General features: G+C 73.5%; 101 protein-coding genes (1 of these 101 only partly in view). 55 read left to right on the top strand and 46 right to left on the bottom strand.

Features of this window, described 5'->3' with window-relative positions; all coding sequences use genetic code 11:
- The 3 genes from K7854_RS12905 to K7854_RS12895 form a co-directional block, all read right to left on the bottom strand.
- On the bottom strand, positions 1-505 hold the 5' portion of the coding sequence (locus K7854_RS12905) for a DNA repair helicase XPB (RefSeq protein ID WP_226026588.1). The gene continues 1,142 nt to the left of window position 1, outside the view; only the first 505 of its 1,647 coding nucleotides appear in the window; its start codon is at positions 503-505; its stop codon lies beyond the left edge, outside the window.
- 78 nt (positions 506-583) lie between these two features.
- On the bottom strand, positions 584-754 hold the full coding sequence (locus K7854_RS12900) for a hypothetical protein (protein WP_226026587.1): 171 nt from the start codon (positions 752-754) through the stop codon (positions 584-586).
- A gap of 386 nt (positions 755-1,140) precedes the next feature.
- Positions 1,141-3,747 carry a helicase-associated domain-containing protein gene (locus tag K7854_RS12895; RefSeq protein WP_226026586.1) on the bottom strand — a complete coding sequence of 869 codons (2,607 nt, stop codon included), beginning with the start codon at positions 3,745-3,747 and terminating at the stop codon, positions 1,141-1,143.
- Positions 3,748-3,897: 150 nt separating this feature from the next.
- Between K7854_RS12895 and K7854_RS12890 the strand changes: the two genes are divergently transcribed.
- Both K7854_RS12890 and K7854_RS12885 read left to right on the top strand, forming a co-directional pair.
- Positions 3,898-4,944 carry a hypothetical protein gene (locus tag K7854_RS12890; RefSeq protein WP_226026585.1) on the top strand — a complete coding sequence of 349 codons (1,047 nt, stop codon included), beginning with the start codon at positions 3,898-3,900 and terminating at the stop codon, positions 4,942-4,944.
- Positions 4,945-5,564: 620 nt separating this feature from the next.
- Positions 5,565-6,227, top strand: coding sequence for an HAD family hydrolase (locus K7854_RS12885; protein WP_372481026.1), 663 nt, complete (start codon positions 5,565-5,567; stop codon positions 6,225-6,227).
- Here the strand turns inward: K7854_RS12885 and K7854_RS12880 are convergent.
- Complete coding sequence (locus tag K7854_RS12880) at positions 6,176-6,436, bottom strand: hypothetical protein (RefSeq protein WP_264087242.1); 261 nt, start codon at positions 6,434-6,436, stop codon at positions 6,176-6,178. The two genes, K7854_RS12885 and K7854_RS12880, sit on opposite strands and share 52 nt — an antisense overlap.
- A 190-nt stretch (positions 6,437-6,626) precedes the next feature.
- Between K7854_RS12880 and K7854_RS37665 the strand changes: the two genes are divergently transcribed.
- Positions 6,627-7,010 carry a cold-shock protein gene (locus K7854_RS37665; RefSeq protein ID WP_003974650.1) on the top strand — a complete coding sequence of 128 codons (384 nt, stop codon included), beginning with the start codon at positions 6,627-6,629 and terminating at the stop codon, positions 7,008-7,010.
- 18 nt (positions 7,011-7,028) lie between these two features.
- On the opposite strand, the gene K7854_RS12870 is transcribed toward K7854_RS37665, so the two are convergent.
- From K7854_RS12870 to K7854_RS12855, 4 genes are read right to left on the bottom strand one after another with little or no spacing between them, the layout of a single operon-like run.
- Entirely contained in the window at positions 7,029-7,913 is an 885-nt protein-coding gene (locus tag K7854_RS12870) for a 1,4-dihydroxy-6-naphtoate synthase (protein ID WP_372481025.1), read from the bottom strand.
- On the bottom strand, positions 7,894-8,598 hold the full coding sequence (locus K7854_RS12865; protein ID WP_226026582.1) for a futalosine hydrolase: 705 nt from the start codon (positions 8,596-8,598) through the stop codon (positions 7,894-7,896). The genes K7854_RS12870 and K7854_RS12865 overlap by 20 nt, the downstream gene beginning before the upstream one ends.
- 27 nt (positions 8,599-8,625) lie before the next feature.
- A complete protein-coding gene (locus K7854_RS12860) occupies positions 8,626-9,135 on the bottom strand; it encodes a DUF2771 domain-containing protein (protein ID WP_226026581.1) in 510 nt (169 codons plus the stop codon).
- A gap of 58 nt (positions 9,136-9,193) precedes the next feature.
- Positions 9,194-10,585, bottom strand: coding sequence for an MFS transporter (locus K7854_RS12855; protein ID WP_226026580.1), 1,392 nt, complete (start codon positions 10,583-10,585; stop codon positions 9,194-9,196).
- Between the two features lie 345 nt (positions 10,586-10,930).
- Here K7854_RS12855 and K7854_RS12850 point away from each other — a divergent pair, with 345 nt between their 5' ends.
- The 3 genes from K7854_RS12850 (at position 10,931) to K7854_RS12840 (ending at position 16,163) form a co-directional block, all read left to right on the top strand.
- Positions 10,931-11,857, top strand: coding sequence for a DUF3027 domain-containing protein (locus K7854_RS12850; RefSeq protein WP_226026579.1), 927 nt, complete (start codon positions 10,931-10,933; stop codon positions 11,855-11,857).
- Between the two features lie 248 nt (positions 11,858-12,105).
- Positions 12,106-15,234 carry a sacsin N-terminal ATP-binding-like domain-containing protein gene (locus tag K7854_RS12845; protein ID WP_226026578.1) on the top strand — a complete coding sequence of 1,043 codons (3,129 nt, stop codon included), beginning with the start codon at positions 12,106-12,108 and terminating at the stop codon, positions 15,232-15,234.
- Between the two features lie 170 nt (positions 15,235-15,404).
- Positions 15,405-16,163, top strand: a complete 759-nt coding sequence (locus tag K7854_RS12840) for a calcium-binding protein (RefSeq protein WP_226026577.1) — start codon at positions 15,405-15,407, stop codon at positions 16,161-16,163.
- Positions 16,164-16,167: 4 nt separating this feature from the next.
- Here K7854_RS12840 and K7854_RS12835 read toward each other — a convergent pair whose 3' ends face one another.
- Both K7854_RS12835 and K7854_RS12830 read right to left on the bottom strand, forming a co-directional pair.
- Positions 16,168-18,576: an HAD-IC family P-type ATPase gene (locus K7854_RS12835; RefSeq protein ID WP_226026576.1), complete on the bottom strand. Its 2,409-nt coding sequence runs from the start codon at positions 18,574-18,576 to the stop codon at positions 16,168-16,170.
- Between the two features lie 99 nt (positions 18,577-18,675).
- Positions 18,676-18,939 carry a DUF2530 domain-containing protein gene (locus K7854_RS12830; RefSeq protein ID WP_226026575.1) on the bottom strand — a complete coding sequence of 88 codons (264 nt, stop codon included), beginning with the start codon at positions 18,937-18,939 and terminating at the stop codon, positions 18,676-18,678.
- A gap of 203 nt (positions 18,940-19,142) precedes the next feature.
- On the opposite strand from K7854_RS12830, the gene K7854_RS12825 reads away from it, so the two are divergent.
- Entirely contained in the window at positions 19,143-20,600 is a 1,458-nt protein-coding gene (locus K7854_RS12825) for an NCS2 family permease (RefSeq protein WP_226026574.1), read from the top strand.
- A gap of 13 nt (positions 20,601-20,613) precedes the next feature.
- Here K7854_RS12825 and K7854_RS12820 read toward each other — a convergent pair whose 3' ends face one another.
- Positions 20,614-20,802 carry a hypothetical protein gene (locus tag K7854_RS12820; RefSeq protein WP_061447031.1) on the bottom strand — a complete coding sequence of 63 codons (189 nt, stop codon included), beginning with the start codon at positions 20,800-20,802 and terminating at the stop codon, positions 20,614-20,616.
- A gap of 150 nt (positions 20,803-20,952) precedes the next feature.
- On the opposite strand from K7854_RS12820, the gene K7854_RS12815 reads away from it, so the two are divergent.
- Genes K7854_RS12815 through thpR form a run of 3 tightly spaced genes read left to right on the top strand, consistent with a single transcriptional unit; the run spans position 20,953 to position 23,412 of the window.
- Complete coding sequence (locus K7854_RS12815) at positions 20,953-21,390, top strand: MarR family winged helix-turn-helix transcriptional regulator (protein ID WP_226026573.1); 438 nt, start codon at positions 20,953-20,955, stop codon at positions 21,388-21,390.
- Positions 21,391-21,417: 27 nt separating this feature from the next.
- Positions 21,418-22,788 (top strand): MFS transporter, encoded by a 1,371-nt coding sequence (locus K7854_RS12810; RefSeq protein ID WP_226026572.1) that lies wholly within the window; start codon positions 21,418-21,420, stop codon positions 22,786-22,788.
- Positions 22,789-22,839: 51 nt separating this feature from the next.
- Positions 22,840-23,412 (top strand): RNA 2',3'-cyclic phosphodiesterase, encoded by a 573-nt coding sequence (thpR, locus tag K7854_RS12805; protein WP_226026571.1) that lies wholly within the window; start codon positions 22,840-22,842, stop codon positions 23,410-23,412.
- A gap of 141 nt (positions 23,413-23,553) precedes the next feature.
- On the opposite strand, the gene K7854_RS12800 is transcribed toward thpR, so the two are convergent.
- Together K7854_RS12800 and K7854_RS12795 are read right to left on the bottom strand one after the other, a co-directional pair.
- Positions 23,554-24,546, bottom strand: coding sequence for an aldo/keto reductase (locus K7854_RS12800; protein ID WP_226026570.1), 993 nt, complete (start codon positions 24,544-24,546; stop codon positions 23,554-23,556).
- Between the two features lie 52 nt (positions 24,547-24,598).
- Complete coding sequence (locus tag K7854_RS12795) at positions 24,599-25,186, bottom strand: Uma2 family endonuclease (protein ID WP_226026569.1); 588 nt, start codon at positions 25,184-25,186, stop codon at positions 24,599-24,601.
- A gap of 90 nt (positions 25,187-25,276) precedes the next feature.
- On the opposite strand from K7854_RS12795, the gene K7854_RS12790 reads away from it, so the two are divergent.
- Entirely contained in the window at positions 25,277-26,044 is a 768-nt protein-coding gene (locus K7854_RS12790) for an aminoglycoside adenylyltransferase family protein (protein WP_226026568.1), read from the top strand.
- Here the strand turns inward: K7854_RS12790 and K7854_RS12785 are convergent.
- Entirely contained in the window at positions 26,026-26,706 is a 681-nt protein-coding gene (locus tag K7854_RS12785) for a GDSL-type esterase/lipase family protein (RefSeq protein WP_226026567.1), read from the bottom strand. The two genes, K7854_RS12790 and K7854_RS12785, sit on opposite strands and share 19 nt — an antisense overlap.
- A gap of 112 nt (positions 26,707-26,818) precedes the next feature.
- Between K7854_RS12785 and K7854_RS12780 the strand changes: the two genes are divergently transcribed.
- Positions 26,819-27,808: a WD40 repeat domain-containing protein gene (locus K7854_RS12780; RefSeq protein ID WP_226026566.1), complete on the top strand. Its 990-nt coding sequence runs from the start codon at positions 26,819-26,821 to the stop codon at positions 27,806-27,808.
- Here the strand turns inward: K7854_RS12780 and K7854_RS12775 are convergent.
- A complete protein-coding gene (locus K7854_RS12775) occupies positions 27,782-28,624 on the bottom strand; it encodes a TetR/AcrR family transcriptional regulator (protein WP_226026565.1) in 843 nt (280 codons plus the stop codon). The two genes, K7854_RS12780 and K7854_RS12775, sit on opposite strands and share 27 nt — an antisense overlap.
- Before the next feature lie 95 nt (positions 28,625-28,719).
- Here K7854_RS12775 and K7854_RS12770 point away from each other — a divergent pair, with 95 nt between their 5' ends.
- From K7854_RS12770 to K7854_RS12750, 5 genes are all read left to right on the top strand, one after another.
- A complete protein-coding gene (locus K7854_RS12770; protein WP_226026564.1) occupies positions 28,720-29,709 on the top strand; it encodes an ATP-binding cassette domain-containing protein in 990 nt (329 codons plus the stop codon).
- Entirely contained in the window at positions 29,706-30,548 is an 843-nt protein-coding gene (locus K7854_RS12765; protein ID WP_226026563.1) for an ABC transporter permease, read from the top strand. The genes K7854_RS12770 and K7854_RS12765 overlap by 4 nt, the downstream gene beginning before the upstream one ends.
- A gap of 114 nt (positions 30,549-30,662) precedes the next feature.
- Entirely contained in the window at positions 30,663-31,193 is a 531-nt protein-coding gene (locus tag K7854_RS12760) for a hypothetical protein (protein WP_226026562.1), read from the top strand.
- Between the two features lie 11 nt (positions 31,194-31,204).
- A complete protein-coding gene (locus K7854_RS12755) occupies positions 31,205-32,404 on the top strand; it encodes a sensor histidine kinase (RefSeq protein WP_226026561.1) in 1,200 nt (399 codons plus the stop codon).
- Positions 32,401-33,081 (top strand): response regulator transcription factor, encoded by a 681-nt coding sequence (locus K7854_RS12750; RefSeq protein WP_226026560.1) that lies wholly within the window; start codon positions 32,401-32,403, stop codon positions 33,079-33,081. The genes K7854_RS12755 and K7854_RS12750 overlap by 4 nt, the downstream gene beginning before the upstream one ends.
- 96 nt (positions 33,082-33,177) lie before the next feature.
- Here K7854_RS12750 and K7854_RS12745 read toward each other — a convergent pair whose 3' ends face one another.
- Positions 33,178-33,735: a TetR/AcrR family transcriptional regulator gene (locus K7854_RS12745; RefSeq protein WP_226026559.1), complete on the bottom strand. Its 558-nt coding sequence runs from the start codon at positions 33,733-33,735 to the stop codon at positions 33,178-33,180.
- Positions 33,736-33,807: 72 nt separating this feature from the next.
- On the opposite strand from K7854_RS12745, the gene K7854_RS12740 reads away from it, so the two are divergent.
- The gene (locus tag K7854_RS12740; RefSeq protein ID WP_226026558.1) at positions 33,808-34,965 is read left to right on the top strand and encodes an FAD-dependent monooxygenase; all 1,158 of its coding nucleotides are present in this window, start codon (positions 33,808-33,810) and stop codon (positions 34,963-34,965) included.
- 85 nt (positions 34,966-35,050) lie between these two features.
- On the opposite strand, the gene serC is transcribed toward K7854_RS12740, so the two are convergent.
- Positions 35,051-36,169, bottom strand: coding sequence for a phosphoserine transaminase (gene serC / locus K7854_RS12735; RefSeq protein WP_226026557.1), 1,119 nt, complete (start codon positions 36,167-36,169; stop codon positions 35,051-35,053).
- Between the two features lie 110 nt (positions 36,170-36,279).
- Here serC and K7854_RS12730 point away from each other — a divergent pair, with 110 nt between their 5' ends.
- Positions 36,280-39,132: an FAD-binding and (Fe-S)-binding domain-containing protein gene (locus K7854_RS12730; protein WP_226026556.1), complete on the top strand. Its 2,853-nt coding sequence runs from the start codon at positions 36,280-36,282 to the stop codon at positions 39,130-39,132.
- Between the two features lie 16 nt (positions 39,133-39,148).
- Here the strand turns inward: K7854_RS12730 and K7854_RS12725 are convergent, their stop codons facing one another.
- Positions 39,149-40,312 carry an alpha/beta hydrolase family protein gene (locus K7854_RS12725; RefSeq protein WP_226026555.1) on the bottom strand — a complete coding sequence of 388 codons (1,164 nt, stop codon included), beginning with the start codon at positions 40,310-40,312 and terminating at the stop codon, positions 39,149-39,151.
- Between the two features lie 216 nt (positions 40,313-40,528).
- Here K7854_RS12725 and K7854_RS12720 point away from each other — a divergent pair, with 216 nt between their 5' ends.
- Positions 40,529-42,127, top strand: coding sequence for an FG-GAP and VCBS repeat-containing protein (locus tag K7854_RS12720; protein WP_226026554.1), 1,599 nt, complete (start codon positions 40,529-40,531; stop codon positions 42,125-42,127).
- A 16-nt stretch (positions 42,128-42,143) separates the two neighbouring features.
- Here K7854_RS12720 and K7854_RS12715 read toward each other — a convergent pair whose 3' ends face one another.
- Entirely contained in the window at positions 42,144-42,788 is a 645-nt protein-coding gene (locus tag K7854_RS12715) for a dihydrofolate reductase family protein (RefSeq protein WP_226026553.1), read from the bottom strand.
- Between the two features lie 199 nt (positions 42,789-42,987).
- Here K7854_RS12715 and K7854_RS12710 point away from each other — a divergent pair, with 199 nt between their 5' ends.
- A complete protein-coding gene (locus K7854_RS12710; protein WP_226026552.1) occupies positions 42,988-43,515 on the top strand; it encodes a DinB family protein in 528 nt (175 codons plus the stop codon).
- A 14-nt stretch (positions 43,516-43,529) separates the two neighbouring features.
- Here the strand turns inward: K7854_RS12710 and K7854_RS12705 are convergent, their stop codons facing one another.
- The gene (locus tag K7854_RS12705; protein ID WP_226026551.1) at positions 43,530-44,150 is read right to left on the bottom strand and encodes a dihydrofolate reductase family protein; all 621 of its coding nucleotides are present in this window, start codon (positions 44,148-44,150) and stop codon (positions 43,530-43,532) included.
- Positions 44,151-44,244: 94 nt separating this feature from the next.
- Positions 44,245-44,697 carry an NUDIX hydrolase gene (locus tag K7854_RS12700; protein WP_226026550.1) on the bottom strand — a complete coding sequence of 151 codons (453 nt, stop codon included), beginning with the start codon at positions 44,695-44,697 and terminating at the stop codon, positions 44,245-44,247.
- A 195-nt stretch (positions 44,698-44,892) separates the two neighbouring features.
- On the opposite strand from K7854_RS12700, the gene K7854_RS12695 reads away from it, so the two are divergent.
- The 11 genes from K7854_RS12695 (at position 44,893) to K7854_RS12645 (ending at position 58,898) form a co-directional block, all read left to right on the top strand.
- Positions 44,893-45,912 carry an EamA family transporter gene (locus tag K7854_RS12695; RefSeq protein WP_226026549.1) on the top strand — a complete coding sequence of 340 codons (1,020 nt, stop codon included), beginning with the start codon at positions 44,893-44,895 and terminating at the stop codon, positions 45,910-45,912.
- A 127-nt stretch (positions 45,913-46,039) separates the two neighbouring features.
- A complete protein-coding gene (locus K7854_RS12690) occupies positions 46,040-47,851 on the top strand; it encodes a serine/threonine-protein kinase (RefSeq protein WP_226026548.1) in 1,812 nt (603 codons plus the stop codon).
- 156 nt (positions 47,852-48,007) lie between these two features.
- Positions 48,008-48,820, top strand: coding sequence for a TIGR03084 family metal-binding protein (locus tag K7854_RS12685; protein ID WP_226026547.1), 813 nt, complete (start codon positions 48,008-48,010; stop codon positions 48,818-48,820).
- Positions 48,817-50,487: an acyclic terpene utilization AtuA family protein gene (locus K7854_RS12680; protein ID WP_226026546.1), complete on the top strand. Its 1,671-nt coding sequence runs from the start codon at positions 48,817-48,819 to the stop codon at positions 50,485-50,487. Before K7854_RS12685 ends, K7854_RS12680 begins: the two co-directional genes overlap by 4 nt.
- 118 nt (positions 50,488-50,605) lie before the next feature.
- Entirely contained in the window at positions 50,606-52,204 is a 1,599-nt protein-coding gene (locus tag K7854_RS12675; protein ID WP_226026545.1) for an acyl-CoA carboxylase subunit beta, read from the top strand.
- A gap of 13 nt (positions 52,205-52,217) precedes the next feature.
- On the top strand, positions 52,218-54,062 hold the full coding sequence (locus K7854_RS12670) for an acetyl/propionyl/methylcrotonyl-CoA carboxylase subunit alpha (protein WP_226026544.1): 1,845 nt from the start codon (positions 52,218-52,220) through the stop codon (positions 54,060-54,062).
- An 80-nt stretch (positions 54,063-54,142) separates the two neighbouring features.
- On the top strand, positions 54,143-55,291 hold the full coding sequence (locus K7854_RS12665; protein WP_226026543.1) for an acyl-CoA dehydrogenase family protein: 1,149 nt from the start codon (positions 54,143-54,145) through the stop codon (positions 55,289-55,291).
- Positions 55,292-55,351: 60 nt separating this feature from the next.
- Positions 55,352-56,920: a 4-coumarate--CoA ligase family protein gene (locus K7854_RS12660; RefSeq protein ID WP_226026542.1), complete on the top strand. Its 1,569-nt coding sequence runs from the start codon at positions 55,352-55,354 to the stop codon at positions 56,918-56,920.
- Positions 56,917-57,651: an enoyl-CoA hydratase family protein gene (locus K7854_RS12655; protein ID WP_226026541.1), complete on the top strand. Its 735-nt coding sequence runs from the start codon at positions 56,917-56,919 to the stop codon at positions 57,649-57,651. The genes K7854_RS12660 and K7854_RS12655 overlap by 4 nt, the downstream gene beginning before the upstream one ends.
- Positions 57,639-58,268, top strand: coding sequence for a TetR/AcrR family transcriptional regulator (locus K7854_RS12650; protein WP_226026540.1), 630 nt, complete (start codon positions 57,639-57,641; stop codon positions 58,266-58,268). The genes K7854_RS12655 and K7854_RS12650 overlap by 13 nt, the downstream gene beginning before the upstream one ends.
- Before the next feature lie 51 nt (positions 58,269-58,319).
- Positions 58,320-58,898 carry a hypothetical protein gene (locus K7854_RS12645; RefSeq protein ID WP_226026539.1) on the top strand — a complete coding sequence of 193 codons (579 nt, stop codon included), beginning with the start codon at positions 58,320-58,322 and terminating at the stop codon, positions 58,896-58,898.
- Positions 58,899-58,916: 18 nt separating this feature from the next.
- Here the strand turns inward: K7854_RS12645 and pdxH are convergent, their stop codons facing one another.
- Positions 58,917-59,621 (bottom strand): pyridoxamine 5'-phosphate oxidase, encoded by a 705-nt coding sequence (gene pdxH, locus K7854_RS12640; RefSeq protein ID WP_226026538.1) that lies wholly within the window; start codon positions 59,619-59,621, stop codon positions 58,917-58,919.
- Between the two features lie 241 nt (positions 59,622-59,862).
- Here pdxH and K7854_RS12635 point away from each other — a divergent pair, with 241 nt between their 5' ends.
- A complete protein-coding gene (locus tag K7854_RS12635; RefSeq protein ID WP_226026537.1) occupies positions 59,863-60,963 on the top strand; it encodes a citrate synthase 2 in 1,101 nt (366 codons plus the stop codon).
- An 834-nt stretch (positions 60,964-61,797) separates the two neighbouring features.
- On the opposite strand, the gene iscB is transcribed toward K7854_RS12635, so the two are convergent.
- On the bottom strand, positions 61,798-62,511 hold the full coding sequence (gene iscB, locus K7854_RS12630; RefSeq protein WP_264087253.1) for an RNA-guided endonuclease IscB: 714 nt from the start codon (positions 62,509-62,511) through the stop codon (positions 61,798-61,800).
- Between the two features lie 665 nt (positions 62,512-63,176).
- On the opposite strand from iscB, the gene K7854_RS12625 reads away from it, so the two are divergent.
- The gene (locus K7854_RS12625; RefSeq protein WP_226026535.1) at positions 63,177-63,761 is read left to right on the top strand and encodes a DinB family protein; all 585 of its coding nucleotides are present in this window, start codon (positions 63,177-63,179) and stop codon (positions 63,759-63,761) included.
- 169 nt (positions 63,762-63,930) lie between these two features.
- Here the strand turns inward: K7854_RS12625 and K7854_RS12620 are convergent, their stop codons facing one another.
- From K7854_RS12620 to K7854_RS12610, 3 genes are all read right to left on the bottom strand, one after another.
- Positions 63,931-65,394, bottom strand: coding sequence for a PAS domain-containing protein (locus tag K7854_RS12620; RefSeq protein ID WP_226026534.1), 1,464 nt, complete (start codon positions 65,392-65,394; stop codon positions 63,931-63,933).
- Between the two features lie 106 nt (positions 65,395-65,500).
- A complete protein-coding gene (locus K7854_RS12615) occupies positions 65,501-66,373 on the bottom strand; it encodes a GNAT family N-acetyltransferase (RefSeq protein WP_226026533.1) in 873 nt (290 codons plus the stop codon).
- Between the two features lie 87 nt (positions 66,374-66,460).
- On the bottom strand, positions 66,461-67,216 hold the full coding sequence (locus K7854_RS12610; RefSeq protein WP_226026532.1) for an SIS domain-containing protein: 756 nt from the start codon (positions 67,214-67,216) through the stop codon (positions 66,461-66,463).
- Between the two features lie 222 nt (positions 67,217-67,438).
- Between K7854_RS12610 and K7854_RS12605 the strand changes: the two genes are divergently transcribed.
- Together K7854_RS12605 and K7854_RS12600 are read left to right on the top strand one after the other, a co-directional pair.
- Positions 67,439-68,131, top strand: a complete 693-nt coding sequence (locus tag K7854_RS12605) for an iron-dependent transcriptional repressor DtxR (protein WP_226026531.1) — start codon at positions 67,439-67,441, stop codon at positions 68,129-68,131.
- A gap of 502 nt (positions 68,132-68,633) precedes the next feature.
- Complete coding sequence (locus K7854_RS12600; RefSeq protein WP_226026629.1) at positions 68,634-69,560, top strand: alpha/beta fold hydrolase; 927 nt, start codon at positions 68,634-68,636, stop codon at positions 69,558-69,560.
- A gap of 56 nt (positions 69,561-69,616) precedes the next feature.
- Here the strand turns inward: K7854_RS12600 and K7854_RS12595 are convergent, their stop codons facing one another.
- The 3 genes from K7854_RS12595 to K7854_RS12585 form a co-directional block, all read right to left on the bottom strand.
- Positions 69,617-71,260, bottom strand: coding sequence for a transporter (locus K7854_RS12595; protein ID WP_226026530.1), 1,644 nt, complete (start codon positions 71,258-71,260; stop codon positions 69,617-69,619).
- Positions 71,257-72,033, bottom strand: a complete 777-nt coding sequence (locus tag K7854_RS12590; RefSeq protein WP_226026529.1) for an ABC transporter ATP-binding protein — start codon at positions 72,031-72,033, stop codon at positions 71,257-71,259. Before K7854_RS12590 ends, K7854_RS12595 begins: the two co-directional genes overlap by 4 nt.
- Positions 72,034-72,160: 127 nt before the next feature.
- Entirely contained in the window at positions 72,161-72,814 is a 654-nt protein-coding gene (locus K7854_RS12585) for a bifunctional DNA primase/polymerase (protein ID WP_226026528.1), read from the bottom strand.
- A gap of 317 nt (positions 72,815-73,131) precedes the next feature.
- Between K7854_RS12585 and K7854_RS12580 the strand changes: the two genes are divergently transcribed.
- Together K7854_RS12580 and K7854_RS12575 are read left to right on the top strand one after the other, a co-directional pair.
- Entirely contained in the window at positions 73,132-74,517 is a 1,386-nt protein-coding gene (locus K7854_RS12580; protein ID WP_226026527.1) for an NsdA family TPR-like regulatory protein, read from the top strand.
- A 201-nt stretch (positions 74,518-74,718) separates the two neighbouring features.
- On the top strand, positions 74,719-76,416 hold the full coding sequence (locus K7854_RS12575) for a hypothetical protein (protein ID WP_226026526.1): 1,698 nt from the start codon (positions 74,719-74,721) through the stop codon (positions 76,414-76,416).
- Between the two features lie 69 nt (positions 76,417-76,485).
- Here the strand turns inward: K7854_RS12575 and K7854_RS12570 are convergent, their stop codons facing one another.
- A complete protein-coding gene (locus tag K7854_RS12570) occupies positions 76,486-77,805 on the bottom strand; it encodes an ABC transporter substrate-binding protein (RefSeq protein ID WP_226026525.1) in 1,320 nt (439 codons plus the stop codon).
- A gap of 170 nt (positions 77,806-77,975) precedes the next feature.
- On the opposite strand from K7854_RS12570, the gene K7854_RS12565 reads away from it, so the two are divergent.
- Together K7854_RS12565 and purU are read left to right on the top strand one after the other, a co-directional pair.
- On the top strand, positions 77,976-78,422 hold the full coding sequence (locus K7854_RS12565) for an SCO4402 family protein (RefSeq protein WP_226026524.1): 447 nt from the start codon (positions 77,976-77,978) through the stop codon (positions 78,420-78,422).
- A 61-nt stretch (positions 78,423-78,483) separates the two neighbouring features.
- Entirely contained in the window at positions 78,484-79,377 is an 894-nt protein-coding gene (gene purU / locus K7854_RS12560) for a formyltetrahydrofolate deformylase (protein ID WP_226026523.1), read from the top strand.
- Between the two features lie 192 nt (positions 79,378-79,569).
- Here purU and K7854_RS12555 read toward each other — a convergent pair whose 3' ends face one another.
- Together K7854_RS12555 and K7854_RS12550 are read right to left on the bottom strand one after the other, a co-directional pair.
- Positions 79,570-80,814 carry a zf-HC2 domain-containing protein gene (locus tag K7854_RS12555; RefSeq protein WP_226026522.1) on the bottom strand — a complete coding sequence of 415 codons (1,245 nt, stop codon included), beginning with the start codon at positions 80,812-80,814 and terminating at the stop codon, positions 79,570-79,572.
- Positions 80,811-81,404: a sigma-70 family RNA polymerase sigma factor gene (locus K7854_RS12550; RefSeq protein ID WP_226026521.1), complete on the bottom strand. Its 594-nt coding sequence runs from the start codon at positions 81,402-81,404 to the stop codon at positions 80,811-80,813. The genes K7854_RS12555 and K7854_RS12550 overlap by 4 nt, the downstream gene beginning before the upstream one ends.
- A 330-nt stretch (positions 81,405-81,734) precedes the next feature.
- Here K7854_RS12550 and K7854_RS12545 point away from each other — a divergent pair, with 330 nt between their 5' ends.
- The 3 genes from K7854_RS12545 to K7854_RS12535 all read left to right on the top strand — a co-directional run bounded on the left by K7854_RS12545 (position 81,735) and on the right by K7854_RS12535 (position 83,737).
- The gene (locus K7854_RS12545) at positions 81,735-82,115 is read left to right on the top strand and encodes an STAS domain-containing protein (protein ID WP_003974572.1); all 381 of its coding nucleotides are present in this window, start codon (positions 81,735-81,737) and stop codon (positions 82,113-82,115) included.
- Positions 82,116-82,184: 69 nt separating this feature from the next.
- A complete protein-coding gene (locus tag K7854_RS12540; protein ID WP_226026520.1) occupies positions 82,185-82,697 on the top strand; it encodes an EF-hand domain-containing protein in 513 nt (170 codons plus the stop codon).
- A 563-nt stretch (positions 82,698-83,260) separates the two neighbouring features.
- Positions 83,261-83,737 (top strand): ATP-binding protein, encoded by a 477-nt coding sequence (locus K7854_RS12535; protein ID WP_226026628.1) that lies wholly within the window; start codon positions 83,261-83,263, stop codon positions 83,735-83,737.
- 303 nt (positions 83,738-84,040) lie between these two features.
- On the opposite strand, the gene K7854_RS12530 is transcribed toward K7854_RS12535, so the two are convergent.
- Positions 84,041-85,084 carry a GlxA family transcriptional regulator gene (locus tag K7854_RS12530; RefSeq protein WP_226026519.1) on the bottom strand — a complete coding sequence of 348 codons (1,044 nt, stop codon included), beginning with the start codon at positions 85,082-85,084 and terminating at the stop codon, positions 84,041-84,043.
- Positions 85,085-85,155: 71 nt separating this feature from the next.
- Between K7854_RS12530 and K7854_RS12525 the strand changes: the two genes are divergently transcribed.
- Positions 85,156-86,475 (top strand): MFS transporter, encoded by a 1,320-nt coding sequence (locus K7854_RS12525; protein ID WP_226026518.1) that lies wholly within the window; start codon positions 85,156-85,158, stop codon positions 86,473-86,475.
- A gap of 20 nt (positions 86,476-86,495) precedes the next feature.
- Positions 86,496-87,383, top strand: a complete 888-nt coding sequence (locus K7854_RS12520; RefSeq protein WP_226026517.1) for a hypothetical protein — start codon at positions 86,496-86,498, stop codon at positions 87,381-87,383.
- Here K7854_RS12520 and K7854_RS12515 read toward each other — a convergent pair.
- A complete protein-coding gene (locus K7854_RS12515; RefSeq protein ID WP_226026516.1) occupies positions 87,380-88,585 on the bottom strand; it encodes a flavin-containing monooxygenase in 1,206 nt (401 codons plus the stop codon). The two genes, K7854_RS12520 and K7854_RS12515, sit on opposite strands and share 4 nt — an antisense overlap.
- A 100-nt stretch (positions 88,586-88,685) precedes the next feature.
- Between K7854_RS12515 and K7854_RS12510 the strand changes: the two genes are divergently transcribed.
- Entirely contained in the window at positions 88,686-89,303 is a 618-nt protein-coding gene (locus K7854_RS12510) for a GNAT family N-acetyltransferase (RefSeq protein WP_226026515.1), read from the top strand.
- 7 nt (positions 89,304-89,310) lie between these two features.
- Here the strand turns inward: K7854_RS12510 and K7854_RS12505 are convergent, their stop codons facing one another.
- From K7854_RS12505 to K7854_RS12495, 3 genes are all read right to left on the bottom strand, one after another.
- Entirely contained in the window at positions 89,311-89,976 is a 666-nt protein-coding gene (locus K7854_RS12505) for a pyridoxine/pyridoxamine 5'-phosphate oxidase (protein WP_226026514.1), read from the bottom strand.
- Entirely contained in the window at positions 89,973-90,398 is a 426-nt protein-coding gene (locus K7854_RS12500; RefSeq protein ID WP_226026513.1) for a pyridoxamine 5'-phosphate oxidase family protein, read from the bottom strand. Before K7854_RS12500 ends, K7854_RS12505 begins: the two co-directional genes overlap by 4 nt.
- 315 nt (positions 90,399-90,713) lie before the next feature.
- Positions 90,714-91,361 carry a TetR/AcrR family transcriptional regulator gene (locus K7854_RS12495; protein WP_226026512.1) on the bottom strand — a complete coding sequence of 216 codons (648 nt, stop codon included), beginning with the start codon at positions 91,359-91,361 and terminating at the stop codon, positions 90,714-90,716.
- Positions 91,362-91,484: 123 nt separating this feature from the next.
- Here K7854_RS12495 and kbpA point away from each other — a divergent pair, with 123 nt between their 5' ends.
- The 4 genes from kbpA (at position 91,485) to K7854_RS12475 (ending at position 96,368) form a co-directional block, all read left to right on the top strand.
- Positions 91,485-92,279, top strand: coding sequence for an AfsK-binding protein KbpA (gene kbpA, locus K7854_RS12490; RefSeq protein WP_226026511.1), 795 nt, complete (start codon positions 91,485-91,487; stop codon positions 92,277-92,279).
- Between the two features lie 218 nt (positions 92,280-92,497).
- The gene (gene afsK / locus K7854_RS12485; protein ID WP_226026510.1) at positions 92,498-94,891 is read left to right on the top strand and encodes a protein serine/threonine kinase AfsK; all 2,394 of its coding nucleotides are present in this window, start codon (positions 92,498-92,500) and stop codon (positions 94,889-94,891) included.
- Between the two features lie 56 nt (positions 94,892-94,947).
- Positions 94,948-95,490: a hypothetical protein gene (locus tag K7854_RS12480; protein ID WP_226026509.1), complete on the top strand. Its 543-nt coding sequence runs from the start codon at positions 94,948-94,950 to the stop codon at positions 95,488-95,490.
- On the top strand, positions 95,487-96,368 hold the full coding sequence (locus tag K7854_RS12475; protein ID WP_226026508.1) for an aminoglycoside phosphotransferase family protein: 882 nt from the start codon (positions 95,487-95,489) through the stop codon (positions 96,366-96,368). Before K7854_RS12480 ends, K7854_RS12475 begins: the two co-directional genes overlap by 4 nt.
- Positions 96,369-96,438: 70 nt before the next feature.
- On the opposite strand, the gene afsS is transcribed toward K7854_RS12475, so the two are convergent.
- The 4 genes from afsS to K7854_RS12455 all read right to left on the bottom strand — a co-directional run bounded on the left by afsS (position 96,439) and on the right by K7854_RS12455 (position 101,907).
- On the bottom strand, positions 96,439-96,630 hold the full coding sequence (afsS, locus tag K7854_RS12470) for a regulatory protein AfsS (protein ID WP_226026507.1): 192 nt from the start codon (positions 96,628-96,630) through the stop codon (positions 96,439-96,441).
- A gap of 200 nt (positions 96,631-96,830) precedes the next feature.
- Entirely contained in the window at positions 96,831-99,806 is a 2,976-nt protein-coding gene (afsR, locus tag K7854_RS12465; protein WP_226026506.1) for an SARP-family global regulator AfsR, read from the bottom strand.
- Between the two features lie 102 nt (positions 99,807-99,908).
- The gene (locus K7854_RS12460) at positions 99,909-100,319 is read right to left on the bottom strand and encodes a nitroreductase/quinone reductase family protein (protein ID WP_226026505.1); all 411 of its coding nucleotides are present in this window, start codon (positions 100,317-100,319) and stop codon (positions 99,909-99,911) included.
- 70 nt (positions 100,320-100,389) lie between these two features.
- Positions 100,390-101,907 (bottom strand): CehA/McbA family metallohydrolase, encoded by a 1,518-nt coding sequence (locus K7854_RS12455; protein WP_226026504.1) that lies wholly within the window; start codon positions 101,905-101,907, stop codon positions 100,390-100,392.
- Between the two features lie 185 nt (positions 101,908-102,092).
- On the opposite strand from K7854_RS12455, the gene K7854_RS12450 reads away from it, so the two are divergent.
- Both K7854_RS12450 and K7854_RS12445 read left to right on the top strand, forming a co-directional pair.
- Positions 102,093-104,696: a bifunctional FO biosynthesis protein CofGH gene (locus tag K7854_RS12450; RefSeq protein WP_226026503.1), complete on the top strand. Its 2,604-nt coding sequence runs from the start codon at positions 102,093-102,095 to the stop codon at positions 104,694-104,696.
- Between the two features lie 95 nt (positions 104,697-104,791).
- Positions 104,792-105,355: a hypothetical protein gene (locus K7854_RS12445; protein WP_226026502.1), complete on the top strand. Its 564-nt coding sequence runs from the start codon at positions 104,792-104,794 to the stop codon at positions 105,353-105,355.
- A gap of 37 nt (positions 105,356-105,392) precedes the next feature.
- Here K7854_RS12445 and K7854_RS12440 read toward each other — a convergent pair whose 3' ends face one another.
- A complete protein-coding gene (locus K7854_RS12440) occupies positions 105,393-105,902 on the bottom strand; it encodes a DUF2165 domain-containing protein (protein ID WP_226026501.1) in 510 nt (169 codons plus the stop codon).
- A gap of 90 nt (positions 105,903-105,992) precedes the next feature.
- Complete coding sequence (locus K7854_RS12435; protein ID WP_226026500.1) at positions 105,993-106,343, bottom strand: DoxX family protein; 351 nt, start codon at positions 106,341-106,343, stop codon at positions 105,993-105,995.
- An 87-nt stretch (positions 106,344-106,430) separates the two neighbouring features.
- Here K7854_RS12435 and K7854_RS12430 point away from each other — a divergent pair, with 87 nt between their 5' ends.
- The 3 genes from K7854_RS12430 (at position 106,431) to K7854_RS12420 (ending at position 109,034) form a co-directional block, all read left to right on the top strand.
- A complete protein-coding gene (locus tag K7854_RS12430; RefSeq protein ID WP_226026499.1) occupies positions 106,431-107,327 on the top strand; it encodes a LysR family transcriptional regulator in 897 nt (298 codons plus the stop codon).
- A gap of 103 nt (positions 107,328-107,430) precedes the next feature.
- Positions 107,431-108,546 (top strand): ADP-ribosylglycohydrolase family protein, encoded by a 1,116-nt coding sequence (locus tag K7854_RS12425; protein WP_226026498.1) that lies wholly within the window; start codon positions 107,431-107,433, stop codon positions 108,544-108,546.
- Positions 108,547-108,623: 77 nt separating this feature from the next.
- The gene (locus K7854_RS12420; protein ID WP_226026497.1) at positions 108,624-109,034 is read left to right on the top strand and encodes a VOC family protein; all 411 of its coding nucleotides are present in this window, start codon (positions 108,624-108,626) and stop codon (positions 109,032-109,034) included.
- Positions 109,035-109,105: 71 nt separating this feature from the next.
- On the opposite strand, the gene K7854_RS12415 is transcribed toward K7854_RS12420, so the two are convergent.
- The 3 genes from K7854_RS12415 to K7854_RS12405 all read right to left on the bottom strand — a co-directional run.
- Positions 109,106-110,689: a sodium:solute symporter family protein gene (locus K7854_RS12415; RefSeq protein WP_226026496.1), complete on the bottom strand. Its 1,584-nt coding sequence runs from the start codon at positions 110,687-110,689 to the stop codon at positions 109,106-109,108.
- A 252-nt stretch (positions 110,690-110,941) separates the two neighbouring features.
- Positions 110,942-112,819 (bottom strand): DUF8823 domain-containing protein, encoded by a 1,878-nt coding sequence (locus K7854_RS12410; RefSeq protein WP_226026495.1) that lies wholly within the window; start codon positions 112,817-112,819, stop codon positions 110,942-110,944.
- 210 nt (positions 112,820-113,029) lie between these two features.
- A partial coding sequence (locus K7854_RS12405; RefSeq protein WP_372481024.1) for a D-alanyl-D-alanine carboxypeptidase occupies positions 113,030-114,762 on the bottom strand: 1,733 nt, incomplete at its 5' end.

The following is a 114,762-nucleotide window of genomic DNA, read 5'->3' as shown; positions in this document are numbered from 1 at the left end:
CCTCGCCGTCGACGTACCCGGCGAGGTCCTCGGCGGGCCAGCCCAGCTTCAGCAGCGTCTGCTTGATCTGCCCGCGCTCGGAGGGGTGCACGGCCACCGTGTCGGGGTCGATGCGGGCGCCGACCAGGGGCGCGATCCGCTTCGACTTCAGCACCTCCTCAAGGACCGGCCGGTCGGTGGTCGTCAGCACCAGGCCGTGCGCCGGGTGCTTGGAGAGGGTGAGGCGGCCGTAGCGGTCCATCGTCTCGGCGATGTCGACCAGCAGCGCGTGCGGCACCGGGTAGCGGCTGTACTCGACCAGCGCGTCCACGACCTGCTCGGCGTCGTGGCCCGCCGCCCGCGCGTTCCACAGGCCCAGCGGGGTGACCCGGTAGGTGTGGATGTGCTCCGGCGCCCGCTCCAGCTCCGCGAACGGCGCGATGGCCCGACGGCAGTCGGCGGCCTGCTCGTGGTCGACTTCGAGGAGCAGGGTCTTGTCGGACTGGACGATCAGCGGACCATTCACGGGCGGCACCCTTTCGCGTGCGTACGGCCGGACGACGGCTCGGCCAAACGTCCAGTGTGCCTGATCGCGGCGCGGGGCCTACCCGAGAGCGATGCTGATGTTGTTGATGAGCGGGCCCTCCACCGCGCCGGCCTTGGGCGCGAGGGCCCCGAACAGCGCCGCGGCGGTGATCAGGGCGGCGACGGAGACGGCGACGGCGGAGCGAGCGGTGGAACGGTCGGGACCGGGGGCGGGGGGCTTGCTGTGCATGGGGGGCCTCTCGGAGTCTTGGGGGGCGGCGGCGGGCCGGGCCCGGAAGGGCTGGGGGTCCGGCCCGCCAGAGGGATGCGGAAGGGGGACGGTCAGAGGGTGACGCCTCCGCCGAGGTCGATGCCGACGGCGGCGGCCTCCGCGGCGAACGCGGCGACCAGCGCCGCGGTGGAGGCCAGGACGGTGGCGACGCGGCGAACGGCAGTACGCATCGGGTTCTTCCTTTCGGTTGGTTTGCTGGGCACCCGGTGGCTGCCCGACCGCCCGTGACCCGATGCGGTTTATGAAAAAAGCTCCCTCGCAGGTGCGAATCACCCGGCGTGGCGTGCATGAACCACGGCGTTCACCCGAAAGTGCGCCGCGCGTCGTGCCCGTCGTACGCCGGATCAGCCCGCGTCGTCGGCCAGCTCGGCCACGCCCGTGACCCGGTGCAGCGGATAGGTGCGCACCTCGTCCGCCGTGTGGTCGTACGCCGTGACGAAGCCGCCCTCGACCCGGATCGGGGCGATCACGCGCTGGCTTGCGGCGCCCTCGGCGTTCACGTAGCCGATCCACAGCGCCTCGCCGGTCAGCACCGCGGCCTGCATCGTGGCCAGCGTCTCGGCGGCGCCGGTGCGGGGCAGCGTGCCGCCCGGCGCCCCGGCCCCGTCGCCGTCCGCCCCGCTCCCGGGGCCGCCGGGGCCCGGCTTGCGCGGGGTCGTGGCGGCCAGGTCACCGGCCCGCACGGCGCGGATCGCCGCCGCCAGAAGCGTGTCGTCGGGCGCCGGCGGACCGTCCGGGACCGGCTCGGGGGCGGCCCTCGGCGGGGTGCGGTGGGAGTCCGCGCGGGCGATCAGCACGTCCCCCGCGGCGGACTCGGCGGCCGGCGCGAACCCGATCGCGCGCAGCCCTTCGAGCAGCGCCGCCGGATCGGCCTGCGCGGCCAGCACGGTGGGCGCGAGACGGCGCAGGCCGAGGGCGGCGGCCCGCTTGTCGGCCAGGATCTCGTCCAGCGTCGCGTCGTCGTCGCAGCGCACGTACGCCGAGGCCGCGCCCACCCGCAGCCGCCCGTGCCGCCGGGCCACGTCGTCGATCAGGTACGTCAGGGGCTGCGGCACCGGCGTACGGGAGTGCCGGGCGAGGAAGGCGTGCAGGTCGGCGGCGCTCCGCCCGGCGTCCAGCGCACGGCGTACCGAACCCGGCGTGAACCGGTAGACGGTCGCCCCGCCCTTGGACTCCACGTCGGCGAGCACCCCCAGCACGTCGGCCAGCTCCCGCTCCAGCGGGCCCGGCGCCACCGCCGTCAGGTCGGCCTGGAGCAGCACGTGGTCCAGCGGTTCGGGGAAGAGCGGGGCCAGCAGCCGGGCGGCGGTCGCGGTGGCCGCGGCCCGTTCGGCCGGGGTCGGGGCGACGAGCACCGGGGGCGTGCGGTGGTGGTGGACGGGGAGTTTGGCCCCCGGGCCCTCGGGCTCCGCCTCCCGCTCCGCCGGGCGGGGTGCCTCGGGGGCGCCGATCAGGGCCCGTCCCGGCGCCGCGAGGGCGCCGCGTCCGGTGACGCCCAGCAGCTCGGCCTCGGACAGCGTCCACCGGGCGATCCGGCTGCGGAGGTCGTCGTCCCGCGCCTCGCCGGTCCCGGTCTCCCGCTGCTGCTGCGCACCGCGCAGCGGGCGCTCCCAGCGCAGCCGGGCCAGCAGTGACCCCTCGACGGGCGAGGCGCCCTCGGGCAGCCCCGCCAGCAGGGCCAGCACCCGGTGCCGCACCTCCGGCGCCGCCGAACGGTCCAGGTTCGGGCCCAGCGCGGAGAGCGTGCGGTCCTTCGCGTCCCGCCCGCCGACCACGCCCGGCGTCCGGGTGGCCGTCAGCCACGCCCCGGCCAGCCGCGCCCAGCGCTCGGCGGGCGGCAGCTCGCGCCACTCGTCGTACGCCGGGGTCGCCGCGTACCGCTCGTCGGCCTCGCCGTCGGAGGCGATCAGCCCGGCGCCGTAGGCCAGTTCGAGCCAGAAGGCGGCGACCGGCTCGGACACGTCCAGGGCGACGGCGGTCCGCTTCAGGTCGCGCACGCTCAGCCCGCCGGCCCGCAGCACCGAGGGGCCGCCCTCGTCCCACTCCTTCAGCAGCTCCTCGACCGTCGCCAGCGCCGCCAGGGCCTGCCCGGCCGCGGTGGCGTCCACAACCTGTGGACGGTGGGTCGCGGCGGCCTCCACCGGCGGCGGCACCGGCTCGGGCACGCGGTGCGCCCGGCCCGCGCGCAGGTGCAGGGCGACCTCGCGGGGCAGCACGACCGTGCCGGGCGCGGTCGGCAGCAGCAGACCGCGGTCCAGGAGTGCGCGCAGGTGGGCGGCGGGGTCGTGGGTGACCTGGCCGTACGGCGGCCCCCACACCAGCCGGTCCAGCACCTCCCGGGACTCCGCCGGGAGCCCGGCCAGCAGTGCGGCCGTCCGCCGCCGGTCGGCGAACAGCGCGCCGAGCGCGGCCACGGCGGAGACCGAGTCGTGGGTCGAGGGCAGTCCGACGGCGGCGAGGATCTCCTGGATCCGGCCCGGGGACATGCCCGCCGTCGCCTCCCGCACGGTGGGCCCGAGCCCGGTCGGGGACGGGTGCTGCGGGGAGGGCGCGAGCAGCTCACGGGCGGTGCGCACCAGCCGCAGCCGGTCGTCGGCGCCCCACACCAGCGCCTGTTCGCGCAGCAGGGCGACGGCCCGGGGGAGCGCGGCGGCGACCGCCGGGTCCTCCTCGTCGCCGCCCATCAGGGCGAGCAGTTCGCCGTACGACGCCGGGTCCGGTGCCACGGCCAGCGCTTCGGCCGTCTGCAGCGCGAACCGGTCAAGACGCTCCAGGGCGCGCACCACGGAGGCGCGGGTGCCGGCCCGGGTGGCGAGCTGGGTGAGGTCGGTCGGCACGGGGGTGATGAGGTCGGGACGGCTGCGCAGGAGGGCGGCCAGCGAGACGTCGTCCCTGACGCGGAGCGCCTCCGCGAGGGACCGGGGGGCCGCGGACTTCTCCTCGGTGCTCATCCGGTCCACGTTAGCGGGTGGGCCGGACGGCGGGGGTGTGCGTGCGAGGGTGCGGTGCCGTCGGCCGGGCGGGGAGGATTCGGTACCTTCGTCCCACGGGGTACGACAGAGCACGACGGCGTACCACAACGCACCGCCCCGGAGGGGAACGTGGGGATCGAGAGCGACCAGGTCGTCTTCGAGTATCTGAGCCGCGTCGGCGACGTGGCGCAGCAGCGGCAGCTGCCGTCGGCTACCCGGATGCGCCTGGTGTCGGAGCTGCGCAACGAGATCGACCGGCACCGGGCGAAGACCACCGTGGACAGCCCCGCCGCGGTCCGCCGCATCCTGGACCGGCTCGGCGACCCCGACGACATCGTCACCGCGGCGGGCGGCACGAGCGGGGTGCGGCAGCAGGCGGCGGCGCCGTCGCCCACCGCCGTGCCCGAGCAGCGGGACACCGGGCCCCGCGACGACGGGCCCCGCGACGACGCCGGACCCCGCGGCGCCGAGCGGCGCAGGGGCCGTCGGCGCCCCGCCCCCGAGCCCCCGGCCGCGCCCGCGGCCGCCGCCCCGCCCCACCTCGCGGACGCGCGGGAACTGGGGGACGTCGGCGACGGGCAGCCGGACTGGTGGCGCGTCGAGGACGGCCCCTTCGCCGGGGGGAGCCTCGGCGACAGCGTGCCCGGGTTCGTCGGCGGCGTCGAGATCCCGGAGCTGCTCAGGCGGCCACCGGGACCGCAGGACGCGGCGGAGGAGCCGGACACCGCCACCGAGCAGGCCCCCGGTGCCGTGGCGCCGGCCGAGGCCGACGACCCGGCGGCCGGGGCGGCGGGGAAGGACAAGGCCCGCCGCCTGCCCCGCCTGTGGCCCGAGGGCGGCTGGAACAACCCCCTCCTGCTGCTCGCGGCGGCCCTGCTGATCGCCGGTGCCGTGCTCGGCAGCCTCGTCCCGCTGGGCCTCGGCTGGCTGATCGCCTACCTCTCCCGCCGGCTGACCCCGGCCCAGGCGAAGTGGGCCGTCCTGGGCCTGCCCGGCACGGTCGCCGCCGCGGGCGTCGTCTGGCTGTGGGGCCGCACCGAGGGCCGCTGGGGCGACCCGGTCGCCGAGGGCCGCATGAGCGACGCGATCGCCGACACCTGGCCCTGGGTCCTGCGCACCGCCGCCGTCGCCACCGCCCTCTACCTCCTCTGGCGCTCCCGCCGCCCCCGCACCTGACCGGTCCGCCCGGCCGGGTTCCGGTGCTCGCCGCAGTGCCAAACCGCGCGAGCGCGGACGGCCCCCCGGGCGGAGCACGGCCCGCGTCCGCGAGGCGACCGCCCAGGACCGCCCCCCTCCCGCACGACCGCCCGGTCCGCCGCCCGGGCCCCGCCGCGCATCGCGGGTGGCGCTGAGGCGGTCGGCGGGGGGCGCTCCCCCCGGTGGGCGAGGCGGCCGTCCGGAGTCGCCGTCTCCGTCGCGGCTGACCGGTCCGCCGCGCGGGGGCGCCTGCCCTGCGGCCGTCTGGGCTCGTCGGCGCCTCGTACGGCTGACGGGTCCGTCGCCCGGGCCCCGCCGCGCATCGCGGGTGGCGCTGAGGCGGTCGGCGGGGGGCGCTCCCCCCGTGGGCGAGGCGGCCGTCCGGAGTCGCCGTCTCCGTCGCGGCTGACCGGTCCGCCGCGCGGGGGCGCTTGCTCTGCGGCCGTCCGGGCTCGTCGGGGCCTCGTACGGCCGCCCGGTCCGCCGCCCGGGCCTCGTCCCGGCCCCGCCGCGCATCGCGGGTGGCGCCGAGGCGGTCGGCCGGGGGCGCTCCCACCGCGGGCGGTCCGGCTCGTTGGGGGCCCGGCACAATGGGGGGCATGGCTTCTGCGACCCGTCACGCGCCCACCGTCGGTTTCGACCTCGACATGACGCTGATCGACTCCCGGCCCGGCATCCGGGCCTGCTACCTCGAACTGAGCGCGCGCACCGGGACGTACGTGGACGCCGACCTGGCCGTCACCCGGCTCGGGCCGCCGCTGGCCGAGGAGCTGGCGCACTGGTTCCCGGCCGGGGAGATCGAGGCCGTCGCCGACCTGTACCGGGAGATCTACCCGGCGTACGCGATCGAGCCCACGCTCGCGCTGCCCGGCGCCCGCGAGGCCGTCGCCGCCGTGCGCGGGGCCGGCGGGCGGGCCGTCGTCGTCACCGCCAAGTACGAGCCGAACGCCAAGCTGCACCTGGCGCACCTCGGCATCGAGCCGGACGCCGTGATCGGCGGCCTGTGGGCCGAGCAGAAGGCTCTCGCGCTGCGCGAGCACGACGCGGACGTCTACGTCGGCGACCATGTCGGCGACGTCCGCGGAGCCCGCGCCGCCGGTGCCCGCTCCGTGGCCGTGGCCAGCGGGCCCTGCGACGCCGACGAGCTGCGCGCGGCGGGCGCCGACGTGGTCCTCGCCGACCTCACCGCCTTCCCGGCGTGGCTCGCGGCCTACCGGGACGGCGAGGGCGACGCCGGGGAGCCGGCCGCGGCGCGGGCCTGACGCCGCCCGGCGGCGATCGACTGGAACACTCCGGCACCGGCGACCAGGAAGCCCACTCCCATCAGCATGCTCAGCCCGAACATGTAGGTGGGGAACGGCGTCGTGCCCAGCAGCAGCGGGGCCACCGTGACCAAAGTGGCCACGGCGCCGACGAAGAAGACGATCGCACCGGCGCGGATCAGCCGGTCGCCGGGCGCGGCGGAATTCATTCGGGTTTGTTCACGCACCCGACCAGGGTAGTTCCCAGGCCTGGAGAACAGCCGGGGGACGTCTTGTCACCCGGTCGAAGACCATTAGCCTGGGTACCGGCGGGTCGGACGACCCGCCCAAGTGCTATCAAGAGCCGTTTCCGAGCATATTTCCGAGCAGTTTCCGACGAGTACGAGGACGAGGACAGACGTGCCTACCGGCAAGGTCAAGTGGTTCAACAGCGAGAAGGGCTTCGGCTTTCTCTCCCGCGACGACGGCGGTGACGTCTTCGTCCATTCCTCGGTCCTCCCTGCCGGAGTCGAGAGCCTGAAGCCGGGACAGCGCGTCGAGTTCGGTGTCGTCGCCGGACAGCGCGGCGACCAGGCACTGTCGCTCGCCCTGCTCGACCCGGCCCCCTCGGTCGCGGCCGCGCAGCGCAAGAAGCCGGACGAGCTGGCCTCCATCGTGCAGGACCTGACGACGCTCCTGGAGAACATCACGCCGATGCTGGAGCGCGGCCGCTACCCCGAGAAGACGGCCGGCAAGAAGATCGCCGGGCTGCTCCGCGCGGTCGCGGACCAGCTCGACGTCTGATCGCCTCGCCCGGCCGTCCTACGGGAACGCCAGCGCGTCCGGGCCGAGGGCCGGTACGAGTCCCTCGGCCGCCGCGCGGGTCAGCAGGCCCCGGATCGCCGCGTAGCCGTCCTCGCCGAGGTCGGCGGTGAACTCGTTGACGTACAGCCCGATGTGCTGGTCGGCGACGGCCGGGTCCATCTCCTGCGCGTGCTCCATGACGTACGGCCGGGACACCTTCGGGTCGTCCCAGGCCGCGCGGACCGAGGCGCGCACCGCGTCCGCGAGCCGGGTCAGCGCCGGCCCGCCCAGCGACCGCTTCGCGATGATCGCGCCGAGCGGGATCGGCAGCCCGGTGGTGTGCTCCCAGTGCTCGCCCATGTCGGCGAGCTTGTGCAGCCCGTAGTTCTGGTACGTGAAGCGGGCCTCGTGGATCACCAGGCCCGCGTCGACCTTCCCGTCCCGCACGGCCGGCATGATCTCGTGGAAGGGCATCACCACGATCTCCCCGACCCCGCCGGGCACGGTGTCCGCGGCCCACAGGCGGAAGAGCAGGTAGGCGGTGGAGGTCTCGCTGGGCACCGCGACCGTGCGGCCGCTCAGATCGGCGTCCGCCTCCCGGGTCAGCACCAGCGGCCCGCAGCCCCGGCCCAGCGCGCCGCCGCAGGGCAGCAGGGCCCAGTCGTCGAGGACGTACGGCAGCACGGCGTACGACACCTTCAGCACGTCGAACTCGCCGCGCTCGGCCATCCCGTTGGTGACGTCGATGTCTGCGAAGGTCACGTCGAGGGCGGGGGCGCCGGGGACGCGGCCGTGCGCCAGGGCGTCGAAGACGAAGGTGTCGTTGGGGCAGGGGGAGTACGCGATGCGCAGGGTCTCGGGGGCTGCGGGCGTCTCAGGGGTGTCAGCGGTCATGTCGCTCATGTGGGTTCCAACTCGTGAGGGCGGGGGCGAGCTTCCCGAAGGCGTCCGTCAGTGCCGTCAGGGCCTCGCCGATGCGCCAGGCGGCCCGGTCGCGTGGTCCGACCGGGTTGGAGACCGCGCGCAGTTCGAGCACCGGCACCCCGTGCGCGGCGGCGGCCTCCGCGACGCCGAAGCCCTCCATCGCCTCCGCCAGGGCGTCCGGATGGCGCTCGCGCAGCAGCGCGGCGCGGGCCGCGGTGCCGGTGACGGTGGACCCGGTCAGGACGGTGCCGGGCCGGGCCCCGGTGGCCTCGGCGACGGCGCGGACCAGAGGGGCCGGCGGGTGGTGGGTGACGGTGCCGAAGCCGAGGTCGGTGACCGGCAGGAAGCCGTCGGCGGTCTCGGCGCCCAGGTCGGCCGCGGTGATCGCGTCGGCGACCACGAGCGAGCCGACGGGCGCGTCCGGCAGGAAGCCGCCGCCGATGCCGGCCGAGACGACCAGGTCGTAGGGCGTGCCGTCGAGGGCCGCGGCGGTCAGCGCGGCGGCGGTGGAGGCGGCGGCGAGGGCCGGGCCGACCCCGGCGGCCAGCAGGTCCCAGCCGTCCGGCAGCCGGTGCAGGGCGATGCCCGGGCGGGACACCTCGGCGCCCGGCGCCGGGAACGCCCGAGCCACCGCGTCCCGTTCGACGGGGACCGCGGTGGCCACGAGGAGGTGCACGGAGGACGTGGGCGGTCAGTCCTTCTTCAGCTTGAAGACCCACACACCGGTGATGTTCTGGCTGTCGTCCTTGCCGTCACGGGCCGCGACGGCGACGTTCGTCGAGTTGCCCTGGGCGCCGTACTGCGCGTTGAAGAAGACGCTGCCCGGCACGGTGCGGTAGGTCTTGTCGCTGTCCTCGACCAGCTGCTGACCGTTCATCAGGATCGTCCAGTGCTTGTCGGCGACGTCCGGGTCGACACCGAACCGCACGGTCTCGTCCTGGTCGACCGTGATGGTCTTCGCGTCCTTGTCCTGCAGGCACTTGTCGATCTCTTCGGCCGAAAGGGTCTTGCCCTCCCCGCCGCAGGTGGCCTCGGAGCTGACCGAGTCACTGCCGACCGTGATCGTCGCGATCGGGGTCGGCTCGTCACAGGCGGACAGCAGGAGAAGTCCGGCGGACACGGCGCCTGCGGCGGCGACGGCGCGGCGGCGTCGCACAACGCGGTGTCCGAGAGCGGCGGTGCCGCGGGGCAACGTGGTCATGGCGGAAGGCTATACGGCGCTCCTGTCCCGCCCCCCACCTGGGTACGGCGTGGCGTGGTCACGCCACCCTCGGCCGAGTCCGCCCCCCGTGCCGGGCCGAGTCGAGCAGACCCCGTACGGTCGTCAGCCACCCGGCGGCGATGATCGCGGCGGCCACCGACAGGCCCAGCGTGCCGTTGAGCGGCAGCACGATGCCGACCGCGCCGCCCAGCACCCAGGACACCTGGAGCAGCGTCTCCGAGCGCGCGAACGCCGACGTGCGCACCTGCTCCGGCACGTCCCGCTGGATCAGCGCGTCCAGGGACAGCTTGGCCAGCGCCTGCGCGAACCCGGCGACCGCCGCCAGGCACGCCACCAGGAAGGCGCTGAAGAACACCGTGGCGACCACCGCCGCGCCCAGCACCGTCGCCACCACCGTCACGATGATGACCTCCGGCGCCCGGGACCGCAGCCACGCCCCGACCGCCGTGCCCAGCGCGTTGCCCGCACCGGCCGCGACGCCCACGATCCCCAGCGACACCGCCGCGCTCTGGCCGGTCATCGGGTGCACCCGCAGCAGGAACGCCAGGAAGAAGATCAGGAAGCCGGTCAGACAGCGGATGGCGGCGTTGGCGGCCAGCGCGTGCGTCACCGCCGGGCCGACCGTGCGCAGCCCGGGACGCTTGCCCCGCTTCCGCAGCGGACCGGGCAGGTGCTCCTCGTCCGCGGCGAGCAGCGCCCGGCCCTCGCCACGTGCCGAGTCCACCTTCCGCGGCAGCGTGAACGACAGCACGGTGCCCGCCACGAAGATCACGAAGGCGCCGTACAGCGGCCAGCGCGGCCCCACCTGCTGCAGCCCGGCGCCGATCGGCGCGGCCACGCCGGTGGCCAGCAGCCCGCACAGCGTGACCCGCGAGTTCGCCTTCACCAGGGAGACCCGGGGCGGCAGCAGCCGCGGCACCACCGCGCTCCTGACCACCCCGTACGCCTTCGAGGCGACCAGCACGCCCAGCGCGGCCGGGTACAGCTCGATGCCGCCGGTGACCACCGCGCCGGACAGCACCAGCGCGAGCACCGCGCGGGCGCCCATCGCGGTCGCCATCGCCGCGCGGCGGCCGTGCGGCAGCCGGTCCAGGAGCGGCCCGATCACCGGCGCGAGGAGCGTGAACGGCGCCATCGTGATGGCCAGGTACAGCGCGACCCGCCCGCGCGCCTCGTCGGTGGGGACGGAGAAGAAGACGGTGGAGGCCAGCGCGACGGTGATCATCACATCACCCGCGCCGTTCACCCCGTGCAGCTCGATCAGCTTGCCGAGGCCCGACTCGCCGGCGCCGTGCGCGTGCGTGGCCCGCCGGATGCGGCGCGCGGTACCGGTCACCGGCAGGCGCAGCGCCCGGCCGACCGCACGGAACCGGGAGCCGGCTCCGCGCCGCCGGCTCCCGCGCTTGAACTCCGTCCGTGCGGCTGCCACCCCGTCATAGTGCCCCGTCGGCGGCCGCTGTAGCGTCGATACGGCACGTATGGCGGTGATCGGGTCGAGTGACCCGGGCGCCGGCACCCCCCGGGTGCGCCGGACCGTACCCCGCCGAAACTCCCGTCGGTGTAGGCCCAGGGCACATGAACAGGTAGCGTGCGTAGCGCGCCGTGGCGAACGTTCTCGGCCGCGCGCCGTACGGCCATCCCGCAGAATGGATGACGTAGGTGCGCCCGAGCGCGATCGGGCGCGGACGTCGACGCGGTCCACAGGTCCGCTCCGTCCGCCCCCTCGCAGGCAGCGGCGCACTCGTGAGACGGCGTATGGAGAGAAGCGATACCTGTGAGCGCAGCGACAACGCGAAGCCGCACCCCTGACCGCCTGTGCGCCGAGGCCGTCGACCTCGCCCGGGGCGCAGCCGAGGAGGCCGCCGCCCCCGGCGTCGTCGGCGAGCACGAGGGCATGGTGTCGGAGGGCGACCGGGTCGTCACGCACTACTTCGCCTGCAAGGAGATGGGCTACCGGGGCTGGCGCTGGGCCGTGACGGTGGCCCGCGCCTCCCGCGCCAAGATCGTCACGGTGGACGAGGCGGTGCTGCTGCCCGGCCCCGACGCGCTGCTCGCCCCCGAGTGGGTGCCGTGGAGCGAGCGGCTGCGGCCCGGCGACATGGGCCCCGGCGACCTGCTGCCCACCGACGCGGAGGACCTGCGCCTGGAGCCCGGCTGGACCGGCGAGGACGAGCCGCCGCCGAACTCCGCCGTCTCCCACGAGATGGCCGACCTGGTCGAGGCCGAGGACGCCGAGGTGACCTCCGGGCCGCCGGCCGAGCTGTCCACCGTCCCGGCCCGCGGCACGATCTCGGCGGTCGCCGAGGAGCTGGGCCTGCGCCGCACCCGGGTGCTCTCCCGGTACGGGCTGCACGTCGCCGCCGACCGCTGGGAGGAGGGCTACGGCCCCAAGACCGCGATGGCCCAGGCGGCCCCGGCCTCCTGCGTCAGCTGCGGCTTCCTCGCCCGGATCGGCGGCTCGCTGGGGCAGGCCTTCGGGGTGTGCGCCAACGAGTTCTCCCCGGCCGACGGGCACGTCGTGTCGCTGGCCTACGGGTGCGGCGGGCACTCCGAGGCCGCGGTCATGCCGAAGCCGCCGCGGGTGGCTCCGCCGGTGATCGACGAGACGCGGGTGGATCCGTTTCCGCTGCGGCCGGCCGCGGATTCCGGGTCGGTGCCGGTGGCCGAGGACCAGGCCTCGGCGGAGCTGGGGCATTCGTAGGGCGCGGGTGCGTTGTCGGGTGCGGGTGCGTCGTGGCTCGCGTCCCCGGGGGCTGCGCCCCCGGACCCCCCTTCGGCCTTGACGGCCTCGTCCTCAAACGCCGGACGGGCTGGGTGATGCCGACCCGGGCCACACAGCATGGGACGGGCTGGATGATGCCGGCCGGGGCCGGGTGATGCCGGTCGGTGTCGTGAGTGCGCCGGCGGCCGGGGCGGTACCTTCGTGGTCCGTCGATGAGGAGAGTCACCGTGAGCATGTTCGTACGGCCTGCCGACGAAGGCGCGGACCCGTTCGGGACGGCGCGTCTGCGGCGCGGGGTGCTGGACGCCTGGGCGACGAGCCCGGCCCGGTTCCGTGAGGACGCCAACGCGGAGGAGGACCTCGTCCTCGGCGGCTACCGCGACCGGCTGGTCGTCGAGCTGGCGCAGAACGCCGCCGACGCCGCCGCCCGGGCCGGTGTGCCCGGCCGCCTCCGGCTCACCCTGCGCGACGGCGTCCTCGTCGCCGCCAACACCGGCGCCCCGCTCGACGCGACCGGCGTCGAGTCGCTGTCCACCCTGCGTGCCTCCGCGAAGCGGGACGCGGCGGACGGCTCGGTCGGCCGGTTCGGGGTCGGCTTCGCCGCCGTCCTGGCCGTCACCGACGAGCCCGCCGTCGTCGGCCGGCACGGCGGGGTGCGCTGGTCCCTGGCCGAGGCCCGCGACCTGGCCGTCGACACCGCCCGGCACAGCCCCGGCCTGGGTGACGAGATCCGGCGGCGCGACGGTCACGTACCGCTGCTGCGGCTGCCGTTCCCCGCCGAGGGCAGCGCCCCCGCCCCCTACGACACCGCCGTCATCCTGCCGCTGCGCGACACGGCCGCCGCCGACCTCGCCGAACGGCTCCTGCACGGGGTGGACGACGCCCTGCTGCTCGCCCTGCCGGGACTGGCGGAGGTGGTGATCGAGGCCGGGGACCAGGTGCGCACCCTCGCGCGCCGGGCCGAGGACGACCTGACCGTGGTGGAGGACTCCGCCCACGGCGTCACCCGCTGGCGCACCGCCGCCGCGCACGGCCCGCTCACCCCCGACCTGCTCGCCGACCGGCCGGTCGAGGAGCGGCTGCGCCCCCACTGGTCCGTGACCTGGGCGGTGCCCGTCGACGCCGACGGTGCTCCCGAACGCCCCCGCACCAGCCCCGTGGTCCACGCGCCCACGCCCAGTGACGAGCCGCTCGGCGTGCCCGCCCTGCTCATCGCGTCCTTCCCGCTGGACGCCACCCGACGGCACACCGCCCCGGGGCCGCTGACCGACTTCCTGACGGAACGGGCCGCCGACGCCTACGCCGGACTGCTCGCCGACTGGCGCCCGGTCTCCGCCGGCCTCATCGACCTGGTGCCCGGCGCGCTGGGCCGGGGCGAACTGGACGGCGCGCTGCGGCAGGCGATCCTCGACCGGCTGCCCCGCACCTCGTTCCTGCCGCCCGCCCTGCCCTCCGGGGGCCGGGACGCGGAGGACGACCTGCCTCAGTCCCTGCGGCCGCGCGACGCCGAGGTGGTGGAGGGTGCGGGCGCCGACACCGTGCGGGTGCTGGCCGAGGTGCTGCCGACCCTGCTGCCCGCCGGTCTGGAACGCCGGGCCGAACTGCGCACGCTGGGCGTGGCCCGGGTGCCGCTGACCGACGCGGTCGACCGGCTGGCGGGCCTGGAGAAGGCCCCCGCCTGGTGGCGCAGCCTCTACGACAGCCTCGCCGGGGTCGACCCCGACCGGCTGTCCGGGCTGCCGGTGCCGCTGGCCGACGGGCGGACCACCATCGGGCCCCGGCAGGTGCTGCTGCCCTCCCCGGACGCCGCCTCCCTCGACCCGGAGGTCCTCACCCGCCTCGGCCTCAAGGTCGCCCACCCGGACGCCGCGCACCCGCTCCTGGAGAAGCTCGGCGCCCTCCCGGCCACCCCGCGCGCCGTGCTCACCACCCCGCAGGTGCGGGCCGCCGTCGCCGCCTCCCTGGACGACGAGGGCGGCGCCAACTGGGAGGAGGACGCCCTCGACGCCGAGGAACTGGCGGACACCGTCCTCGGCCTGGTCCGCGACGCCGGACTCGATGCCGGGGACGAGCCCTGGCTGGGCGCCCTCGCCCTGCCCGACGAGGACGGCGAACTCTCCCCGGCCGGCGAACTCGTCTTCCCCGGCGGTCCGTTCGCCCGGGTCATGCGCGAGGACGAACTCGCCGCCGTGGACGCGGAAGTCGCCGAGAAGTGGGGGCCGGACCCGCTCGCCGCCTGCGGCGTCCTGGTCACCTTCGCCCTCGTCCGCGCCACCGACGTCGTCCTCGACCCCGACGAACTGGAGCCCCGCGAGGGCGACTTCGCCGAGCCCGACGACGCGGGGCTGCTCGACGCCGTGGACGTGTGGAGCGAGGACGTCCTCGACCGCTTCCCGGACAGCCCCGTCCCGCCGGTCGCCACCGAGATCGTCGCCGTGCGCGACCTCGACCTGGTGGACGACGACCACTGGCCCGAGGCCCTCGCCCTGCTGTCCCGGCCGCCGCTGCGCGACGCCCTGGTCCAGCCCGTCCGCGTCCTGCTGCCCGACGGCACCCACGAGGTCGTACGGCCGTACACCGCGTGGTGGCTGCGCGGGCACCCGGTGCTCGGCGGACGCCGCCCGGCCGGCCTGCGCGCGGCGGGCGGCGACCCGCTGCTGCGGGGCCTGTACGAGGAGGCCGACGCGACCGGCTTCGAGGACGAGCAGGTGCTGCGGGCGCTGGGGGTGCGCACCTCGGTCGCCGCCCTCCTCGACGAGCCCGGCGGCGCGGCCGAACTCCTGGACCGCCTCGCCGACCCCGACCGCCCGGTCACGGCCGCCCAACTGCACGCCCTGTACGGCGCGCTGGCCGACCTCGACCCCGAGCAGGTCACCCTGCCGGACGAGGTGCGGGCCGTGGTCGACGGCGAGGTCCGCGTGGTGGACGCCGCCGACGCGGTCGTGGTCGACTCGCCGGACCTGCTGCCCTTCACCTCCGGCGTCCCGCTGCTGCCGGTCCGCCCGGCCCGGGCCGCCGAACTGGCCGAGCTGTTCCAGGTGCGGCGGCTGAGCGAGTCGGTCACCGGCCGCGTCGACTCCGAGGGCGCCGAGCACGCCGTACCGGAGCCGGTGCGGGTGCTGCTGGGGGCGCGCACCCCGGACTCGTACGTGGAGCACGAGGAACTGGTCGTCGACGGCGTGGAGATCGACTGGCGCCTCACCGACGACGGCGCGCTGCACGCGGCGACCCTGGAGGGCGTGGCCGCCGGCCTCGCCTGGGCGGCGGGCCAGTGGCCCCGCCGCTTCGAGGTGGCAGCGCTGCTGGAGGACGAGTCCCGCACGGAGGAACTGGCGAGGGACCGCTGGTTCGACTGAACCGTGCGGCCCGGACCGACCGAATGTGAAGGCGTGGGCACATTTTCTCCACGTTCCGTACAACCATCGCACCGCGTCGTGGATCTATGAGGCGAGTCAGCAGACTCATGACCCTCCGGGTCCCGGCGCGGTGACCACCGCCGGGACCCTTGTCCTGACGTGGGGAACACATGCGCACACGAGTCCTGGTGGCGGCCGCCACCGGCGCCCTCGCCCTGACCGCCCTCGCCGTCCCGGCCGCGCAGGCCGACGGCGGGAGCGGCGACATCCGCATCACCAAGGTCGTCGTGGACGGCGACAACAAGGTGGCCATCGGCACCGGCAGTGCCAAGACCCTGTCGGTCAGCGTGACCGCCACCGACGGCTCCGGCATCCTGGGCGCCGAGTCCTTCGACCTGAAGGGCCCGGGGTACGGGTACGAGTCGACGGGCAAGCCGAGCTGCAAGAAGGTCAGCGCGACCACCTCCACCTGCACGGCCTCGGTGAAGATCGACCCCCGGACGGACTACCTCGGCAACGCGATGGCCGGCACCTGGTACGTCGGCGTCTGGATCGATGCCAAGGACGGCGACTACATCTGGAAGGACAAGGCCGGGTCCTTCAAGTTCCAGCGCGGCACCGCCGTGACGACCAACGCCTCGCCGGAGCCGGTGAAGAAGGGCAAGACCATCACGGTCACCGGCAAGCTGAGCCGGGCCAACTGGGAGACCCTCAAGTACGGGGCCTACTCCGGCCAGCCGGTGCAGCTCCAGTACCTGAAGAAGGGCGCGAAGGCGTACACCGTGCTGAAGACCGTCAAGTCCAGCTCGGCGGGCAAGCTCAGCACCACGGTCAAGGCCGGCGCGGACGGCTACTACCGCTACGTCTTCGCCGGCAACTCGGCGTCCGGGGCGGTCACCTCGGTCTCCGACTTCGTCGACGTGAAGTAGTCCGCTACGCGGGGAAGCGGCGGCCGACCCACCTCCACAGGAGTTCCAGCACGGCCGCCGCGACCACCGCGATGCCGACGGCAGTCCACGGCATGGTCACCCCCACCAGCTTCAGCGCGAAGAAGTCCTGCAGCCACGGCACCGCCAGGACCACCACGAAGCTCAGCCCCATCGCCGCCACCAGCAGCACCCGCCACCAGGTGTACGGCCGGGCGATGATCGCCAGTACCCACATCGAGATCAGGAACAGCGTCAGCGTCGCCGCGCTCGTCTCCGCGTCCAGCGCGCCCGGCCCCGAGTAGTGCTGCCGCGCGACGAGGTACGTCACGAACGTCGCCGCGCCCGCCACCACCCCGCCCGGGATCGCGTACCGCATCACGCGCCGGACGAAGTGGGGTTTCGCCCGCTCCTTGTTCGGGGCGAGGGCCAGGAAGAAGGCGGGGACGCCGATGGTGAGCGTGGAGAGCAGGGTCAGGTGGCGGGGCAGGAACGGGTACTCCACCTGGGAGCAGACCACCAGGATCGCGAGCAGCACCGAGTACACGGTCTTCACCAGGAACAGGGTCGCCACGCGCGTGATGTTGCCGATGACGCGGCGGCCCTCGGCCACCACCGACGGCAGCGTGGCGAAGCTGTTGTTGAGCAGCACGATCTGCGCGACCGCCCGGGTCGCCTCCGAGCCGGAGCCCATCGCCACGCCGATGTCGGCGTCCTTGAGCGCGAGGACGTCGTTGACGCCGTCGCCGGTCATGGCGACCGTGTGCCCGCGTGACTGGAGGGCGCCCACCATGTCCCGCTTCTGCTGCGGGGTGACCCGCCCGAACACGGTGCCCTCGTCCAGGGCGCCCGCCATCTCCTCCTGCCCGGCGGGCAGCCGGCGCGCGTCGACGGTGGACCCGGACAGCCCGAGCTTCGCGGCCACCGCGCCGACCGACACCGCGTTGTCGCCGGAGATGACCTTGGCCCGCACGTCCTGGTCGGCGAAGTAGCGCAGGGTGTCGGCGGCGTCCGGGCGCAGCCGCTGCTCCAGGACGACCAGGGCGGTGGGCGTCACTCCCCGGGCCAGGTCGGGATCGTCCAGCGCGCGGTCCGCGCGGGCCAGCAGCAGCACCCGCAGGCCCTGTTCGTTGAGCCGTCCGGTCTCGGCGAGCGCCGGGTCGTCCTCGGCGAGCAGCACGTCCGGGGCGCCCAGCAGCCACGTGCGCGAGACGCCGTCGCCCTCGTCGAAGGTGGCGCCGCTGTACTTGCGGGCGGAGGAGAAGGGCAGCGCCGCCGTGGAGCGCCACGCCCCGGCGGACCCGTCGACCGGGTAGGTGTCGATGATCGCCTGGAGGGAGGCGTTGGGGCGCGGGTCGGACGCGCCGAGGGCGCCGAGCACGGTGCGGACGTGTCCCTCGTCGGCGCCGTCGAGCAGGCGCAGGTCGGTGACGTCCATGCCGCCCTCGGTGAGGGTGCCGGTCTTGTCCAGGCAGACGGTGTCGACCCGGGCCAGCCCCTCGATGGCGGGCAGCTCCTGGACCAGGCACTGCTTGCGGCCGAGCCGGATGACGCCGATCGCGAAGGCGACGGAGGTGAGCAGGACCAGGCCCTCGGGGACCATGGGCACGATGCCGCCGACGGTGCGCGCGATCGAGTCGTCCAGCTCGTTGTCCTTGGCGAGCAGCTGGCTGAGGATCAGGCCGATCGCGGTCGGGACCATCATCCACGTGACGTACTTGAGGATCGTGGAGATGCCGGAGCGCAGCTCGGACTGGACCAGCGTGAAGCGGGAGGCCTCCTCGGCGAGCTGTGCGGCGTACGCCTCGCGCCCCACCTTGGTCGCCCGGAAGGCGCCGCCGCCCGCGACCACGAAGCTGCCCGACATCACCTGGTCGCCGGGCTGCTTGACCACCGGGTCGGCCTCGCCGGTCAGCAGCGACTCGTCGATCTCCAGCCCGTCCGCCTCGACGCACACCCCGTCGACGACGGCCTTGTCGCCGGGCCCGATCTCGATGACGTCGTCCAGCACGATCTCGGACGTGGAGACCTCGGTGGGTCTCCCGTCCCGGCGCACCGTCGGGCGGGCCTCGCCGATCACGGCCAGCGAGTCGAGGGTCTTCTTCGCCCGCCACTCCTGGATGATCCCGATGCCGGTGTTGGCGAGGATCACGAAGCCGAACAGGCTGTCCTGGATCGGCGCGACGATCAGCATGATCACCCAGAGCAGGCCGATGATCGCGTTGAACCGGGTGAAGACGTTGGCGCGGACGATGTCGGCCAGCGAGCGGCTGCTGCGCACCGGCACGTCGTTGACCTGGCCGCGGGCGATCCGTTCGGCGACCCCGGCAGCCGTGAGTCCGGTCGCGGGCGAAGAGGGGTCAACGGCGTGCGCGGGGTGCGCGGGATCGCGTCTGTCCGCGTCGAGATGCGTCATGCATTCGACGGTACGTGCGGTTTTACGGCTTCACCCACCGAGTGCGGAGAAGATCCGACCTGGGTACGAGGCGTACCGGCGCGGTGTGCTGCCCTGGTACTACTCCTGGGCTGCCCTGGCCTCCGCGTCCCGCTTGATCGCGGCGTCGCGCCCCCGGACGTACCAGATGCCGATCAGGCCGAGGCCGCCGCCGGCCAGGCAGGTCCACACCCACCAGGTGTGCCCGTGGTCGTCGAACCAGCCGTAGAAGGGCAGCTGCACCAGGAAGAGGACGAACCAGAGGATGGTGCCGCCGACGATGGTCGGGACCACGGGCCCCTCCAGGGGCTCCGGCGCCTCGTGCGTGGGTGTCCACTTCGTCATGCGTACAGCTTACGAGGAGCGTGCGAACGGGTTGACGGCGCGGCGCCACACGGTGATTCCACGGGTCTACGCGCGGAGATAGCGATCAGGGGCTCATACGTTCATACTGAACCCGTTTGTCTCTGACCGCTTTCATTCGTAGAAACCACCAATAGGAACACCGACAAGGCCGTGGGGGAACCTGTTGGTGCATGAGGTCCCGCATGTCCACCTCGGCCTCCGCCAAGGTCCCCCCGTCCCCCGAGTCGCCGGAAGACCGGCGGCCCCCGCAGAACGGTCTCGACCGTTACTTCAAGATCTCCGAGCGCGGCAGCACCCTGCCCCGGGAGATCCGCGGCGGCTTCGCCACCTTCTTCGCGATGGCCTACATCATCGTGCTGAACCCGATCATCCTGGGCAGCGCGAAGGACATGTACGGCAACCAGCTCGACAACGGGCAGCTGGTCACCGCCACCGCCCTGACGGCCGCCTTCACCACCCTCCTGATGGGCGTCATCGGCAACGTGCCGATCGCGCTCGCCGCCGGTCTCGGCGTGAACTCCGTCGTCGCCCTCCAGCTCGCCCCGCGGATGTCCTGGCCGGACGCCATGGGCATGGTGGTGCTGGCCGGCTTCATCGTCATGCTGCTGGTCGCCACCGGTCTGCGGGAGCGCGTGATGAACGCGGTGCCCTACGGCCTGCGCAAGGCCATCTCCATCGGCATCGGCCTGTTCGTCATGATCGTCGGCCTCGTCGACTCCGGCTTCGTCACCCGGATGCCGGACGCCGCGCAGACCACCGTCCCGCTCCAGCTGGGCGTGGGCGGCCACCTGCACGGCTGGCCGGTCCTGGTCTTCGTCCTCGGCGTGCTGCTGACCCTCGCGCTGATCGTCCGCAAGACGCCGGGCGCCATCCTGATCTCCATCGTGGTGATGACGGTCCTCGCGGTGATCATCAACGCGGTCACCGACATCCCGTCCTGGGGCCTGACCACCCCGGAGTGGCCCGGCAACCCGGTCGCCACGCCCGACTTCGGGCTGGTCGGCGAGGTCAGCCTGTTCGGCGGGTTCGACAAGGTCGGTGTGCTGACCGGTGTGCTGTTCGTCTTCACCGTGCTGCTGTCGTGCTTCTTCGACGCGATGGGCACGATCATGGGTGTCAGCGACGAGGCGAAGCTGACCGACGGCGAGGGCCAGATGCCGGGCATCAACAAGGTCCTGTTCGTCGACGGTGTCGCGGTCGCCGCGGGCGGTGCCAGCTCCGCCTCCGCCACCACCTGCTTCGTGGAGTCCACGGCGGGCGTCGGCGAGGGCGCCCGCACCGGCTTCGCCAACATCGTCACCGGCGCGCTGTTCGCCCTGGCGCTGTTCCTCACGCCGGTCGCCACCATGGTTCCGTCGCAGGCGGCGACCCCGGCGCTGATCGCGGTGGGCTTCCTGATCCTGGCCGGTTCGATCAGGGAGATCGACTGGTCCGACTTCACCATCGCCATCCCGGCCTTCGTGACGATGCTGATGATGCCGTTCACCTACTCGATCACCAACGGCATCGGCATGGGCTTCATCACCTTCGCGGTGCTGCGCCTGGCGGCCGGACGGGGCCGCGAGGTGCCGGTGGCGATGTACGTGGTGTCGGCGGTCTTCGCCTTCTACTACCTGATGCCTGCCCTGGGCCTGACGTGAGCCCCGCAGGCCCTCAGGTGACCCCGTAGAACCGTTCCGTCTCCTCCACGGCGGACTGGAACCGCTCGTCGAAGTCATCACGGATGAGCGTCCGGACGACATAGTCCTGGACGCTCATTCCTCTTTTGGCCGCATGGTCCCGGAGCCGGTCGAGCAGCTCCCCGTCTATCCGCAGGCTGAGCACGCTGGTCCCCATGAGCACGAGGGTCGCCCCGGTCGGCCGGGTGATGCCTCCATTTCCGGACACGACTCACTCGTACGGGTGAACTGCGGGTTTCAGTGGCGGGCGTCACGGGCACCCGGGGCGCCGGGCGGTGGTATTTCGCGAGACTAATGAGTTACGCTAAGGAACATGCCGGACCTCAAGCATGGCGACGACGCCGCCGCCGTGAACTCCCTGCGCTCCGCCGTGATGCGGTTGTCCCGTCGGCTCAAGCACCAGCGGGTCGACGAGTCGCTCAGTCCCACCGAGATGTCGGTGCTGGGCACCCTGGGCCTGTGCGGCAGCGCGACCCCGGGCGAGCTGGCCCGCAAGGAACACGTCCAGCCGCCCTCGATGACCCGCATCGTGGCGCTGCTGGAGGCCAAGGGACTGGTCCGGCTGGAGCCGCACCCCGAGGACCGGCGCCAGAAGGTCGTGACGCAGACCGAGCAGGCCGTGGTGATGCTCGACGAGAGCCGCCGCAAGCGGAACGCGTTCCTGGCCACCCTGGTCGAAGGGCTCGACGAGGACGAGTGGGCGAAACTGCGCGCCGCCGCCCCCGTGCTGGAGAAGCTCGCACACAAGTAAGGCAGTTCTCGCGAGGAGGCGAACCTTTTGAGTACGGGATCCGGAGCAGCTTCCGCCCCCGCACCTGACGGCCACGACGACCCGACCACCACCCGCACCCCCGACGCCCCCCGCAGGACGTCGATGTTCGCCTCCCTCAAGGTCAGGAACTACCGCCTGTTCTTCATGGGCCAGGTCGTCTCGAACATCGGCACCTGGATGCAGCGCATCGCCCAGGACTGGCTGGTGCTCAGCCTCACCGGCTCCTCGGCCGCCGTCGGCATCACCACCGCCCTGCAATTCCTGCCGATGCTGCTCTTCGGCCTCTACGGCGGCGTCCTCGTCGACCGGCTGCGCAAGCGGCCCACGCTGCTGGTCACCCAGTCCGCGATGGCCCTGACCGCGCTCGCCCTCGCCGTCCTCACCCTGAGCGGCCACGTCCAGGTCTGGCACGTCTACGTCGCCGCCTTCGCGATGGGCCTGGCCACCGTCATGGACAACCCGGCCCGCCAGTCCTTCGTCTCCGAGCTGGTCGGCCGGGACCAGCTGCAGAACGCGGTCAGCCTGAACTCGGCCAACTTCCAGTCCGCCCGACTCGTCGGCCCCGCCGTCGCCGGACTGATGATCACCGGGGTGGGCACCGGCTGGGCGTTCCTCGCCAACGGCCTGTCCTTCGTCGCGCCGCTCAGCTGCCTGCTGCTGATGCGCGCCCGCGAGCTGCACACCGTCCAGCGCGCCCCGCGCGGCAAGGGCCAACTGCGCGAGGGCCTGCACTACGTCGCCGGCCGCCCCGAGCTGATCTGGACCATCACCCTGGTCGGCTTCATCGGCACCTTCGGCTTCAACTTCCCGGTCTTCCTGTCCGCCTTCGCCGACGACGTCTTCCACGCCGGTGCCGGGGCCTACAGCCTCTTCAACACCCTCATGGCCGTCGGCTCCCTGGCCGGTGCGCTGCTCGCCGCCCGCCGCGGCACCGCCCGGCTGCGCGTCCTGATCGCGGCGGCGCTCGGCTTCGGCGCCCTGGAGATCGTCGCGTCGACCGCGCCCGAGCTGTGGCTCTTCGCCCTGCTCATGGTCCCCATCGGCGTCTTCAGCATGACCGTCAACGTCACCGCCAACACCAGCATCCAGATGTCCACCGACCCGGCCATGCGGGGCCGCGTCATGGCCCTGTACATGATGGTCTTCCTCGGCGGCTCCCCGGTCGGCGCCCCGATCGTCGGCTGGGTCACGGACACCTACGGCGCCCGGGTGGGCTTCGCCGCGGGCGGCGCGGTGGCCGCCACCGCCGCGCTCGTCATCGGCCTGGTCCTGGCCCGCGTCGGCAACCTGCGCCTGTCGGTCGGCTGGCACCGCGGCCACCCCCAGGTCCGCTTCGTCCCGCGCGAGCGCCGGGAGGCACTGGCCCCGGCGGCGTAGGCGGTCGGAAAACCAGGGGTCCGGGCGGCGGGGCTCTGCGAGGCTGGCGGCATGAGACTGTTCGCCGCCGTGCTGCCGCCCGAGGACGTCACCGCCGCGCTCGCCGACGAGGTGGCCGTACTGCGCGGGCTGCCCGGCGCGGACGGGCTGCGGTGGACCGGCCGCCCGGGGTGGCACCTCACCCTCGCCTTCTACGGCGAGGTCGACGACGACCTCGTACCCGACCTGTCGGCCAGGCTGGAGCGGGCGGCCCGCCGTACCGCGCCCTTCGGGCTGGCGCTGCGCGGCGGCGGACAGTTCGGGCGCGGACGGGCGCTGTGGGCGGGCGCCGAGGGCGACCTGGCGACCCTGCGGCTGCTGGCCGACCGGGCGGAGTCGGCGGGGCGCAGGGCGGGCGTCGAGATGGGCGAGCACCGGCGCTACAAGCCCCACCTGACCCTGGCCCGCAGCAGGCAGGCCTTCGACGTCCGCCGCTACGTCGAGGCGCTGTCCGGCTTCACCGGCCCCGCCTGGACCGTGACCGACCTGGCGCTGGTCCGCAGCAACCTGCCGGAGTCGGGCGTGCCGGGCGAGCAGCCCCGCTACGAGGCGGTCGCCCGCAGCCCGCTCGGCGCCGCCGGTTAGGCTCGGGGGCGTGGACCCGAAGACCCGTAACCGGATCATGGCCGGTGTGCTCGTGCTGATGCTCGTCGTGGTGGCGGTGGCGGCGGCCCTCGGCTGACCTGCCCGTGGGGCGGCCGCCGCCCCGCTCACCACCTCACCCCGCTACCAGGCGAAGGCCTCCGGAGCGGGCCCCGGCCCCGGGAAGACCTCGTCGAGCCCGGTCAGCAGCTCGTCCGACAGCTCCAGCTCAACGGCCCGCAGCGCCGACGCGAGCTGCTCGGCGGTGCGCGGGCCGACGATCGGACCGGTCACACCGGGCCGGGTCAGCAGCCAGGCCAGCGCCGCCTCGCCCGGTGCGACACCGTGCTTGTCGAGCAGGTCCTCGTACGCCTGGACCTGCGCCCGCTGCGCGGGGTCGGCCAGGGCGTCGGCCGCCCGCCCCGAGGCCCGGCGCCCGCCCTGGACCTCCTTCTTGATCACCCCGCCGAGCAGCCCGCCGTGCAGCGGCGACCACGGGATGACGCCCAGGCCGTAGTCACGCGCGGCCGGGATCACCTCCATCTCGGCGCGGCGCTCGGCCAGGTTGTACAGGCACTGCTCGCTGACCAGGCCGATGGTGCCGCCGCGCCGGGCGGCGGTCTCGTTGGCCTGCGCGATCTTGTACCCGGGGAAGTTCGACGACCCGGCGTACAGCACCTTGCCCTGCTGGACCAGGGTGTCGATCGCCTGCCAGATCTCGTCGAAGCCGGTGGCGCGGTCGACGTGGTGGAACTGGTACAGGTCGATGTGGTCGGTCTGCAGCCGCTTGAGGCTGGCGTCCACCGCCCGCCGGATGTTCACGGCGGACAGCTTGTCGTGGTTGGGCCACGCCTCGCCGTCGGCGCCCATGTTGCCGTACACCTTGGTGGCGATGACCGTCTTGTCGCGCCGGTCGCCGCCCTTGGCGAACCAGTTGCCGATGATCTCCTCGGTGCGGCCCTTGTTCTCGCCCCAGCCGTACACGTTGGCGGTGTCGAAGAAGTTGATGCCGGCGTCCAGCGCCGCGTCCATGATGGCGTGGCTGTCGGCCTCGTCGGTCTGCGGGCCGAAGTTCATGGTGCCGAGGACGAGCCGGCTGACCTTGAGTCCCGTGCGTCCGAGCTGCGTGTACTTCATGGTCCCCAAGCCAACGACTTGGAGTGCGCTCCAGGCAAGCGGGCGGGTCCGGTCAGTCGCGGGGAAAGTCCGCGGTGGGGAGCGTGAGGCCGAGGACGGTGTCGGTGAGGTCCAGCTCCTCCCCGAAGACGACCCGGGTCTCGGTCGTGTAGTCGCCGTCCTTGGGGTGCGTGAAGATGTGGCAGCGGCCCTGGTACGGGTCGGCGATCAGGTAGAGGGGAACCTCGGCGGCGGCGTAGGCGAGCCTCTTGGGGCCGTAGTCGTTGGCTGCGGTGCCCTGGGAGATGACCTCGGCGACGAACTCGACGTCCTCGTAGCGCCAGTGGCCCGTTTCATCCCGCTTCGCGCCGTCGCGGAGCTTGGCCACGTCGGGGCAGAAGCCGTTCTTGTGGCCTGGGAAGTCGATGCGGACGTCCGAGAGGACCAGGACGTCCATGCCGAACCGGTCCTCGATGGGCCGTACGATCCGGCGGATGATTGCCCAATGCGTGTCGCGCTGCGGTGTCATGTGGACGTTGCCCCCGACGATCTCGACCCTGAATCCTTCGGGGACGGGCATCCGCTCCAGGCGCTCGAACCACGCATCCAAGCATTCCGTGTTGGCGTCGGCCATGGCGATCCTGTCTTCAAGGACGGTCATCGTGGCGCTCCTCCCCGGCTGTCCCACGGGCGGGAGCAGCCGCGCGGTACAACGATACGCACGGCGACCAGGACACGGGAGGACGCGCATATGCCAGAGCAGGGCCGGGACCGCACCGATCACCTCGTCGCCCTCGTCCGGCGGCACCTCGACGAGGACGGCGACGTGCTCGGCGTCTACGCGCACGGCTCGGCCACCCTCGGCGGGCTGCGCCCGTACAGCGACCTCGATCTCCTGGCCGTCGTGCGACATCCCACCGCGCACGCACAACGCGCCGCGCTCACGGACGCGTTGCTGAAGGTGTCCGGTGGTGAAGGGCGACGTCCCGTCGAGCTGATCGTCGTCGTCCACGGCGACGTCCGGCCCTGGCGCTATCCGCCCCGCCGGGAGTACCTGTACGGCGAGTGGCTGCGCGACGCCTACGAACGCGGCGCCGTCCCGGAGCCGGAGGACGACCCCGACCTCGCCCCGCTCCTGACCATGGTGCTGCGCGCCGACGCCCCGCTGTACGGCCCGCCGCCCGCGACCCTGCTCGACCCCGTGCCGCACGGCGACCTGCGCCGGGCGATCACCGCCGGGGTGCCGGAGCTGCTGGCCGAGCTGGAGTCGGACACCCGCAACGTGCTGCTCACCCTGGCCCGGGTCTGGAGCACGCTCGGCACCGGTGACATCCGGTCGAAGGACGCGGCGGCAAAGTGGGCCCTGGGGCGGCTGCCCGCCCGGGACCGGCCGCCGCTGGCCCACGCGCGCGCCGTCTACCTCGGGCAGGAGACGGAGGACTGGCGCGGCCGGACCGTGCGGTCCTGTGCCGACCGGCTGGTCCGGGAGATCCGGGCGGCCTACGACGCGGGGGAGTAGGGCCCGCCAAGACCCCACTCCTCGTCCATCGCCGTCGCGAACGCCTCCGCGATGCGGTGCTCGCCGCGCTCGTTGGGGTGCGTGCCGTCGTAGGTGTCCGTGTGGAAGTCGTACGCCGCCGGGGGCGGGACCAACAGCAGCGGGGAGCGCGGGTCGTCGAGGTCGGTGGCGGTCTTCGCGAGGAGTTCGTTGAAGTGGGCGACCTGCTCGGCGAAGGACGTGTCGGCCTCCACCCGGATGTTGTGCAGCACCGGCATCACGGCCACGCGCACGCGTGGGTTCGCCGAGCGCGCGTTCGTCAGGAACGCGCGGACGTTGGCGGCGGTCTGCTCGGCGTTGGTGTAGAAGCCGAGGTCGATCAGGCCCAGGGAGACCAGGAGCACGTCCGCGCGGCAGGCCCGTACCGTCTCCGCGATCAGCGGCGTCATGTGGTGCCAGCCCTCGCCCCAGCCGGCCAGGTGGGCGCGGGGGAAGTCGGGGGCGGCGTAGGCGTACGAGGTGGGGGCGTCCGTCACCTGGTCGTGGAGGGTCTCGCGCGGGCCGACGAAGGTGAAGGGGCGGTCGTAGGAGTCGCGCAGGTGCTGCCACAGCCGGTAGCGCCACGTGTGTTCGCCGGCGCTCCCGATCGTCATGGAGTCACCGACGAACATGAACCTGAGCATCCGCTCATCATGGACGATCGGCCTGGTCGGCGCGATGTGAGTCCGACCACGCAGGGTGACCGGGAGGGTGACCGCCGACGTGAACGCCCGCGCGGGATGGCAGGCTTGGCGCATGCGCCGACCCTTCGCCCTCCTCGCCTCGGCCCTTCTCGTGGGTGCGTTCGCCGTGCCCGCCTCAGCGGCGGACGGGGCGGACGGGCCCGCCGGGAGCGACGGGTTCACGATCAAGGACCCGCGTATCACCGAGTCCAGCGGTCTCGCCGCCTCCCGCCTGCACCCCGGCATCTACTGGACCCACAACGACCAGGACACCGGCCCCTACATCTACGCCGTGGACGGCGCCACCGGCGAGACCGTCGCCCGCGTGGCACTGTCCGGCGTCGGCACGCCCCGCGACGTGGAGGCCATCGCCATCGGGCCCGGCAACAGGATCTTCGTCGGCGACATCGGCGACAACGACGGCGTGACCTGGCCGTACGTGTGGATCTACGAGCTGCCGGAGCCGAAGCAGCTCAAGGACCAGACCGTCAAGGCGACGCAGTACGTGGTGAAGTACACCGACGGATCGCGCGACGCGGAGTCGATGGTGGTCCACCCGAAGACCGGGCGGGTCTACATCATCGACAAGAACGAGGACGGCGGGCACCTGTACGAGGGTCCGGCGAAGCTGTCCGCGTCCGGCACCAACGTCTTCAAGCCCACCGTGCCGGTGGACCTGTGGGCGACGGACGCCGCGTTCTCCCCGGACGGCGAGCAGCTCGCCGTGCGCGGCTACCTCGGGGGCATCTGGTACGACTGGAACGGCGGGAAGATCCAGCGCAAGGGGCGGATCAGCGTGCCCCTGGGGCAGGGCGAGTCCGCGACCTACACCACCGACGGCAAGAAGCTGCTGCTCGGCATGGAGGGCGCGAACAGTCCGGTGAAGGCCGAGGACGTGCCGGGGGCGGGCGGTGGACCGGGCGGCGGCGGTTCCGACTCCGCGGCCGGGGACTCCGGCGGGTCCGACGGGCCGGGCGGGGTCACGCTCAAGGTCGGCGCGGTCGGGCTGCTCGTCGCGCTCGCGGCCCTGCTCGGCCTACGCCGGCTGTTCCGGCGCCGCTGAGCCGTCCGCCGGGGCCGGGGTGCCCGGCGTGGGCGGGGCGTCCGGCGTGGCCGGATCCGCCGCCGCCCGGCGGGCGGTCACCAGCACCTCAAGCCCGTCCAGGATGCGCTGCAGCCCGAACTCGAAGTGGTCGAAGCCGGTGCCGAAGGCGTCCTCGGAGAGGGAGGCCAGCACGGGGTAGCGCCCGCTGCTCATGGCCTTCACCAGCACCGGCTCCTGGGCCTGCCAGAACTCCGCGTCCGTCAGCCCGGAGCTGCGCTCGGCCTCCCGCTCGTACACCTGCGTGCGGGCGGCCCCGACGACGTATCCGTCGATCATGACGATCACCGAGACCAGCTCGGGGTCGGTCAGGCCCATCGGCCTGATCCGGGTGAGCACCTTCTCCATGCCGTCCAGGGCGGAGGGGCCGAGGATCGGGCGGGACTGGTTGACCTCCAGCAGCCAGGTGTGGCGGCGGTAGAGGGCGAGCGTGGCGTGGCCGAGGGCGTGGAGCGCCGGGCGCCAGCCGCCGTCGCCGAGGTCGGCGGGGTTCTCGGACGGGCGCTGCACGCGGTCCAGCATCAGGTCGAGCAGCTCGCCCTTGCCGGGGACGTAGCGGTACAGGGACATCGTGCCGGTGCCCAGCTCGGTGGCGATCCGGCGCATCGAGACCGCGCCCAGTCCGTCCCGGTCCGCGACCTCGACGGCCGCGTCCACGATCCGCTCCAGCGTCAGGCCCGGCCGCGGGCCCCGGCTGGGGCGCCGGCCGGTGTCCCACAACAGTTCGAGGGTGCGGCCGATGTCGCCGCTGCCGCTGGTCTCCGTACCGCTTGCCATGGGCTCAGTTTAGAACCGCGCCCGAAAACTGGGTACGGTGTACGCGCAATCGGGTACGGTGTACCCAGTTGGGAAGCGGAAGGGGGCTGGGACCCATGAGTGACACGTACGCGGTACGGGCCGAGGGTCTGGAGAAGAGGTACGGCGGCAAACACGCCCTGGACGGGTTCGACCTGACCGTCCGGGAGGGCACCGTGCACGGCCTGCTCGGGCCGAACGGCGCGGGCAAGACCACGGCCGTGCGCATCCTGTCCACGCTGATCCGGCTGGACGGCGGACGGGCCGAGGTGGCGGGCCTCGACGTCGCCCGGCAGGCCCGCGAGGTCCGGGCGCGGATCGGCCTCACCGGCCAGTACGCGGCCGTGGACGAGGTGCTCACCGGCCGGCAGAACCTGGAGATGTTCGGCCGCCTGTTCCACCTGGGCGGCCGGCGGGCCCGGGCCCGCGCGGTCGAGCTGCTGGAGCGGTTCGACCTGACCGACGCCGCCGACCGGGGCGTGGGCAAGTACAGCGGCGGCATGCGGCGGCGTCTCGACCTCGCCGCGTCAATGATCCTCGCCCCGTCCGTGCTGTTCCTGGACGAGCCGACGACGGGCCTGGACCCGCGCAGCCGCGGCGAGGTCTGGGAGTCGGTCCGCGCGCTGGTGGCGAGCGGCACGACGGTCCTGCTGACCACGCAGTACCTGGAGGAGGCGGACAAGCTGGCCTCCCGCATCACCGTCATCGACCGGGGCCGGGCCATCGCCGACGACACCCCGGACGGGCTGAAGAACCTGGTCGGCGGCGACCGGATCGAGGTCGTGGTCGCCGACCGCGCCGAGATCCCGGACGTGGTGAAGACGGTCGCCCGGGTCTGCAAGGGCGAACCGGCGGTGGAGGAGGCGGCGCTGCGGGTGCACGCCCCGGTCACCGACCGGGTGTCGGCGCTGACCGAGGTGGCGCGCACCCTCCAGGACGAGGGCGTCGCCGTGGAGGACATCGGACTGCGCAGGCCGAGCCTGGACGACGTGTTCCTGCGCCTGACCGGCCACCGCACGGGCGCGGAGCCCGCGCGGCAGGCGGAGAAGGAGGCAGTGGCCGCATGAGCGCCCTCGACCTCGGCGGCGCGGCCGGCCCGGCGACGGCCCCGCCCGAGCGCGGCCGGCTCTACTGGCTGCTCGCCGACTGCGGCAACATCGTCCGCCGCGGCCTGACCCACTACCAGCGCCAGCCCGTCAACATCGCCTGGCAGCTGGGCTTCCCCATCCTGTCCGTCCTCCTGTACGGATACGTCTTCGGCAGTGCGATGACCGTGCCCGGCGGCGGGGACTACAAGGACTTCCTGATGCCGGGCATGTTCGCGATGACCATGGCCTTCGGCTTCATCAACACGGCGACGGTCGTGGTGTACGACTCCACCAAGGGGGTCATCGACCGCTTCCGCTCCATGCCGATGTCGTCCTCGGCGGTGGTGGCCGGGCGCGGGGTGACCGATCTGGTCGTGGCCTGCGCGGAGTTGGCCATCATGATGCTGACGGCGGTGGCCATGGGCTGGCGGCCGGAGGGCGGCTGGGGCTTCGTGGCGGCCTTCGGCCTGCTGCTGTGGCTGCGCTTCGCGCTGATCTGGATCGGTGTGTGGCTGGGCCTGCTGGTCCCCAACCCGGAGGCGGCGGGCGGCCTGTTCGCCGTCGCCTTCCCCCTCACGATGATCTCCAGCATCTTCGTCGCCCCGCAGCTCATGCCCGACTGGCTGGGCTGGGTGGCCGCCTGGAACCCGATCTCCTCCACGGCGGCGGCCGCCCGCGACCTGTTCGGCACACCGGTCGGCGGCGGCGACTCGTGGGTCGAACAGCACGCGCTGCTGATGGCGGGCGTGTGGCCGGTGGTGCTGACCGCGGTCTTCCTGCCGCTGGCGGTACGGAGGTTCCAGCGGCTGGGCCGGTAGGAGCGCTCAGGGCGTCCGGGCCGGGGGTGGAGACCGCGGGAGCGGTGGATCTCCACCCCCGGCTCCACCCCTGGGTCCAGGCGCATCGGCCCTGGTCGCAGGAGCCTTGGGGGCATGACAGCAACTGAGTGGATCACCGACATCGCCCTCGTCCTCGTCGTCTTCCGGCAGCTGCGGGAGGACCGGCTCGACCACAAGACGTTCCTGATCCCGCTGGGCATCGTGGCCTTCGTGGCGTACTCGTACCTGGACTCCGTCCCGACCGCGGGCAACGACCTCGTCCTGATCGCCGCCCTGACGGGCGTGGGCGCCGTGCTCGGCGTGGCGGGCGGCGTGTACACCCGGATCAGGGCGCTCGGCGGACACCTCATGATCAAGGCGGGTGTCGTGTCGGCGGTCCTGTGGGTGCTGGGCATGGGGGCCCGGATGGGCTTCCAGGTCTGGGTCGAGCACGGCGGCGGCGCCGACGACGTCGCCCGGTTCAGCCTCGCCCACCACATCACGAGCGACCAGGCCTGGGTGACCGCGTTCGTGCTGATGGCGGTCACGGAGGTGGTCACCCGGGTGGGCACCATCTACCTGCGCAGCCGTGCCAAGGCCCGGTCGGTGTCCCCCGCGGCGCCCGTCCTCGACCGTACGGCCTGACCGTGCTGACCGTGCGCTATGTTCGGCCGGTGTCCGCCACCGAGAACCCTCCACCGCCGCCCCCGGGGGCGGACCCGCGGCCGGTACCCGGTCAGGACCCGCGGGTGCAGTGGGGGCTGAGCATCGCGGTCGTCGTGGTGGGAGCCCTGACCATCCGGCCGATGGGGTTCGCCGGCCAGGGCCTGGCCGTCACCGTCCTCTACGTGCTCAACTCGGCGGCCCTGCTGGCCCGGGCCCTGCCCGAGCACCGGGTCCCGCCGCGTACGGCGCTCGTGTGGCTCGCCCTCGGCATCGTCGCGGCGGCGGCGTTGATCGGCGCCGGCGACAGCGGGACGAGCTACCTGTTCGCCTACTTCCTCGCCGGCCACATCGGCTACCGCCTCGACACCGGGAGGGCCCTCACCCTCGCGGCGGCGTGCTCCCTGCTCTGCGCCGGCGTCCTGTACTTCCACCTCGGGCCGGGAGACCCGGAGCTGCCCTGGGTGCTCGGCCTCGCCACCGGCGTCCCGGTCGTGGTCGGCATCCTCAACCGCACCCAGCGCCGGGCCGTACGGTCGGCGCTCTCGGCCGCCGAGTCGGCGGAACGCGCGGCCCGCGCGGAGGCCCGGACCGCCGTCCTCACCGAGCGCGCCCGGATCGCCCGGGACGTGCACGACGTGCTGGCGCACTCCCTCGCCGGGATCAACATGCAGCTGGAGCTGGCCGACGCGCTGCTCGACACCGGGGACCTGGCGAAGGTACGGGAGGCCACCACCAAGGCCCACGGCCTGGTCAAGGAGAGCCTGAAGCAGGCGCAGTGGACCGTGCACGCGCTGCGCGAGGACGCGCTGCCGCTGGTGGAGAGCCTGACCGCGATGACCGAATCGGCCGGCCACCACGACGCCCTGACGGTCACGGGCACCGTCCGCGAGCCGACGAGCCAGGTGACCCAGGGCCTCCTGAGGATCGCCCAGGAGGCCCTGACCAACGCGGCCCGGCACGCACCCGGCGGACGGGTCGCCGTCGAGCTGGCGTTCACCGCGGAGTCGATCACACTGAGGGTCCGCAACCGGCCCGCCACCCGTGCGGTGACCCCGGGCGGCGGCAGCGGAATGGGGCTGATCGGCATGCGCGAGCGCGTCGCCCTGCTGGGCGGGAGCGTCGTTGCGGGGCCGGTCACCGAGGGACCGGACCAGGGCGGATGGCAGGTGGAAGCGGTGATTCCAGGATGAGCGGACAGACTGAGGGACCGGGGCGGCTGAGGGTGATCGTCGCCGACGACCAGGCCGCCGTGCGGGAGCCGCTCGCCGCGGTGCTCGGGCTGGCCGAGGACATCGACGTCGTCGCGGCGGCCGCGGACGGCGGCGAGGTACTGGCGGCGGTGGCCGCCGGCCCCGTCGACGTCGTACTGATGGACCTGCGCATGCCCGTGATGGACGGCATCGAGACGACCCGCCGCCTGAGCGAGGAGCACCCGGAGGTCGCGGTGGTCGTCCTGACCACCTTCGCCGACGACGAGTCGATCCTCGGCGCGCTGGGCGCCGGTGCCCGCGGCTACCTCACCAAGAACGCCGGACGCCAGGACATCACCCGGGCGATCCGGGCGGCCGGCGCGGGCCAGTCCGTACTCGACCGCGAGGTCCAGGACCGCCTCCTCGCCACGGCCAGGGCGAAGGCCTCGCCCACCCCCGACGGCCCTGCGCCGCAGCCCCTGCCGGCCGACCTCACACCCCGCGAACGCGAGGTCCTCACCCTCATCGGCCAGGGCCTGTCCAACCGCGGCATCGCCGAGAAGCTCTTCATCAGCGAGGCCACGGTCAAGACCCACATCAACAACCTGTTCGCCAAGACCCACATCCGCGACCGCGCCGACGCCGTCCGCCGCGCCATCGGGGCGGGGCTGGCCTGAGGCACGAGGTGGACCGCGGGCGCCCGGGGGCCGAGCGCGGGCGGCGGGAGCAGCCGAGCCGGCCGGCTGGTTCGAGCAGGCCGCGGCGTCCCGGCGCTAACGCAGCGCGGCGGTGACCAGCCCTTCGAGGGCCTCGCGCGGCACTTCGCCGCCGTTCACCAGCCGGTCGAAGACGAGCCCGTCGACGCAGGTCAGCAGGGTATGGGTGCGGTTCTCGACGTCGGTGACGCCGCGCTCGGCGAGGAACAGCCGGACGGCCGCGCGACCGGCGTTCTCGCGGGGTACGAGGATCTCCCGCAGCTCCTTGTCACGCACACTCTCGACGGCGCAGGCATGGCGGGCGAGCGAGCGACGGCGGCCCTCGCCGGTGAGCCGCTGCCGGGTGAGCGCCACCATCCCGTCCACCAGGTCCTCGACGGTACGCAGGGGCGGAAGCTCTTCCGCCGTCGTTCGGAATTCCGCCTGGTCGAGTCGGACGAGGCGGGAGACGAGTCCGGCCAGCAGCGCGGCGCGGGTGCGGAAGTAGGCCGAGGTGGTGCCGGGCGGCACGGCGGCTCTGCGGTCGACGGCGCGGTGGGTCAGACCGCGCATCCCTTCGTCGGCAAGGACGTCAAGAGCCGCGTCTGCGAGAAGGGTGCGCCGATCCGAAGCCATGGCCCCTTTCTACACCCGTAGAGACGCGAGTTAGCATCGGCTTCTACAGGTGTAGAAGAAGGGGGCTGCGAAGTGGGAAGAAGAGCCGTGCTGGTCGGTGGGGGCATAGGCGGGCTGGCCGCCGCGACAGGCCTGCACCGCATCGGGTGGGACGTGACGGTCCTTGAGCGTGCGCCCCGGCTCGAAGACGCGGGGGCGGGCATTTCGCTGGCCGCCAACGGCCTGCGGGCCCTGGACGAACTCGGCGTCGGCGAGGCGGTTCGGGAGGCGTCGCGAGGGCAGTACAGCGGTGGCACCCGCACGCCCCGGGGCGGCCGGCTGACCCGGATGGACGGCTCGGCGCTGGAGCGAGCGGTGGGCACGCCCATCATGGGCATTCCCCGCTCCACCCTGCACCGGCTGCTCCGCGAATCCCTGCCCGCCGATTCGTTGGTGAACGGCTGCGAGGCGGTCGAGGTCGAGCAGACCGGCCCCGGCACGGTGCAAGTCTCCTGCACCACCGGGGTCCTGACCGCCGATCTGGTGGTGGCGGCCGACGGCGTCGGCAGCGCACTCCGCAGCCGTCTCTTCCCGGAGCATCCCGGCCCGGTCTACAGCGGCTCGACGGTGCTGCGCGCCATCACCGAGCACGCGGTCGATCTGCGTACCGACTTCGAGCTGACCTGGGGCCGGGGCGCGGAGTTCGGGCACATCGCCTTCCTGGACGGGCGGGCCGAGTGGCACGCCGTCCTGAACCAGCCCGCCGGAACACGGTTCGCCGACCCCCTGGCCGAACTCCGCCGACGGTTCGGCACCTGGCACGACCCGATCCCCGCCCTGCTCGACGCGACCCGACCGGAGGGCGTGTTGCACCACGACGTGAACGAACTCCGCACGCCCCTGCCTTCGTACACCGCCGGGCGGATCGCGCTGCTCGGCGACGCGGCCCACGCGATGACCCCCAACCTGGGACAGGGCGCCTGCCAGGCACTGGAGGACGCGGTCACCCTGGCCGCCGCCCTCGACGCCGAGCCAACCGTCGACGCCGCGCTCACCCGCTACGACGTCGAGCGCCGGCCGCGCAGCCAGGCCGTCGCACGAGCCGCCCGGCAGGCCGGGAGAATGGGCCAGCAGCTCTCCCATCCACTGGCCGTCACCCTGCGGAACACGGCGATGCGGCTGACCCCGTCCCGGGTCGCCACCCGCATGATCCTGCGCCACCACGCCTGGACCCCGCCCGCACTGAACTGATCCGGGACGGAAGCCGTCGGCAGACCGGACGAAGGGCGCCCCGCGGATCGTCCGCCGGGCGCCCTCCGTTGTGGTGCGGGGGTGGTTACAGCTTCTCGATGACGTAGTCGACGCACTTCGTCAGGGCCTCGACGTCCGCCGGGTCGATCGCCGGGAACATCGCCACGCGGAGCTGGTTGCGGCCGAGCTTGCGGTACGGCTCGGTGTCGACGATGCCGTTGGCGCGCAGCACCTTGGCGACGGCGGCGGCGTCGATGTCGTCGGCGAAGTCGATCGTGCCGATGACCTGCGAGCGCTTGGCCGGGTCCGAGACGAAGGGGGTCGCGTACTTGGCCTCCTCCGCCCAGGAGTAGAGGCGGGACGAGGAGTCCTTGGTGCGGGCGGTGGTGAAGTCCAGGCCGCCCTGGCCGTTCATCCAGTCCAGCTGCTCGCCGAGGAGGAACAGCGTCGCGAGCGCCGGGGTGTTGTACGTCTGGTTCTTGCGGGAGTTGTCGATCGCGGTCGGCAGCGAGAAGAACTCCGGGACGTGGCGGCCGGACGCGTGGATCCGCTCGGCGCGCTCGATCGCGGCCGGGGAGAATACGCCGATCCACAGGCCGCCGTCGGAGGCGAAGGACTTCTGCGGGGCGAAGTAGTAGACGTCGGTCTCGGCGATGTCCACCGGCAGACCGCCCGCGCCGGACGTCGCGTCGACCAGGACGAGCGCGCCCTCGTCGGCACCGGCCACCCGCTTGATCGGCATGGCGACACCGGTGGAGGTCTCGTTGTGGGTGAGGCCGTACACGTCCACGCCGGCCTCGGCGTGCGCCTCGGGGTGGGTGCCCGGGTCGGCGGCGACGACGGTCGGCTCGGCCAGCCAGGGGGCGAGCTTGGCCGCCTTGGCGAACTTGGAGGAGAACTCGCCGAAGCTCAGGTGCTGCGACTTGTTCTCGATCAGGCCGTGCGTCGCGACGTCCCAGAACGCGGTGGAGCCGCCGTTGCCGAGGATCACCTCGTAGCCGTCGGGGAGCCGGAACAGCTCGCGGATGCCCTCGCGGACCTTGCCGACCAGGTTCTTGACGGGCGCCTGGCGGTGGGAGGTGCCGAGCAGGGACGTACCGGTGGCGGCCAGGGCGTCCAGCGCCTCCACCCGCACCTTGGAGGGACCCGCGCCGAATCGACCGTCCGCGGGCTTGATGTCAGCAGGAATCTGGATCTCAGCCACGAGCCGGAGGGTATCGCCTCGGCCAAACCGGACGAAGACATGTCCGTCCGATGAGACGAGATCTCCGCCGTGCGGACCTGTACGGAGCTACGAGCGCCCATGCTGGAGGCATGACCGATCTGGAGGCAGCACTGCGCAGGGCCGTCCGCGGCGAGGTCGGGTTCGACACCACGTCCCGGGCGCTGACCACCATGGACGCCTCGAACTACCGGCGGGTCCCGCTCGGCGTCGTGGCGCCCCGGGACGCCGACGACGTGGCGGCCGTGCTGGAGGTGTGCCGCACGCACGGGGTGCCGGTGGTGCCGCGCGGCGGCGGGACCTCGATCGCCGGGCAGGCGACGGGCACGGGGGTGGTACTGGACTTCACCCGGCACATGAACCGGCTGGTCGGGATCGATCCGCAGGCGCGTACCGCCGTCGTCCAGCCGGGGCTGGTACTCGACCGCCTTCAGGACGCCGCCGCACCGCACGGGCTCCGGTTCGGCCCCGACCCCTCCACCCACAGCCGCTGCACGCTCGGCGGCATGATCGGCAACAACTCCTGCGGCTCCCACTCGGTGGCGTGGGGCACGACCGCGGACAGCGTGCGCGAGCTGTCCGTGCTCACCGCGCGGGGACGGCGGCTGCGGCTCGGGCCACAGTGGGCCGGGGCGCCGGACGGCCTGCGCGAGCTGGTGGACGCCGACCTGGCCCGCCTGCGCACCGGCTTCCCCGACCTCCCGCGCCGCATCTCCGGCTATGCGCTGGACGCCCTGCTGCCGGAGCGGGGCGCGGACGTGGCCCGCTCCTTCTGCGGCTCGGAGGGCACGCTGGGCGTGCTGACGGAAGCGGTCGTCCGGCTGGTCGAGTCACCGCGCGCGCGGGCGCTGGCCGTACTGGGCTACGCCGACGAGGCGGGCGCGGCGGAGGCGGCGGCCGGGCTGCTGCCGCTCGGCCCGCTGACGGTGGAGGGCATGGCGGTGGACCTGGTGCCGTCCACGGACGGACTGCCCCGGGGCGGCGCCTGGCTGTTCGTGGAGACCGGCGGCGACACGGAAGGGGAGGCGCGGGCGCGGGCGGAGGCGGTCGTCCGGGCGGCGGACGTCGTGGACGCGCTCGTCGTCACCGACCCGGCCGGCCAGCGCACGCTGTGGCGCATCCGGGAGGACGCGAGCGGTACGGCGACGCGGATGCCGGACGGTTCGGAGGCGTGGCCGGGATGGGAGGACTGCGCGGTGCCGCCGGCCCGGCTGGGCGGCTATCTGCGGGATTTCAGGGCGCTGCTGACCGCCCACGGCCTGCGCGGCACGCCGTACGGGCACTTCGGCGACGGCTGCATCCACGTACGCATCGACTTCGACCTGCTGTCGGACGCCGGGGTGGCCCGCTTCCGCAGCTTCTCGCAGGAGCTGGCGGACGTGGTGGTGGCGCACGGGGGTTCGCTGTCCGGGGAGCACGGGGACGGGCAGGCGCGGGCCGAACTGCTGCCGAGGATGTACGGGCCGGAGACGGTCGCCCTCTTCGAGCGCGCGAAGGCGGTGTGGGACCCGGACGAACTCCTCAACCCGGGGATGCTGGTCCGCCCGGCCCCGCTCGACGCCAACCTCCGCTTCTCCGTCCTGCCGCGCGAGCCGGTGGACGTGGCGTTCGGCTACCCGTCCGACGGCGGCGACTTCTCGGCGGCGGTGCGCCGCTGCGTGGGGGTCGCCAAGTGCCGTACGACGTCGGCGCCGGGAGCGGGCGTGATGTGTCCGTCGTACCGGGCGACGGGTGAGGAGGCGCACTCCACGCGCGGGCGTGCCCGGCTGCTGCACGAGATGCTCGCCGGTGAACTGGTCACCGACGGCTGGCGCTCGACGGAGGTCCGGGACGCCCTGGACCTGTGCCTGTCCTGCAAGGGCTGCCGCTCGGACTGCCCGGTCGAGGTCGACATGGCCACCTACAAGGCGGAGTTCCTGCACCACCACTACGAGGGGCGCCGCCGCCCCGCCGCCCACTACGCGATGGGCTGGCTCCCGGTGTGGCTGCGCTGGGCGGCCCGGACCCGGACGGCGCCGGTCGTCAACGCCCTCGCCTCGGTACGGCCGTTGGCCGCGGTGGCGAAGCGGCTGGGCGGGATCGCCGGGGAGCGGGAGGTGCCGCGGCTGGCGGGGGAGACGTTCAGCCGCTGGTGGCGGGGGAGGCGCCGGGGACCGGCCGGTGACGGCGACCTGGTGGTCCTGTGGCCCGACACCTTCACCGAACACCTTTCCCCCTCCGTGGGCCGGGCGGCGGTACGGGTGCTGGAGGCGGCGGGGCTGCGGGTGGCGCTGCCGCCGACGCTGCGGAGCCGTGGGGTGGTCGGCGACGGTACGTCGAGGTCGGCTCTCGCACTGCTGACGGCCCGCCGGGGACAGGTCTGCTGCGGGCTGACGTACGTCTCCACCGGCCAACTGGACCGCGCCCGGGCGGTGATGCGCCGCACCCTGGACCTGATGGCCCCGGTCCTGGAGACGTCCGCGCCGGTCGTCGTCCTGGAGCCGAGCTGCGCCGCGGCCCTGCGCACGGACCTGCCCGAGCTGCTGCACGACGACCCGCGTGCGGCCCGGCTGGCGGCGCGGGTGCTGACCTTCGCGGAAGCGCTGGAGCGGCACGCCCCCGACTGGACGCCGCCCGCCCTGAACCGTCCCGTCACCGGCCAGACCCACTGCCACCAGCACGCGGTCCTGGGCGACGCGGCCGACCGGCGGCTGCGCGAGTCGGCGGGCCTGACCGGCGAGTTGAGCGGCGGCTGCTGCGGCCTCGCGGGCAACTTCGGCTTCGAGGCCGGCCACTACGAGGTCTCCGCCGCGTGCGCGCAGGACCAGCTCCTCCCGGCGGTGCGCGAGGCCCCGGACGGCGCGGTGGTCCTGGCGGACGGCTTCTCCTGCCGGACCCAGCTGGACCAGCTGGCGGGGGTGCGCGGGCGGCACCTGGCGGAGGTGCTGGCGGAGGGGCTGGAGTGAGGGCCGGTGAGGTCTCCTACGGCCGTTGGAACCCGACCTCGGGGTGGGAGGACGTGGGACCGTGGAGGAGGGGCTGGGAGATGCCCCGCAGGTGCAGGTCGAAGAAGGCGCGGACGTAGTCGCGGGTGATGTACCAGCCCCGCTCGCCCGAGAGCGGCACCTCCGGATCGGGCAGCCCCAGCTGCTCCGCCAGCCAGGGGATGTCGGTGAAGGAGAAGTGCCCGGCCCCGGACACGGTCAGCCAACGCTTCCAGCCGTGCAGGCGGTCGTAGGTGGCGGCCCAGTCGTTGGCGGTGTTGCCGGGACCGTGGACGGCCTCGGCCCCGACCATCATGAACGGGCGTCCGCCGATGCGGTGCCCGGCGTCCGGCACGAAGAAGCCCCCGTCCAGGTTGACGCCCGCCCGCACCCGGCGGTCGGCCTCCATCGTCGCCATGGCCGCCGCTCCGCCGATCGAATGCCCGGCGACACCGATCCGTCCCGGGTCGATCAGGCGCGCCGGCGCCCCCGCCCTCCGGCGGTCGGTCAGCCGGTCGATCACGAAGGACAGGTCCGCGGCCCGGCCCCGCACGACCGCCGCCTCGTCGACGTCGACGCCGACCCGGTCGCAGGCCACGCACGGCGGGACCCGGCCCCCGGGGAACTGGGTCCCGACGGACTCGTAGGCGTGGTCCACGGCGGCGACGACGTAACCGCGGGCGGCCAACTCCGCGGCGAGCGCGGTGAGCGTGGTGCGCGGCATGGAGAAACCGGGGGACAGCAGTACGAGCGGGAAGCGTCCCGGCGCAGGGGGCGCGTCCACCTGCGTGTGCGTCATCGTCCCCGCGACGGTCGCCGCCGGCACGACCCCGGCGAGTCCTTTGGCCTCCAGGAGCCGTTGCGCCTCGCTCTCGGTCATGTACCTCGCCGGGGCTCCGCCCGACGGGCGTGCCGGGTAGGACACGGACACCATCAACTCCCTGCCGCGCGCCGTCGGCACCCAGGGGTCGTCGCGGTGCCGGTCGACGAGGTGCAGGGTGCGGCGGCCCACGGGGTGGGGTCCGGTGGGCGAGGGCAACTCCAGCGCCGGGGCGGCGGGTGCGGACGACGCGGGGGCGGCCCCCAGGAGCGGGACGGACACGGCTCCCGCGAGCAGTGCGGTCAGGACGGTTCTGCGCGAGGTGCTTGCTCGGTCGGTCATGCCGCCGAAGCTATGGCTCGACAGGCGGTCGACGCGTCGGTCCCGGGGGGTACTTGGCCGTCCTCCCGTCGTCCGATCACGGCGGACGGGATGCCCCGTGGGGACTACCCGCCTCGGTGGGAGGCGGCGTTCGGAGTCGCTCGCGGCCGGTTCGCAGCTGCCGGCCGTCGGGCGGCGGCCCGGCTGAGGGGCGGAACCGTGGGCCGCGATCGTCGCGTGATCGTTCGTATGGACGGTTCGGGTGATCAGGCGGAGGCGGCCGCGCGGTGGTGGAGCGGCAGGCGGGCGTGGGGGACCGGGGGCGGTGCGGCCGTCGTCGCCCTGGCGGTGGCCGCGGGGATGGTGATCGCTGACGACGGGCCGGCCGGCATCGCCGCGCCGTACGGGTGCGGGACGGGCGGAGTCCACAGCACCGCGTCCGCCGCTGCCGCGTCCGCCGCCCCCGCGTCGGACCGGCCCGCGCCGGACGGCGTCGCCGACTTCGACGGGGACGGGAACCCGGACCTGGCCCTCGGCTCGATGGGAGACGTGCCGGGCGGGTACGGCGGGGGGAGCATCGAGGTCGCGTACGGGGCGGGGGACGGGACCGGGATCGCCCGGTGCCAGTACCTGACGCAGGACGACGCCGGGATACCGGGCGGCAACCGGGACGAGGCGTTCTTCGGGAGCGACGTCGTGGCACGCGACCTGGACGGGGACGGGTACACCGACCTCGCCGCCTCCGTCTTCGACTGGAAGCCGAGCGTGATCATCATGTGGGGCTCCGAGGGCGGACTCTCGCGCGGCGTCCGGGTGCCCGGGACGGACGGCAGCCACGTCCCCTGGGGCATTGACCCGATCCTGGACGAGCAGCTCGCCGCCGGTGACTTCGACGGCGACGGGCACCCCGACCTGGTCTTCGGGCTCGGCTCCGGCAAGGGGTTGCTCAAGGGGCCTTTCGAGCGGGACGGCACCCCCGCCGCGACGGCACCCGTCCCCGCTCCGCGCCGTCCCGCCCCGGACGTCCGGGGCGCGAACTACGACGACCTCCTCGCCGGGGACCTCGACGGCGACGGCGTCGACGACCTGGTGAGCATCCACGACGCCGACACCGGGGCCGAGGTGCCCTGGCGGGACCGGACCAAGCCGGTGAGCTACCTGCGCGGCGGCCGGGACGGCTTCACGCAGCCCGAGGACGTCCGGCTCCCCGACGCGGGCGAGGGCGCGATCGGCGACGTGGACGGCGACGGGTACGGCGACCTGGTCCTCAGCCCCCGGGGCGGCGACGCGAGCCGCAGCTCGGTGACGGTGGTGTACGGGGCGGAGGACGGGCCGGGGACGCGCAGGACGGCGACCGTCGACCGGGACACCCCCGGCGTGCCGGGCGCGGAACCCCAGGACGAGGACGCCGTCTTCACCAGCCTGGACACCGGGGACGTCAACGGCGACGGGTACGCGGACGTGGTGGCCGGGGCTCCCCGGTGGGACGACGTGTACGGGGAGCCGGGTCCCGAACAGGTGCTGTTCCTGGCGGGCGGCCCGGACGGCCTCGGCGGCGAGGGTGCCCGGCTGTTCGACGGGGACGACCTCGGCGCCGCGCCGGACGGGGAGGCCGACTTCGGCGGCGCCGTGGGCCTCACCGACCTGGACGGCGACGGACGGGCCGACCTCGTGGTGACGGCGCCGGGCAGTGACACGGCCGAGGGCGTCGCGTACCTGCTGCCGGGCACCGCCGAGGGACCGTCCGCGACCGGCGTCACCCGGCTGACCGAGGGCGCCTTCGACGACACCGAGGGGCTGGACCTGCTGATGGGCGGCGGGTCGATCGCCCACTAGGACGGGTCCCGGGGGATCACTTCCGCCAGAACAGGTGGTGCGTCACTCCGCTCGGGCTGGGCACGACGTCCTGGTGGAACCGGTCGAGCAGTTCGTCGGGGGACTCCCACAGCCGGGCCCCGGAACCGAGCTTCGTCGGCGCGACCACCACGTGCAGGGTGTCGACCAGGCCGGCGTCGAGGAACTGCCGGATGACCGTGGCCCCGCCGCCGAGCCGGACGTCCCGGCCCCGCGCCGCCTCCTTCGCCCGGGCGAGCACGGTGGCCGGGTCGTCGTCGACGAAGTGGAACGTGGTGTCGGAGAGCGTGAACGACGGGCGCGTGTGGTGCGTCATGACGAACACCGGCGTGTGGAACGGGGGCTCGTCGCCCCACCACCCCTGCCACTCGTGGTCCTGCCAGGGCCCGCGCTGCGGCCCGAACTTGTTGCGGCCCATGATCTCGGCGCCGATGTTGCGGGCGTAGTCCCGCGTGAAGTAGTCGTCCAGTCCGCGGCTGCCCCGCCCGGAGGGGCCGACGGGCGGGTGGTCGGTGGCGAAGGCCCAGGCGAGGAGTTTCCCCGGATCGGCGTGGCCGAACGGCTTCTCAAGGCTCTGGCCCTCACCGGCACCGAACCCGTCGCTCGACACGGTGAAGTTCTGGACTCGCAGCAACTGGGTCATGTCGCTCCTTCTGCTCAGCGCGTTCTGATCACTTGACGAACTGGTGGACCGGCCGGACGGGGAAGACTCATCGCCGCGTCGTGCGGCGCCGCCGGAAGCCCGTGCGGGCACGATCGCGATCTAGGACAGGAATAGACCTACAAGGTTCATACCGTGGTGCTCCACCGACGGAGCAGGAACATCGGAAGGCGGAAACACCATGATCACCACCGAGCACCTCACCGGCGAACGTGCCGACCTGCTGGAGGTCCTCGCCAAGCACCGGCACTTCCTGCGCTTCACCGTCCGCGACCTCACCGACGAGCAGGCCGGGCTGCGGACCACGGTCAGTGAACTGTGTCTGGGCGGCCTGATCAAGCACGTCACCGCGGCCGAGCGGAACTGGACCGGCTTCATCGTGGACGGCCCCTCCGCGATGGGCGACTTCGCGGACATGACCGAGGAGGACTTCGCCCGGCGGGCCGACGAGTTCAGGATGCTGCCCGGCGAGACGCTGGCCGGTGTGCTGGACGACTACGCCGAGGTGGCCCGGCGGACCGACGAGCTGATCGCCACCCTCCCCGACCTGGACGCCTCGCACCCGCTGCCGAAGGCGCCGTGGTTCGAGTCCGACACCGAGTGGTCGGCGCGCCGGGTGCTGATGCACATCATCGCCGAGACCGCCCAGCACGCCGGACACGCCGACATCATCCGGGAGTCCCTGGACGGGGCCAAGAGCATGGGATGACCCGGGATGACCGGTCACTTCGCGAACCGGTACTTCAGGTGGGTGGCCAGGGGCGTCTCGACGACCCTGACCTGCTCCAGGTCGCGCCGCCCCGTCCCCAGCCCCTCGAAGAGGCGCAGTCCGTCGCCGAGGAGCGTGGGCACCACGTGCAGCTGGAGTTCGTCGACGAGCCCGGCCGCGAGGTATTGCCGCACGGTGTGCGCGCCGCCCCCGATGTCCACGTTCCGGTCCCCGGCGGCGGCCCTGGCCTGCTCCAGGGCGCTGTGGATGCCGTCGGTGACGAAGGTGAAGCTGGTGCCGCCCTCCTTGACCAGCGTGGGACGGGGGCGGTGGGTGAGGACGAACACCGGCGTGCGGAAGGGCGGGTTGTCGCCCCAGAACTCCTCGCCCGTGTCGTACATCATCCGTCCCATGACCACCGCTCCGGTGGCGTCGAACCACTCCCGCATCAGCTCCGAGTCGCGGTTCTCGGCGCCGCCGGTCATGCCCTGGCGCTCCCGCCAGCTCGCCAGGGTGTGGATCCAGTCGAAGATCGGTTCGCCGCCGTCGCCGCCCGGGTTGTCGAGGGTGACGTTCGGGCCGGCGACGTAGCCGTCGAGGGTGATGGCCAGGTCCGCGGTCACGGTCGCGGTCATGAGGGTGCCTCCTCGGGTGGGTGTACTGCCTTCACTGCCTTCACCCCTGCGTCGATCGGGCACCGCCGCTTTCGACACCCCCGGCGAACTGATTTCAGGGCACCGTCTCGCCCCGCACCAGAGGTCGGCACACCGGCTGGACGTCCTCGGGCAGCTCGTCCGGGCGGCACCAGCGGGCCTCCAGGATCTCGAACGGGTCCAGGCGCAGCTCGCCGCCCAGGAGCCGGGCCTCGTAGGCCACCTCCAGGCGGGTGCGCAGCCCGCTGTTCAGCATGACCAGCCGGCCCGCCGCCACCTCGAGGCCGGTCTCCTCCCTGACCTCCCGGACGAGGGTCTGCCGGAAGTCCTCGCCCTTGTGCGCGAAGCCGCTCGGCAGGCCCCACTGGCGGCCCGGCGCCCACATCCGGTGCTTCAGCATCAGCACCCGGCCCTCGTCGTCCCGTACGACGCCGGTCACGCCGACCACGAACTTGGCGTTCACCAGCCACATCACGCGGCTCTGGACGGGGCGCAGCAGGCGCCAGAGGCGGGTCAGGAGTCGTCTCACCCGGTGGACGGTACCCGCCCGGTGCGCGGCCGGTCCGGGCGGTCCCGGCTCGCCTGGCGGACGTGCGTTGACAGCCGTACGTCCCGGCCCTGACAGTTGCGTAAAAGTGCTACGTGCCTGACCGAGTCCATTACTCTGGACCGTGCAGTGCAGCGTACTGAACGATGCCCATTCACCCACCGCCTCGGAGCCCCCGTGAGTACCCCCAGCGCCACCCCCGGCACCTCGTCCCCGGCTGCCGCGACCGCCGCAGGTCACGCATCTGTGCCGGGAGACGCGCCGGGCGGGCGGTTCGGTGCCCTCGGCCCGGTCGGCCTGGTCCTCGCCGGGGGCGTCTCCGTGCAGTTCGGCGCCGCGCTGGCGGTGAGCCTGATGCCGCGGGCCGGGGCGCTCGGCGTGGTGACCCTGCGGCTGGCCGTGGCCGCCGTCGTCATGCTCCTGGTCTGCCGGCCCCGGCTGCGCGGCCACTCCCGGGCCGACTGGGGCACGGTCGTCGTCTTCGGCATCGCCATGGCCGGTATGAACGGCCTCTTCTACCAGGCCGTCGACCGCATCCCGCTCGGCCCCGCCGTCACCCTGGAGGTGCTCGGCCCGCTCGCCCTGTCCGTCTTCGCCTCCCGCCGCGCGGTCAACCTGGTCTGGGCGGCGCTCGCCCTGGCCGGGGTCTTCCTGCTGGGCGGCGGCGGCTTCGACGGCCTCGACCCGGCCGGTGCCGCCTTCGCCCTGGCGGCCGGCGCCATGTGGGCGGCGTACATCGTCTTCAGCGCCCGCACCGGACGCCGCTTCCCGCAGGCCGACGGGCTGGCCCTGGCGATGGCGGTCGGCGCGCTGGTGTTCCTGCCGCTGGGCGTCGTCGAGTCGGGGGCGAAGCTGATCGACCCGGTGACGCTGGCGCTGGGCGCCGGGGTAGCCCTGCTCTCCTCCGTCCTGCCCTACACCCTCGAACTCCTCGCCCTGCGCCGCCTGCCCGCGCCGACCTTCGCGATCCTCATGAGCCTGGAGCCCGCCATCGCCGCGGCGGCCGGCTTCCTCATCCTCGACCAGGCCCTCTCCGCCACCCAGTCCGCCGCCATCGCCCTGGTCATCGCGGCGAGCATGGGCGCGGTACGGACCCAGGTGGGGCGCGGAGGCGGAGGGCGCCGGGCCGGAGGACGCCGGACCGGAGGACGCCGGACCGGAGGACGCCGGGACAAGGCGCTGCCCGACGTTCCCTAGCCCGACGCCTCCGTCCGTCCGTCCGTCCGCCCGGCCGGTCGGCCGACCGGGCCCGACGGCACCGGCCGTCCCCGCACCGCATAGGCTGCGTACCTGGTCAGCTCATCGGGATCACGGGGAGGAACCGATGAATCACCCGGCCGAGGTCTTCCAGCCCTTGCAGGACGACGATCCGCGCGCGGTGGCCGGTTACCGTCTCGCGGCCCGGCTCGGCGCGGGCGGCATGGGACGGGTCTACCTGTCGCACACCCGGGGCGGCCGGGCCGTGGCCATCAAGGTCGTACGGTCGGAACTGGCCGACGACGCGACCTTCCGGCGGCGTTTCGGCCGGGAGATCAAGGCGGCCCGGCGGGTGAAGGGCGCCTACACCGCCGAAGTGATCGACGCCGACCCGGACGCCGCCCCGCCCTGGCTGGCCACCCTGTACGTGCCCGGGCCCTCCCTGTCCGGCGCCGTCGCCCGGAGCGGGCCGCTGCCGGTGCCCGCGGTGCTGTGGCTGATGGCGGGCGTCGCTGAGGCGCTGCAGGCCATCCACGCGGCGGGGATCGTGCACCGGGACCTCAAACCGGCGAACGTACTGCTGGCCCCCGACGGACCGCGGGTCATCGACTTCGGCATCTCGCTCGCCGCCGACAGCACCGCGCACACCGCCACCGGCGCCACCATCGGCACGCCCCAGTTCATGGCCCCCGAACAGGCCTCCGCGGGTGACATCACGGCGGCCACCGACGTCTTCTCTCTCGGGCAGACGGCCGCCTTCGCCGCCCTGGGCAAGCCGCTGTACGGCGACGGACCGGCCGCCACCGTGCTGTACCGGATCGTGCACTCCGAGCCCGACCTGTCCGGCCTGCCCGAGCGGCTGCGCGGCCTGCTCGGCCGGTGCCTGGCCGCCGACCCCGAGGAGCGGGCCACCCCGGCGGAGATCGTCGAGTGGTGCCGCCGGGAGCTGGGCCGGGACGGCGGGGACGAGGCCGGTCCGGCCGTGTGGCGGGAGATCGCCGGGCCACCGGTGACGGTCCCGCCGCCGGCCGCGGCCACCGGACCGGCCACCGCCGCGGCTCCGGTCGCGGCCCCGGGCCCGACCGCGGTGCACACCGCGCCGTGGACCGCCCCGCAGGGGACCGTCCCGCAGGGGACCGGCCCGGCGCCCTGGGCAGATGGCCCCGTTCCCTGGCCGGGTGGCCCCGCTCCCTGGCCGGGCGGCTTCGGCCCCGGCGGGCCGACCGTGCCGCGGCGGCCGGACGGGCCGGAGGAGCGCAAGCGCCGCAGGAGACGCGCCGTCCTGATATCGGCGGCCGCCGTCGTCGCGTGCGGTCTGGTGATCGCGGCGGGAACGGCGCTGCTGGACGCGGCGGGGCGGGGCCTCGACCGGGCCCGGGACGCGGTCGCGTCCGCGTCGGCGTCGGCGTCCGATCCCGCCTCGGGTACGCCCCGCCCGCAGGCGAAGGGCTCGGCCGCGGCCGGGGAGGCCGCCGCGTCTGGGGGTGGCGCGGAGGCCGACGCATCGGCCGGACGGCCGGACGGAGCGACCGGCGGCTCCGCCGCCGGGACGACGACGCCGCGGGCCCACGCCCACGGCGCCCTGCTGGTGAACGCCGACAACTCGATCAGCCTCACCGAAGGCACGATGCGCAAGGACCGCAAGGGGGACATCCGCTTCGACTGCGCGAATGCGAGCTGTGCCCTGGAGAGTGACACCAGCGTCTTCACGATGCTGTTCGGCGACCCGGGCGCCACGTACGACGAGTGCCGCGCCATGACCGACCGAGACGCAGTCCACCGCCTCCCGTTGGCCGCCGCCTCCGCCGGCCAGGAGATCTGTGTCAGACGGGACAACGGAGATGTCGCCCTGTTGGTTGTCCAGGTGAAGTCGACCGCCTTGCCGGAGGCCGCCTTCATCACCATGGACACGACGGTCTGGCCGGCCGAGAAGAACTGAGACCGCGCGGGAGCCGAGCCGGGGTCGTCGACGGCCCCGGCGCCCGCCTCTCGCCTCCCGCCAAAATCATGCAAGCGTGCTTGATTGTTACCGGCCGCCCTGCCATGCTCCTCACCACACCGCGCCAGTACGCCGCCGTGCCCGAGGGGAGCGACCGTGTCCGACCCGACGCCCGTGATCGACGACCTGCGCGAGGAGGGCGAGGAACTCGACGCGCTGGTAGGCACGTTGAGTCCGGAGCAGTGGCGGCTCGCCACCCCGGCGCCCGGCTGGACGATCGCCCACCAGATCGCCCACCTGAACTGGACCGACCGGGCCGCCCTGGTCGCCGTCACCGACGAGGAGGGGTTCAAGGGCCTGGTCGAACAGGCCCTCGCCGCCCCCGACCGGTACGTCGACGACGGCGCCGAGGCGGGGGCCGCGCAGGACCCCGCCGCGCTGCTGACCGCCTGGCGCCAAGGCCGCACCGCCCTCGACGGGGCACTGCGCGCCGCCGCACCCGGTGCGCGTTTCCCCTGGTACGGCCCGCCGATGGCCACCGCTTCCATGGCCACCGCCCGCCTGATGGAGACCTGGGCGCACGGCCTCGACATCGCGGCCACCCTCGGCGTGTCCCGCCCGCCCACCGACCGCCTGCGGCACGTCGCCCGCATCGGCGTCCGCGCCCGGGACTTCGCCTATGCCGCCCACGGGCTCACCCCGCCCGCCGAGCCCTTCCGCGTCGAACTCACCGGCCCCGGCGGCGACCTGTGGACGTACGGCCCCGAGGACGCCCCTCAGCGGGTGACCGGCCCCGCGCTCGACTTCTGCCTCCTCGCCACCCAGCGCGCCCACCGCGCCGACCTCGCCCTCACCGCCGAGGGCCCGGACGCCGACCGCTGGCTGGACATCGCCCAGGCCTTCGCCGGACCGCCGGGCGCCGGACGCCCGCCGGGAGCCGGACGTCCGGCGCAGGGGGAGACCCGGTGAGCGTGCTCCGCGTCGGCAACGCCTCCGGCTTCTACGGCGACCGCTTCTCCGCCATGCGCGAGATGCTCACCGGCGGCGAGCTGGACGTCCTCACCGGCGACTACCTCGCCGAACTGACCATGCTCATCCTCGGCCGCGACCGCCTGAAGGACCCGCAGGGCGGATATGCCCGCACCTTCCTGCGGCAGTTGGAGGAGTGCCTCGGCCTCGCCCACGAGCGGGGAGTCAAGATCGTCACCAACGCCGGGGGACTCAATCCCGCCGGTCTCGCCGACGCCGTACGCGCGCTGGCCGACCGGCTCGGCGTCCCCGTCCGCGTCGCGCACGTCGAGGGCGACGACCTCACCGCCGCCCACCCGGGAGCGCTGGCCGCGCACGCCTACCTCGGCGGCTTCGGCATCGCCGCGTGCCTGCGGGCCGGCGCGGACGTGGTCGTCACGGGCCGCGTCACCGACGCCGCGCTGGTCACCGGGCCCGCCGTCGCGCACTTCGGCTGGGCGCCGACGGAGTACGACCGGCTCGCCGGCGCGGTCGTCGCCGGGCACCTGCTGGAGTGCGGGGCGCAGACGACCGGCGGCAACTACGCCTTCTTCCAGGACGGCGACGTACGGCGGCCCGGCTTCCCGCTCGCCGAACTGCACGCCGACGGCACCTCGGTCATCACCAAGCACGACGGCACCGGCGGCTTCGTCGACGTCGGCACGGTCACCGCCCAGCTGCTGTACGAGACGGCCGGGGCCCGGTACGCCGGGCCCGACGTCACCGCCCGGCTGGACACCGTACGGCTCATCCCGGACGGACCCGACCGCGTCCGCGTCGAGGGGGTGCGCGGCGAGGCACCGCCGCCCGCCCTCAAGGTCGGCCTGAACCGCCTCGGCGGCTTCCGCAACGAGGTCGCCTTCGTCCTCACCGGCCTCGACATCGAGGCCAAGGCCGCGCTGGTGCGGGACCAGATGGAGCCGGCGCTCGGCAAGGCCGCCGACGTCCGCTGGGACCTGGTCCGCACCGACCGGCCCGACGCCCCGACCGAGGAGACGGCGAGCGCCCTGCTGCGGCTCGTCGTCCGGGACGCCGACCAGCAGGTCGTGGGGCGGGCGTTGAGCGGCGCCGCGATCGAGCTGGCCCTCGCGAGCTACCCCGGGTTCCATGTGCTCGCACCACCTGGGAAGGGCGCACCCTATGGGGTCTTCGAGGATGTGTACGTCCCCCATGGGGCCGTCGACCATGTGGCCGTCCTCCATGACGGGCGGCGGATCCCGGTGCCGGCCGCCCAGGACACCGCCGTACTCCACGCCGTACCGGAACCACCCCTGCCGCCGCCCCTCCCGCCCGGCCCGGTCCGCCGCGCCCCCCTCGGCCTGGTCGCCGGGGCCCGCAGCGGCGACAAGGGCGGCAACGCCAACGTCGGTGTGTGGGCGCGGACCGACGAGGCCTGGCGCTGGCTCGCCCACGAGCTGACCGCCGACCGGTTCCGCGAACTGGTCCCCGAGGCCCGCGACCTGCCCGTCACCCGGCACCAGCTTCCCAGCCTGCGCGCCCTCAACTTCGTCGTCGAGAACATCCTCGGCGCGGGCGTCGCCGCGCAGGCCCGTTTCGACCCGCAGGCCAAGGCGCTCGGCGAATGGCTGCGCGCCCGGCACCTGGACATCCCGGAGGTCCTGCTGTGACCGTCCCGCCACACTCCCCCGCCCCGAAGGCCTGCTGTGACCGTCCGCCGCACGCCCCCAGTCCCGGAGGCCCTCCTGTGACCGTCCCGCTGTACACCCCCGCCCCGGAGGTCCTGCCGTGACCGTCCTCGCCTCCGCCCTCGACCCCGCCGACCCCGAGCACCGAGCCCGCCGCGAGGCGATGCTCGCCAAGCTCGCCGACCTGGACGCCGAGCACGCCAAGGCCCTCGCGGGCGGCGGCGAGAAGTACGTCGCCCGGCACCGGAAACGCGGCAAGCTCCTCGCCCGCGAACGCATCGAGCTGCTCCTCGACCCCGACACGCCCTTCCTGGAGCTGTCGCCGCTGGCGGCCTGGGGCAGCGAGTACACGGTCGGCGCCTCCCTCGTCACCGGCATCGGCGTCGTCGAGGGCGTCGAGTGCCTGATCACCGCCAACGACCCCACGGTGCGCGGCGGCGCCAGCAACCCCTGGTCGCTGAAGAAGGCCCTGCGCGCCAACGACATCGCCCTCGCCAACCGGCTGCCCTGCATCAGCCTCGTCGAGTCCGGCGGCGCCGACCTGCCCTCCCAGAAGGAGATTTTCATCCCGGGCGGCGCGATCTTCCGCGACCTCACCCGGCTGTCGGCGGCCGGCATCCCGACCATCGCCGTCGTCTTCGGCAACTCCACCGCCGGGGGCGCCTACATCCCCGGCATGTCCGACCACACCATCATGGTCAAGGAGCGCGCCAAGGTGTTCCTCGGCGGGCCGCCGCTGGTCAAGATGGCCACCGGCGAGGAGAGCGACGACGAGTCGCTGGGCGGCGCCGAGATGCACGCCCGCACCTCCGGCCTCGCCGACCACTTCGCCGTCGACGAGCCGGACGCCCTGCGCCAGGCCCGCCGGGTGGTCGCCCGCCTCAACCACCGCAAGGCGTACGCCGATCCGCCCCTCGCCGAGCCGCCCAAGTACGACCCGGAAGACCTGCTCGGCATCGTCCCCGCCGACCTCAAGGCCCCCTTCGACCCGCGCGAGGTGATCGCCCGGATCGTCGACGCCTCCGACTTCGACGAGTTCAAGCCCCTGTACGGGACCAGCCTGACCACCGGGTGGGCGACCCTGCACGGCTACCCGGTGGGCATCCTCGCCAACGCCCAGGGGGTCCTGTTCAGCGCGGAGTCGCAGAAGGCCGCCCAGTTCATCCAGCTCGCCAACCAGCGCGACATCCCACTCCTCTTCCTCCACAACACCACCGGCTACATGGTGGGCAGGGAGTACGAGCAGGGCGGCATCATCAAGCACGGCGCCATGATGATCAACGCGGTCTCCAACTCCCGCGTCCCCCACCTCTCCGTCCTCCTGGGCGCCTCCTACGGCGCCGGGCACTACGGTATGTGCGGCCGCGCCTACGACCCCCGCTTCCTCTTCGCCTGGCCCAGCGCCAAGTCCGCCGTCATGGGCCCGCAGCAGCTCGCCGGGGTCCTGTCCATCGTCGCCCGCCAGTCCGCCGCCGCGAAGGGACAGCCGTACGACGACGAGGGCGACGCCGCGCTGCGCGCCATGGTCGAGCAGCAGATCGAGTCCGAGTCGCTGCCCATGTTCCTTTCCGGGCGGCTCTACGACGACGGCGTCATCGACCCGCGCGACACCCGCACCGTCCTCGGCCTGTGCCTGTCCGCCGTCCACACCGCCCCCTACGAGGGCGCCCGGGGCGGCTTCGGCGTCTTCCGAATGTGAGGGTGAGAGACCAGTGATCACTTCCGTGCTCGTCGCCAACCGCGGCGAGATCGCCTGCCGGGTCTTCCGCACCTGCCGCGAGTTGGGCATCCGGACCGTCGCGGTGCACTCGGACCCCGACGCGAACGCCCTCCACGCGCGCGTGGCCGACACGGCCGTACGGCTGCCGGGGGCGACGCCCGCCGAGACGTATCTGCGCGGCGAGGCGATCGTGAAGGCCGCCCTCGCCGCCGGAGCCGACGCCGTCCACCCCGGGTACGGCTTCCTCTCCGAGAACGCCGACTTCGCCCGCGCCGTACGGGACGCGGGGCTGGTGTGGATCGGACCGCCGCCCGAGGCCATCGAGGCGATGGCGTCCAAGACCCGCGCCAAGGAACTCCTGGGCATCGCGCCCCTCACCGACGTCACCGAGGCCGACCTGCCGGTGCTGGTCAAGGCGGCGGCCGGTGGCGGCGGCCGCGGCATGCGTGTCGTGCGGGACCTCGCCGACCTCGACGCCGCACTGACCGCCGCCCGCGCCGAGGCCACCAGCGCCTTCGGCGACGGCGAGGTCTTCGTCGAGCCCTACCTGGAGAACGGCCGCCACGTCGAGGTGCAGATCCTCGCCGACACCCACGGCACGGTGTGGGCGCTCGGCACCCGCGACTGCTCCCTCCAGCGCCGCCACCAGAAGGTGATCGAGGAAGCCCCGGCACCCGGCCTGACCCCCGAACTCACCGCCGAACTCCACGACCTCGCCGTACGCGCCGCCCGCGCCGTCGACTACGCCGGCGCCGGCACCGTCGAGTTCCTCGTCGCCGACGGCAGGGCGCACTTCCTGGAGATGAACACCCGCCTCCAGGTCGAACACCCGGTCACGGAGGCGGTCTTCGGTATCGACCTCGTCGCCCTCCAGCTCCGCGTCGCCGAAGGGCACGCCCTCGAAAGCGATCCCCCGCGCGCGCGTGGCCACGCCGTCGAGGCCCGCCTGTACGCCGAGGACCCGGCGCACGGCTGGGCGCCGCAGACCGGACGCCTGCACCGCCTGGCCGTCCCGGACGGCATCCGCCTGGACACCGGTTACACCGACGGCGACGACATCGGCGTCCACTACGACCCGATGCTCGCCAAGGCGGTCGCCCACGCACCCACGCGCGCGGAGGCCGTCCGCCGCCTCGCCGGAGCCCTGGAACGGGCGGCGATCCACGGCCCGGTCACCAACCGCGAACTGCTCGTCCGCTCGCTGCGCCACGAGGAGTTCACCTCCGGCCGCATGGACACGGGCTTCTACGACCGCCACCTGGCCGACCTGACGCGGTCCGCCCCCGACCCCCTCGCCCCGCTCGCCGCCGCCCTCGCCGACGCGGCCGCCCGCCGGGGCCGCTTCGGCGGCTGGCGCAACCTGCCCTCCCAGCCGCAGGTCAAGCGCTACGCCATGGCGGGCGAGGAGCACGAGGTTTGTTACCGGCACACTCGCACCGGACTCACCGCCGACGGCGTCCGCGTCGTGCACGCCGACGCCGAACGGGTCGTCCTCGAAACGGACGGCGTACAGCGCCGCTTCGCCGTCGCCCGCTACGGCGACGACGTCCACGTCAACTCCACCCGCCTCACCGCCCTGCCCCGCTTCCCCGACCCCGCCGCCCAGCACGCCCCCGGCTCCCTCCTGGCCCCCATGCCGGGCACGGTCGTCCGCGTCGCGGAGGGACTGACGGAGGGCACTACCGTCCAGGCGGGCCAGCCGTTGCTGTGGCTGGAGGCCATGAAGATGGAACACCGGATCACCGCCCCGGCCACGGGAACACTGGCCAAGCTGAACGCCGTACCGGGGCAGCAAGTGACGGTCGGTTCTGTGCTGGCGGTAGTACAAGCAACCTAGGGGTGCGGGGCTGCATTGAATATGCGGCTCCGCCGCGTGAGCGCGACCAGCCACGACGAACCCGCACCCGAAGGAGCACAGTGACCACCCTCATCGAATCCAACGAGCACAAGTCCCTCCGCGAAGCGGTTGCGGCCTTCGCCCAAACCCACCCCCACACCACCAACGCCGAAGACGGCAAACGCCTCTGGCAGGACGCGGCCAAGCTCGGCTACATAGGCGTCAACCTGCCGGAGGCATACGGCGGAGGCGGCGCCGGCATCACCGGACTCTCCCTCGTCCTCGAAGAACTGGGCGCCGCCGGCAACCCCCTCCTCATGATGATCGTCTCCCCGGCGATCTGCGGCACCGTCATCGCCCGCTTCGGCACCGAGGAGCAGAAGCGCGCGTGGCTCCCGTCCCTCGCCGACGGCACCCGCCTGATGGCCTTCGGCATCACCGAACCCGACGCCGGCTCCAACAGCCACCGCATCACCACCACCGCCCGCCGCGACCCGGCCACCGGGGACTGGATCCTCACCGGCCGCAAGGTCTTCGTCTCCGGCGTCGACATCGCCGACGCCACCCTGATCGTCGGCCGCACCGAGGACGCCCGCACCGGCAGGCTGAAGCCCTGCCTGTTCATCGTCCCGCGCGACGCCCCCGGCTTCGAGCGTCGCCCCATCGACATGGAACTCAACGCCGTGGAGCGGCAGTTCGAACTCACCCTCGACGACGTACGGCTGCCCGCCGACGCCCTGGTCGGGGACGAGGACGCGGGGCTCCTCCAGCTCTTCGCCGGCCTCAACCCCGAGCGCGTGATGACGGCCGCGTTCGGCATCGGCATGGGCCGCTACGCCCTCTCCCGCGCCGTCGAGTACGCCCGCGAGCGCACCGTCTGGAAGACCCCCATCGGCGCCCACCAGGCCATCGCGCACCCCCTCGCCCAGGCGCACATCGACCTCGAACTCGCCCGCCTGATGATGCAGAAGGCGGCGCACCTCTACGACGCCGGCGACGACGTCGGCGCGGGCGAGGCCGCCAACATGGCCAAGTACGCCGCCGGGGAGGCCTGTGTGAAGGCCGTCGACCAGGCCGTGCACACCCTCGGCGGCAACGGCCTCACCCGCGAGTTCGGGCTCGCCCGGCTGATCACCGCCTCGCGCGTCGCCCGTATCGCCCCCGTGAGCCGGGAGATGATCCTCAACTACGTCTCCCACCAGACCCTGGGCCTGCCCAAGTCGTACTAGGCGGTACTAGGCCAGTAACGGGCCCGTACGAGGCCGTATCCAGCCCGCGTTGGAGGAACCGTGTTCCGCAGCGAGTACGCAGACGTCCCGCCCGTCGACCTGCCCATCCACGACGCGGTGCTCGGCGGGGCCGCCGCCTTCGGCAGCACCCCGGCGCTGATCGACGGCACCGACGGCACCACCCTCACCTACGAGCAGGTGGACCGGTTCCACCGGCGCGTCGCCGCCGCCCTCGCCGAGACCGGCGTGCGCAAGGGCGACGTCCTCGCCCTGCACAGCCCCAACACCGTCGCCTTCCCGCTGGCCTTCTACGCCGCCACCCGCGCGGGCGCCTCCGTCACCACCGTGCACCCGCTCGCCACCGCCGAGGAGTTCGCCAAGCAGCTGAAGGACAGCGCGGCCCGCTGGATCGTCACCGTCTCACCGCTCCTGGACACCGCCCGCCGGGCCGCCGGACTCGCGGGCGGCGTCCAGGAGATCCTGGTCTGCGACAGCGCGCCCGGGCACCGCTCCCTCGTCGACATGCTCGCGTCGACCGCGCCCGAACCGTCCGTCGCGATCGACCCGGCCGACGACGTCGCCGCCCTGCCGTACTCCTCCGGCACCACCGGCACCCCCAAGGGCGTCATGCTCACCCACCGGCAGATCGCCACCAACCTCGCCCAGCTCGAACCCCTCATGCCGGCCGCGCCCGGCGACCGCGTCCTGGCCGTGCTGCCGTTCTTCCACATCTACGGCCTCACCGCCCTGATGAACGCCCCGCTCAGGCTCGGCGCCACCGTCGTCGTGCTGCCCCGCTTCGACCTGGAGCAGTTCCTCGCCGCCATCCAGAACCACCGCATCACCAGCCTCTACGTCGCCCCGCCGATCGTCCTGGCCCTCGCCAAGCACCCCCTGGTCGCCGACTACGACCTCTCCTCGCTGAAGTACGTCGTCAGCGCCGCCGCCCCGCTGGACGCCCGCCTCGCCGCCGCCTGCTCCCGGCGGCTCGGCCTGCCCCCCGTCGGCCAGGCCTACGGCATGACGGAACTGTCCCCGGGCACCCACGTCGTCCCTCTGGACGCCATGGCCGACGCGCCGCCCGGCACCGTCGGCAAGCTCATCGCCGGCACCGAGATGCGCATCGTCTCCCTCACCGACCCCGGCAAGGACCTCCCCGCCGGCGAGTCCGGGGAGATCCTCATCCGCGGCCCCCAGGTCATGAAGGGCTACCTGGGCCGCCCCGACGCCACCGCCGCCATGATCGACACCGACGGCTGGCTGCACACCGGCGACGTCGGACACGTCGATGCCGACGGCTGGCTGTACGTCGTCGACCGGGTCAAGGAACTGATCAAGTACAAGGGCTTCCAGGTGGCCCCCGCCGAACTCGAAGCCCTCCTGCTCACCCACCCCGGCATCACCGACGCGGCCGTCGTCGGCGCGTACGACGCCGACGGCAACGAAGTACCGCACGCCTTCGTCGTACGCCGGCCGGCCGCCCCCGACCTCGCGGAGGGCGAGATCATGATGTACGTCGCCGAACGCGTCGCCCCCTACAAACGCGTCCGCAAGGTCACCTTCGTCGACGGCGTGCCCCGGGCGGCCAGCGGCAAGATCCTCCGCCGGGAACTGCGGGAGCGCGCATGAGCCTCGTCACCCGCACCCGGGACCGCGGGATCGAGACCCTCACCCTCGACTCCCCGCACAACCGCAACGCCCTCTCCGCCGCCCTCGTCGGCGACCTGGCCGCCGCCCTCACCGACGCGGACCGGGACCCCGGCGTCCGCGCGGTCGTCCTCACCCACACCGGCACCACCTTCAGCGCCGGCGCCGACCTGCGCGACCCGCCCGAGCCCGACGCCCTGGTCGCCCTGCTCAGACAGCTCGTCGAGCTGCCCAAGCCCGTCGTCGCCCGCGTCGACGGACACGTCCGCGCGGGCGGCCTCGGCCTGCTCGGCGCCTGCGACATCGCGGCCGCCTCCACCGCGTCCACCTTCGCCTTCACCGAGGTCCGCATCGGCGTCGCCCCCGCCGTCATCTCCCTCACCCTCCTGCCCCGCACCGACCCCCGCGCCCTCGCCCGCCACTACCTCACCGGCGAACGCTTCGACGCCGCCGAGGCCGCCAGGACCGGCCTGGTCACCGCGGCGGCCGAGGACGTGGACGCCGTACTGGAACCCGTACTCGACGGTGTGCGCCGTGCCTCACCGCAGGGCCTGGCCGAGACGAAACGGCTGCTCACGGCTAGGGTGCTGGAGGCCTTCGACCGGGACGCGGCCCACCTGACCGCGCTCTCGGCCCGGCTGTTCGCCTCCCCGCAGGCCCGCGAGGGGATGACGGCCTTCCTCGAACGACGGGATCCGGAATGGGTGGTGTGAGCGGCGCCGTGCACACGGCCGACCGCGCGGAGCGCGTTCCCAAGCAGGACCGCAGCCGGGCCACCCGGCAGCGCCTCCTGGAAGCAGCCGTGGCCTGCCTCGCCGAACACGGCTGGGCCGGGTCCACGGTCTCCGTCGTCGCCGAACACGCCGGCGTCTCCCGCGGCGCCGCCCAGCACCACTTCCCCACCCGCGAGGACCTCTTCACGGCGGCTGTGGAATACGTCGCCGAGGAACGCTCCCTCGCCCTGCGCGCCCTGTTCCCCGAGGGCACCGCCGCCGGTGACCGCCGCGCCGTGGTCGCCGCCCTCGTCGACCTCTACACCGGCCCGCTCTTCCGCGCCGCCCTGCACCTGTGGGTGGCCGCCTCCAACGAGGAACAGCTGCGCGAGAGGGTCACCGAACTGGAGGCCCGCGTCGGCCGCGAGACCCACCGCATCGCCGTCGACCTCCTCGGCGCCGACGAGTCCCGCCCCGGCGCCCGCGAAACCGTCCAGGGCCTCCTCGACATGGCCCGCGGCCTCGGCCTCGCCAACCTCCTCACCGACGACGGGGCCCGCCGGGAGCGAGTGGTGGAGCAGTGGGCGCGGCTGCTGGACGCGGCGCTGGCCCCGTGACCGGCGCCCCGCACCGGGGCACTGTCGGTGCCGGCCGCTACTGTCCCGGCCATGGGTGACTACTTCCAGACGATCGTCGACCTCGACGCCGGCGAGGCGGAGGCCACGGAACTCGCCGAGCGCGCGGTCGCGTGGCTGGTGAGCGAGGGCATCGTCCTCGCCGACCGCTCGGTCTGCGTCCTCGGACAGCCCCTCGGACACCCGCCCGGCCCCCACTGGAGCCGGGCGGTGACCGACGACGACCCCGACGGGGAACCGCACGACGGGCTCGCCGTGCACATCGGACGCACCGTCTTCGACAGCGGCCAGGACGAACCCGAAGCCGTGACCTGCCCGCACTGCCGCACCACCATCGACCTGTCGGACGCGGACACCGAGGAGACCGTCTGGCCCCGTTTCGCCTCCGCGATCACCGACTGGCAGGACGGCCCCGCAGACGCCGACGTGACCTGCCCCGCCTGCGCCCGCGACGTCCCCCTGACCGCATGGCTGTGGGCCGACGACCGGCTGGCCGCCGGCCACCTCGGCCTGGAGTTCTGGAACTGGCCCGAACTCAGCGACGACTTCCGGGCCCGCCTGGCCGCCGTCCTCGACGGCCACCGCACGGCCTACCTGTGGGGCAAGCTGTAGGCCAGGCGCCGGGACCCGTCACGGACTCAGCCGCTCCACCCGCCAGCTCCCGCCGCCCTCCGCCACGTACCGCAGCCGGTCGTGCAGCCGGTTCTCCCGGCCCTGCCAGAACTCCACCGCCTGAGGCACCACCCGGAACCCGCCCCAGTGCGGCGGCACCGGCACCTGCTCGCCCTCCGGATAGCGCGCCGCCAGCTCGGCGTACGCCGCGTCCAGCGCACCGCGGCCCGCCACCACCGAGGACTGCACGCTCGCCCAGGCACCCAGCTGGGAGCCGTGCGGCCGGGTCCGGAAATACGCGGCGGTCTCGTCCCGCCCGGTGCGGCGCGCCACGCCCGTGACCACGACCTGCCGGGCCATCGGATGCCAGGGGAACAGCAGCGAGACGTACGGATTCGCGTCCAGCTCGCGCGCCTTGCGGGAGTCGTAATTGGTGTAGAAGACGAAACCCTGCTCGTCGAAGTGCTTCAGCAGCACCGTGCGGGAGCTGGGCCGCCCCCCGGAGTCCGCCGTGGAGACCACCATGGCGTTCGGCTCGAACAGCCCGCCGTCCGTCGCCGCCTGCTTGAACCAGCGCGCGAACTGCTCGACGGGCGTCGCCGCCAGCCCGGTCTCGGACAGCCCCTCGGCCCGGTACTGCTTGCGCATCGAGGCGAGATCGAAGGGCACCGGGTCGGCGGCGGGGACGGCGGAATCGGCTTCGCGATCGGTCACGCCGCCCATCCTGCCGCATCCGCCCCGCCACCCGACCGGGGATGGCACCGAGTGCCGCACCCACTCCCCAAACCTGGCACCCGGAGATATGGTGCTTGGTCCCGCTCCGGCCGGATGACCGACGGCCGTACGGGGCATCACAGGGATGACCGCCGGGACCGCGAGTCGGGGACACGACCGTGGATCCATGGAGGCGCCGCACCGTCTCCGCCCAGGTCGCCGTACACCACTGATCACGAGGAGCCGCCTGATGTCCGACTTCGTACCCGGGCTAGAGGGAGTCGTCGCGTTCGAGACGGAGATCGCCGAACCCGACAAGGAGGGCGGCGCCCTGCGCTACCGCGGCGTCGACATCGAGGACCTGGTCGGGCACGTCTCCTTCGGCAACGTCTGGGGCCTGCTCGTCGACGGGGCCTTCAACCCCGGCCTGCCGCCCGCCGAGCCCTTCCCCATCCCCGTGCACTCCGGCGACATCAGGGTCGACGTCCAGTCCGCCCTCGCCATGCTCGCCCCCGCCTGGGGCCTCAAACCCCTGCTGGACATCGACGCCGCCCAGGCCCGCGACGACCTGGCCCGCGCCGCCGTCATGGCCCTGTCCTACGTCGCCCAGTCGGCGCGCGGCCAGAGCCTGCCCATGGTCCCGCAGCGCGAGATCGACAAGGCGGAGTCCATCGTCGAACGCTTCATGATCCGCTGGCGCGGCGAGCCCGACCCCAAGCACGTCGCCGCCGTCGACGCCTACTGGACCTCCGCCGCCGAGCACGGCATGAACGCCTCCACCTTCACCGCCCGCGTCATCGCCTCCACCGGCGCGGACGTGGCCGCCGCCCTCTCCGGGGCCGTGGGCGCCATGTCGGGACCGCTGCACGGCGGCGCCCCCTCCCGCGTCCTGCACATGATCGAGGAGATCGAGCGCACCGGCGACGCCGAGGCCTACGTCAAGAAGACCCTCGACGCCGGCGAACGCCTCATGGGCTTCGGCCACCGCGTCTACCGCGCCGAGGACCCGCGCGCCCGCGTCCTGCGCCGCACCGCCCGCGAACTGGGTGCCCCGCGCTACGAGGTCGCCGAGGCCCTGGAAAAGGCTGCCCTGGCCGAACTGCACGCCCGCCGCCCCGACCGGGTACTGGCCACCAACGTCGAGTTCTGGGCCGCCATCATGCTGGACTTCGCCGAGGTCCCGGCACCCATGTTCACCTCGATGTTCACCTGCGCCCGCACCGCCGGCTGGTCCGCCCACATCCTGGAGCAGAAGCGCACCGGCCGCCTGGTCCGCCCCTCCGCCCGCTACGTGGGCCCCGGCACCCGCGACCCGCACGACATCGAGGGCTACGCCGACATCGCGGACTGACCGCCCCGCGAACGCAGACGACCCGCGAGTCTGGTTCCTCCGTGGAGGAGCCGGCCGGACGTACCGGCGACTCGCGGGTCGGGTGACTGCTTGGGATTGGGCCGGCTGCACGCGTCTGTCACGCGCTGGTCCGGCGCCGCACTCCGTGTGGTGCCGGGCCGCTAGCCCGCAGCCACCTCACGCGTCCGGTTGTCATACATTCGCCGGATCACCTCCTTTCGGTGTGGGGCCCACATTAGGAACGCGTTGGCCTTCGATCAACCTCTTTTTTCGACAGGCGGAGCGCACGGGCTCCTCACGGGTGCTGTACAGGTATCCATCGCCCCGTTGCAGCACCTGAAGATGCGTGTGGAACACGTTGATCCGGCCCGTCCGCGTGGTGATGCTGTGCTGGCCCCTCGCGCGGACCGATACCCGGCCCGTCCAAGTCCCCGCCCAGCTGCCGGTGGGCACTGTGGCCCGCACGAGGTCACCCGTACTGAAGCCGAAGTGCTGTTTGGTGCGTGGTCGTCGCAGACGAGGGAACCCGTACCGATCCGGGGTGGTCCGCGCATACGAACCGCGTCCGGTGGCCTTGGCCACGAGTACGCGTTCCGTGAACCGGACGATACGGTCCCCCTTGCTGTGATCAAGGCGCCCGACCGAGAGGGCATCCAGGGTGTGGGTCTTTTCGAGGCCGGAGAACTCGCGGGTTGCCTTGGTGAGGCGGCCCGACCAGCCGTGAACGGGCTTGCCGAGGGTACGGAGTGCTTCGAGAAGGCGGGGCGAGATGGCATTGATTGCGGCGGCATCGTCGAGGGGCGCCTGGATTTGCCGGAGGACCGCGGCGAGCCGTTAGGGCTGGTGAGCCAGGAAGGTCTGCACGGAGCGGCTCCCTTTTGCCTGGTTGCAAGGTACGCAGGAGACGACGAGGTTGGAGATGCGGCTGGAGCCTCCTCTGCTCCGCGGTTTGACGTGCTCGACGTTGAGACGGACCCCGGCGACACCGCAGTATGCGCAGGTGTTGTGCCACGCGTCTCGGAGACGCGTGCGGATGGGTGCCGGAGCCGGGTTGCCTTCCTGGTGCATGTCGAAGGCCACCCGTTCGACGTTGATCTCGGTGATCGGGGCGTAACGACTCAGGCGGGCAGCCAGGGCGAAGGTTGTGTCGACGCGGTGGCGCACGGAAGGCGGCAGCCACCCGGCGGGCCGCATGCGGTTGAGCGAGCGCGGTGCGCGGTAGCGGCGGTTGGCCGAGCGTCTCCGTCGCCGGTAGCCCGAACGCTGTCGCATGCGGGAGCGGATCTGATCACCGCGGTGCCGGAGCTCCATCGAGAACAGCCCGCGACGGACGGTGACACGGGCACCGTCCGCGCCGACTTCCCTCTTCTCGTCGGTGAGGGCGAAACCTGTGCCCCTGGAGCCCGGGTCGACGCGGAGTTGTACGCCGACAACGTCTGATTCCCCGTGTGTACGGTCCTTCAACCGGATGACGAAGGGGATCCGGCGGGCGATCGCGGCCCTGCCGCGCGCCAGTAGCTGCCGGGCACGAGCAGGGTGACAGGGCATGAGGGGCCTCCCGTCCTTCGACAGCACGAAGACCCTTGCAGCGCCGACGCCGCCCGCATAAACCTGATTGGGTGTGGGAGCGTCACCGCTCCCGCTCTCTGCCGCCTTCGCCGCCTTGGCGGCGCTCTTGGCGTGCCGCCGGCGGGCGATGGTGTGTCGCTCGCCGGTCTCCCCTCGCCCATGTTCCCTATCGGTGCCCCGGTTCGTTCCGGGGTGTCCGTGAGCCGTTTCGTCCCTGCCCCCTGGGGTGTCTGCTCCCACGGATTCCAGAGCAGGCTGCTGAGGAAGCACAGCTTGGTGGGTCCGCTCACCTGTAGGAAACGTAGTCATCGGGGCACCTCCCTGGTCCGTCCGACCGTGACGACTCGGGCTGGTCACCCGACGACCTTTCGGCGGGGGGGGCGGGTGACCTCCCTTCTATGGCGCGATTGACTCTAATGCCAGAAAGATCAGGAACGGAGAAAGGTTCTAGAAATACCTCTATTTGTGTGGAGTGGTTGATTTTATCGATATTTGGATGCGAATAGTGCTAAGGGGTCGTCTCGTGTGGCAAGTTTCTTGGGAATCCCAGGGCGGTGGCCACGGCCGGGTTCGGTTCTGCCGGTCGTTGCGGTCCGCATACGGGATCTTGAGGCCGTGAGTAGCCCGTGGCAGGCTCAGGCCGCATGGTCGATGAATCCGCGAAGAACAGCCTGCACGAGAGACTGCGGCGGGACCGCAAGGCGCTGCTCTGGAAACTCGACGGCCTGTCCGAGTACGACGCCCGCCGACCTTTGACCGTGACCGGAACGAACCTCCTCGGTCTGGTCAAACACGTGGCCAGCGTCGAGGCCAGGTACTTCGGCGAGGTCTTCGACCGGCCGTCCCCGGAACCACTGCCCCGGTGGCAGGACCACGACGGCAGTGATCTGTGGGTGGCTGCGGACGAAACACGCGATCAGATCATCGGGTTCTATCGGCGCACGTGGGAACGCTCGGACGCGACGATCGACGAGCTTGCCCTCGATGCCCCCGGCCACGTGCCGTGGTGGCCAGAGCCTCATGCCGACACGAACCTGTTCGCCATCCTGGTCCACGTCCTCGGCGAGACCAACCGGCATGCCGGGCACGCCGACATCCTGCGCGAAGGCGTCGACGGCCGAACCGGGATGCGCCCCGAACACGAGACACAGATCGATGAGGACGCCCGCACCACCTACCGCGCGAAAATCGAGCAGGCCGCCCGATCGGCCGCATCAGGCAAGGCATAGAAGGAAGTCCGGGAGCCGGTTGCCCGATTACTGCCCTCGATCGCGACTGCACATGCTGACTGGGCGTGTCGGCGGTGCGCTCGGGCGGCTGTCCCGGCTGTTCCGGACCGACCCCGAGCCGCACAACTCCTTCGGGTTCTAAGCAGTCACCCCACGGGCCCCGCCCCGGCTACCGCTGCTCCACCGTGCCGGCCAGGTCCAGGGCGGTGGCGATGCGGACCGCCACGTCCTCGGCGTACATCGCGTCCGGCCGCTCGAAGGCGCTGCGTCCCGCGCCCCGCAGGAAGGTGACGACGCCCAGTGTCCGGCCGCGGCTGCGCAGCACCGCGCACAGGCCGTGCACCGTGTCCTCCGGCCACTGGCGGGCCGTGGCCCACCGGCGCACCTGCTCGGCCGGGACCGTCCGCACCCCGGCGCTGGCCCGCACCGAACCCGCCCGCTCCACGCACTGCACGGCCGGGTGGCCCTCGCCGTAACGCACCGGCAGCCCCGTCGTCCCGGACGGCACGGCGGGCCCCGGCGCGCCGGACGGGGTGGCCGCGACCCGCACCAGCCGCACCGGCTCCGCGGCGTCGGTGTCCGAGGCCGCCCCGCCCACCACCCGGTCGATCAGGGCGTGGTCGGCGAACCCGGCCAGCGCGAAGTCCAGGTGGACGACGGCTGCCTCCGCCGGGTCCTCGCACTCGGCCGCGGCACGCGCCGCCCGGTGCAGCTGATTGGCCCTGAAGCGCAGTAGCGCCGCCTCCTGCTCGGCCTGCTTCGACTCCGTGACGTCCTGGAACAGCCAGCCGACACCCAGCGGCACCGGCTCCTCCGCGAGCGGCGAGGCCAGCCGCACGAATCCGCTGCGCCAGCACCGGCGGCGCTCGCCCTCCGGCGTGCGCAGGCTCACCCACACCTCGGCGGGCCCGGGCGGCGCGCCCTCGGCCAGGACGTGCGTGAGCGCGTTCTCCAGCTCCTCGACGCCCTGGGCGAGCAGATCGCCGAGCGGCCGCCCCAGTACGGAGGTGCGCCCGGCTCCGAGTGCCCGGGCCGCGTGCGCGTTGACGACGGCGGGGCGCAGGTCCGCGTCCACCAGGACCACGCCCCAGCTCGCGTCCTCCAGCAGGGCCTCGCTCAGCGCGATGGACCGCTCCAGGTCGATCTGCGCGTGCACCTCGCTGAACGCGCAGTACACCCCCGCGGGCCTGCCGTCGGGACCGCGCACCGCCGCGGACTGGGTGCGCACCAGCACCCGGCCGCCGTCCTTGGTCAGCAGCGCGAACTCGTGCACCTGGCGTCCCGGCGCCCGCATGGCCGACAGCAGCCGCTCCTCCACCTCCCCGGCGTCCGCGCTGCGCACGGCCCACCCGGCGAAGCCCTGCCGCCCCACGGCCTCGGCCGCGCTCCAGCCCAGGATCCGCTCCGCCTCGCGGTTCCAGTGGGTCACGACCCCGTCCGCGTCGAAGGCGCACAGGGCCGCGTCCATGCCGTCGAGGAGCGCGGCCAGCAGGTCCGCGCCGTCCCGCTCGGGCTGCTCCGGCTCGTCCGGCCCCAGCTCGTCGGTGGTCCCACTACGCCGCGAAGCACTCACCTGGACCCCCTGCAGGCTGCGTCCGCCGTACCGTACGTCGGTTCGCTCACTGGCCTTCATTCAACTCGAACGTGATGCAGCACACACCGGGTTCCCGCAACTTCGCGGAAATCGTTGTACTGCGGAAACTCGGCATAAGCCGCTGTCATGAGGGGCGCGGGCGGGGTCACGCCGGGGCGGCGGCGAGCCTCAGGTCGACCCATTCGTCGCGCTCGCCGTCGAGCACGTACCGCTCCTTCTCCACGAACCCGCGGGCCCCGGCGAACCGCAACCCGTCGGCGTTGGCCGCCAGCACCACGGTTTCCACCGCCCCGGCGTCCAGTTCGCGCGCGTGCGCCAGCCCCGCCCCGTAGAGCGCCGTCCCGATCCCGCGCCCCCGGTACGCCGGCAGCACCCGCGCGATCACGGTCGCCACCCGTTCCTCGCCCCGGGGCGGCCGCACGGTCGAGCAGCCGACGAGTACGTCCCCCAGGTAGGCGTTGGCCAGGCGGTTGCGCCCGACGCGCTCCCGCGCCTCGTCGAGGCTCATGGCGGCCGGCGGCACGATCACGTTGTGCACGTGGCGCCACTGCTCCACCATGGCGTCGCCCTCCACCGGCTCGATCCGCAGCGCCGAGCCCGCCCCGGCCGCGACCGTCCCGCGCCGCGCGTCCACCTCGATCTCGATGCGCATCCGCTCGTCCGCGAGCCCGCACACCATCATCGTCGCGGCCGGCCGCACCGGCCCGAACGCCCGCCGCAGCACGGGCCAGCACGGCTCGAAGTCCTCCCGCTCGGGCAGCAGGTAGCGCACCCGCACCACGTCCGCGAAGGTGCACCCCGCCTCGGCCAGCGCGGCCCCGATGTTGCGCAGGCACTGCTCGGCCTGCTCCACCACGTCCCCGGAGATCGTCATCGACGCGTAGTCGAACCCGGTCGTCCCCGACACGTGCACCCGGTCGCCGTCGACGACCGCCCGGGCGTACCCGATCCGTTCCTCGAAGGCCGACCCGCTGACCACCGCCCGCCTGACCGGCGGCTCCCCCTGTCGTCTCGTCATGGGCGGAACCGTAGGCGAGCGGTGCGAGAACGATCAATGCACCGGGCGCGGCTGGTGCCGGCGGCCGGGCCCGGTGGCCGCGTTCGGTCAGCGGCGGTAGAAGATGCGGTCCCGGTACTGCTCCAGTACGCGGCCGTTCCACTCGTGGCCGCCGTCCACGTTGCCCGAGCGCAGCAGCGGGGGTTCGATGCCGTGGTCGGCGAGGGCGGCGGCCGCGGTGGCCGTCATGGCCTGCATGAGGGCGCTGGTGACGACCGTGGAGGCGGGTGCGAAGGGCGCCGGGACGGTGTCGAGGGTGAGTTCCGCGTCCCCGACGGCGATCTTGGAGTCCAGTACGACGTCGCAGTGGTCCTTGAGGAAGGTGCCGGAGGCGTGCCGCGAGGTCGTCTCGGAGGCGTACGCCACCGACGTCACGCCGATGACCCGGACGCCGAGGGCGCGGGCGTTCATGGCCATCTCCACGGGCAGGGCGTTGCGCCCGGACAGGGAGATGATCACCAGGGCGTCGCCCGCGCGCAGCGGGGAGGAGTCGAGGACGGCGCTCGCGAGGCCGTCGACGCGTTCCAGGGCGGAGCCGAGCGTGGCCGGCATCACGTCGACGCCGACGACGCCGGGCACGGCGAGCAGGTTCATCAGGGCGAGTCCGCCGGCGCGGTAGACGACGTCCTGGGCGGGGAGGGAGGAGTGACCGGCGCCGAAGGCGAAGAGCCGGCCGCCGTCGCGCACCGTGTCGGCGAGCAGGGTGCCCGCCGCCTCGATGCTGTCCGCCTCCTCGTCGCGGACGCGCCGCAGGAGGTCGATCGCCGCGTCGAGGAACTGGCCGGCCGGCTTGTGATCGCTCATGCGGGACCCCTTCGATGTGGCTGCGTCGCGGATCACGGTGCGGTCTGGACCAGCGCGGTGTCAATACGGCGTCAACCCGGTGCGGAGGCCCGTGGACGGACCCGTCGGGCCCGGCTTTTCGCGGCGAGGCACGGTTGTCGGTGGTATGCGTCAGAATTGGTTGCAGGGCCAGCGCACGCGCCGGTGGGCCGCAGCCTCCGGCAATCTCATCGAGGGGCACGTATGTCCGGACTGATCGACACCACGGAGATGTATCTCCGCACCATCCTGGAGCTGGAGGAGGAAGGTGTGGTCCCGATGCGCGCCCGGATCGCCGAGCGGCTCGACCAGAGCGGTCCCACGGTCAGCCAGACGGTGGCGCGGATGGAGCGCGACGGGCTGGTGTCCGTGGCGGCGGACCGGCATCTGGAGCTGACCGAGGAGGGCAGGCGGCTGGCGACGCGTGTGATGCGCAAGCACCGGCTCGCGGAGTGCCTGCTCGTCGACGTGATCGGCCTGGAGTGGGAGCAGGTGCACGCGGAGGCCTGTCGCTGGGAGCACGTGATGAGCGAGGCGGTCGAGCGCCGGGTGCTGGAGCTGCTGCGGCACCCGACCGAGTCGCCGTACGGGAACCCGATCCCGGGCCTGGAGGAGCTGGGCGAGACGGACGGGGCGGACCCGTTCCTGGACGAGGGCATGGTGTCCCTGGCCGACCTCGACCCGGGCGTCGAGGGCAAGACGGTCGTCGTGCGCCGTATCGGCGAGCCGATCCAGACGGACGCGCAGCTGATGTACACGCTGCGCCGGGCCGGGGTGCAGCCGGGCTCGGTGGTGAGCGTGACCGAGTCGGCGGGCGGCGTGCTGGTGGGCAGCAGCGGCGAGGCCGCCGAGCTGGAGTCGGAGACCGCCTCCCACGTGTTCGTCGCCAAGCGCTGACCGCGCCCGGCGGGGGTCCGGCGTCGCGGTCTCCACGATTCGGGCCCCAGTGGGCCGAATCGCAGCGGCCGGACGTTTCGCGTGCAAGGCTGTGGCGTGCGGCAGAGGACGCGAGGGGCTCTTGGCGGTGGACGACAGCGATGTCATCCGGGCCGGAGAGGGGGAGGGGCCGTGCCGGAAAGACTCAGAGGGCCCCGGCGCCGAGTGGCGCCGGGGCCTGTCCTCCCCTGTGCTGACCTGGAGCCCCGAGCTCTCAAGGTCAATCCCCTCGGACCGATTTCCCCGAGCGGTCCGCCTCCCGTTGAAGATCTCCCCTGGGCGGCGGCGATCAATCCCTGAGCGGTGTCACTCGAATGAGGGGTGTTGCTCGGCGGGACGGCTATTTCGAATGGGTATTCGATAAAATCGGTACCCTGCACGGCAGGCAGGACACGGTTCACAGGACCGGCCCCGGCCCGCGAGGGCGGGCGGGTCCGAGCGGAGCTTGGGGGTGCCAGGACCGATGGCGCGGCGCATCGACGTGACCGGCGCGGGTGGCGTACGCCTCGCGGCCTGGGAGTTCGGCGACCCTCCCAAGACGGACCGGGCGCCCGACCCGTCCACGTCCCCGTCCGCCTTACCGTCCCCGCCCGCGTCCCCCGCCGCGTCCGGCGGGGCCGACCTGCCCGGAGTGCTCTTATTGCACGGCCTGATGGGCCGCGCCTCGCACTGGGCCCCCACGGCCCGCTGGCTCTCCGCCCGCCACCGGGCCGTCGCCCTCGACCAGCGCGGCCACGGCCGCAGCGACAAGCCCCCGCGGGCCTCCTACACCAGGGAGGCCTACGTCGAGGACGTCGAGGCCGCCCTGGAGCAGCTCGGCCTCGGCCCGGCCGTCCTCATCGGGCACGCCATGGGCGCGCTGACCGCCTGGCAGCTCGCCGCCAAACGCCCCGACCTGGTCCGCGGTCTGATCATCTGCGACATGCGGGCCTCCGCCCTCGGCGCCGCCTCCCAGCAGACCTGGACCGAGTGGTTCCGTGCCTGGCCTGTCCCCTTCGCCACGCTCGCCGACGTCCGCAAGTGGTTCGGCGAGGACGACCCGTGGGTGGAGCGCCCGAACCCGGCCCGCGGCGAGTTCTACGCCGAGGTGATGGCCGAGTCCCCGGACGGCTGGCGCCCCGTCTTCGACCCCGAGCAGATGCTGCGCTCCCGCGAGACCTGGGTGTACGACGCCCACTGGGAGGAGCTGGCCCAGGTCCGCTGCCCCACCCTGGTCGTACGCGGCCTCGACGGCGAGCTGGGCCGCGCCGAGGCCCAGGAGATGGTCCGCGTCCTGCCGGACGGCCAGTACGCGGAGGTCGCCGACGCCGGCCACCTCGTCCACTACGACCAGCCGGAGGCCTGGCGGACGGCCATCGAGCCCTTCCTGGACACCCTCCGGGACGCCTGAGCACCCCCGGGACACCTGAGCCCCTCCGGGACGCCTGAGCGCCCCGGCAGGGCCCGTCACCCCTTGCTGACCGCCGTGAGGATCTCCGGCAGCCGGTCCGCCGTGCGCGGCGCGGCCAGCCGCAGGCCCAGCAGGGTCAGCGCCGCGCCGTACACCGCGCCGACCGGCAGCAGCACCCAGCCCGGGTCCCCGGCGCCCTCGCGCACGTTCAGCCAGATCGTCAGCGCGATGACGGGCGCGCACAGCAGGGCCGCGCCGATCATGCCGCCGAAGATCGACACCCAGGCCAGCCCGACCTGACCGGGGGCGACGTTCTTGTACCCGTCCTGCGGGATGGAGTACGGGAAGCGTGCCGACGTCCACGCGCCGGTCGCCAGCATCGCCCCGAGCAGCGCGAAGGACAGGCCGAGCGCCTCGGGCAGGGCCCGCCAGTCGTCGAGCATCGCGGTGGTCAGCACCGTGACGAGGGTGGCGTACGGCAGCGTGACCAGCAGCAGCGCCAGCGCACGCGCCCGCAGCTCGACGTAGGCGTCCCGGGTCGAGGAGATCGTCATCGCGACCATCCAGAACGCGGACGTGTCCTGCCCGAACTGGTTGTACATCTGGATGCCGAGCATCCCGGCGGCGAAGCAGGCGAAGTAGACCGAGCCGGTGCCCTGCCAGGCGTTGAACACCGGCACGATCAGACCGATGGCCAGCGAGGTCACCCACGCCGCCTTGGTCTTCGGGTCCCGCCACACATAGCGCAGGGTGCGTTCCATGGTGGTGCCGGTACGGCCGGCCGGCAGCCACCGGGCGAGTCCGGCCGAGTCGCGCTCGCGCACCGCCTCGGTGTGGCTCTGGATCGTGGAGCCGTCGGGCGCCGTCATCAGCCGCGTCAGGTGGCGGGCCCACACCCGCAGCAGCAGCCCCAGCGCGGCGGCGGTCAGCGCCAGCTGGGCCAGTGCGGTGCCGTACGCACCGTCGCTCGCCGCGTCCATCGCACCGACCGCCGACGCGGGCGGCACCCAGCGCACCACGTCGGCCACCGGGTCCAGCTCGCCCAGCCCCGACGAACCCAGCCGCTGCGCGCCGAAGTTGACGAGCTGCGCGCCGACCGCGACGACCAGCCCGCTCAGCACCGCGAGATCGCGCCCCTTGCGGCTGGTCAGCAGCCGTACGTTGGCGGCGGCCACGGACCGCGCCAGGGTCACGCACACCAGCAGCGCGAGGACCGCGCCGACGACCCCGACGGCGTACGCCGCCCCGCCGTGCGCGACCGCGACCACGGAACCGGCGAACATGCACAGCGTGAACAGCGGCCCGATGCCCACCAGCGAGGAGGCGAGCAGGGCCCGCACCAGGGGGCCGGGCCGCAGGGGCAGCATCACCAGCCGGGTGGGGTCGAGCGTCTCGTCGCCGCCGGGGAAGAACAGCGGCATCACCGCCCAGCCCAGCGCGAGCACCGCGGCGAGCAGGACGATCAGCGAGTCCGCGTGCGCGTACCCGCGCAGGGCGATCAGGCCGATCAGCTGGAGCGCGGCGAAGAGCAGCACGACGACGACCGAGGCGATGTAGGCCGCCCGCCGCCCGCCGGACTGCCGCAGCCCGTTGCGCAGCAGCGACAGCTTCAGCCGTACGAAGACGGACGTGAGGGACGCGCCGGAGGAGACCGGTGCGGCCGGTGTTTTCGGTGCGGCCGGTGCGGTCCCGGCGCTCATCGGGAACCGCCGCCCAGCCAGTCCAGGTCCGACCCGGCGTCCCGGCCCTGCGCCCCGACGAGTTCGAGGAAGGCCTCCTGCAACGAGGCCGCCTCGCCGCGCACCTCGGCGAGCGTCCCGGTGGCCCGGATGCGTCCGGTGGCCATGACGGCCACCCAGTCGCACAGCGACTCCACCAGCTCCATGACGTGGGAGGAGAAGACGACGGTGGCGCCGGAGGCGGTGTAGCGCTCCAGCACGCCCCGGATGGTCTGCGCGGAGACCGGGTCGACGCCCTCGAACGGCTCGTCCAGGAAGAGCACTTCCGGGTTGTGCAGCAGCGCGGCGGCCAGGCCGATCTTCTTCCGCATGCCGGTCGAGTAGTCGACGACCAGCTTGTGCTGGGCCCCGGCCAGGTCGAGCACGTCGAGCAGCTGGGTGGCCCGCTTGTCGACCTCCTCGCCGGGCAGCCCGCGCAACCGCCCGGTGTAGCCGAGCAGTTCCCGTCCCGACAGCCGCTCGAACAGCCGCAGCCCCTCGGGCAGCACCCCGATCCTGGCCTTCACCTCGGCCGGATCGCGCCACACGTCGTGCCCCACGACCTCGACCGAGCCCTGGTCCGGCCGCAGCAGCCCGGTCACCATGGAGAGCGTGGTGGTCTTCCCGGCCCCGTTCGGCCCGACGAGCCCGATGAACTTCCCGGCCGGCAACTCCAGATCGATCCCGCCCACGGCGACCTGCTGCCCGAACCGCTTCCAGAGCCCCTGAACCCGCACGGCGCTGCTACTCACCACATCTCCCTCCGTCGAGTTGAAGCCTACGGGGGAGCAACGCCGGTAAAGAGGCGCGGGGAACCGCCCGAAAAGCCACGCTCGGCCGGTACCCGCCGGATCACAGCACCCGGCACATGAACAGGCGCCCCTAACGATCCCGACCGCACGCATACGCCAACGGCGAGATCAGCTCCTCCACATCCGGCAGCCACCGATTCGCAGCCGTCGGCCGGCAGGCCCACTGCACCGCCCCCGCCGACCCGAACCGCGTCGGCGGCGCCGCCACGTACGCCCCTTCCCCGAGCACCACCAGATCAAGGGCCCGGGGCGACCACCCCAGCCGCCGCACCAGGTCCGGCACCTTCACCCCGGCCCCGGGAAGCACGAAGAACCGCATCCGCCGGTCCGGCGCCAGCGTCACCGGCCCCAGGGTCAGCTCCATCCGCTGCATCCGCGCCAGGGCCAGGAACCCGGCGGTCTCGGGCACGTCGATCGCGTCGAACGTCCGCCCCGTGGGCAGCAGGATCGACGCCGTCTGCTGCTTCTGCCACATCCGCCGGGCGCCGGTCGCGCTGCCGGTCGCCTGCGCCGCCCAGTCCTCGCGCGCCGGGTGCGCGCCCGGGGCGGCGCACGCCGCATCGCCGCAGGAGCAGCGCTGCGCCCCGTCGGCGGGCACCAGCCAGGTGCCGGGAAACACGTCCCAGTGACGCTCCTCGGCGTAGCGAACGGCGGTCTCCAGCAGCGAGGTGCCGCGCTGCTGCGGGATCTGGGCGGCTTCGGTGCCGGGGATGGTCTCTTCCACGTCGATCTCAACTCCCGTGCTCACCGGGGGTTACGGGCGCCCTGCGCGCGGGGGAGGTGCGTCGGCGCCGCATTCGGGGCGCATGGGTGCATACGCGGGGGCGCGCAGGAGGATTCACCGCGGGAGCTGGGTAGCCAGCACTGGGGCCGGCACCGGCCGTTACCCCGGCAATCCTCGTAAGCATTGCAAGCTTCGCAAGTCTCGCATTGTCGGCACATCGACTGGGCATTGATCTTCACGGCCGGATTCGTCGCGTTTCGTCGAGCGATCCGCCGGGACAGCATCGAGACCGCATGAGACCGCATGGGGGTTACGCCATGGCCGCAAGGCCTCTCGTCGCGCGGCAGCCGAACGAACGACTGCAGGCGCTCATTCAGGAAGCGGGCTGCTCGAACGCGGGCCTCGCCCGCCGGGTCAACGTGTGCGGGGTCGAGCACGGTCTCGACCTGCGGTACGACAAGACCTCCGTGGCCCGCTGGCTGCGCGGACAGCAACCGCGGGGCCGGGCACCGGCGATCATCGCCGAGGCGCTCGGACGCAAGCTCGGCCGCACGGTCACGATCGACGAGATCGGCATGGCCAACGGCAAGAACCTCGCGTCCGGTGTCGGCCTCCAGTTCTCGCCGACGGTACTGGGGGCCATCGAGCAGGTCTGCGAGCTGTGGCGCAGCGACGTGGGGCGCCGGGACTTCCTGTCCGGTTCCTCCGTCGCGGCCTCGGCGCTCGTCGAGCCCAGCCGGGACTGGCTGATCTCCGCCCCCGACCCGCAGGTGTCGCGGTCGGCGGGGCCGCGGGTGGGGCAGTCCGACGTGGCGGCCGTGCGGGCGATGACGCAGGCGCTGGTGGACCTGGACCACCAGTACGGCAGCGGGCACGTGCGGCCGGTCCTCGTGCACTACCTGAACAGCGTCGTCTCGGGGCTGCTGGCCGGTTCCTACCGGGAGGCGGTGGGGCGGGACCTGTTCGCCACGGTCGCCCGGCTGACCGAACTGGCCGGGTACATGGCCGTGGACACCGGCCAACCCGGGCTCGCCCAGCGGTACTACATCCAGTCGCTGCGGCTCGCGCAGGCGGCCGGGGACCGCGGCTACGGCGGGTACGTCCTCGCCGCCTCCATGAGCCACCTCGCCGCACAGCTCGGAAACCCGCGCGAGATCGCCCAGTTGGCGCGGGCCGCGCAGGAGGGCGCACGCGGGCGGGTGACGCCGCGCGCGGAGTCGATGTTCCACGCGGCCGAGGCCCGCGGCCACGCCCTGCTCGGCGACGTACGGGCGGCCCACGAGGCGGCGGGGCGGGCGGTCGGCGCGATGGAGTCGGCCGATCCGGCCTCCGGCGACGACCCGGTGTGGATCGCGCACTTCGACGACGCCTACCTCGCCGACGAGTTGGCGCACTGCCACCGGGACCTGGGCCAGGCGGACGCGGCCGCCCGCTACGCACGGCAGTCCCTGGACGGGCACCCCGAAACCCGGGCGCGCAGGCGGGCCATCGGCCATGTGCTGTTGGCCACGGCGCAGGTGCAGCAGCGGGAGATCGAACAGGCCTGCAACACGGCGACGAAGGCGGTGGAACTGCTGGAGACGCTGCGCTCGAACCGGGGCGCCGAGTACCTGGACGACTTCCAGGCCCGGCTTGAGCCCTACCGGGAAGAAGCCGTGGTCAGGGAGTTCGGCGCCCGGCTCGATCTGCAGGCCGCCGCGTGAACGGCGGGGGTGCGCCTGCGTGAACACGCGTGAAACCGCGCCGCGGTGAGCGGAAAGGGACATCAACAGCGTGCCGCGGCCCGGTTTTGTTACTGCTGTCACAGGGAAGGAGTTGACGCCCCGGGCGGCGTGGCAGCGGGCTCGGGGGACCCGGTAGCGTGAGCCGACGATTCCGAAGGTCCCCCATTCGTAGGAGTCCCGGTGACGCAGAGTGGACAGGGCGAGGAGCCCTCGGCGCGGCAAGCGCGCGAAGGCATCGTGCTGCCCTCGGACGGTGGCGAACCCCTGCTGCCCGGTCTGGCCGGCACTCCCGTCGGCCCGCAGACCGGCGGCCCGGCGCCCGCCTCGGCGCCGCCCGGCGGCCAGGCCTGGGACCGGCCCTGGGGCCCCGACCAGCAGCAGAGCCCGTCCGCCGGCCAGGGCTGGCCGACCCCGCCCGGCGCCCAGCCGTGGGGCGCCGCGCAGTCCCCGCAGCAGTCCGCGCCGCAGCCGGCGCCGCAGGCCTGGCCCGCGCAGGGCGCCCCGGCCCCCGCCCCCGGTGCCCTGCCGCCGCAGGCCGGACCCGGCCCGCTGCCGCCGGAGAGCGCGCAGCCGCCGTCGTACGGGGCCCCGGCGGGCGACCCGTCCTACGGCGCGCAGCCGGCGTACGGGCAGCACCAGCAGCAGCCCGTGCCCCAGCAGTACCAGCAGCATCAGCAGCACGGCGGGGGTGCCGCGCCGCTGCCGCCCGCCGACGAGGGCGCGACGCAGTACATACCGCACATACCGCCGGCGCCCGCCGACGAGGGCGCCACCCAGTACCTGCCGCCGGTCCCGCCCGCGGGTCCGGGCGCGCTGCCGCCGGAGAGACCCGCGCAGCCGCACGCCGCGGAGTCGACGCAGTACCTCGGCCAGGCACCGCACTACGCCGCGCGGCCCGCGGCCGGGCACCAGCCCCCGCCCGCCGCACCCGCACCCGCGCCCAATCCCGACGCCGAGGCCACGCAGTACATCGCGCCCGTGCCCGGCGGCCCCGCCGGGGCCCCGTTCGGTGCCGGGCCAGGCGCCGACGAGGGGCGGCAGCCGCCCGCCGAGTTCGACAACCTCTTCCGCGGCGCGCCCGGTGCCGACGGCCCGGCCTCGGCCACCCAGCAGATGCCGCGCTTCGACGCGCCGCAGTCGCCGTACCCGTCCGACCAGCCCGGGTACGCCCCGCAGGGCCCGGGCGGCGGCGGTGGCGGCGGCAGGCGGCGCGGGAACGACGACGGCGGAGGCGGCCGGGGCGGGCGCTCCGGTTCCCGGGTGCCGCTCCTGGCGGCCGTCGGCGTGGGCATCGTCGTCGTCGGGGTCGGCGCCGGCGCGATGATGGCCGGCGGAGGACAGGACGAGGACAAGGGCGGCAACCAGACGGTGTCCGCCACGGCCCCCGCCTCCGAGTCCGCGTCCGCGCCGGCCTCGCCGTCCGTCGACCCGGCCCGGCAGCAGGCCGTCGAGCTGGACAAACTGCTCGCCGACAGCGGCACCGGCCGCACCACGGTGATCAACGCGGTGGGCGACGTGAAGACCTGCGACAACCTGTCCCAGGCGGCCAAGGACCTGCGCGAGGCCGCCAAGCAGCGCAGCGGGCTGGTGGACAGCCTCGGCAAGCTCTCCGTGGACCGGCTGCCGCAGCACGCCGAGCTGACCGCCGCGCTCACCAAGGCGTGGCAGGCCTCGGCCTCGGCCGACAACCACTACGCGGCCTGGGCCGACCGGACGGCGGGCAAGAAGGGCTGCAAGAAGGGCAAGGCCGTCACCCAGCCCTCGGCGGCCAACCGGGAGAGCGGCACGGCCAGCAAGGAGAAGGCCAAGGCCGCCAAGCTCTGGAACGCCATCGCGAAGAAGTACGGCCTGACCGAACGCCAGCCGACCCAGCTGTGACCGGTGGCCGGACCGGGGCCCGTACCGTGGCGGGCCTCGGCCGTGCCAACGACCCCGTGGCGGGCCCGGCTAGGCCACGTCCGCGTTCTGCAGGGTGCGGGTGGTGTCCACGGCGCCCTTGCGGGCCGAGACCAGGCGGCCGTCGCGGACGACCTGGAGGGTGACGTCGGCGTTGACCAGGCGCGGGAAGCCGACCGAGGCCAGCTTGTCGGCGAACGTCCACCGCAGGTCGGGCGTGAGTCCGCCGGTGGTGACCTCCAGGCCGCCGTCGAGGGCCCGGCGTACGGTGTCGGCGCTCACCTCGCCGTCGCCGAGCGACTCGACGACCTCCTTGAGCACGGTGTACGCGATCCAGGTGGTCTGCACCCCGGCGTCCGCCGCGTCCACGTCGTTGTTCCCGAACGCCTGCTCCTTGATCAGCTGCTTCAGCCCGTCCCAGGCCGGGTCGCCCACCGAGGGGTACCAGCCGGTGACGTACGCCCCCTCGTAGGGCCCGGACGCCCCGCCGCTCGCGTTGATCGTCGTCTGGTCGACGCTGCCGAGCACGGTCGCGGTCCGTACGTCGGGGTGGTCCTCGCTCGCGCGCCGGAAGGAGTCCATGAAGGTGCCGGTGCGGTCGCCGAGGACGGGCACCACGCACCCCGGCTCGCCCTGGCCGGTGCCCTCGCGCGCCAGCGCCCGCCCGGACTGGTCGTCGTACGAGGTGGCGTCCTCCGCCGCCCGCTGGTCGTGGGCCCGCTCGTGCCCGCCCGAGGTCAGCCCCGAGTCCAGCAGCACGGGCAGCTGGTCGCCCGCGATCGTGTCGGGGCGCACCAGGGTGACCGGCCCGCAGGAGTCGGCGAGCGCGCTGCCGAGCCCCGCGAGCAGTGCCGGCTGGCCCCCGTTGACCGGGTAGGACAGCGGACTGGTGAACTCCGTGTTGGTGAGGCCGTATCCGCCGATGTACGGGATGCGGGCGCCCTCCAGGACGGGGAAGAAGGAGTCGGCGTACTGGCTGTAGGAGCCCACGACGGCGACCGCGTTCTCCTTGACGGCACGGCGGGCGCACTTCGCGGCGGCCACGCTGTCGTTGTGGTCGTTGCAGGTCAGCACGTTGAGCTTGCGGCCGCCGAGGCCGCCCTGGGAGTTGACCCAGCGGGCGTAGGCCTGGGCGAGGGCGGGCATGCCGGGCTTGTTGGTCGCGCCGGTGTCCTGCGGCGCCCAGGTCATGACGGTGATCGGGGCGTCGCCCCCGGAGCCCCCCGTGGCACCGGGGACGACCCCGCAGCCGACGGCGAGTGACGCGCACGCCACCAGCGCGCCCGCGGACAGGACGCCGGTGCGGGTGGCCCGGGAGCGGCCGCGGAGGCCGCCGGGGAGAGTGCTGCGGGTGGGTCGCCTGCCGGTCATGTACCCGCACGATTCCGTCACCCGGCCAACCTGGGAGTGACCTGCGGTCAACGCGTGGTGACGCGGAGGTGAATTGCGGGCGCCGGAGGGAGGCGGACAAGAGGAACGTAGGATCGACGATCGTGCAAGGTTCGGAGAACTCTTCCCGTCGCGGCCGTCGCTCCTCCACCATGGGCGGCATGCCACTCAACGACATGCCGTGGTGGCGCTGGCGCAGCCAGGTGCGCTCCGCGCTGCACATGCTCTCCGCCCCCGCCTTCCAGCGGGACGTCTGGCTGGCCGGCGTCGACGGCTACGGGGACGTCACCGACGCGGTGTACCGCCTGGTGGAGGACACCTGGCTGGACCACTGGTCGGCCGAGAAGTACGTGGGCACGGTCTTCCGCGACTCGCAGGAGGCGGCGCTGGTCGACACCGCCGTGCTGCGGGTCCTGCGGATCATGCACCAGGTGGGGCCGGACGCGCCGGTGACCGCGTACCTGGAGCACGCGGACTGGCCGGAGGCGGTGCGGGCGGCGCGCGACGCGCACGTACGGCTGGCCACCAGCGACGGCGAGGACCCGGACGCGGCGCCGCGCACGCTCGAGGTGCTGCAGATCCTGACCCGGTCCGCCTGAGCCGGTCCGCCTGACGGGACGGCACGCGGTCCGGGTGGCCGGATATGGGACCCTGTGCTGCATGAACGCGCAGTCCTCCGCCGCCGTCCCCTCGGCCGACGCCCCGGCCGACCAGTACGTCCTCACCCTGTCCTGCCCCGACAAGCAGGGCATCGTGCACGCCGTGTCGAGCTACCTGTTCATGACCGGCTGCAACATCGAGGACAGCCAGCAGTTCGGGGACCACGACACGGGTCTGTTCTTCATGCGGGTCCACTTCTCGGCCGGTGAGCCGGTGACCGTGGACAAGCTGCGCGCCAGCTTCACCGCGATCGGTGACGCCTTCCACATGGACTGGCAGATCCACCGGGCCGACGCGAAGATGCGCATCGTGCTGATGGTGAGCAGGTTCGGGCACTGCCTGAACGACCTGCTCTTCCGGGCGCGGATCGGCGCGCTGCCGGTGGAGATCGCGGCGGTGGTGTCCAACCACACCGACTTCGCCGAACTGGTGGGGTCCTACGACATCCCCTTCCACCACATCCCGGTGACGAAGGACACCAAGCCGGAGGCCGAGGCCCGGGTCCTGGAGATCGTGCGCGAGGAGAACGTCGAACTCGTCGTGCTGGCCCGCTACATGCAGGTCCTCTCGGACGACCTGTGCAAGGCGCTCAGCGGGCGGATCATCAACATCCACCATTCCTTCCTGCCGAGCTTCAAGGGCGCGAAGCCGTACCACCAGGCGCACGCGCGGGGCGTGAAGCTGATCGGTGCGACGGCGCACTATGTGACGGCCGACCTCGACGAGGGGCCGATCATCGAGCAGGAGGTCGAGCGGGTCGGCCACGACGTCACGCCGGACCAGCTGGTGGCGATCGGGCGGGACGTGGAGTGCCAGGCGCTGGCGCGGGCCGTGAAGTGGCACGCGGAGCGGAGGATTCTGCTGAACGGCCGCCGGACGGTCGTCTTCGCCTAGCGGGGCGGGGGTTCGGTTTCGCGGGCGGCTGCGGGTGCGTCGTGGCTTGTCGCGCAGTTCCCCGCGCCCCTGAAGGGGCGTTCACTGCACGTCCCTCAAGGGGCGCGGGGCTGTGTTGAATATGCGGCTCCGCCGCGTGGGCGCGAGCAATCACACACCACCCGCAGCCGCCGACGAAACCGCAACCGCCCCCTACAACCGGCTCAAGCTCGCCGCAGCGAACAGCACGTCGCGGATCGCCTCCCGGTCCCCGACCTGACCCGCCACCGCCTCCGCCGGAGGCACATGGCCCGCCGCCAGCCGGCAGAACTCCACGCCGTCCAGTGCGACGTGGGCCACCTCGTGGTCGGCGGAGCCCACCGCGCCGGGGGAGTCCAGCGGGATGAGCCACTCGCCGCCGCCCGAACCCTCGATCTCCAGCCGCACGCTGCGCCCCGGCTCGCCCGCGGCGACCAGGTGCGGGCGGCCGCCGGGCGCGGCCAGACCGGCCCGGCGACGGGCCGCGAGGACACCCGGCAGCATCCGGGCGGCGAGGTCGATCATGCCGTTGAGATGGCGCGCGGACGGCGGCTCGTACGGGTAGTCCACCGCCTCGGCGATGTCCTCCGCGTGCACCCAGCACTCGAACGCCCGGTCCAGCATCGCGTCCCGCAACGGCAGCTCGAAGTCGCCGTAGGAGACCGGCATCCCGCCCGCGTCGCCGGTGAACGCCACCGTCCGGACGATGCTGTGACTCTGCTCACGCCAGGGCGCCCGCACCGCGCGGGTGGGCGGGTAGTGCGAGGCCCGCCAGTAGGCCTCCGTGCGGGCGGCCGGTGCGCGGGTGGGCGCGGTGATGTCGCCCAGCGGGTCGTCGAGGCCCAGGGTGACCGCGACCGTCCCGTCGACCGTCAGCAGGTGGGCGATGACCCCGGCGACGGTGGTCCGGCGGCTCGCGGTGCCGTCGTCCTCGAACCAGCGCAGCCGGACCGGGGCGTGCCACTCGGCGTCCCCGAAGTCCTGGAGCAGCGCGTCCAGGCGGGCGGTCTCGGCGTCGTAGGGGGTGGCCCACTCGGGCACCGGAATGCGGGGCGGACGCCGCTCCAGGCACCCCTCCAGGACCCGGGTGCGCAGCGCCGGGTCCAGGTCGAGGCTCTCCGGCCGCTGGAGCAGGGTGACGGCCTCGCGCAGCCGCAGCGCCTCCTCGGCGCAGGCCTCGCACTGACCGAGGTGCTCCTCGACGGCCGCCGCCTCCTGGGCCGAGCAGGCGGCCAGCGCCCACGCACCGAGCAGTGACGTCAGCACCTGGTGCTCCAGTGCGAGGGCCGGCTCGGGCAGGGGCCGCCCGCCGTCCTCGACGGACGCGCGGGGCAGCGGTATGCGCGGCCCGGTGCCGGTGCCCGCCCCGTCGTCGTCCCCGGGCCCCTCGGGCCCGTCGTTCTCGTCGTACGCCTTCATGCCGCACCCCCGTACTCCGGCGGCGCGCCGGGCGGGCGCGGGGCGGCGCCGGCGTCGCGGGCGGTGGCCAGGAGCTGGAGGCCCAGGCGGAGCCGGCGGCGGGCCTCGTCCTCCGTGACGCCGAGGTCGGCGGCGGTCTGGCGGTAGTCGCGGCGCTGGAAATAGGCCAGCTCCAGCGCGGCGCGCAGCGGGGCCGGCATGGACTGGACGATGTAGTCGGCGCGGGCGGCGACCGAGGCGTGCCGGACCTTGGTCTCCAGCTCCTCCGCAGTGCCCGGACCGCCCCGGACGAGGGCCGCGGTCTCGGTGGCGCGCAGCCGCTGGACGGCGAAGCGGTGGGTGAGCGAGGCGATCCAGGTGCGCAGCGGGCCCTGCCGGTGGTCGTAGGCGTCCGGGTGCTCCCAGACGTGCGCGAAGACGTCGCGCGTGATGTGGTCGGCGGCCCGCTCGTCGTCGAGCACGCGGTGCGCCAGGCCGTGCACCAGCGAGGCGAACCGGTCGTACAGCTCACCCAGGGCGGCGGCCTCGCCACGGGCGAGCCGCTGCTGCATCTTGCGGTCCCAGCGCAGTGGTGCGTTCCTCTTCGCCATGCGGTCCCTCCACCCCCTCCTCGGTCCCAGCCTGCGGCCGCCCTCTCCCCGAATGTAGTCGGCACGTCCGACAGCGCACGCCCCTTTGTTCCAATGCGCGCCCCCGACCGGCCGGAGGTGATATGTGCCTCCACTACCCTCTAACGAGCGACCAAATTCGATCGAACAGGATCGAAACCGTCTGAAACAAGCCACTTCCGACCGGCTTCCGTTTCCGTCACGGCGTTTGCGGGAACGGCCGGTGGGCAGGCGCGCCGCCAAGAAGCGAAGGCATGGCTTCCGTTTCGGGTGAATGCCCGAGGGTTCCAGACGTTCCGACGAATGAAGGGCATGGTGGTGACGTTCAACGTGACCGGCGGCGAGCGGGGCCAGTGGGCCGTGCTCCAGGTGTCGGGCGAACTGGACCTGGTGACGTCACCGGTGCTGCGGCAGCGCGTGCACGACGAGGTGGCCGAGGGACGGCACAGCCTCGTCCTGGACCTCTCCGACGTCCTGTTCTGCGATTCCAGCGGGGTCGGGGTGCTCATCGCGTCCCGGCGGCTCATCCGCTCCTGCCAGGGCAGGCTGCGCCTGATACTGCCCGCCCAGGGTGCCGTCGACGGCTCCCACGTCAACCGGGTCCTCGGCGCGCTCGGGGTGCGCCGGCTCTTCGACTGCCACCCCGACCTCGCCTCGGCGACCGGCGACGAGCCGCGGCCCCTGTCCGCGTAGTCCGCCCGACGGCGTACGCTCCCGGCGGGACGTACCCCCGAAAACCGACGTGAGGCGGCCGGAGAGACCATGGTCAACAGCGAGTACGAGCGCAGGATCGCCGCGCGGTTCACCACCTTCGACCAGGACGGCAACGGCCACATCGACCGTTCCGACTTCAGCGGGGCGGCCAAGGCCCTGCTCGCCGAGTTCGGCGTCGCCGCCCGCTCCGACAAGGGGCAGGCCCTGTACGGCGGTGCCGAGGCGCTCTGGCAGGGCCTGGCCGGCATCGCCGACCGGGACGGCGACCAGCGCATCACCCGTGAGGAGTTCGTCACCGCGGCGGTCAAGCGGCTGCGGGACAAGCCGGACCGCTTCGCCGAGATCGCCCGGCCCTTCCTGCACGCCGCGCTCGACGTCGCCGACACCGACGGTGACGGGGCGGTCACCGTCGCGGACGCCGCGCGGGCGCTGACCGCGTTCGGCGTGCCCGCGGACGTGGCCGGGCCGGTCGCCGACGCGCTCGACACGGACGGCGACGGCAAGGTGGGGGAGGCGGAGGTCGTCCCGGCCTTCGCCCGCTACTTCACCGTGCCCGAGTAGGCCGCGGGGCCCGAGCAGGTCGCCGGGCCGAGCAGGTCGCCGGGCCGAGCAGGTCACCGGGCCCGGGAGCGCGTACCGGAGGACCGCGCCCCCCGGTGTCGCGGATCGTGGCACGAGGGCGTCACGCAGCGTTGATACCGGCTCGTGTCCGCCGAGTGGCCCGTTACGGCCCGGAGTCGGCGCCACACTCCGGTACCTTGTGGGGGATGCGAGTGGTCCCGAGCGCCAGCCGTGCCGGAGTTGCCCCTGGGGCGGCCCCGGAACCGGCGGTGTGCGCCTTGCCCCGCAGGGTGCGACGGCCGTCGGGCGCAGTCTGTTCGACTCCCCGGAACGCGCGTCGCACAGTATGGCGCACGAGTACTCCTTCGCGCTGGAATATGCCCGAAGCGCTTGTTGGCGTGACTGTACGTCAACCATGCTGTCCCGCAGGGGATTCACGTTCCGTGATCCCTGCCCCGGCCGTTGTTCTGGCCATGCTGGAAATGGCTACGATCGTGGCCCTCATGAGGCGCGAGCCTTTGTGTCCGCCGGTTCGGATGGTGTGAGCGGTGCAGGTGCTTCAAGTGCAGCTGGAGGTCCGTCCAGACCCCTCGGAAGTGGGGCGTGCCCGGCGTTGGGCGCGTTCGCGGCTCGCCGGATCGGGGATACGGGCCGACGAACCGCTCGCCGAGACGCTGGTCCTGCTCGTCTCCGAACTCGTCACCAACGCCGTGGTGCACACCGGGCGTTCGGCGGTGCTGCGGCTGGTGCTGCCGGGCGCGGTGGCCGGGGAGACCGAGGAGGCCACCGTCCGCCTCGAAGTGGACGACGCCAGCGACCGGGCCCCCGTGCCGCGTTGTGCGGGCGGCGAGGCGACGGGCGGCCGGGGCCTGGCCCTCGTGGACGGCCTCGCCGACCGCTGGGGCTGGAGCCGGGAGGGCACCGGCAAGCGCATCTGGTGCGAACTGGACCGGTGCGCCGCGGGCGAGCAGGCCCCGCCGGTCTGCGGGAGCGGCGGCGGCGCGGTGGCGTACGAGGGGTTCGCGTACGAAGTGGTGTGACGGCCGTGCGCCGGGGTGTGCTTCCGTGCGCGTCCCCGGCGAAACGGGACGCAACTGCTGAAACCCTCCTCGCTGGTTGACGGATCGTGACCGTTTCCTCACGCTTGTAGGCAACGATTCGCCGCGAGGGGACGACGAGGGCTCGGTGACGGAGCCCTCGACGAGCGTGGGTCGTGTCGGCGGCGGTTCCCTCGGGGGCGACGGGAGCCGGGCGGGAGCGCCGGAGTCGGGCGGCGGCGCGTGATGCCGTGCTCGGGGCGGACACCCCGCGCCGCCGCCCGACGAGTCCGGGACGGACCCGGCTCATCCTCCACAGGCTGTGGACAACTCCGCGCGGAACGTCCGCCGGTACCCGGTCGGCGTGACCCCGAGCGCCGCCTGCAGATGCTGCCGCATCGACTGGGCGGTGCCGAAGCCGGCGTCCCGGGCGATCTGGTCGACCGAGAGCGCGGTGGACTCCAGCAGGTGCCGGGCCCGTTCGACGCGCTGCCGGGTGAGCCACTGGCCCGGACTGACGCCGACCTCCTCGCGGAAGCGCCGGGTGAAGGTGCGCACCGACATCGACTCCTGGGCGGCCATGTCCCGCAGCTGGATCGGCTCGTGCAGGCGGCCGAGGGCCCAGGCGCGGGCCCCCGTCGTGGACGACTGCTGCGGATCGGGCACCGGCCGCTCGATGTACTGCGCCTGCCCGCCGTCCCGGTGCGGCGGCACGACGGTGCGGCGGGCCACGTCGTTGGCGACGGCGGTGCCGTGGTCGCGGCGCACGATGTGCACGCACAGGTCGATCCCGGCCGCGACCCCGGCCGAGGTGAGCACGTCACCGTCGTCCACGAACAGCACGTCGGCGTCCACCCGCACGGTCGGGAACAGCCGCTGGAAGTGCTCGGCGGAGGCCCAGTGCGTGGTCGCCGGACGGCCGTCCAGATATCCGGCGGCGGCCAGGACGAACCCGCCCGTGCAGATCGCGACCATCCGGGTGCCGGGCCGCACGAGGGCCAGCGCGGCGGCCAGTTCCCCGGTGAGCTCGCCCTGCTCGTAGACCGGGCCCAGCTCGTAGGAGGCGGGGACCACCACCGTGTCGGCGGTGGCCAGGGCCTCGGGGCCGTTGGCGACCAGGATCTCGAAGTCGGCGTCCGTGTCGACCGGGCCGGGCGGGCGGACCGAGCAGGTGACGACCTCGTACAGCGGGCGCAGGTGCTCGTCGCGGGCGAGGCCGAAGATGCGCTGTGCGATGCCGAGTTCGAAGGGGAGCAGGCCGTCGAGGGCGAGGACGACGACACGGTGCGGGCGGTCGGGGGCGCCGGGGGGCTCGGGGGTGCGGAGGGTGCCGGGGGTGCCAGGGGCCATGGCCCGATCCTAGCGAATGCTGTCCTTCGGGCCACTCGTTCGGGCGGGGCCCGGTGCGGAGACTCAATGACGTGACCCAGACAACCGACGCCGCCACAGCCGCTTCCGAGGAACAGCCGCAGCCCACCCGGCCGAACCGTCGCACCCGCGTGCACCGCGCCTGGTGGGTCGCCGCCGTCACCTTCGTGACGATCATCGGAGCCGCCGCCTTCCGCTCCCTGCCCGGCATCCTCATCGACCCGCTGCACCAGGAGTTCGGCTGGTCGCGCGGCACGATCGGCGCCGCCGTCTCCGTGAACCTCGCCCTCTACGGGCTGACCGCCCCCTTCGCCGCCGCGCTGATGGACCGCTTCGGCATCCGGCGAGTGGTCGCCGTCGCGCTGCTGGTGATCGCGCTCGGCTCCGGCCTGACCGTGTGGATGAACTCCGCCTGGCAGCTCATCCTGTGCTGGGGCCTGCTGGTCGGCCTCGGCTCCGGCTCGATGGCCCTGGCCTTCGCCGCCACCGTCACCAACCGCTGGTTCACCGAGCGGCGCGGCCTGGTCACCGGCGTCCTCACCGCCGCCTCCGCCTCCGGACAGCTGATCTTCCTGCCCCTGCTGTCCTGGATCGTCGAGACGTACGACTGGCGCCCGGCGGCCGTCACCGTCGCCCTCGCCGCGCTGGCCGTCGTCCCCTTCGTCTGGCTCCTGCTGCACGACCACCCGGCCGACGTCGGCCAGAAGCCGTACGGCGCCCAGGAGTTCGTGCCCAAGCCCGCGCCCGTCCCCGGCGCCGCCCGCCGTGCCCTGACGGTCCTGTTCTCCGCCGTGCGCACCGGCCCGTTCTGGCTGCTGGCCGGGAGCTTCGCGATCTGCGGCGCCTCCACCAACGGCCTGATCCAGACCCACTTCGTGCCCGCCGCCCACGACCACGGCATGCCGATCACGGCGGCCGCCTCGCTGCTCGCCGTCATCGGCGTGTTCGACGTGGCCGGCACGATCGCCTCCGGCTGGTTCACCGACCGCTTCGAACCGCGCCGCCTGCTCGCCGTCTACTACGCCCTGCGCGGCGTGTCCCTCCTCTTCCTGCCCATGCTGCTGGCGCCGAGCGTCCACCCGCCGATGGTCTTCTTCATCGTCTTCTACGGCCTCGACTGGGTCGCCACCGTCCCGCCCACCCTCGCCCTGTGCCGCGAGCACTACGGCGACGACAGCGCGATCGTCTTCGGCTGGGTGCTCGCCTCCCACCAGGTGGGCGCCGCCCTCGTCGCCTTCCTCGGCGGCGTGGCCCGCGACCACTTCGGCTCCTACGACGTGGTGTGGATCGCCTCCGGCGCCCTGTGCGCGGCGGCGGCCCTGATGGCCCTGGTGATCCGGCGGCGTCCGGCTCCGGTGGCGGTGCTGTCATGAGCAGGTCGTAAGGTGCGGGCATGGGGCGGGGGAAGACGGGCAAGCCCGGTGGCCGGCGCCCAGTCCGGCCGAACGACGACTGGAACCGGGCCGCCGCGCTGTGCGCGGGGCAGCTGCCGCTGGTGTGGCTGGCGTGGTGGTTCGCCCTGCAGGCGGGCACGGACGACTACGGGTACGGCGACGCCTACCTCGGCATCTGCTGCGTGCCGGTGCTTCTGCCGCTGGCCGGGCTCGTGCACGCGACCCTGCAGATCACGCCTGCGGCCGCCCTGGCCGGCCTGCGGCCCGCTGCCCTCCGCGGCCCCGAGTGGGCCTGGCACCTGGCCTTCTCCGTACTGATCGGCGCCGGGTGGTCGGTACTGGGACGCGTGCTGTGGGGGTGGCCGCTCGGCGACACCCTCCCGTGGTTCGCCGGGGCCGGGGTCCTGCCGGTGCTGGCCCTCGACCGCCTGCGCGGACGGCCGTGGAGGGGGCGGCGGGTCTGGCTCGGTTCGGCGGTCGGGGGCTTCGTCCTCTTCGTCGGGTGCGGGATACCGGCCGCCGCCCTGGCCGACCGGTACGAGCCCCCTCGGCTGTCCGCAGGGCAGCTCGCCGGGGACTGGCACGGCGCGCACGGCAGTGTGCTGCGGCTGTCCCCGACCGGAAGGGCCGAGCTGACCCGCCTGCCGACCCGAGGGGGCGAGGACGAAGAGGGTGACTTCTCCCTCTGCGACGGAACCGCCACGTGGACGCTGGAACGGGACAACGAGTTCCTGGACACCGACCGCGACGGCGTCCTCCTGCGCCCCGCCGGCGCGTGCGGCGGGGAGACGTACTGGACCGTCGGCGGCACCGAACGCGACCCCGAACTCTTCGTGCTCTTCGGCGACCCGGACGCCGGTGACCTGCGCATCCTCACCCGCGACTAGCCCGGCAGCCGCGACACGCTCGCCGCCTGCCGCTTCGCGACCGCCCCGGCGATCCGCCCGGCGTCGAGCGCCAGCTCGCGGAGCATGCCGCTGATGGGATTGGTGAACCCGGTGAAGTACAGGCCGGGTGCCGCGCCCGGGGTGCGCCCGCCGTGCACGACCGGGCGCCCGGTGCCGTCGAGGACGCCGAGGTGCCCGACCAGCCCCTCCAGGCCCCGCCGGTACCCCGTGGCCGCGATCACCGCGTCCGGGGCGATGCGGGTGCCGTCGGCCAGCAGCACCTTGCCGTCCTCGAAGCCGTCCACCGCGGCGACGACCTCCACCCGGCCGGAGCGCACCGCGTCGATCAGGCCCACGTCCTGCACCGGGAGGGCACCCTCGGCCACCCGGCTGTAGAGCCCGGTGCCGGGGCGCGGCAGCCCCTGGGCCGACAGGTCGGGCACGCTGATCCGGGCCAGCGGCCGGGCCAGCCGGTCCACCAGCGCGACCGGCAGCCGCCGGCACAGGATCCCGGTGTACTGGGCGGCCCACCCGGCGGTGGAGCGGCGGACGACGTGCGGCGCCGTGCGCATCGCGAGCCGCACCCGGGCGGCCCCGCCCTCCACCAGGTCCACGGCGATCTCGGCGCCGGTGTTGCCCACCCCGACCACCAGGACGTCCCGGCCGGTGTACGGGGCCGGGGCGCGGTAGTCGGCGGCGTGCCGGAACTCGCCGGTGTAGGTGTCCCGGCCGGGCCAGTCCGGGACGCGCGGGGTGTGGTTGTGGCCGGTGGCGACCACCACCGCGGCGCCGGTCAGCTCCCGGCCCCCGGAGGCGTGCAGCAGCCAGCCGGTCCCGTCGGGCGCGGGCTCGACGCGGAAGACCTCGACGCCGGTGACGATCTCCAGCTGGTGGTACTCGGCGTACTTCTCCAGGTACCGCACCACGTCGTCCCGGGCCACCCACCGTCCGAAGCGGCGCGGCATCGGCAGGCCGGGCAGCGACGAGAGGCGGCGGGTGGTGTGCAGCCGCAGCCGGTCGTAGTGGCGCCGCCAGGAGGAACCGACCAGGTCGGCCCGTTCCAGGACGACGGCCCGCAGACCGCGGGCGCGCAGCGCGTGGGCGACCGCGAGACCGCCGGGACCGGCGCCTATGACGTACACGGGTCGGCCCGCGGGGTGGGCGGGCCGCTGCGGTGCAGCGGACGCTGTGGAGTCGGCCATGCGGCGAGCGTAATCGCGCCCTCCGTTGATGGGTCTCGGTCAAGACCGGAATCGGTTGCGGATCGGTCACGACCGGGACCGGGTCGGCTTGAATGGTCCGATGGCCCACACACGCATGCTCACCCTCGACCCCTCCCTCCCCCGCACCGAACCGCGCGGACACGGCCTGCGCCTGACCGCCTGGGACGCCGGCTCGGACGCCGACGCGCAAACGTGGCTGCGCGGCCATCTGGACCCCGACTTCCGGCGCTGGAACACGCCGCTCAAGCTGTGGAGCGACCTCGCCGGGGCCCGCGAGTCGCTGCGCGGACGGGCCCGGGACGCGGCGGACGGCAGGTCGGCGTCGTTCCGGATCACCGACGAGGACAGCGGTACGGCGCTGGGGCACATCGGCCTCGGCGAGATCAGCAGGCAGCTGAAGACGGCCCGGGTCGGCTACTGGGTGCTGCCCGAGGCCCGGGGCCGGGGCGTCGCCACCCGGGCCCTGCTCCTCGCCTCCCGCTGGGCCTACGCGGAACTCGGCCTGCACCGCCTGGAACTGGGCCACGCCGTGGGGCACGACGCCTCCTGCCGGGTCGCCGAGCGCAGCGGCTACCGCGCCGAGGGGACCCTGCGCGAGGCGATGTTCGAGGCCGGCCGGCACGACGCGTTCCGGGACGTGCACCTGCACGCGCGGCTGGCGACGGACGAGGAGCCGGCGCCGCCCGGCGCGCGGTGAGCGCGGCTCACGGCCACAGCAGCCGCCGCTCCCAGCCGCCGTCCGCCGTCCGGCGGTAGGCCAGCCGTACGTGGCGCCGACGGGCCTCGCCCTGGAAGAACTCCACCTCGGCGGGGCGCAGCCGGTACAGCGTCCAGGACGCCACCGGGGCGTCCGGTTCCCGCTCGGCCCGCTCCCAGGCCGCCGCCGAGGCGCGGGCCAGTTCCTCCGGGGAGTCCAGCTCGGCGCTCTGCCGCCCGGTGAGCGCGGCGGCCAGCGCGCCGGTCGAGCGCGCGTGCAGGTCGGCCAGCGCCTCCTCGGCCGGGGCCACGGCGACCGGGCCGCGCAGCCGCACCTGGCGGCCCAGCACCGGCCAGTAGAAGACGAGGGCGGCCTGCGGGCGGGCGGCGAGCTGGCGGCCCTTGCGGCTGTCGGCGTGGGTGGCGAAGGCCCAGCCGTCCGCGTCCGCGCCGTGCAGCATCACGACGCGCACGTCCGGCAGGCCGTCGGCGTCCGCCGTCGCCAGCGACACCGTGTGCGGCTCGCGCTCCCCGGCCGCGACGGCCTCGGCGAACCACCGGGTGAACAGCTCCAGCGGGTCGCCGGGCGCGTCGGCCGGGTCGAACGGCGGCAGTTCGGTGACGGCGGGATCCCACACCCGCAGCGACCTCAGCAGTTGGGGCAGGTCGCTCACACGGAGCCCAGGTCGGAGGAGACCCAGCGCTCGGGGCGCATCCGGACGACGACCTGCTCGCCGTGGTTGGCCGAGGCGAAGGCGACGTAGCCGTCGACCTTCTCGGCCGGGAGGTAGCGCGCGGACAGCTCCCGCAGGTCCTCCTCGGTCGCGGTGACCGTCTCGACGACCGGCCCCTCCACCGACACGTAGCGGATGGTGGGCTCCAGCCGGTCGACCATCAGCGAGAACCGGCCCGCCTTGCTGATCAGCCTGTTCTTGCGGCTGTCGAGGCCGGTCATGATCCACACGTCGCCGCCGGGCGCGTACTGGTACCAGATCGGCACGGTCAGCGGGGCGCGGCCCGCCCCCGCGTCCACCGCGAGCGCGGCGATGTGCGGCTCGGCCAGGAACGTCTCACGCTCTTCGCGGGTCAGGGCCACGGCGGTCTCCTCCGGCGGATGCGGATGCGGATGCGGGTACGAGTGCGAGGGCGAGTGCAGGTACTGGACACAACGTCGGCCGGGCGGGCGGCTGTTCCCCGGCAGGGGGCCGAAGCGGGGCTGAACTTCGAGGCGCTGGACGTCGTGCCGGTGCGGCCGAGGGCGCAGGGCCGGAGGCCGGGGCACGGTCGCCGAGTTCGAGCGGGCGGCCGACGGGGCGGCAACGGTGGAGCACTGCTGGAGGCCCGGAGGCCGGAGGTGCAAAGGTGCCGCGGGCGGCGACGCGGCGGAGATGACAGGCTGCCGCGCGGCGTACTACTTCGTGGGCTTCTTCCCGGTGATGCCGAGGTACGTCAACAGGGCGAGATGCGGCTTGAGTTCCGCCTGTTTCACACCCCAGGAGGAGAAACCTTTCTGGTGCGAGGCGGCGGCCGCGAGCATGACGACCAGGGACCCGGCGATCGCCGCGGGGTTCACGTCCTTGTCGACCTTGCCCTTTGCCTGGAGATCGGCGACGGAATCCGTCAGGGGGGAATTCACCGAGTTCAGGATCTTCATGCGGATTTTGGCGAACCGCTTGTCGCCCTCCGCCGCGCCGAGATCGACCACGCGCAGAATCGCGTCGTTCTTCCGCCAGAACTCCAGGAATCCGTCGACGAGTTCCTGTGCCGTCTGCCAGCCGGCCTTGCCGACCCAGGAGCGGCCCGCCGTCAGTTCGGCCAGCGAGGAACTCTCGGCGGCCATGCGTTCGGCGATCTCCAGGACGGCGCCCTCGACGTCCGGGAAGTACTGGTAGAAGGTCGCGGGCGAGGTGCCCGCCCGGCGGGCGACATCGATGACTTTGACATCGCGATAGGGGGAGGAGCTGAGCATTTCGCTGAGGCAGTCGAGCAGTTTCTGCCTGGTCGCCTGCCCACGTCGACCGGCCACGCGGCCGTCGACGGTACGCACTTGTCCTGTCATGCCGTCAGCTTACCGACGGGTGATCCGAGCGCGATTCGGCCGACTGCAAATGGGGTGCGGGAGTGGAGAGGGGCTGGTGTGCCTGGTCTGCGCGGTGCGGGTGACGCGGTTACTTTTGAGGGCATGGCCGAAAACGGGGCATTCGAGAAGAGATCGGCGAAGTCGCCGGCCCGTCCGTCCGCCCGTCGCGAAGGCGTCCCCTGCTGGGTGGACGCACAGCTCTCCGACGTGGAGGCGGGCAGGCGTTTCTACGGGGAGCTGTTCGGCTGGACCTTCCGGAAGGAAGAGGAGGGGGAGGCCGCGGAGAGCCCCTACCGGGCGCCGGGGGAGTCCGTGCGGGCGAGCCTGGACGGTGCGCCGGTCGCCGCGCTGGTCCGCAAGACCGACGGCCGGATGCCCACCGTGTGGACCGTGTACTTCCACACCCCGGACGCCGCCGCCCTGGCCGCGCGGATCCGGGCGGGCGGCGGCCAGGTCGTCACCCCGCCCCACCCGGTCGGCGACCTGGGCACCGCCGCGCTCGCCGCCGACCCCGACGGCGCGGTCTTCGGGCTCTGGCAGCCGGGCCGCCGCGGCGGCTTCGGGCCCCGGCGCGAGCCGGGCACCTTCGCCTGGGCCGAGCTGTACACCCGGGACACGGACGCCGCCAACGCCTTCTACGGCGACCTGTTCCACGACGCGCTCTTCGGCCCGGACGCCTCCCCGGACTTCGGCCGCGCCCGGGTCTCGGACGTCTTCCCCGCCGAGATGCCGCCGCACTTCCTGGTCCACTTCCTGGTCGAGGACGTGGACGCCGGTATCGCCGCGGTCACCCGGCTCGGCGGCCGGGTGCGGGTGCCGCCCTTCGGGGCGTCGTACGGGCGGGTGGCCGTGGTCTCGGACGACCAGGGAGCCTCGTTCGCGCTGCTGCGACGCTGAGCGGCGGCCGCGGTGCCGCACCGGGCCGGGAAGGGTACCGTGCGGGGCCCTTTGCCCGGAATCAGGCAAGACACCCCGATTGTCGCCAGGTTCGCCACCAGCGCTCCGGACAGGAAGAATCGGGGTGCGTGGCGCCACGGAGGTGCGGTGGTGAGACGCTGCACTTCGGTCGCGTACATATGTGGGTGGCGCGGCCCGTACGGGGAGGTGGCAGGCAAGTGGTGGATCAGCTGACGCAGCACGATCCGCGGCGGATCGGGCCGTTCGAGGTGCTGGGCCGGCTCGGCGCCGGCGGCATGGGGCTGGTCTATCTCGCGCGCTCGGCGTCCGGGCGGCGCGTGGCGATCAAGACGGTGCGTACGGAACTGGCGGAGGACCAGCTGTTCCGCGTCCGCTTCACCCGCGAGGTGGAGGCGGCCCGCGCGGTCTCGGGCTTCTACACGGCGGCCGTGGTCGACGCCGACCCGCGCGCCGCGGTGCCGTGGCTGGCCACCGCCTACGTCCCCGCGCCCTCCCTCGAGGAGATAGTGAACGAGTGCGGGCCGCTGCCGGCCCAGGCGGTGCGCTGGCTGGCCGCGGGCGTCGCGGAGGCGCTCCAGTCGATCCACGGCGCGGGTCTGGTCCACCGCGACCTGAAGCCCTCCAACGTCCTCGTCGTCGAGGACGGCCCCCGCGTGATCGACTTCGGTATCGCGTCCGGCGTCTCGAACACCCGTCTGACCATGACGAACGTCGCCGTCGGCACCCCTGCCTACATGTCCCCGGAGCAGGCCAAGGACTCCCGCAGCGTCACCGGGGCCAGCGACGTCTTCTCGCTCGGCTCGATGCTGGTCTTCGCCGCCACCGGACATCCGCCCTTCCACGGCGCCAACCCGGTCGAGACGGTGTTCATGCTGCTGCGCGAGGGCCCCGACCTGGAGGGCCTGCCCGAGGAGCTGCGTCCGCTCATCGAGTCCTGCATGCAGATGGAGGCCAAGGGCCGCCCCAACCCCGCCGACCTCCAGGCCCAGCTCGCCCCGCACCTGTTCGGCTCCGGCTCCGACGACAGCGGTACGGCCTCGGCGTGGCTGCCCGAACGGGCCGTGGGCCTGATCGAGGGGCGCCGCAACGGCCGCCCGCCGGCCAAGCCCGCCACCACGGCCGGCGGCCGCGGACCGGGCCCCTCCGGCGCCCGCGGGCCCGCCCACGCGCCCCCGCTGCCGCCCCCGCCCGCGCACGACCCCGTCGTACCGGCGCCGCCCGCGCACGGCCCGGCGGTCCCCGCCCCCGTCGGCGCCCCCGACGGCGGGCCGGTCCGGCTGCCCGGCGCCGCGGTGCCCATCGGCCCCGGCCCGCGCGTCGCCGACATGCGTGCCGCCGCCGTCGCCGCGCCCCCGCCGGAATCCGCCCTCGCCGCGTCCTGGTCCCGCCCGCGCCCCGGCGTCAACGGCGCCGACCCCGCCGTACCGGCCCCGTCGCCGGCGCCCCCGGAGGCCTCACCGGCCGGGTGGCGCCCCTGGCGGTTCCGGATGTCCAACGACGTCTGGGGCACCCCACGGGTCGCCGGGGAGCTGGTCTACGTCACCTCCTTCGAGGTGCACGCCCTGGACGTGGCCACCGGGCGGCGCCGCTTCAAGACCCGGGACGTCGCCTGGTCGATGGCGGTCGCGGACGGCCGTATCCACGCCTCCGACGGACCCACCCTGTTCGCCCTGGACGCCCGCGAGGGCGCCGACCTCTGGCGCGTCCAGACGGACGCCTGGGTGTACTCGCTGCAGGCCGACCGCGGCACCGTCCTCACGGCCACCCGCGGCGGCGGCGTCCAGGCCTGGGAGGCCTCGGCCGGGCAGAAGCTGTGGGAGGTCACCGGCGCCCAGACCGACTTCGAGTCCCCGGAGGCGGGCGCCGCGCTGCACGACGGCACGGCGTACGTCTGGCAGGACGCCCGGCTGCGCGCCCTGGACGCCCGTACCGGCGACGAGAGATGGTCGTACCCGATCGGTGACGCGGCCTCCTGCGGCGGCGTCCCGGTCCGGCTCAGCCAGGCCCCCGACGGGTACGTGTACGTCGCGGCCGGCACCCGGGTGCTCGCCCTGGAGGTCGCCTCCGGCCATGTGCGCTGGCACTTCGAGGCCCCGGCGGTCTTCCTCGCCCCGCCCACCTTCGTGCCCGGCCCCGCCGTCACCGGCGGCGGCGTCTACCTGGCCGACTACCTCGGCACCGTCTACGCCCTCGACGCCACCGACGGCCGCGACCGCTGGCGCATCGCCACCGAGGCCCGCTCCTCGACCGACCCGGTGCTGGTCGCCGCGGGCCACGTCCACGTGGGCAGCGGCAAGGGCCTCTACACGCTGGACGCGGTCACCGGCACCCCCAAGTGGCGCTTCCAGGCGGGCGGCGACATCGTGGGCGCGCCCGCGGTCGCCGAGGGCCGCATCCACTTCGGCTCGACCGACCACCTGCTGTACACGCTGAAGGCCGACGACGGCCGCCTGCGCTGGAAGCTCGCCACCGGCGGCGAGATCACCGGCTCCCCGGTCGTCCGCGACGGCATCGTGTACGCCTGCAGCAAGGACCGCTGCGTGTACGCGCTGGACGCGGAGAAGGGCACGGGGACGGCCCGTACGACGTGAGGCGCCGTGGCAGGCTGGTGACGTGTCCGTGACATCCGCGCACTAGCGTGATCTTCATGACGACACGGGGGCGAGCACTCAGGTACACGGCGATCTCGGCGCTGGTGGTCCTCAGCCTGACCGGCTTCTCGACCGGCCGCCACGGCCACGGGGGCGACGGTTCGGGCGGCGGCTGCAGCAGCTCCGGCCAGGACCACGACAGTTCGTCGTCCACCTCGGGCGGCGGCGACGCCTACAAGGACGACGACACCTACGGCAACGGCGGCAGCGGTCACCACGACTACGACGACGACACCTACGGCGACGACTCGGGCAGCGGCGGCGGCGCCGACGCCGCCGAGGCCGCCACCCTGATGCTGGTCACCTGCGCCAGTGAGTCCCAGGCGTGGGCCACCGTCGAGGTCACCAACCCGAACGCCACCGAGTACACGTTCCCCGTCACGGTCCTCTTCAAGGACGCCGACGGCACGACGCTCGGCGAGGGCAGCGAGGAGGTCACCGTCCCCGCGGACGGCGTGACCGCGGTCCGCGTCCCCTTCGACGGCGCCGCGGCCCCGGACCACTGCGAACTGGACCACACCGTGACGGCGCCGCTGTGACCCCGGCGGACAGCGGCCCGCACATCGACACGGCGCTGGTCCGGCGGCTGGTCGACGCGCAGTTCCCGCAGTGGTCGGGACTTGCGCTGACGCTGCTGGAGCCGGCCGGTTCCGACCACGTGATCCACCGGCTCGGCGACGGGCTGTCCGTCCGGCTGCCCCGGCACGCGGGCGCCGTCGGCCAGGCCGCCAAGGAGTTCCGGTGGCTTCCCCGGCTCGCCCCGCACCTTCCGCTGGCCGTCCCGGAACCCGTGGCGGTCGGCGAGCCCGGCTTCGGCTATCCGTGGCCGTGGGCGGTCTCCCGCTGGCTGGACGGCGAGGTCGCGACCGTCGAGGCGCTGTCCGACTCCGCCGGGGCCGCCGCCGAACTGGCCGGATTCCTGACCGCGCTGCAGCGGTTCCCGGCTCCGCAGGATGCGACCGGGGACGACCTCACCGGCCGGCCCCTGTCCGAGCGGGACCGCGCGACGCGGGAGGCGATCGCGCGCACCGGCGGCGAGTTCGACGCGGCGGCCCTCACGGACCTGTGGAACGAGGCCCTGCACGCCCCCGGTTGGGACCGCCCGCCGGTCTGGTTCCACGGGGATTTCCACACCGGCAACCTGCTGACCGTCGGCGGCCGTCTCAGTGCCGTCATCGACTTCGAGGGGCTCGGCAGGGGCGACCCGGCCCGCGACCTGATGATCGCCTTCACCCTGATGTCGCCGGCGAGCCGCGCCGTCTTCCGCGCCGCGCTCGGCGTGGACGACGCCACCTGGACGCGGGGCCGCGGCTGGGCCCTGGCCACCGGCCTGAACGCCCACGTCGCCTACGCCGCCGTCAGTCCCCGGGTCGCCGCGCAGACCACCCGGCAGATCACCCAGGCCCTCCTCGGCTGACGCCGGACGCACGTCGGCCGCGGCGGCTCCCCTCCGCGCCGCCGCGGCCGATCCCCGTGTGGAGGAAGGTCTACTTGCCGTCGCCGTCCAGGTCCAGGGCGGGCGGGGCCGGCATGCTGTTGTCCATCGTCGTGATGGCGTCGCCCTTGGCGGGCTCGCTCGGCATGCTGTTGTCCAGCGTCGTCGCGGCCCCGTCCTTCGGCGGCGCGGGCATGCTGTTGTCCTGCGTGGTGGCGTCCGCGTCCTTCATCGTGTCGCTCATGCGCTTGTTCCTCCAGGTCGTGGCAGAAGAGCGGAGACGCCCGCCCAGAAGCTCCCCCGAGGGCCACCGGGCGGGCGTTCGGAGCCGCACACTAGCTCGTCGGGCTCCCGCCGGACCGTCTGCCCCCCGACGCGACGGTCTGACTGGTGCCAGAGTGCCGGTCGGACATAAACGAATGCTGAACGTCCGTGTTCAGCCCCTCACTGGGCCGTCGGCGCGGGTGAGATGAGCGCGCGGATCTCGTCGGCCTCGTCCGCCCCGCTCTGCTCGTAGAGGGTGAGCGCCTCGTGCCAGCAGGCCCTTGCCCGGTCCGCCTGACCGAGGGCGGCGAGGGCCCGGCCGAGCAGGGTGACGACGTTTCCCCGCATCCGGTCACCGCCGACGCAGCCCAGGGCGAGCGCCTGTTCCGCGTGTTGGGCCGCGGGCGCGAACTGACCGGCGGCGAGGTGCACTTCGGCGATCCGGAAGTGCGTGTTGCCCACCCAGAGGCGCTGCCGGTGGGCGTCGAAGATGGCCTGGGCGTCGGCGAACTGGCCGAGCGCCTCGGCGTGCCGACCGGCCTTGGCCAGGGCCAGGCCGAGCGCGAAGTGGGCGCTGGCGCGCCGCATGGGCCGGCCCAGCTGCGAATGCGCGGCCAGGCTCTGCCGTGCGATGTCCACGGCTTGGGACACGTCGCCCAGCGCCAGGTAGGCCCGGGACAGGTTGGCGAGCGTGACGGCTTCGCCGAGCCTGTTGTCGGCAGCTCGGTGCCCTCGGATGGCCTGCTCGAAGAAGGCCTTGCCGACGGCGTGGTGACCCTGGTGCAGACAGATCAGCCCGCGGTCGTTGGCGACCCAGCTGACCGCCGTGGCATCGGCCGCCGAGGCCGCCAGCTCCATCGCGAGCCGCGCCTCCTCCTCGGCCTGCTGGATCCGCCCGTAGACCAGCAGGACGTTGGTGAGGGTCGTCCGGGCCCTGCCTTCGGCGCGGGCGTCCCCAGCGGTCCTGGTCGCCTCGCACATGGCGCGGGCGGTGGCCTCGTACTGGTGGGAGTTGGCACCTGACTCGATCAGGTCCTTGGCCGCCCAGAGCAGGTCGACGGCGGGCCGCAGCCGGTCCGAGTTCCGTGCCTGCCGGACGCTGGACAACAGGGCCGCCGCCTCGCTGTACAGCCAGTCCAGCGCCTTCGAACCGTCCTCGAAGCGGAGCCCCGGATAGTGCGTCGGCTCGAGATCCTCCACCAGCCGGTCCCCGGGCCGTTCGATCGCGTACACGCCCGCCGCCGTGGCCAGGTAGAAGTCCAGCAGCCGGGACAGCGCCGCCCCCCGCTCGCTCGGCGGGTTCTCGTCGCGTTCCGCGCACGCACGCGCGTAGAGCCGGACCAGGTCGTGGAAGCGGTAGCGGCCCGGGGCCGCCGATTCGAGCAGGGAGGTGTCGACCAGGGACTCCAGGAGGTCCTCCGCGTCCTCGGCCGGGAGGTCCAGGACCGCCGCGGCCGCCGCGAGGGAGATGTCCGGGCCGTCGGCCAGGCCCAGCAGGCGGAAGGCGCGGGCCTGGGCCGGTTCCAGCTGGCCGTAGCCCAGTTCGAAGGTGGCCTCGACCGCCTGGTCGCCCGCCTGCAGCTCGTCCAGCCGGCGTCGCTCGTCCGCCAGCTTCGCCGCGAGGACCGACACGGTCCACGTGCGGCGGGCGGCCAGCCGGGACGCGGCGATGCGGATGGCGAGCGGCAGGAAGCCGCAGGCGCCGACCACGTCCAGCGCCGCCTCCCGCTCCGAGGCGACCCGCTCCTCGCCGACGATCTTCGTGAAGAGGGCCAGCGCCTCCTCGGGGGACATCACGTCCAGGTCGACCAGGTGCGCCCCGGCGAGGTCCACCATCCGCACCCGTGCGGTCACCAGCGCCGCGCAGCCGTCCGTGCCGGGCAGCAGGGGCCGTACCTGGGCGGCGTCACGGGCGTTGTCGAGCAGGACCAGGACGCGGCGGCCGTCCAGGACGGAGCGGTAGAGGGCGGCGCGCTCCTCCAGCGAGTCGGGGATGGCCGAGTCGGCCGTGCCCAGGGCCCGCAGGAAGGAGCCCAGCACCGTCTCCGGCTCCGCGGGCCGGGCGCCGGCGCCCTGCAGGTCGACGTAGAGCTGCCCGTCCGGGAAGGCGGCCCGCGCCTGGTGGGCGACGTGCACCGCGAGGGTCGTCTTGCCGACGCCGCCGATGCCGGCCAGTGCCGAGACCGCCATCACGCGGCCCGTCGCCGACCCTCCGGAGGCCGCGGACAGCACGTCGCTCAGCTCCCGTACGAAGGCCGCGCGGCCGGTGAAGTCGGGCACCGTCGCCGGGAGTTGCGCCGGGCGGACGGTGGCCGTCACCGTCTCCCCGGCCGGCGCCGGGGGCTCGGCCAGGCCCGGGTCGGCCTGGAGGATGCGCCGCTGGAGTTCCTGGAGGCCGGGGCGCGGGTCGACGCCCAGCTCCTCGGCGAGCAGCCGGCGCGTGTCCGCGTACACGGCGAGCGCCTCCGCCTGGCGGCCGCTGCGGTACAGGGCCAGCATCAGCAGCTCGCGCAGGCGTTCCCGCAGCGGGTGGGCCGCGGTGAGCGCCGTCAGTTCCGAGACCGCCTCGGCGTGACAGCCCTGTTCGAGGTCCATGTCGAGGCGGGTCTCCAGGAGTTGGAGCCGCCATTCGTCGAGGCGGACGCGCTGCGTCTGGGCGTAGGGCCCCGGCACGCCGGCCAGTACCTCGCCGTCCCACAGGGCCAGCGCCCGGCGCAGCAGGTCACGGGCGTGGCACAGGTCCCCGGCGCTCCGGGCCTTCTCCGCCCCGGCGGCCAGGTCCTGGGCCCGCGCCAGGTCCAGCGCCCCCTCGGCCAGGCCCCGTACGGCGTACCCGCCGGACTCGCTGACCAGCACCCCGGGGTCGAGGACCTTCCGCAGCCGGGACGCGTACGTCCGCACCGCCGCCAGCGCCTGCGACGGCGGTTCCTCGCCCCACAGGGCGTCGATCAGCTCGGCCGCCGTGGCCGTACGGCCCTCGCGCAGCAGCAGGGCGGCCAGCAGCGCGCGCTGCTGGGGTGAGCCGGTGGTCAGCGTCTCCTCGCCCCGCCAGGCGCGCACCGGCCCGAGCACCCCGAAGCGCAGCGCGCCCGATTCCTCACCTTCCGCCGGGAATCCGGGACGCCGCTGCTCCGGAACCCGCGGTCCACCGTCCATGCCGTCCCCCTAGACATCCTGAGCAACCAGGTCAGTTTGCCTTGTTCATGCCGACCACGTCAGCCGTGGGAGACGCCGATCACAGGTTCTTCATCGTCTTCCCTACCCCTGCCCCTCCAGCTCCACCCGTACCGTCAGGTGCCCCGCCCGGACGCCCATCGCCCGCACCGCCATGCTGTTGAAGCGGGGCAGACGGCGCAGGCGGGCCAGCGGGTCGTCGTCGGGCAGGAGGTGGGCCGTCCCCGGGTACCAGCGGCCGCGGACGCGCACCCGGACCCGCGGGTCGGCCTTGATGTTGCGGATGTACTGCGAGCGCTCGCCGAACTCCGAGACCAGCCAGAACGAGTCGCCCTCCCGGCGGCCGCCGACCGGTGTGCGGCGGGGGAGACCGGAGACGCGGCCGGTGGTCTCCAGGAGGGTCTGGCCGGGCAGCCGGCGCACGACGGCGTTCAGCCGCCGCTGGAAGGCCGTGACGGCCCGGTACTTCCGCTCGGGGTTCGGCGGCTTCGGCATCGTGCGGGCATGCTCCCGTCTGGGCTCGGCGGCTCCGCGGCGGGTCCCGGAGCCCGGTGGCCCCTGGAGACTAACTCCCCAGGAACACCGGGTTGGTGAAGGCCGCCAGCGCGCCCGGCAGCGGACCCGCCGCCGCCTCGTGCCGCACCTCCGCCCGGACGTACGCCGCGTACGAGGCGGTCGTGCGCCACTCCACCGTGCCCGCGCCGGACACCGGCAGCGGCTCGCTCGTGAACAGCACGCCCTGGTCGGTGACGAGGCGGACCGTGCAGCGCGGGGCGCCGCTCACCTCCAGGCGGACGGTGACCGGGGTGTCGCGGTCCACGCGCAGCCGTTCGCCGATCCCGGCGTGTTCGCCCCGGCCGCCGGACGCGGTGAAGGACAGGGACAGCTTCGACGACTCGGCCACGTACGACCGGCCCGCCCGGATGCCCTCCTGGATCGCCTCGCGGGTCAGGTCGTCGGCGAGGACGACGGTCTGCGGGCGGCCGATCACGTCGGGGGAGCGGTGCGAGTCGCTGCTGCCCATCGCCGGGATCCAGTCCCGGCCGCCGCCGCGCCCCTCGCGCACCGAGGCGACCAGCATGCCGTCCCAGTCGGCCAGCGCCACCTCGTCGTCGGGCGTGTAGGCGCCGTTCCACACCTCGACCGCGTCCGCCTCGCCGAAGCCGAACTTCCAGTTGCAGCCGATGCAGGTGGCGTGCGGGTGGGCCGGCACCACCAGGCCCCCGGCGCGGCGGATCTGCCGGGCGAAGCGGCCGAAGCGGTTGTCGCGGGCCCGGTAGCGCCAGTCGACGAAGGTGCCGGGGTCGGTGCCGAGGGCGACGACGTGGCCGTTGCGGGTCGTGACCTCCTCGCCGAGCAGGATCAGCAGGTCGTCCCCCGCGTGTTCGGCCCAGTGGGCGTGCGCCGAGTGCGTGTTGTGCTCGGAGGAGTTGATGAAGTCCAGGCCCGCCGCCCGCGCCAGCTGTGCGATCTCGGCAAGGGTGTAGCGGCCGTCGGAGTACTCGGAGTGCAGGTGGCAGTCGCCCCGGTACCAGGCCCGGCCCCGGCCCCCGGCCCGCTCGGGCGGGTAGACCGGCCGCGGGGTCTGGTCCTGCTCGCCGTACGTCAGCGTGATCGTGATCTCGTAGGACAGCCCCTGGGGGGCCACCGTGTACGGGCCGAGCGCGATGTGCCAGGTGCCCGCCCGCACCGGCCCCGGCAGGTAGCCGGGGGTGGCGGCGTCGGCGCGGACGAAGAACTCCGTGCGCGCCCCGCCCGACCAGCCGCGGAAGCCCCGGCCGCCCAGCTCGGTGCCGCGCTCGTCGAAGAGGCCGATGTCGAGCGCGTTGCCCTGGGTGCCGGCCGGGACGGTGGGGCGGTCGTAGGTGTAGGCGACGTGGATCTCGCGCACGCCCCGGGGGACGTCGACCGGGACGTACACGAAGTCGGGGGAGCCGGGCGGCAGGGTGCCGCGCACGGTTCTGGTCCGCTGTTCGCGGGGTGTCGCCGAGGCGAAGCTCACGGTTCCCAACGTAAGCGCGGCGGCGGCTCCCGTCACGAACACCGCGCGTCTGCCGATTCCTGCGTGGTCGTCCTCGCACATGCTGCTGCTCCCAGTGTCGTCAGTGACATGACATCGGTGGTGCAGGGGATGGTGCGTGCAACCCTCGTATTGAGCCGTGAACTCCCGGGCAAGGAAAGGGGTTCGGCGCATTGAGGGCCGGGAACCGTGCGGTGGGCGCCCGGACGGGACGCCCGGCTTGATCACGCCGCTCGTATGCTCGAAGGATGACGACTTCCGCGACCCCCGGAACCGGACCCGCCGACCCCACCGGCCCCACCGAGAACTCCATGCGTCGCGCCCTCAAACGCGCCCGGGACGGCGTCGCCCTCGACGTGTCCGAGGCCGCCGTGCTGCTCCAGGCGCGCGGGGAACACCTCGACGCCCTCACCGCGTCCGCCGCCCGGGTCCGGGACGCGGGGCTGGAGGCGGCCGGGCGCCCCGGCGTCATCACCTACTCCAAGAGCGTCTTCGTCCCGCTCACCCGGCTGTGCCGGGACAAGTGCCACTACTGCACCTTCGTCACCGTCCCCGGCAAGCTGCGCCGGGCGGGCCACGGGATGTTCATGTCCCCGGACGAGGTGCTCGACATCGCGCGCAAGGGCGCCGCCCTCGGCTGCAAGGAAGCCCTCATCACCCTGGGCGACAAGCCCGAGGAGCGCTGGCCCGAGGCCAGGGAGTGGCTGGACGCGCACGGCTACGACGACACGATCGCCTACGTCCGCGCGATCTCCATCCGCATCCTGGAGGAGACGGGACTGCTCCCGCACCTCAACCCGGGCGTCATGACCTGGACGGACTTCCAGCGGCTCAAGCCCGTCGCGCCCTCCATGGGCATGATGCTGGAGACCACCGCGACCCGCCTGTGGTCCGAGCCCGGCGGCCCCCACCACGGCTCCCCGGACAAGGAGCCCGCCGTGCGGCTGCGGGTCCTGGAGGACGCCGGGCGCTCCTCGGTCCCGTTCACCTCCGGCATCCTCATCGGCATCGGCGAGAGCTACGAGGAGCGGGCCGAGTCCCTCTTCGCGCTGCGCAAGGTGTCCCGCGCCTACCACGGCATCCAGGAACTGATCATCCAGAACTTCCGCGCCAAGCCCGACACGGCGATGCGCGGCATGCCGGACGCCGAGCTGGACGAGCTGGTCGCCACCGTCGCCGTCGCCCGGCACATCCTGGGCCCCTCCGCCTGCCTCCAGGCCCCGCCGAACCTGGTGGACGCGGAGTACGAGCGGCTGATCGGCGCCGGCATCGACGACTGGGGCGGCGTCTCCCCGCTCACCATCGACCACGTCAACCCCGAACGCCCCTGGCCGCAGATCGACGAACTCGCCGCGAAGTCCCGGACGGCCGGGTTCGAGCTGCGCGAACGCCTCTGCGTCTACCCGGAGTTCGTGCGGCGCGGCGAGCCCTGGCTGGACCCGCGGCTGCGCCCGCACGTCGCCGCACTCGCCGACCCGGAGACCGGGCTGGCCCGCGCGGACGCGGTGGTCGAGGGACACCCGTGGCAGGAGCCGGACGAGGCGTTCACCGCGAGCGGCCGCACCGACCTGCACGCCACCATCGACACCGAGGGCCGTACCTCGGACCGCCGCGACGACTTCGACGAGGTGTACGGCGACTGGGGCGCCCTGCGCGAGGCCGCCGCCCCCGGCATGGCACCCGAGCGCATCGGCACCGACGTACGCGCCGCGCTCGCCACGGCGGCCGACGACCCTTCGAAGCTGACGGACGACGAGGCCCTCGCCCTGCTGCACGCCGACGGCCCGGCGCTGGACGCCCTGTGCTCCATCGCGGACGACGTCCGCAAGAGCGTCGTCGGCGACGACGTGACGTACATCGTCACCCGCAACATCAACTTCACCAACGTCTGCTACACCGGCTGCCGGTTCTGCGCCTTCGCCCAGCGCCGCACCGACGCCGACGCCTACACCCTCTCCCTGGACCAGGTCGCCGACCGCGCCCAGCAGGCCTGGGACGTGGGCGCGGTGGAGGTCTGCATGCAGGGCGGCATCCACCCCGACCTGCCCGGCACCGCGTACTTCGACATCGCGCGGGCGGTCAAGGAGCGCGTCCCGGGCATGCACGTGCACGCCTTCTCGCCGATGGAGGTCGTCAACGGCGCGACCCGCACCGGGATGCCGATCCGCGAGTGGCTGGCCGCGGCCAAGGAGGCCGGCCTGGACTCGATCCCGGGCACGGCGGCGGAGATCCTCGACGACGAGGTCCGCTGGATCCTCACCAAGGGCAAGCTGCCCACGGCCACTTGGATCGAGGTGATCGAGACGGCCCACGAGCTGGGCATCCGGTCAAGCTCCACGATGATGTACGGCCACGTCGACCAGCCCCGCCACTGGCTGGGCCACCTGCGCACGCTCGCCTCGATCCAGCAACGCACGGGCGGCTTCACGGAGTTCGTGACGCTCCCCTTCATCCACACCAACGCGCCGGTGTACCTGGCGGGCATCGCGCGGCCGGGCCCCACCCTGCGGGACAACCGTGCGGTGACCGCGATGGCCCGCCTGCTCCTGCACCCGCACATCCCCAACATCCAGACGAGCTGGGTGAAACTGGGCACGGAGGGCGCGGCGGAGATGCTCCGCTCCGGCGCCAACGACCTGGGCGGCACCCTCATGGAGGAGACGATCTCCCGCATGGCCGGCTCGTCCTACGGCTCGTACAAGTCGGTCAAGGACCTGATCGCGGTCGCCGACGCCGCGGGCCGCCCGGCGAAGCCGCGCACCACCCTCTACGGCCCGGTGTCCGAGGAGCGGCAGCGGGCGGCCCGGGACTCGGACGGGCACCTGCCGCAGCTGCTGCCGGTGCTGGACTGAGGTGCGGACGCACGCTTCGGAGGCAGGGGGGCGCGCAGTACGATGATCGGGCCCCCGGTGTGTCGGGGTTCTCGTAGCTGAGGAGATGCGTGCCCGTGCCAGCCCGACTTCCCTCATGGGCGTGGGTCTCCGGACTGACCGTGGGGGCGATAGCGGCGGTGAGCGTCCTGGCCGTACAGGCGGACCAGGGCCCCCACCCCACCGCGGCGGCGACGAAGCCGAAGCCCTCGGCGTCGGCGGACGCGCACCCCACGCCGAAGGAGACCGCGCCGGCCCCGGTGCCGGAGGGCTCCGGCACCGGGCGGCGCGTCGTCTACTCGGTCGGCCAGGACCGGGTGTGGCTGGTCGACGCCAGCGACGCCACCCGGCGGTCGTTCAAGGTCTGGCCCGGCACGGTCGACCCCGACCCCGGCAAGTACAGCGTCGGCTCCCGCCGCCAGGACCCGACGACGGGCTCCGACGGGGTGCGGATCGAGCAGATCATGTACTTCACCCAGGAGGACGGCGTCTGGGTCGCCTTCTCCAACGCGGTGGACGGCTCCTCGCCGCCGCCGCCCGTCGACGGAATCAAGACGGGCGGCATACGGCTTCCCAAGGCGGACGGCGACGCGCTGTGGGAGTTCGGCACGTCGGGCACGACGGTCACCGTGGTCTCGTAGATCACCGTGGTCTCGTAGATCACCGTGGTCTCGCAGATCACAGTGATCTCGTGGCCTCCGCCTCGCCGGACGGCAGGTGTGCCACGATCAGCACGACACCGCTGAACAGGAGCACCCGGGTCGCCGCGTCCAGCCCGTTCCAGTCCTCCGACTGCCACATCGCGAACCACTCCCCGCCGATCGCGAGGAACCCGGCGCCGAACAGCAGCATCAGCATGAGCGTGCCGTACGTGGTGAAGCGCCGCGCGGGAGCGTGCTGCCGGCGTATCCAGAGCCAGGTCGCCCAGATCAGCACCAGCGCGGCCGCGGTCTCCCACACGATGATCGCCACATAGGCGGTGTCCTGGAGCCCCTTGCTCGTGATCGCCCGCCACATCAGGTCGTCGTCCTTGAACGTGGTGTCCATCGACAGGACGTGCCGCACGTACTGCTGGTTGTTGTCGAAATCGGTGATGTTCCCGAGGGCGACGAGGGCGATGTAGAGGGCGAGCACCGCGGTGAGCACGGTGGAGGCGAGTAAAACGGTGCTGCGGGGGATGTTGGTCATGGCAGCACTATCCCCAAGCCGGGGACGGCGCGCGTAGGCAGGGCCGGGAACGTGATCTCTTCGCAGCGTCGCGCCGACGCGGGCCGCGGGTCACACGGCGGACACCAGGGCGAGCGCCGTGGCGTTCAGGGCCAGATAGCCGGCCGGGAACGCGATGTTGTGGAAGACCCGGGCGCGGACGTGTGCGGTGACCGCGCCGACGAAGAAGAGGACCAGGCCGACCGCGGCCGCGATACCGAGGGGCCGGAAGCCCAGCAGGCCGACGAGAAGTCCGGCGGCTCCTGCCCCCTTGAGGGCGGCCAGCCACGGCAGCCACGACGCGGGGACCTTCACCTCGGCCGAGTTGGCGAGGACGAACCGGGCGCGCAGCAGGTCCGCGACGGCGATCCCGGCGTTGGCGGCGATCGCCACGACGGTGACGACCACGTAGGCGGTGTACACGGGGGCCCGCCTCCTTCCAGTAGCTCTCGTTCCAGCCTCACCGGCGCCCGCCGTGACGTCCAATACCTGCTTCTATAACCTGGTGGAATGGATGTCGACACCCGACTGCTGCGGTCCTTCGCGGCCGTGGCGGAAGAAGGCAGCCTCACTCGGGCCGCCCAGCGGCTGTACGTCTCCCAGCCCGCGCTGACCAAGCAGATCCGGCAGCTGGAGTCCGCACTGGGCGTCCCCCTCTTCACGCGCTCGCGCAGCGGCATGACGCTCACCGAGCCGGGCCGGGCGCTCGCGGCCCGGGTCCCCGGCCTGCTGGCCGGGTGGGCCGCGGCACTGCGCGAGACCAGGTCCGCGGCGAGCCGGGCGGACCGGGTCCTGCGGGTCGGCTTCCTCGCCAGCGCCGCCAACGAGGCGACGCCGGCGATCATCGCCGAGTTCGCCCGGCGCCGCCCCGGCTGGCGGGCCGAGATGCGGCAGGCCTCGTGGTCGAACCCGTCCGCGGGGCTCGCCGACTCCGACGTCGACGTCGCCCTGGTGCGGCTGCCGTTCCCCGGCCAGGAGGAGCTGCGCGTGGCGGAGCTGTTCAGCGAGCCCCGCTGCGTGGCACTCCCCGCGACCCACCCGCTGGCCGGCCGCGAGACGATCGACTTCCGCGAGCTGTGGGACGAGCCCTTCGTCGCCGCCCCGCCCGAGACGGGCCCCTGGCGCGCGTACTGGCTGGCCGCCGACGAGCGCGACGGCCACCCCGTACGCATCGGCGCGGTCACCGAGCACCCGGACGACTGGCTCACCGCGATCGCCAACGGCTACGGCGTCGCCCTCGCCCCCGAGTCGGCGGCCCGGTTCTACACCCGCCCCGGCGTCGTCCACCGTCCCGTCACCGGGGTAGCCCCCAGCCGGGTCGCGGTCGCCTGGGCCCCCGCCGACGACGCCGACCCGGTCGTCCAGGACTTCGTCCGCTGCTGCCGCGAGGTGTGCGCGGGCACGTGAACGTTTCCACACCGTTCCGACCCTGACCGACCACTTCTGTTCGCATACAGTGCTGGACGTCGTACGTACGGACAGTGGTGGACAGTGCCGAGGGGAGGTCCGGGTGAGCGGGACAGCCGGCGCCGTCTGGGGGCGTGCCGAGCAGCAGGACTTCCGCAGCCGGGTGCGCGGGACGCTGCTCGGCGTGGCCGTCGGGGACGCCCTCGGCGCGCCCGTCGACTCCCTCGCCCTCGACGCGATCCGGACGGCCCACGGCGCCGAGGGGCTGTCCGACCTGGCCCCCGCCTACGGCCGGCGCGGCGCCGTTACTCACCTCACCCAGCTCACCCTGTTCTCCGTGGACGGGCTGATCCGTGCCCAGGTGCGGCGCGACACCGGCGCCTGGCACCCGCCGACCGACCTGCACCGGGCCTACCTGCGCTGGGCCGCCACCCAGCGCGACTGGGGGCCCGACCTGCGGCGCAAGGACGACGGCTGGCTGGCCCACGAGGAGTGGCTGTACGTCCGCCGGGACGCCCCGCGCGCGCTGCTGCTCGGCCTCGGCGACGAGACGATGGGCACTCCCGAGGCGCCCAAGAACCCCGACGAGCGCGGGCCCGAGGCGGCGGCCCGCTCGGCGCCGTTCGGGCTCCTGGTCGGCTGGGAGCCGCAGCTGGTCGCCCAGCTCGCCGTGGAGTGCGCGGCGCAGACCCACGGCCACCCCACCGGCTGCCTCGCGGCGGGCGCGTACGCCGTGATCGTGCACGGGCTGGCCCGCGGCGAGAGCCTGGACGCCGCCGTGCAGCGGGCCCTGGCGCTGCTCGTCGCCCGGCCGGGGCACGAACCCGTCGCGACCGCCCTGCAGCACGCCCTCGGCGCGGTGCGGCAGGGGCTGCCGACCCCGGCGCGGGTGACCGAGCTGATCGGCGCGGGCACGGCGGAGGGCCTGGTCGCCGCCGCCGTGTACTGCGCCCTCGTCGGCGAGGACGTACGGCACGGGCTGCGGCTCGCCGTCAACCACGACGGCCCCTCGGCGGCGACCGGCGCGCTGACCGGCGGCCTGCTCGGCGCCCTGCACGGCGAGACGGCCCTGCCCCCGGCCTGGCTGGCCGAACTGGAGGGCCGCCCGACCGTCCTGGAGCTGGCCGACGACTTCGCCATGGAGATGACCCAGGGCCCCGCCCTCCACGGCCCGGCGGGCTCGTCCCCCGGCTGGCTGGCGCGCTATCCGCGGGCGTAGAGAATGCGGGACGGCCCGGCGGCGACGGTCACGTTTCGAGAAGCGGGGGGCCGTGGGCCGCGGCTAGCGTGGCAGCCATGGACATCAGCATTCACACCACCGTCCTCCCGCACGACGACCCGGAGGCGTCCCTGGCCTTCTACCGGGACGTCCTCGGCTTCGAGGTCCGCAAGGACGTCGGCAACGGCACGATGCGCTGGATCACGGTCGGACCGGCCGGCCAGCCGGACGTCTCGCTGCTCCTCGCGCCGCCCGCCGTGGACCCCGGCATCACCGACGCCGAGCGCCGCACCATCGCCGAGATGATGGCCAAGGGCACCTACGGGTGGATCCTGCTGGCCACCGAGGACCTCGACGGCACCTTCGAGAAGGTGCGCGCCGGGAACGCCGAGATCGTCCAGGAGCCGACCGAGCAGCCCTACGGCATCCGGGACTGCGCCTTCCGGGACCCGGCGGGCAACCAGATCCGCATCCAGGAACTGCGCTGAGCGGGTCCGACCGGTGACCACGCGCCGTGGTCACCGGCCGGACACCGGTCCCGCGCCCGCCGGGTGGGGGCTCAGTCGCCCACCCGGCTGCGGCCCACCGCGTCGTCCATCCCGCCCGCGGGCGCCGGGACGGCGGCCGCCGCGCCGGAGGCGTCGCCGTCCCCGTCCGTGTTGACGCGCTCGATGATCGCCAGCCGCTCGGGGGTGTCCTCCGGCTTCAGACAGCCGACCAGGACGTACAGGACCAGCGAGACCGCCAGCGGGACGGAGACCTGGTACTCCAGCGGCACTCCGCCGTCCACGTTCCAGTTGATCGGGTAGTTGACCAGCCAGAACGCGACCAGGCCCAGACCCCAGCTGGTGAGCGCCGCGGTCGGGCCCGAGCGGCGGAAGGGCCGCAGCAGACCGAGCATCATCGGGATCGCGATCGGGCCCATCAGCCCGGCGACCCACTTGATCACGACGGTGATGATGTCCTTGAACGTCGGCGAGTCGACCTGTGTCGCCACCGCCATCGACAGGCCGAGGAAGACCACCGTCGTCAGCCGGGCCGCCAGCAGCCCGGACCGCTGCCCCCAGCCGCGCGCCCGCTTCGACAGCACCGGCGCCACGTCCCGGGTGAACACCGCCGCGATGGCGTTGGCGTCCGAGGAGCACATGGCCATGGTGTGCGAGAAGAAGCCGACGATGACCAGTCCGAGCAGTCCGTGCGGCAGCAGCTGCTCGGTCATCAGGGCGTAGGAGTCGGAGCCGTCCGCCTTCTGCGACTCCACCAGCAGCGGCGACATCCACATCGGGAAGAACAGCACCAGCGGCCAGACCAGCCACAGCACCGCCGACAGCCGCGCCGACCGGGCGGCCTCATGGGCGTTGCGCGTGGCCATGTAGCGCTGGGCCTGGTTGAGCATGCCGCCGTTGTACTCGAAGAGCTTGATGAACAGGAAGGCCAGCAGGAACACCGTCCCGTACGGGCCGACCAGCGGTTTGCCGTGGCCCTGGAGGGCGGGCTCGTCCCAGACGCCGAAGAAGCCGCCGTGGTCGCCGAGCTTCATGACGACGGCCACGAACATCGCGACGCCGGCCAGCAGCTGGATGACGAACTGGCCCAGCTCCGTCAGCGCGTCCGCCCACAGGCCGCCGATCGTGCAGTAGATGCCCGTGATGACGCCGGTGATCAGGATGCCCTGGTTGAGGGTGATGCCGGTGAAGACCGACAGGAGCGTGGCGATGGCCGCCCACTTCGCGGCCACGTCCACGATCTTCAGCAGCATCCCGGACCAGGCCAGTGCCTGCTGGGTGGGCAGGTTGTACCGGTTCTTGAGGTACTCGAGCGGCGAGGCCACGTGCAGCCGCGAGCGCAGCCGGTTGATGCGCGGCGCGAACAGCTTGGAGCCGATGGCGATGCCGAGCGCGATCGGGAACGACCACGTCACGAAGGACGTGACGCCGTAGGTGTAGGCGATGCCCGCGTAGCCGGTGAACATCACCGCGCTGTAGCCCGACATGTGGTGCGAGATGCCGGACAGCCACCAGGGCATCTTGCCGCCGGCCGTGAAGAAGTCGCTGACGTCGTCGACGCGTTTGTGCGACCAGACACCGATCGCCACCATGACGGCGAAGTAGCCGATGAGCACGGACCAGTCGAGACCGTTCATGTGCCCCCTTCCGGGGTCCGCCTTGTGAACTCCGCTCAGCTGGTTGGCACTTCGCACGAGCGGGGTAGGGGCGTGGCAGGCCGCGAAGTGCCCGCTCATCGTGGGTGCGTCGACGCGGGCACGACAAGGAAGCGGAAGGTCAAGAGGAAGTAAAAAGGTTCGGCTTACTGACCTGTGTTCACCTACATGAACGCCGACCTGCGGGAACGCCGGCCGAGGCGGCCCACGGAGCCGCCCGGTCCGCTGCTTCGGCTACTTCAGTTCGTCCGGGCACGGCGTGCCCCGCTTCAGCCCGTACGGCGAGGCCAGCCGGTACGTGCCCGCCTCGGGGGCCACCAGCGTGGTCCACACGTCGCCGTCGGCGGTCTCCTCGGTCTCCGTCAGACAGCCGTTGACGTTGTCGTACGTCTTCGGGGTGCCCTCCGGGGCGTTCTCGGAGGCCTCGGTCTCCTGGGGCGGCTGGAGCTTGTTGCCCTCGTCGTCGACCAGGCTGAGCCACGGCGAGTACGGCATCCGGATCAGGATGCGGCCGGGCTTTTTCACGTCGATGGTCCACTCGTCCTGCTCGGCGCTGCGGACGACGGCGTCCGGCTCGGCCAGCGGCGTCGGGTCGAGGACCTGGAACAGCTGCCAGTTGGCATCGCCCCAGATCTGCTTCAGGTACGGCAGGCCGCGCTGCAGCAGCTCCCGCTCGCGCTTGCCGCCGTCGCCGTCCGGTTCGTCCTTGGGCAGCACCACGTAGTGCACCGCCCAGCGCTTCAGCCACTCGTGGTAGTTCGCCGAGTTGAGCGTGTCGTCGTAGAAGAGCGGGTTGCGCTCCATGTCCGCCTGGCGGGTCCAGCCGCGGGCCAGGTTCACGTAGGGCGCGAGCGCCGAGGCCTCCCGGTGGGAGCGCGCCGGAACGGCCTCCACCCGGCCCTGCTCCGCGCCGACCTCCTGCAGCTCGTTGACGAGCGGCGCCAGCTCGCGCGCCCAGGAGGCGGCGGGCGTGGTGTGGATGATGTCGTCGGCCGACTTGAAGCCGATCCAGGCCACGAAGCCGACGATCGAGACCACCAGCGCGTACCACTTGCGCGACTTCACCACGGTGAACGGCAGCGCCGCCACCAGCGCCACCCCGGCGAAGAGCATCGGCAGCCGCGTGATGTTGGAGCCGATCTGCGAGCTGATCAGCCAGACCAGCAGCACGGACAGGCCGTAGACCGCCGACGTGATCCGCACCGTCTTCCAGGTGCCCGGCACGAACCAGTACACCAGGGCCGCGTACACGATCGGCAGCACCGCCGAGCCGAACCCCATCGGCTGGGTGCCGGAGAAGGGGAACAGCACGGCCGACAGCGCGACCACCAGGCTGGGGGCCACGCCCAGCGCCCAGGCCCCCGGACGGCGCTTCTGCAGGAACAGGGCGACCGCCACCAGACCCACGAACAGGCCCGAGACCGGCGAGGCCATCGTGGACAGCGCGGCCAGCGGCGCCGCGCACAGCCCCTTGGCCCAGCGCTCGTGCCGCCAGCGGTACGGCCAGCAGAACACCGCGGCGACCGCGCCCAGACCGAACATCATGCCCAGACCGAACGTCACCCGCCCCGACGCCGCGTTGCCCAGCAGCGCGAACAGACCCGCCAGCGAGGCCCACAGCGGATTGCGGACCACCCGGCTGCGGATCAGGATCATCGTCAGCAGCCCGGCCGACAGCGTCCCCGCGATCATCATCGTGGTGCGCACGCCGAGCACCGACATCAGGTACGGCGAGATCACGCTGTACGACACCGGGTGCATACCGCCGTACCAGGCGAGGTTGTACGCCGAGTCCGGGTGCCGGCCGACGAACTCGGCCCACGCGTCCTGCGCCGCCAGGTCGCCGCCGCTGTTCGCGAACGTGAAGAACCACACTATGTGCAGCGCCCCGGCCAGGGCGGTCACGGACAGCACCGGATGGCGCAGCATCCGCTCGCGCAGGGCGAGGAAGGCCGCGTTCACCGCCGAGGGCGCTTCCGGCTCGGCGGACGGCCGCAGCCCGGTGCCACGGGGCTCACCGTCGTCCCTGCGGGGCGCGGGTACGCGTGGTCGCGGGCCGGCTCCCGAACCCGGATCGGCGTCGTCGGCGCGTGTCGGCTCCGCAGTGGCCACCTGAAGGCACTCCCCGTGTCCCGTCTTCTCCTTTGGGCCGTGTCCCGTTCCCGCGACCGGCGACTGCCCCGTTCGGCGACGCTAGCACGCGGCCCCGCACCGCTGCCTCCTGCCTTTCGGCGCCCCGGCGGACGCCGACGCCCCCGCGGCCGGTGACCGCGGGGGCGTGGGGATGCGGGGGCGTCGCGCGGGCCCGGTGGGGCCGGGCCGTCAGCCCAGGCGGGTCAGCTTGTCCGACAGACCGGGCTCGACGAGGTCGTCCCGCAGGGCCACCGGCACCTTGACCGCGCCGCTGGTACCGCCGTCGCCGACCGTGAGGGTGCCGACCTTGGTGCCGGCCTGCGCCGTGTGCGGCACCTCGTCCGCGTCGAACGTCAGCTTCACGGTCAGTCCGGCCCAGCCGACGGCCTTGACGTCCTGCGTGGCGACGACCGGCGTACGGCCGCCGAGACCGTCGTCGACGTACCCGACGACGGTCCCCTTCTTCAGGATCGTCGAGGACTTCAGGGTGTCCTGCGCGGCCCGGATCAGCTTGTCGCTGGAGTCCAGCGCGGCACCGAGGATGGTGTTGTCCGCGCCGCCCGCCGGCTGACGCACCACGGCACCGACGATGGTCCGGGTCTCGCCGCCGACCTCCTTCTTCGCCGCGAAGACGAGGTTGCCGAGGGCGGAGGTGGTGGTGCCGGTCTTGATGCCGACGACGTCGTTGTGGCCGACCAGGTGGTTCCAGTTGGAGTGGTTGACCCCCTTGTAGTCGTCGTACGACATCATCGCGGCGACCTCGCGGAACGCGGGCTCCTTCATCGCCTCCTTGGCCAGCTTCACCTGGTCCACGGCCGTGCTCACCGTCGTGTTGTTCAGCCCCGACGGGTCGGTGTACGTCGTGTTGGTCATGCCGAGGTCCTTCGCGGCGGCGTTCATCTTCTCCACGAACGCCTTCTCGGACCCCGCGTCCCAGCGGGCGAGCAGCCGCGCCACGTTGTTCGCGGACGCGATCAGGATGCTCTCCAGGGCCTCGCGCTGGGAGATCGAATCGCCCTCGTAGACGTGGACGGTCGACTCGTCGCCCGCCTCCGACTGGTCCTCCGCCGCCTGGTCGATCTTGATCTTCGGGCCCTCGGCGCCGCTCTTCAGCGAGTGGTCGCGCAGGATCACGTACGCGGTCATGACCTTGGCCACGCTCGCGATCGGCACCGGCTTCTGGTCGCCGGACGAGCCGAAGGTGCCGATGCCCTGTACGTCGAGCGCGGCCTGCCCGCTGGACGGCCACGGGATCTCCGGCTTGCCGCCGTCGAAGGTGAAGCTGTCCTGCGCCGTGAGGTCGAGGGTGGGCGCGGGCAGCGGGCGCATCGCCTGCACGACGCCGAAGACGATCAGCAGCAGGACGACCAGCGGCGTCCAGATCTTGACCCGGCGCACCGTCGTCCGCAGCGGCGTCTCCGGCGGCGGCGGGGTGTTGGTCAGCTCCGCCAGCAGGTCCAGCGGCGGCTTGGGCGGCAGCGGCTGCTGAGTGGTCCGATCGGGCCCGACGTGCGACCGCGCGGCGGTGACCCCGGTACGGGGCGCCTGCGACGCCTTGGGGGCGTCGGCCGGGGGCGTCTGCCCCTGCGGGGCGCCGGGGGTATCGGAGGCCCCGGCGGCCTCCCGGGCGCGCGGGGGCTTGCGGGTCGCCGGGTCGTCCGGACTCCGCAACGCCACGAACTTGCTGGTCCGCTCGGCGTCGCCGTCCTGCCCGCCCTTCGCGTCCTTCTTGGCCGCGGCGGCGGCATCGCCGATCTTCAGCATGGTCGTCGGCTGATCCACGCCCCGCTCGCTGATCCGCGGCGCCTTGAACACGGCAGTGGGCTGATCGACCGGCGGTTCACGGTCGTCGTCGCCCGCCCGCCGGGACGGCCCCTCCGCACGCGACTCCGCGTCGGGCCCCGCACCCGCCTCCGGGCCGG

It is taken from the genome of Streptomyces hyderabadensis (genome assembly GCF_020404845.1).
In the GTDB taxonomy this organism is placed as follows: domain Bacteria; phylum Actinomycetota; class Actinomycetes; order Streptomycetales; family Streptomycetaceae; genus Streptomyces; species Streptomyces hyderabadensis.
Note: the sequence above shows the minus strand (reverse complement) of the source record. Positions and strands in the feature narration are given on the sequence as shown.

Bases quoted from the DNA above. Each gene is read 5' to 3' on its own strand.
- K7854_RS12795 (WP_226026569.1), bottom strand. From the start codon at position 25,186: ATGACCGTCCTTGAAGACAGGATCGCCATGGCCGACGCCAACACGGAA.
- K7854_RS12715 (WP_226026553.1), bottom strand. From the start codon at position 42,788: ATGACCCAGTTGCTGCGAGTCCAGAACTTCACCGTGTCGAGCGACGGG.
- K7854_RS12615 (WP_226026533.1), bottom strand. From the start codon at position 66,373: ATGACGAGACGACAGGGGGAGCCGCCGGTCAGGCGGGCGGTGGTCAGC.
- K7854_RS12725 (WP_226026555.1), bottom strand. From the start codon at position 40,312: ATGACCGACCGAGCAAGCACCTCGCGCAGAACCGTCCTGACCGCACTG.
- K7854_RS12655 (WP_226026541.1), top strand. From the start codon at position 56,917: ATGAGCCTCGTCACCCGCACCCGGGACCGCGGGATCGAGACCCTCACC.
- K7854_RS12605 (WP_226026531.1), top strand. From the start codon at position 67,439: ATGTCCGGACTGATCGACACCACGGAGATGTATCTCCGCACCATCCTG.
- K7854_RS12860 (WP_226026581.1), bottom strand. From the start codon at position 9,135: ATGACCACGTTGCCCCGCGGCACCGCCGCTCTCGGACACCGCGTTGTG.
- K7854_RS12815 (WP_226026573.1), top strand. From the start codon at position 20,953: ATGCCGGACCTCAAGCATGGCGACGACGCCGCCGCCGTGAACTCCCTG.
- K7854_RS12870 (WP_372481025.1), bottom strand. From the start codon at position 7,913: ATGAGCGACATGACCGCTGACACCCCTGAGACGCCCGCAGCCCCCGAG.
- K7854_RS12770 (WP_226026564.1), top strand. From the start codon at position 28,720: ATGAGTGACACGTACGCGGTACGGGCCGAGGGTCTGGAGAAGAGGTAC.
- K7854_RS12790 (WP_226026568.1), top strand. From the start codon at position 25,277: ATGCCAGAGCAGGGCCGGGACCGCACCGATCACCTCGTCGCCCTCGTC.
- K7854_RS12690 (WP_226026548.1), top strand. From the start codon at position 46,040: ATGAATCACCCGGCCGAGGTCTTCCAGCCCTTGCAGGACGACGATCCG.
- K7854_RS12645 (WP_226026539.1), top strand. From the start codon at position 58,320: ATGGGTGACTACTTCCAGACGATCGTCGACCTCGACGCCGGCGAGGCG.
- K7854_RS12595 (WP_226026530.1), bottom strand. From the start codon at position 71,260: ATGAGCGCCGGGACCGCACCGGCCGCACCGAAAACACCGGCCGCACCG.
- K7854_RS12760 (WP_226026562.1), top strand. From the start codon at position 30,663: ATGACAGCAACTGAGTGGATCACCGACATCGCCCTCGTCCTCGTCGTC.
- K7854_RS12800 (WP_226026570.1), bottom strand. From the start codon at position 24,546: ATGAAGTACACGCAGCTCGGACGCACGGGACTCAAGGTCAGCCGGCTC.
- K7854_RS12565 (WP_226026524.1), top strand. From the start codon at position 77,976: ATGGGCGGCATGCCACTCAACGACATGCCGTGGTGGCGCTGGCGCAGC.
- K7854_RS12495 (WP_226026512.1), bottom strand. From the start codon at position 91,361: ATGACAGGACAAGTGCGTACCGTCGACGGCCGCGTGGCCGGTCGACGT.
- K7854_RS12895 (WP_226026586.1), bottom strand. From the start codon at position 3,747: ATGAGCACCGAGGAGAAGTCCGCGGCCCCCCGGTCCCTCGCGGAGGCG.
- K7854_RS12600 (WP_226026629.1), top strand. From the start codon at position 68,634: ATGGCGCGGCGCATCGACGTGACCGGCGCGGGTGGCGTACGCCTCGCG.
- K7854_RS12550 (WP_226026521.1), bottom strand. From the start codon at position 81,404: ATGGCGAAGAGGAACGCACCACTGCGCTGGGACCGCAAGATGCAGCAG.
- K7854_RS12775 (WP_226026565.1), bottom strand. From the start codon at position 28,624: ATGGCAAGCGGTACGGAGACCAGCGGCAGCGGCGACATCGGCCGCACC.
- K7854_RS12635 (WP_226026537.1), top strand. From the start codon at position 59,863: ATGTCCGACTTCGTACCCGGGCTAGAGGGAGTCGTCGCGTTCGAGACG.
- iscB (WP_264087253.1), bottom strand. From the start codon at position 62,511: ATGCCCTGTCACCCTGCTCGTGCCCGGCAGCTACTGGCGCGCGGCAGG.
- K7854_RS12625 (WP_226026535.1), top strand. From the start codon at position 63,177: ATGGTCGATGAATCCGCGAAGAACAGCCTGCACGAGAGACTGCGGCGG.
- K7854_RS12650 (WP_226026540.1), top strand. From the start codon at position 57,639: ATGGGTGGTGTGAGCGGCGCCGTGCACACGGCCGACCGCGCGGAGCGC.
- K7854_RS12530 (WP_226026519.1), bottom strand. From the start codon at position 85,084: ATGGCCCCTGGCACCCCCGGCACCCTCCGCACCCCCGAGCCCCCCGGC.
- thpR (WP_226026571.1), top strand. From the start codon at position 22,840: ATGAGACTGTTCGCCGCCGTGCTGCCGCCCGAGGACGTCACCGCCGCG.
- K7854_RS12450 (WP_226026503.1), top strand. From the start codon at position 102,093: ATGACGACTTCCGCGACCCCCGGAACCGGACCCGCCGACCCCACCGGC.
- K7854_RS12570 (WP_226026525.1), bottom strand. From the start codon at position 77,805: ATGACCGGCAGGCGACCCACCCGCAGCACTCTCCCCGGCGGCCTCCGC.
- K7854_RS12900 (WP_226026587.1), bottom strand. From the start codon at position 754: ATGCACAGCAAGCCCCCCGCCCCCGGTCCCGACCGTTCCACCGCTCGC.
- K7854_RS12830 (WP_226026575.1), bottom strand. From the start codon at position 18,939: ATGACGAAGTGGACACCCACGCACGAGGCGCCGGAGCCCCTGGAGGGG.
- K7854_RS12545 (WP_003974572.1), top strand. From the start codon at position 81,735: ATGGTGGTGACGTTCAACGTGACCGGCGGCGAGCGGGGCCAGTGGGCC.
- K7854_RS12785 (WP_226026567.1), bottom strand. From the start codon at position 26,706: ATGCTCAGGTTCATGTTCGTCGGTGACTCCATGACGATCGGGAGCGCC.
- K7854_RS12825 (WP_226026574.1), top strand. From the start codon at position 19,143: ATGTCCACCTCGGCCTCCGCCAAGGTCCCCCCGTCCCCCGAGTCGCCG.
- K7854_RS12880 (WP_264087242.1), bottom strand. From the start codon at position 6,436: ATGAATTCCGCCGCGCCCGGCGACCGGCTGATCCGCGCCGGTGCGATC.
- K7854_RS12750 (WP_226026560.1), top strand. From the start codon at position 32,401: ATGAGCGGACAGACTGAGGGACCGGGGCGGCTGAGGGTGATCGTCGCC.
- K7854_RS12455 (WP_226026504.1), bottom strand. From the start codon at position 101,907: ATGTGCGAGGACGACCACGCAGGAATCGGCAGACGCGCGGTGTTCGTG.
- pdxH (WP_226026538.1), bottom strand. From the start codon at position 59,621: ATGGGCGGCGTGACCGATCGCGAAGCCGATTCCGCCGTCCCCGCCGCC.
- K7854_RS12440 (WP_226026501.1), bottom strand. From the start codon at position 105,902: ATGACCAACATCCCCCGCAGCACCGTTTTACTCGCCTCCACCGTGCTC.
- afsR (WP_226026506.1), bottom strand. From the start codon at position 99,806: ATGGACGGTGGACCGCGGGTTCCGGAGCAGCGGCGTCCCGGATTCCCG.
- K7854_RS12555 (WP_226026522.1), bottom strand. From the start codon at position 80,814: ATGAAGGCGTACGACGAGAACGACGGGCCCGAGGGGCCCGGGGACGAC.
- K7854_RS12710 (WP_226026552.1), top strand. From the start codon at position 42,988: ATGATCACCACCGAGCACCTCACCGGCGAACGTGCCGACCTGCTGGAG.
- K7854_RS12745 (WP_226026559.1), bottom strand. From the start codon at position 33,735: ATGGCTTCGGATCGGCGCACCCTTCTCGCAGACGCGGCTCTTGACGTC.
- K7854_RS12460 (WP_226026505.1), bottom strand. From the start codon at position 100,319: ATGCCGAAGCCGCCGAACCCCGAGCGGAAGTACCGGGCCGTCACGGCC.
- K7854_RS12415 (WP_226026496.1), bottom strand. From the start codon at position 110,689: ATGAACGGTCTCGACTGGTCCGTGCTCATCGGCTACTTCGCCGTCATG.
- K7854_RS12420 (WP_226026497.1), top strand. From the start codon at position 108,624: ATGGACATCAGCATTCACACCACCGTCCTCCCGCACGACGACCCGGAG.
- K7854_RS12515 (WP_226026516.1), bottom strand. From the start codon at position 88,585: ATGGCCGACTCCACAGCGTCCGCTGCACCGCAGCGGCCCGCCCACCCC.
- K7854_RS12730 (WP_226026556.1), top strand. From the start codon at position 36,280: ATGACCGATCTGGAGGCAGCACTGCGCAGGGCCGTCCGCGGCGAGGTC.
- kbpA (WP_226026511.1), top strand. From the start codon at position 91,485: ATGGCCGAAAACGGGGCATTCGAGAAGAGATCGGCGAAGTCGCCGGCC.
- K7854_RS12480 (WP_226026509.1), top strand. From the start codon at position 94,948: ATGACGACACGGGGGCGAGCACTCAGGTACACGGCGATCTCGGCGCTG.
- afsS (WP_226026507.1), bottom strand. From the start codon at position 96,630: ATGAGCGACACGATGAAGGACGCGGACGCCACCACGCAGGACAACAGC.
- K7854_RS12610 (WP_226026532.1), bottom strand. From the start codon at position 67,216: ATGAGCGATCACAAGCCGGCCGGCCAGTTCCTCGACGCGGCGATCGAC.
- K7854_RS12885 (WP_372481026.1), top strand. From the start codon at position 5,565: ATGGCTTCTGCGACCCGTCACGCGCCCACCGTCGGTTTCGACCTCGAC.
- K7854_RS12540 (WP_226026520.1), top strand. From the start codon at position 82,185: ATGGTCAACAGCGAGTACGAGCGCAGGATCGCCGCGCGGTTCACCACC.
- K7854_RS12705 (WP_226026551.1), bottom strand. From the start codon at position 44,150: ATGACCGCGACCGTGACCGCGGACCTGGCCATCACCCTCGACGGCTAC.
- K7854_RS12765 (WP_226026563.1), top strand. From the start codon at position 29,706: ATGAGCGCCCTCGACCTCGGCGGCGCGGCCGGCCCGGCGACGGCCCCG.
- K7854_RS12835 (WP_226026576.1), bottom strand. From the start codon at position 18,576: ATGACGCATCTCGACGCGGACAGACGCGATCCCGCGCACCCCGCGCAC.
- K7854_RS12620 (WP_226026534.1), bottom strand. From the start codon at position 65,394: ATGAAGGCCAGTGAGCGAACCGACGTACGGTACGGCGGACGCAGCCTG.
- K7854_RS12580 (WP_226026527.1), top strand. From the start codon at position 73,132: ATGGCCGCAAGGCCTCTCGTCGCGCGGCAGCCGAACGAACGACTGCAG.
- K7854_RS12430 (WP_226026499.1), top strand. From the start codon at position 106,431: ATGGATGTCGACACCCGACTGCTGCGGTCCTTCGCGGCCGTGGCGGAA.
- K7854_RS12520 (WP_226026517.1), top strand. From the start codon at position 86,496: ATGGGGCGGGGGAAGACGGGCAAGCCCGGTGGCCGGCGCCCAGTCCGG.
- K7854_RS12510 (WP_226026515.1), top strand. From the start codon at position 88,686: ATGGCCCACACACGCATGCTCACCCTCGACCCCTCCCTCCCCCGCACC.
- purU (WP_226026523.1), top strand. From the start codon at position 78,484: ATGAACGCGCAGTCCTCCGCCGCCGTCCCCTCGGCCGACGCCCCGGCC.
- K7854_RS12780 (WP_226026566.1), top strand. From the start codon at position 26,819: ATGCGCCGACCCTTCGCCCTCCTCGCCTCGGCCCTTCTCGTGGGTGCG.
- K7854_RS12840 (WP_226026577.1), top strand. From the start codon at position 15,405: ATGCGCACACGAGTCCTGGTGGCGGCCGCCACCGGCGCCCTCGCCCTG.